Below are 111068 nucleotides of genomic sequence, written 5' to 3' on the forward strand. Positions count from 1 at the left end.
CGCCCGCCTTCCCGTGGCGGCCCGGGCTGCGGGGGGCCGCGCCCCCCCCGGCGGGGGCGGCGTGGTCCGCGCGCCGGGGGGCGCCGTCCCCGGCCCCCCGCGGCAGGGGAATCGTCACACCGCCCACCAGACGGTGGTGTCGGCGGGCACTTCGGCCGCGTCGTCGACGATCTCGACCTCCTCGTTGGAGAGGAGGTACCGGCCGGGCAGCGGGACGGAGATGGCCCGGCCGGTGGTGTTGGCGGTGCAGACGAATCCGTCACGGCGGAAGGAGAGCACACCCTCGGGTGCCTCCAGCCACTCGACGGACTCGCCCGCACCGAGTCCGGGGCGCTCGCGACGGACGGCGAGCGCGCTGCGGTACAGCTCCAGGGTGGAGCCGGGGTCGCCGGTCTGCGCCTCGACGCTCAGCGCGCCCCAGGTCGCGGGCTGCGGCAGCCAGGAACCCCCGTCACCGAAGCCGTAGGAGGAGCCCTCGACGGTCCACGGGATCGGGACCCGGCAGCCGTCGCGGAAGCCGTCCTGGCCGCTGGCCCGCCAGAACGACGGGTCCTGCCGCACCTCGTCGGGCAGGTCGGTGACGTCCGGCAGACCGAGCTCCTCGCCCTGGTAGACGTAGGCCGAGCCGGGCAGGGCCAGCATCAGCAGGGTCGCGGCGCGGGCCCGGCGCAGGCCGAGTTCGCGGTCGCCGGCGGTGCGCAGCTGGGTGCCGAGGCCCGCCGGGTTGGCGAAGCGGGTGGCGTGCCGGGTGACGTCGTGGTTGGACAGCACCCAGGTGGTGGGGGCGCCGACCGGGCGCATCGCCTCCAGCGACTCGTCGATGACGCGTCGCAGCTCGGCCGCGTCCCAGTGGGTGCCCAGGTACTGGAAGTTGAAGGCCTGGTGCATCTCGTCGGGGCGCACGTAGTTCGCGGTGCGCGCGACGGTGGGCGTCCAGGCCTCGGCGACGAGGATGCGCTCGCCGTCGTACTCGGAGAGGACCTGCCGCCAGGAGCGGTAGACCTCGTGGACGCCGTCCTGGTCGAAGAAGGGCATGACGTCGTTGCCGAGCAGCTTCAGCTGGTCGTGGGCGCCGAGGTCGGGCAGGCCCTCGGCCTTGACGAGGCCGTGGGCGACGTCGACGCGGAAGCCGTCGACGCCCATGTCGAGCCAGAAGCGGAGGATGGAGCGGAACTCGTCGCGTACGGCGGGGTGTTCCCAGTTGAAGTCGGGCTGCTCCGGGGCGAACAGGTGCAGGTACCAGTCGCCGGGGGTGCCGTCCGGGTCCACGGTGCGGGTCCAGGCCGGGCCGCCGAAGATGGACTCCCAGTCGTTGGGCGGCAGTTCGCCGCTCGATCCCTTGCCGGGGCGGAAGTGGTAGCGCTCGCGCAGCGGTGACCCGGGGCCCTCGCGCAGCGCGCGCTGGAACCACTCGTGCTGGTCGGAGGAGTGGTTGGGCACCAGGTCGACGATGACGCGCAGGCCCAGGTCGTGGGCCTCGCGGATCATCGCGTCGGCGTCGAGGAGCGAGCCGAACATGGGGTCGATGGCCCGGTAGTCGGCGACGTCGTACCCCGCGTCGGCCTGCGGCGAGGCGTAGAACGGCGAGAGCCAGACGGCGTCGACGCCGAGGTCCTTGAGGTACGGCAGCCGGCGCCGGACGCCCTCCAGGTCGCCCATGCCGTCGCCGTTGCCGTCGGCGAAGCTGCGCGGGTAGACCTGGTAGATCACGGCGTCTCTCCACCAGCCCGTGTGCGTGCCGGTGGTCGGGGCGTCGGCCGGGGTGGCGAGATGCTGGGTCATGGCTTCCCTGGGAGGTAAGGAGGTGCGTACAGGAGGGGCGCTCAGGGCCGTCAGCCCTTGACGGCACCGGCGGACATGCCGGTGACCAGGTGCCGCTGGGCGAAGAGGAACACCAGGGCGGCGGGGACGGCGATCAGCACGGAGGCCGCTGCCATCGGGCCCCACTGGGCGCCGTACTGGTTGACGAACTTCTGCAGTCCGCCGGCCAGGGTGAGGTTCTCGTCGCCGACCATGAAGGCGGAGGCGTAGGCGACCTCGCCCCAGGCGGTGATGAAGGAGTAGAAGGCGGTGACGGCGATGCCCGGCTTGGCGAGCGGCAGGATCAGCCGCCAGAACGTGCCGAACGGGGTGAGCCCGTCGACGTAGCCGGACTCGTCGATCTCACGCGGGATGGTGTCGAAGAAGCCCTTCATCATCCACGCGCAGAAGGGGACGGCGATCGTCAGGTACGTGACGACCAGGCCGACCGGCTGGTTGAGCAGGCCCATCGACGCCATGATGTTGTAGATCGGCACGATGAGGACGGCGACCGGGAACATCTGGGTGATGAGCAGCGTCCACATCAGGCCGCGCTTGCCGGGGAAGCGGAAGCGGCTGACGGCGTAGCCCGTGGTGGCGGAGATGAAGACGCCGACGACGGTGGTGAGTCCGGCGACGAGCAGCGAGTTCCCGAACCAGGTGAGGAACGGGGTGTCGTTCAGCAGGTTCGTGTAGTTCTCGAACGTCGTCTCTTTGAAGAAGTCCGTGGTGATGGCGTACTTCGCGGGCTTCAGCGAGGTCAGCAGCACCCAGAGGACCGGGAAGACGGCGATCACCGACGCCACGACGAGCGTGACGTGCAGCGCGACCGAGGCGAGCGGCGAACGGCGGCCGCGGACCGGGAGGTTCGCGGTCTGCGGGGTGGGGGTCGTGGTGGTCACCAGACTTCTCCCTGCTTGCGGAGGACGCGCTGGTAGATCGCGGCGAAGATCATCAGGAGGACCAGGATGAGGACGCCCCACGTGGACGACTGGGCGAAGTCGCGCGGGCTGATCTCGAAGGAGAACTTGTACGCCTGGGTGACGAGGATCTGGGTGGCCTCGCCGGGTCCGCCCCGGGTGAGCAGGAAGATCACCGGGAACATGTTGAAGGTCCAGATGGTGGAGAGCAGGATCACCGTCGTCGACACCGCGCTGAGGCCGGGCATGGTGATGTGCCGGAAGCGCTGCCAGGCGTTGGCGCCGTCCATCTCGGCGGCCTCGTACAGCTCGCCGGGGATGGACTGGAGCCCGCCGAGGAGGGCGACCATCATGAACGGGACGCCGAGCCAGACGTTGACGAGGATGACCGAGAACTTGGCCCAGGTGGGGTCGTTCAGCCACGGGACCGCGTCGATGCCGCCGCCCGCGAGGAGCTTGTTGAGCAGACCGTTGTCCTGGTTGTAGAGGAAGCGCCAGGCGAAGACGGAGACGAAGCCGGGCACCGCCCAGGGCAGGATCAGCAGCATCCGGTAGACGGAGCGGCCGGCGATCCTGCGGTTGAGGACGTTGGCGAGGCTCAGGCCGAGGGCGAAGGTGATCGCCACGCAGGACACGGTCCACACGATCGTCCAGCCGAGCGTCCCGAGGAACTGCCCGCCGGAGAGCGCGTCGGCGTAGTTGTCGAGACCGACGAACTCGTAGGTGGCCGGGATCTCGTTGACCCCGATCGACCGTGCGACGTTCCGCTCGTTGGCGTTCGTCAGGGACAGGTAGACACCGCGGACCAGCGGGTAGCCGATGATCACGGCGATCACGACGGTGACCGGGGCGATCATCGCCCAGGCGTACCAGTGGGTGGAGAGGGAGCGCTTGGGCCCGCTCCGGGGCTTTCCAGTTCCGCGGCTCCGGCCGCGGGCGACGCTGTCGCCCGCGGCCTTCACCACCGACTGGCTGGGGGTGTCCACAGCCATCAGCCGGCCTGCCTTCCTGTTACTTCCAGTCCTTCAGGAGCTTGCGGTAGGAGTCACCCGTCGCCTTGGCTCCCGCGTCCGGGGTGGTCTGGCCGGTGAGGACCTTGGTGTACTCGGTGACGAGCGGCGCGAAGAGGCTGCCGGTCTCCGGGATCCAGGGGCGCTCGACGGCCTTGTCGACGACCGGCTTGAAGAAGGTGATCATCTCGTTGGTCGCCACGTCCGGCTTGATGTAGACGGACTGCCGGGTCGGGAGGAGGCTGAGCTCCTTCGCGACCGTCGCCTGCGTCTCGGCCGAGGTCATGTACTCGGTGAAGGCGTAGGAGGCGGCGAGGTTCTTGGAGCCCGCGTAGACGGCGAGGTTGTGACCGCCCTGCGGGGCGCCCTGACCGGCCGAACCGGCCGGGACCGGGGCGATGCCCAGGTTGGCCTTGTCGGTGAACTCCTTGCCGGCGTGGGTGTCGGAGACGGCCCAGGGGCCGTTGATGATCATGGCGACCTTGCCGTCCTTGAAGGCCGTCTGCATGTTGTTCCAGCCGTCGGTCGCGTCGGTCTTGGCCGCGCCCGAGTCGACCAGGTCCTTGACGACCTTGAAGGCCTTCACACCGGCGGCGTTGTCGACGGTGATCGTCTTCTTCTCGGCGTCGACGAGGTCGCCGCCCTCGCCGTACAGGAAGGAGAGGAACCAGTAGGCGTCGTCGCCGCGCAGGTACAGGCCGGGGTTGCCGGTCTTCTGCTTGATCTTGGCGGAGACGGTCTTGAGCTCGTCGATGGTCTTGGGGACCGCGACACCGGCCTCCTTGAAGATCTTCTTGTTGTAGAAGATGCCCATGGAGTCGATGACCTGCGGCACCGCGTACGTCTTGCCGTTGTACTTGGTGGAGGCCGCGGCCTGCTCCAGGAAGTCGTCCGACTCCTTCAGGGCCGGGGTGCCGTCGAGCGGGGCCAGGTAGCCGAGGTCCGCGAACTCGGGGGTCCAGGCGACCTCGGAGCGGATGACGTCGGGTGCGCCGGAGCCGGACTGGGCGGCGTTCTTGAACTTGTTCTGCGCCTCACCGAACGGCACGTTCACGTACTTGACGGTGACCTTCGGGTGCTTCTTCTTGAAGTCCTCGGCGACCTTCTTGAAGACCTTGTCCTCGGAGCCGACCGTGGAGGTGTCCCACCAGGTCACGGTTCCGGAGAGCTCGCCCGAACTCGTCGAGCCGCCGCCGTTCGAACCGCTGTCGCTCCCGCACGCCGCCAGGGTCACGCCCAGTGCCGCGACCAGCGCGGTGGCCGCTATGCCACGCCGCATGTGAACTCCTTCAACTGATCCCGGGGGGACGAGGGGCTGGAACCTTCCTCATGCGACCGCTCCCTCGCGGCGCTCCGGGTTGCCAGGAACGTAACAGGGATGAAAACGCGCCGAAAGACCTTGCGGGAACTTTCTGCAAGGACCGGGGATCGTTACATCCGCGTGTCCCTAAGGTTGCCATCGGATCGCTTGACAGCAGCTGGAAGAGGGCTCCAGCGGGGCGCACAGGCCGCCACGCGCGCCCCCGGGCGTCGCCTACGCGCCCCGCAATTCCTGCAAGACCTTGCGAGGTGGCTTGCATCACCCGGTCGGTGGGCAATACGCCCGGTGACCGGTACAGTCCATCCTCATGACCGCGCGGCTCTCCGACATCGCAGCCCAGGCGGGGGTCAGTGAGGCCACAGTCAGCCGCGTGCTCAACGGCAAGCCGGGCGTGGCCACCGCCACCCGCGAGTCCGTCCTTGCCGCGCTCGACGTGCTCGGCTACGAGCGGCCCGTACGACTGCGCCAGCGCAGCGCGGGGCTCGTCGGCCTCATCACCCCCGAACTCGACAACCCGATCTTCCCCGCGCTCGCGCAGGTCATCGGGCAGGCCCTGACCCGGCAGGGCTACACGCCGGTCCTCGCCACCCAGACCCCCGGCGGGTCCACCGAGGACGAGCTCACCGACATGCTGGTGGAGCGCGGTGTCGCCGGCATCATCTTCGTCTCCGGACTGCACGCCGACACCACCGCCGACATGACGCGCTACGACCAGCTGCGCGGCAAGGGCGTCCCGTACGTCCTGCTCAACGGCTTCTCCCCCAAGGTCCAGGCGCCCTTCGTCTCCCCCGACGACCGGGCGGCGATGCGGCTCGCGGTGACGCACCTGGCCGCGCTCGGGCACACCCGGATCGGGCTCGCCGTCGGACCGAAGCGGTTCGTGCCGGTGCTCCGCAAGATAGAGGGCTTCCAGAAGGGCATGGAGGAGCGGCTCGGTCTCGGACCGGAGGAGTCGGAGGAGCTGATCCAGCACTCCCTCTACACCCTGGAGGGCGGCCAGGCCGCGGCCGGGGCGCTGATCTCCCGGGGCTGCACGGCGGTCGTCTGCGCGAGCGACATGATGGCGCTCGGCGCGATCCGGGCCGCCCGGCAGCAAGGGCTCGACGTCCCCCGGGACGTCTCCGTCGTCGGCTTCGACGACTCGCCCCTCATAGCCTTCACCGATCCGCCGCTGACCACCATCCGGCAGCCCGTGCAGGCGATGGGACAGGCCGCGGTCCGCGCGCTGCTCGAAGAGGTGGGCGGCACTCCGGCCCCGCACTCCGAGTTCGTGTTCATGCCCGAGCTGGTCGTCCGCGGGTCCACCGCCTCGGCCCCGACCGCCGTCCGTCCCTCCGTCTGACCCCTGCGCATCCGCCCTCGGACGTCCTTCCCGAGGAGGACCGGGTGCGCCCCGAACCCGTCCGGGGGATGATCGGTCGGGGGGAAGGGATCTGGCAGACTCTCTCCCTATGGGTGAAACGACCGTGAAGAGTTTGGAAAACCGGACGACCCCGTCGTCACCCATCGTGGCCGACGGCAGGTTCGCGCGCCTGCGCGCGAGCACGCCCCGGCGCCCCACGATCTGGTTCGAGATCCTGCTCATCGCGGTGAGCTACTGGACGTACTCCCTCATCCGCAACGCGGTGCCGGAGCAGAAGACCCAGGCGCTGAAGAACGCCGACTGGATCTGGCGGGCCGAGGAGTCCGTCGGTCTCGCCTTCGAGCACGCCGTCAACCACGCCGTGAACTCGGTGACCTGGCTGATCGTGTCGATGAACTACTACTACGCCACCCTGCACTTCGTCGTGACCATCGGCGTGCTCGTGTGGCTGTACCGATGGCACCCGGGCCGTTACGCGGCGTTCCGCACGGTCCTCTTCGCCACCACCGGTGTGGCCCTGGTCGGTTACTACCTGTACCCGCTCGCACCGCCCCGGCTCATGAACGGCCAGAACTTCATCGACACGGTGCTCGTGCACCAGACCTGGGGCTCGATGGCCTCGGGCAACCTCAAGCACGTGTCGAACCAGTACGCGGCCATGCCGTCGATGCACATCGGCTGGTCGCTCTGGTGCGGTCTGACGATCTTCCTGCTCGCCAAGGCGCCGTGGGCGAAGATCCTGGGCGTGCTCTACCCGGTGGCGACGCTGGTCGTGATCGTCGCCACCGCGAACCACTTCTGGCTGGACGCGGTCGGCGGCCTGGTCTGCCTGGCCTTCGGCTTCCTCGTCTCGTACTTCTGGTACGGCTCCCGGCCGCACCACCTGCCCAAGCTGGTGGAACCGGCCCCCGGGGCGGTGCCGCGGAGGGCCCCGGCCCCGGCGGCGGATCCCGCCCGCGAGACCGAGTCGGCCGACGGGACGGCGGAGCAGCCGCGGGTCGGCTCCGGCAGGTGACCCGGCGGCCGGTGACGGCTGGCCGGCCCGGCGCGACCGCCGTGTGCGTGGTCGTCCCCTCCAGGGCCCTCACCTGCGGTGAGCGCTGTCACGCCCCGTAGAACAGCTCCTCCACGACCGCCCTGGCCCTGCGCGTGATCCGCCGGTAGTCGTCGACCATCTCGCCGACGCGCCCCGGCCCGTACCCCAGGTAGCGCCCCACCGCCGCGAGTTCGCGCGGCTCCGAGGGGAAGGTGTCGCCGGGCCGGCCGCGCACCAGCATGACCGCGTTACGGACCCGGGTGGCCAGGACCCACGCCTCGTCCAGGGTCTGCGCCTCCTCCGTCGCGATCAGACCGGCCGCGTTCGCCGCCCTGAGCGCCTCACGGGTACGGGGGGTCCGCAGCCCCGGCTCCGCCCAGCCGTGCCGCATCTGGAACAGCTGGACCGTCCACTCGACGTCACTGAGGCCGCCGCGCCCCAGCTTCGCGTGGAGCGTGGGGTCGGCGCCGCGCGGCAGCCGCTCCGACTCCATGCGGGCCTTGAGCCGGCGGATCTCGCGGACCGCGTCCTCACCGAGGCCCTCGGCCGGATAGCGCAGCGGGTCGACGAGCTCGATGAACCGGTCCGCCAGCTCCCGGTCTCCCGCCATGGGCTCGGCCCGTAGCAGCGCCTGGCTCTCCCAGACGAGCGACCAGCGGCGGTAGTAGGCCGCGTACGACTTCAGGGTGCGGACCATCGGGCCGCTCTTGCCCTCCGGCCTGAGGTCCGCGTCGATCAGCAACGGCGGGTCGGCCGTCGGCACCTGGAGGAGCCGGCGCATCTCCGCGACCACCCGGTTCGCGGCCCGCGCGGCCTCCTGCTCGTCGACCCCCTCACGCGGCTCGTGCACGAACAGGACGTCGGCGTCGGAGCCGTACCCGAGCTCGTGCCCCCCGAAGCGGCCCATGCCGATGACCGCGAACCGGGTCGGCAGCTCCCCGCCCCACTCGGCCCGCACGGCGGCCCGCAGGGCCCCGGCGATCGTCACCGCGTTGAGATCCGTGACGGACTCCCCCACCCGGTCGACCAGCGCCCCCGGATCGATCTCCCGGGGGCTGTCCTCCGTGCCGTACGAGCCGATGAGGTCGGCCGCGGCGGTACGGAACAGCTCCCTGCGGCGCACCCCGCGGGCCGCCGCCACGGCCTGCTCGGCGTCGCCCGCGCGGCCCACCGCCGCCAAAACCTCCTGCTCCAGATGGTCCCGGCCGCGCGGCTTCAGGCCCTCCGGGTCACCGAGCAGCGCGACCGCCTCGGGGGCGCGGAGCAGCAGGTCGGGGGCGAGCCGCCCGGCGGAGAGGACCCGGGCGAGGTTCTCGGCGGCGGCGCCCTCGTCGCGGAGCAGCCGCAGGTACCAGGGCGTCTTGCCGAGGGCGTCCGACACCTTGCGGAAGCCGAGCAGGCCGGCGTCCGGGTCCGCCGAGTCCGCGAACCAGCCGAGCAGCACCGGGAGCAGCGTCCGCTGGATCGCGGCCTTCCGGCTCACCCCGGAGGCCAGTGCCTCCAGGTGACGCAGGGCGGCGGCGGGGTCCTCGTACCCCAGCGCTTCGAGCCGTTGTCCGGCCGCCTTCGGGCTGAGCCGGATCTCGCCGGGGGCGAGCTGGGCCACCGCGTCGAGCAGCGGCCGGTAGAAGATCTTCTCGTGGAGGCGGCGGACGACCGCCGCGTGCCGCTTCCACTCCTTGTTCAGCGCGGCGACCGGGTCGGTGCGCAGGCCGAGCGAGCGGGCGAGGCGCCGCAGGTCGGCCTCGTCCTCGGGGACGAGGTGGGTGCGGCGCAGCCGGTACAGCTGGATGCGGTGCTCCATGGCCCGAAGGAAGCGGTACGCCTCGTCGAGCTGCGCCGCGTCGGCCCGGCCGACGTATCCGCCGGCGGCGAGGGCGGCGAGCGCGTCGAGGGTGGTGCCGCTGTGCAGTCCGGCGTCGCTGCGGCCGTGCACGAGCTGGAGGAGCTGGACGGCGAACTCGACGTCCCGCAGACCGCCGGGGCCGAGCTTCAGCTCGCGGTCGACCTGGGCGGCCGGGATGTTGTCGACGACCCGGCGGCGCATCTTCTGCACGTCGGGGACGAAGTTCTCCCGCTCGGTGGCCTGCCAGACCAGCGGGGAGACGGCGTCGATGTACTGGGCGCCGAGCTCGGCGTCGCCCGCGACGGCGCGCGCCTTCAGCAGCGCCTGGAACTCCCAGGTCTTCGCCCAGCGCTGGTAGTAGGCGAGATGGGACGAGAGGGTGCGGACGAGGGGGCCGTTGCGGCCCTCGGGGCGCAGATTGGCGTCGACCGGCCAGATGGTGCCCTCGACGGTGGTCTCCGAGCAGATCCGCATCAGATGCGCGGCGAGCCTGCTCGCCGCCTGGATGGCCTTGCCCTCGTCGGCGCCCTCCGCCGGCTCCCCGACGAAGATCACGTCGACGTCGGAGACGTAGTTCAGCTCGTGGCCGCCGCACTTGCCCATCGCGATCACGGCCAGCCGGCACAGGGCGGCGTCGTCGGGCGCGGCGGTACGGGCGAGGCTGAGCGCGGCGCGCAGGGTCGCCGTGGCCAGGTCGGCGAGTTCGGCGGCGGTCTCGGCGACGTCGATGGTGCCGCACACGTCACGGGCCGCGATGGCGAGGAGGCAGCGGCGGTAGGCGACCCGCAGCGAGACCGCGTCGACGGCGTCGGCGAGCCCCCGCTCGAACTCCGCGATCCCCGGGTGCAGGTCCACCGCCTCGTACGTGACGAGGGACTCCCAGTCGCGGGGGTGACGGGCCAGGTGGTCGGCGAGCGCCTCCGAGGCGCCGAGCACCCCGAGGAGCCGGTCCCGGAACGGCTTGGCGGAGAGCAGCGTGGTCGTGAACCTCTGCCGCTCGGCCTCGGGCTGCGCCTCGACCAGGCGCACCAGGCCGCGCAGGGCGAGGTCGGGGTCGGCGGTGGCGCCCAGGGCGTCGAGAAGGACGGGGTCGCCGCGCAGGGCGGAGAGCTCGGGCAGGTCCAGGAGCCGCTCGGCGGCGGAGGGGGCGGTGAAGCCGTGCCGCAGCAGACGGGAGAAGGTGCTGCTTCTACGTCCGGGCACCGTCATTCCGCCGCTCCCTCCGAGCAGGTCAGCCCCGGGGTGGGGCCGGGCGGATCGAGCCTATCCGGAGTGGGGGACGGGAGCGTCGGGGCCTTCGGTTCGCAGAGGATCACACGTGACGTCTCGCACATTGATCGCTTTTCGGGGCCGATGAACCGTATTTCTTGAAAGTCCGTCTTGGCGGGGAGAAGGCCCGTCCCACCGGGACGGGCCTCTTCCACCTGTCCGTCCCGGTCGCCCACCCGACCCTCGCCGCCCGTCCGTTACCCGTCGCCTGTCCGCCCCTTGCTCGAAAGCGCGCCGCCGAACATGTCTGTCCGCCCCCGCCGTCGTCTCCTCCCGTCCCGCCGCAGGACCGCCTCCGTGGTGGTGACGGCCGCCCTGGTGGGCGGCACCTTCGCCGGACTGCTGTCGGTGACGGGAGCGCCACGGACGCCGACGGCACAGGCGGCGGAGCCGAGGACGACGGCGGAGGCGGACCGACCTCAGGCCCGAGCGGCACAGCCGGGGGCGGAGGCGCCCGCGCCGCCGTCCCCGACGCCTTCCGAGCCCGCCCGGCCCCGGAAGGCGCCCGCCTCCGTGGTGCAGATCGTGGCGCACCCGGACGACGACCTGTTCTTCATGAACCCGGACATATCCCAGTCGATCCGCTCCGGCCACCCCCTGACCTCGGTCTACCTCACGGCAGGTGAGTCGGACGGTGTCAACGCGCGCCCGCGCGACGCCGCGGCGGCCGAGCCCGACAAGGCGGAGTACGCCGAGGCCCGGCAGAACGGCATCCGCGCCGCGTACGCCGAGATGGCGACCGGCAGCCGCACCAGCCCCTGGGAGCGGGTCGCGATACCCACGGCCGGCGGCGCGACGGCCGAACTGGACATCCTGCGCGCACAGCCGCAGGTCACGCTGGTGTGGCTGCAGCTGCGCGAGGCCGGTTCGATCAACGCCGACCGTCCGCACAGCCTCAACGGCCTCTGGAACGGCCGCGTCACCGCCCTGGAGTCCCAGCGCTCCTCCGGCACCCCGGTCGGCGCCGACTTCACGTACACGAAGGACCAGGTCGTCGCCACGATCACGGGGCTGCTCGACCGCTTCCGGCCGACGTTCGTACGGATGCAGGACCCGAGCCCCGGCAAGGACCCGAAGAGCGGGAAGCTCAGGGACCACCAGGACCACCTGTACGGGGCGAGGTTCACCCAGGCCGCGCTCGCCCGGTACGCCGACGTCCCCGGGCATCCGCGCGTCGGCGTGCAGAACTACCTCGGCTACCCCACCAGCGTCCTGCCGCACACGCTCGACCCCGAGACGGCGGGCGCGAAGCTGAAGACGATGGAGACGTACGCCTGGCTGGACGGCGTCAACGACTGCGGGACGCCCGCCGGCTGCGGGGACCTGAAGGTGGCGGCGCGGCCCGCCGGGCGGGGCTGGACCCAGACCGTGCGGTACGCCCGCGGCACCTCCACCTCCTGGGTGCAGCGGGACCGGGACGGCGGCCTCCACGCGTTCTCCGTGCTCGACGGACACCTCGCCGCCTGGCGCAAGCCGGCGACCGGCACCGCCTGGCGCGGCCCGACTCTGCTGCCCGGCGGCGGCCTGGACAGCGGGGTCACCTCGGTGACGCTGCCCGACGGCCGTATCGCGGTGTTCGGCACCCGGACGGTGCTCGCGGGCGGGCCCGCCGACTACCGCCGCGAGGTGGTGACCACCGCGCAGGCGGCGCCGGGCGGCGCCTTCGGCCCGTGGTCCTCGCTCGGCACGCCCGAGCGGGAGGACGCCCGGGGCACCTCGGACATCAGCGCGCCCGCCGTGACCGTGGCCGCCGACGGCCGGGCGACCCTGCTGCTGCGGGACAGCCTCCACCGTCTGGCGGTCCGCGAGCAGCGCGCGGACGGCGGCTGGGGTCCGTGGCGGACGCTCGGCGGCACGGACGTGTACGGCGACCCGGTCGCGGCGACGGACGCGGCCGGGCGCGGCTATGTCTTCGCGAGCACCCCGAGCACCGTCCTGACGTGGGCGCAGCGCCACCCCGGCGGGCGGTTCACCGGACCGACCCGGACGGGGCTGCCGCCGACGACGCTGGCGCTGAGCGCGAGCGCGGCTCCGGACGGCGACGGCGTACGGCTCTGGTTCCGCAAGCCGGCCTCCGGGGACCTCCGGAGCGCCGACTTCTCGGGCGCGGGCCCGGTCTCCCCGGTCACCGAGCTGCCGGGCGCGGGAGTCGCCGGCTTCGGGCCGGTGAGCGGCGGCGACGGCCTGCTCGCGGTCCGGTCGCGGACCGGTTTCCTGGCGACGGCGCCGCACGGCAGGGCGGGGGCCCGGCCGGTGTGGCGGCTGGAGCGGTTCCTGTTCGCGGGGGCGCCGGACGCGGGGACGGACGGGGTGGCGGCGATCGGCCTGGACGGCAGGCTGCACTGGACTCCGGCGGACCGATGAGTTGGTGGGCGCCGACGGGTCGTAGGGAGAGAGGCACCCAGGCGCACCTCCCGGTACGCCTGCCGGTGCGCGACCGGCCCGGCGAAAGGAACGGCGATGAACCCGCGGACTTCCCTGGACCCCCGCTTCAGCGACCCGGAGGCCGCCCCGGCGTCCTGGCCGGACGCCGCCGCCCGGCTCGCATCGGCCGAGGTCTTCTGGCTGACGACCGTACGTCCCGACGGCCGCCCCCACGTCACGCCGCTGATCGCGGTGTGGTCGGACGGCGCGCTCCACTTCTGCACCGGCCCCGACGAACGCAAGGCCCACAACCTGGCGGGCAACCCGTCGGTCGTCCTCACCACGGGCACGCCCACGCTCGGCGAGGGCTTCGACCTGGTGGTGGAGGGCGAGGCGGAGCGGGTGACGGATGAGGGCCGGCTGGCGGTGCTCGCGGAGGCGTACGTGGGGAAGTACGGGCCGGACTGGCGGTTCGAGGTGCGCGAGGGCGCGTTCGTGGGCGACGGTGGTACGGCCCTGGTGTTCGCGGTCGTGCCCCGCACGGTCTTCGGCTTCGCCAAGGGCGACCCCTTCGGCCAGACCCGCTGGCGTTTCTGAGGAGAACCCATGAACTGGACCCTGGAAGTCGTGCCCGTACCCGTCACCGACATGGACCGGGCAAAGGAGTTCTACGGCGACAGGTGCGGCTTCAAGATCGACCTGGACGACGAGGTGGCGCCGGGCATCCGCATCATCCAGGCGACCCCGCCGGGCTCGCGCTGTTCGATCGCGATGATCAGCGGGATGCCGTCGATGCCGGGCACGAAGAACATGGCGCCGGGCAGCCTCCAGGGCCTCCAGCTCTGCGTCACCGACATCGAGGCGGCCCGCCGGGAGCTCGTGGACCGGGGCGTCGACGTCACCCCGATCCGGCACGTCGGCGCGACGGGCTGGGAGGACGGCAAGGGCGACACCTGGAACTCGTTCATGGCCTTCGAGGACCCGGACGGCAACGGCTGGGTCGTCCAGGAGGCCCCGTCGGAGCTGTCGGAACGCTGAGGCCGGCGCCTCAGAGCGCCAGGTAGAAGTGGCGGAGCTTCTCGTCCTCCGCCACGCACGGCATCCCCGCGGCCTCCATGACCTTGTGCGAGGCCGGGTTGTCCAGGTGGGCGTCACCCCTCACCCCGGCGGCGCCGGCCACGCGGGCGATCTCGACGAGCGCCCGCAGCGCCTCGGAGGCGTACCCCTTGCCCCGCTCCCCCGGCACGACCCCGTACCCGACGGTCACGACCCCGAGGTCGTCCGGCGGCCCGTGGAACCCGATCCCGCCGACGACGACGGCGCTCTCCGGGAGCCGTATCTCGTACGCCCGGTACACCCCGGGATCACCGCGATCGGCGACCCCCCGCAGGAACCCGGTGCACCCGCGGACGTCCCCGTCCTGCGGATACCCCTCGGCCCACCGGTCACCGGCCCCCGGCTCCCGGGCGACGACACGCTCGGCGCCGTCCACGCTCAACGGATGCAACAGAAGCCGCGCGGTGGCGACGGAAGGGATCTTCACCGGTGCAGTCTGAACGGCCCGGCACTCCCCGGCAACGCATTTCATCCGGAGCCGGGCCGGGCCCTAGAGGCGCGTACGGGGAAAAGACCCGGGGCCGACGGGTGTGCCGTCGGCCCCGGGCGCGCAGGGTGCTCACAGCACCGGCAGGTTCTTCCGCAGCTCGAAGGCCGTGACCTCGGAGCGGTACTCCTCCCACTCCTGCTTCTTGTTGCGGAGGAAGTGACGAGAGGCGCCGCCGATCTCAGGCAAGTCCTGTTGATCCAGGTCGCAGTGACCAGGGACCGGTGACTAGCGGTGGGTGTTGGCGACCCTGGGCCGCCCTCGGACGGCCCGGAGACGGCCCGGCTCTCCGCTGCTCGTCGGTCTCGCCAACAGCGGCACTACTTCTCGCCGTCCCGCTCCAGCACCAGACCGACAGACCCGCCCTCCAGCCCGTTGCTGTCCTTGTGGAACTAGGACCATGCCCCCGCATCGGGCCACAGCTCAAGAGCAATCTTTGCCATTTCAGCCTGCCGCGCACGAATACCTTGACGACTCCACTGCTCCCGCTCCGAGTCCCACAACCGCTCGATTCCAGTGCTAGCGGCGACAAGCAGGGTGGACCCTTCATACTGATGCGATTTCTCGGGATAAGTCAGATTCATCAGTTCCGGATTTCTTCTACCGCTCAGCAGAGTCAGGTTTCCGAGTCGATGAACCCATGCCTCGTGTTCGTCCAGTCGGATCTGCGGGGCGGGCTGCGGAGGGTAGATACTTTCGATGTGAACCCTCGCCGACCCCACTGGGAAAACATCGTCAATGTCAGCCTCGGCACGCAGCTTCCCCTCGATCTTTGTAAGGATATATCTAGCTTGCGAAGGCTTCGAAAGACTGGCTTCCTCGAACGCTGACTGAAAAGTATCATTGTCGGGGATCCAGCTACAGACGCGGCGCATGATCGAAGAACATCCCGCACCTCCCGAAAACTCTTTGGCCACTCCAAAGATATTCTCTTCGAGCACAGTTGATTCCCGCGTCCCAATTACGGTCCAGCGAACGTAGTAGCTCAAGCACGCCTCAATAAGATCCTGCAATTGGGCATAGTCGTTACGCTCCGAGGCCGCCAAAAGCAATGGATGCAACGCATCTGCACCTAGTGCCTTAATGTCCAACAAGGCACTATCGAATTCCTCAACGCCTGTTGAGCAATGAATCAGGTCAACATAGCGCAGGGACGCGCTTTCCAGCTCGGCAGCAAATGCTTTAGGGGAGTAGACCTGCGGAATTTTAGAGAAATCCCTACTCAACTCCCCCCGAATTGCAGCATAGAGACTGTGAGACTTAACATCTCCGTGCCGAGCGACCCAAAAATGCCGCAAGAATCTTTCAATTTCTTCCCGCTTCTCAAAGTTATCTAGGAGCACTCTCCATGTATCATTCACTCGCTGCTTAGATGACTCCTCAGAGCTTTTCTCCATCAGAAAGTTTCGCACTAGGTCCACAGTAGAGAGGTCCTTGCCGCGCGAATTGATTGTTTCGAAAACCTCGTTAGCGTCACTCGATGTGGGTGTCTGGATTTCGACGAATACCAAGCCTTGAATTAGGCATTCATACAAAGAGTCGAGCCAATCCAGGCGAGAGTCTTCGTCCGGGAATACAGCAAGCTCTCCAGTCACTTTGCTTTCAAAGTTAGAGTAGGCCTCCTGGATAAGCTTATGCGATGGGCGCTTACGCTCCTCGGATCCCCTAGCGCTTCCCGATGTTTCATTCCAATCTTGAATGAAATCACGGAAAAAATCTCGATCAAACAAAGATAGCGCCAAAAAATACTCCATAGGCTCCCGACGGCCAGCCTTCCTAGCAATGTAGTCTCGCTGCATATTATTCGCCGTCGCGCGAGATTCGGGAGAACCCATCCTCCAAAGGATGTCTCGAATTACTGCGATCAGAATCGTGGAGGTAGTTAGACGCTGCTGCCCGTCGAGCAGAGACCTCCCCTTCTTGTGCTCGTCCACGATCGTAACGATGGGGCCGATGAAATACTCGGAGTCTGCCTCCCTTCCGGTGGCCCTGGCAGTCCTAAACTTCTGGATATCCGCCCAGTACGTGTCCACCTCCTTCTTGGACCACGCATACTGACGTTGGCTGTCGTCCGGAACTGTGACCACCGGATTATTGGCTCCAATTAGCTGACCGAGCGTTTGGCGCATTGCATGCTTGATGATGGCCATAGATATCTCCGGGAAGTGGCTACGACGGCGGCTGGCTGATGCTACCGCGATGACGGCAAGGCAGAAAGCTCATCAGCGAGATGGGCTGGGTGACACCGCACTCTCCCGCCTAGTGGGCTACGCCGCGTTCTACCTACAAGGAAGTCCACGGTTCCCCCGCCAGAGGTACTGATTGAGTGCTATCGTCACAGCACTCGCCCGACGCCCGGGTTCTAACAGGCATGCACGAGGGAAGAAATGAGCTTTTCTAGCGAAAACACTGCGGCACATCATCTGCACACTCTACTTTCCCAGGTGCAGGGTTCGGGAAAAAACACTCTGGCAGACGGCTGGTCCTTTGCTCTTGATGCCCCGTGGGATTCTGCAGAGTTCACAAAGAGGCATGCGGAAGTCGTCCACCTTATGGTTACGACAATCGAACAGCTAAACGCACTGCCTGAACGAGCTCGGGATCGGACCCTCCGATACGTCAACTCGTGGTGGCACTCCCTGGTTCAACCTCAGGCAAACTGGACCGACGCGTCAAGGCCGGCAAGCACCATCATCAAGCAAGACATGCTTGACCATCTAGAGGCCACTGCGGACCTTATTGCTGGAAACCTCGTGGGGTCCATTGCTGCTCCACGCGGGATCGATATCGAAGGAATGGAACAGCAGTGCCGAGAGTGGCTTGACCTCCTTCGTGGAATGGAGGATGGTGAAATCTCAGGGCCGGTTCGCGATGGGTTGATCTCGCAAATCGAGCACCTGATCTGGTTGATTGAAAATGTTGAACTGTTCGGTGGCGCCCGCGTTGCTTCTGAAGCAAGTCGCGTAATCGGCTCACTAGCAGAAGCCTCAGCTACGATGGAGAACGCCAATCCCGGAACGGTTAACCGTTGGAAAAAGGGTTGGCTTGCTCTAATCGCTGTATGTGTAGCATTTAACGGTGGCGTGGCAGTGGTGCAGGAATCAATCGACTCAGGCACTTCCATCGTGAAGGAGATCACTGGGGTGGTGCAAGACATTCAGGGCCCCTAGTCGCGTCAAAGGATTCCGGGGCGGTGGTGCTTGGGCTGGATCTGCTCTGGCGAGTGATCATGGTTCCGTAAGCTCCTGGAGCGACGGACACTCTGCGGACCTGCCGGTAAGGCACCTCGTTTTGAACATGAAGTCTGGGCTCAACAGGCCTACTTAGCTCGCTAAAGCCGACCGTCTCAGCCAAAGGTGCGTCCACCACCCACCAACCCAAACTGTCGGGCCCGCGGTCAGCGCTCGGGCAGCCGTTGACGAAGACAGAAGCGGCTGCCCGAGCCCCGACCGTAAGGTGGCTTCCTGTATATGGTGGGTCGGTCGGCAGTGATACAGAGAGCCCTGACTAGCCTTCAGACCTCGAGGCGGTGCGTGCTCCGCATGGCTCGACCCTGCAGCGTTTGAGGCGCAGATGCGCGTCGCCTATGGCGCAGATCGCCAGCACCTCAGCTGAGGTCTTCAAGGGCGACGAACACAGTCGCGGGATCGCCCTCGTACACCACGTGCGTTTCTCCTGCCTGGGGAGGGTAGAAGCGGGTGCGATACCGCTGGAGATCACTCTCCGAGAAGTAGATCGCGTTTGGGTCGTTCGCATGGAACTCATTGCGCCGGCTTACCCGGTCCCACAACTCCTCATGACTTGCCGCAAGATAGACGAGGAGAGGGGTTGCGCCCGAGTCGGCGGCGATTGACCGCCACTTCGACCGCTCATCCGGGGTCCAGAAGCCGTGGTCAACAACGACGTCCCGCCCAGCTTTCAGATGTTCCCTGAGCTCAACTGCCACGTCTTCGAGCACGGGGCGCTCCAGGGACGGAAAGAGACCTCGCGGGAAGTCCACGCCGTAGACGCCGTGCCGGCGGAACATCTCCTCATCCGGGCACAGTCGGACGAACCCTCGATCTGTAAGAGCGCGGGACAGGGTCGTCTTGCCTGAGCCCGGAAGCCCGACCATGAGGACGCAGAACGGCGGCCGGACCGGCGAAAGGCTCGTCTGCGTGTCGTGCACGTCGCTCACGCAACGACCTCTGATTGCGTCCGCCACGTCCGGCCGGGCCCACCAAGGTCCACGCCGTACTCCACGACGTTGCCCTCGCTATCGACGAACTTGGCCGTCATGACGACTACCGGGTCGGCGGGCGCATCATCGGGGTCCAGCTCCAGGAGGCGCGCGTACTCCAGGGTGAGGAGTGAAGCGGAGGCCGTGTCGACGCGATGGCTGATCGGGTGCCCAGTCGCCTCAGCGATGAGCTGGAGGGAGGTACCCCCCGTCAGCCGCTCGCTCGTCGCCAACTGCGGAATCAGCCGAGCGTAGCGCGCGGGAATCCACGATGTGCTGTGCGCGACGATGCCGTGCCTGTCCCGATAGACGCGGCTCCGACGAACTACTTCGGCGCCAGGCTGGATGTCCAGCGCCTGTGCCACATCCTCTGGCGCCGGCACCACGGCCGCCCGGTGCGAGTCGGACCGCTCTCCCTCCCCCCAGCTGGACCCTGTGCGGCGCCCTCGGTCCTGCCTCTGGGAACCGGAAGACATCGAGGAGGGCTGGTCTAGGACCTCGGTACCAATGCCATGGATGCCGCGGATGAGTCCGTCATTGCGCAGTTTGCGCAGGGCCTTCTCGACCGTGGCGGTACTTACCCCCCACTCCTCCGAGAGGTTCTTGATGCTCGGCATGAGGGTTCCCGGCGGGAGCTGACCAGACGCAATGTGCTCAGCGTAGTGGGCAGCAATCTTCGCGTAAGGGGCCCGATTGTCGGCCTGGCCTGCCATGTCGCTCGCTCCCTGTCGTGACATCCCTGAGGTTCCCTAGCTTACTGCTTGACACCGCAGGGAACCCTAGGGAACCTTAGGGACGTGCCCGCCGGGCGGTTATCTCAACCGACCGGCGAGCGGGGAGGCCCCTATTTGGGCTGCCCCGGCGCCCGGAGAGCCCGTGAAACGGCTCGATGGAAGCGACGGCCCTTTGAGAACTGAACAGCGTGCTTCGAGGCATCCGCCCCCCTCCAGCGACAAGCGGGCGGCGTAGGGGAGTCCTGTCCTCGCCTACGGAACAGCGCTATGCAGCCCCTCCGCAGCCGCTAAGCGGCTGCGGCCGGTTGCCTCCTCCGCCCGTCCGGGCCCGTTCGCGGGTCGCCGTACGGGCGGGGTTGAGGGGAGCCGGATGGTTCCAAACGGCAAGAAGCCCCGGTGCTCGAACACCGGGGCTTCGGTTCGGGCCGTTCCTGTCTGAGAGGAACACACCCAATGCAGTCCATCATCACACTCCCCGCCACGAGCGGGGCCCTGGCGTTCGACGGTGAGCCGTCGGACGTCGAGCTGGACGCGGTCGAGATGGAGATGCCGCTGATCCTGGCGGAGGTCGACCTGCTCGACGCGGAGATCATGACGCTCGACCGTCCGGCCACCGTGCTGGACGAGCGGCGCATCCGGAGGGCCCGTAACCGGGTCCTGGCGGAGCGCCGCGACCTGACCAACCGCGCCGGCCTGGCGCAGTCGGGCGGTGCCGCGTGAACCGCCTCACCTACTGGCTCCTGATCGTCCTGTGCGCCGCGGTGGAGGTCTGGGGCCAGGTCATCGGCAACCGGGACATCGTCTTGGTCGGTGCGATCGCCGGGTTCGGCGTGGTCGCCATCGCCCGCCTCCTGTACCGCGCGGACCGCTGCGGGGGGTTCGCCGAGGCGGGTGAGGAGCGATGACCCGCCCCGCCAACCCGCACCTGCCTGAGGCGGTGGCGGGATGAGGAAGCAGGCCGCGACCGCCGCCCCGGCGGTCGCCATGACGATCGTGTCCATGGTCCTGACCCTGGCCGTGGTGGTGATGTGGCTCGGCGGCTCGATGCCGTGGCAGATCGCCCTCGTGGTCGGGCTCGGGCTGGACGGCGGCTGGCTGGCCACCCTCGCCTACGAACGCCGCCTCGCCGCACAGGGCGACCACTCCACCCCGGTCACCGCGGTCGGCTGGGCGTTCGGCCTCGCCGCCACCGGCGTCCTGATCGCCCACGCGCTAACCGAGGACGCCACCGGCGCATGGCTCGCGGTGTCCTGGCTCCCGCTCGGGGCCAAGGCCCTGTGGCTCGTGCACGGCATGTGGGAGCGCACAGCCCTCACCCCGGTCGCGCTCGACGCGATCCGCGGCATCCAGCAGGAGGCCCGGGACGAGGCGGCCGTGGCCCGTGCTCGGCTGCGGGCGCAGGCGGGCACGGAGGAGACGCGGCTGACGGCCGTCACGGAGGCCGGGTCACGCGTCGCACGCGTCCAGGCACGGACCGCCGAACGGCTGTCCGGGGCGTGGTCGACGCTGGAGGCGGCCCGGCAGGGCGAGGGCACCGCACGGGCTCTGACCTGCGTGACCGACCGCGTCACACCCGGGGCACAGCCCCGCTGGGAACTCCCCGTCTGGGGCCCCTACGAGCCAGTCCCCGCCCTGGACGCGCCTGCTTTGAGTGATGCCGAACTGGATCGCGTGGTCACCGAACTCCACACCAGCCAGACCCCGCCCCTGTCCTACCGCGAACTCTCCCTCCGCTTCCGCGCCGCCGGCCACCAGGCGAGCGAGACCCGCCTGCGGGCCGCCTGGCGACGCGTCACCACCAGCACCGCAACAGCCCCGTGAGCGCGCTCCCGGTCTACCGCTGGCGGCTCGCCCCGGAAGGGCTGGCGACGTTCCGGCAGCTCCGGGCGATCGGACTGCGGCCCGGCGGCCAGCCGATCGTGGCCCAGCTCGAACGCCCCCGCCGCCGACGCGAACCCCTCATCGCATACCTCTACCGCGTCGACCTCGCCCGCCCGGTCCGGCCGATGACGCCGGCCCGGTGGGCGGCCCTGGAGCGGGCGAACGCCGCCCGGCGGGTCTGCCCGGAGTGCGGGCGGGACGCCGGATACCGCATCCCCACCTCGCTCGGCATGTGCACGCCCTGCGCCTACCCCGACACCACCGCCGCCTGAGCGGCCACGAGAGGACGTGACCTGTCGTGAACCACCTCCCCGAACCCGCCCGGGTCGTCCAGCTCCCGGACGGCACCTACACCTACGCCGACCACCTCCCCGCCTTGCAGCCGACCGCCACCCCTCAGGTGGTTCACCAGCACATTCACCAGGCACCGCCCGACCGCGCCGTTCAGCGGATCGCGCTGGGCTCCGGGGTCGGGGCGGGCATGGTCGCGGCCGGGGTCTACTTCGGTCCGCTGCTGGTCGGCGCGCTCACCGCGATCGCGGCGAACCTGGCCCTGCTCGCGTTCCTGGCCGCAGTCCTGTCCTGGGGTGTCGTGAGCGTCGTGCACTCGGTCGGCGGCCCGGACGGCAAGGCCGCCGCCAAGACCCTGGCCAAGTCCCGTAAGCGCCGCGGCTGACGGCTGCCTGCGGTCCCCACCCCATGTGGGGGTCGTGGGGAGTCGGGACAGACCCGGCGCCGGGAAGGACCCCGTGACCAGCCACGAGTACCGCGAGCAGGCCGAACGGCTGCTCCGCAACACCATCTACGGCGGGCACCCCAGCCCGGTCGCGATCGAGGAGGCCGCTGTGTGGGCCCGCCTCGCGCAGGCCGCCGCCACGACCGAAGCCGCCCAGTCCACCAAGTCCAGCGGGGGGAAGTAGCCATGCCCGACACCCCGAAGCTCACCGCCGGGGAGACCGCGAAGGTCGCCTGGTACGTCGCCCGCATGTGCAAGCGAGGCATCGCCGGCGAAACCGTCTACCAGGGCGACCTGGAGAAGAAGGTCGACCGCGTCATCGACCGCGCCCGCGAGCGCGCCGAGAAGAACGCCAAGAAGTAGCTGTGCCCCGGGGACGGCCGTCCCGGCCAAGGAAACCGCGCCGTCCCCGGGCCCATCCCTCCACCCTTTCGAGCAGTGGGAGACCCCCATCATGACCGAGCCCGTGCCCGAGGCGACCGTGGTCAGCCTCGACGACCACCGCGCCACCCGTACCGACCCGACGACGCCGATAGTCCTCGACAAGACCACCGCCCCCACCGAGCCCACCGAGGACGTTGAGGAAACCGCAGGGGTGGACGTGGTCGACCTGCCCGGCAACCCCCTCGCGGACTGGCTGACCGTCCCCGACACCCCGGTCCTCCCGGTGTGGGCGCGGTCGGTGAAGTCCCTCCGCGGTAACGCTGCCGCCCTGGGGCGTCTGGCGTGGTGGCACTTCCGCTACCACGGCGTACGCACCCCGAAGTACCTGCTCAAGACCGTGCTGCTGGCCGCCCGCGGCTTCTACCGCGCCGCGAAGGGCCTGTGGCCGACGCTGACGGCGCAGGAGCAGTCCGCGACCGTGAAGGCCCTGAGGGCCCAGTCGAAGTTGCGGCCGGAGGACATCGACCTGGCGGCCCGTCACCAGGCCGCGTACGCGGAGCGCACCCAGAGCCGCCGCTGGCGCTTCGGCCTCGCCGCGATCGGCGTCGCGGCGGCCGCGACCGGCATCATGCTGGCCGACCCGCTCTTGCAGGCCGCGATCGCGGGAGCCGTCACCATCCCTCTCGCCCACCTCGGCCGGGGCGAGGAGACGCGGCTGCTGGATCAGGCGGCGCCGCCGATCCGGGTGGACATGTCCGCGCAGCAGCTCAACGATGCGCTGCGGGCCGCCGGCCTCCTGAAAAGCGGCGGTGGCAAGGACGAGAAGGACCTGCCGCGTGTGTCGTGCACGATGGGCCCCGTCCGCGACGGCCGCGGATGGTCGGTGATCTTCGACATGCCCCGCGGCGGCGGCAAGACCGCCTCCGACGTCCTGGCCAAGCGGGAGGTCATCGCGCAGGAACTCGGCGTGGACGAGATCCAGGTCATCATGTCCCGCGTCCGCGCCGTCAACGGCGGCAACGCCGGCCGCGTCTCCATGTGGGTCTCCGACGACGACCCCTACCTTGGCACCCCGAACCCGTCGCCGCTGGAGAAGGCGGAGAAGTTCTCCATCTGGGAGCCGGTCCCCTTCGGGCAGGACGCTCGGGGCATCCGGATCAGCGTGCCGGTGATGTGGCAGTCGATGTTCTTCGGCGGCCTCCCGCGCCGGGGCAAGACGTTCTCCCAGCGCCTCCTCACGGCGGCCGGCCTCCTCGACGCCTACGTGCGGCACTACGTTGCCGACGGCAAGGGCGGGGCTGACTGGATGCCCATGAAGGCCGTCGCCCACCGCCTGGTGATGGGCGCCGAGGACGACGCCATCACCGCCCTCAAAGCCATGCTCGCCGAGCTGCTCGCGGAGATGGAACGGCGCTTCGCGCTACTGCGGGACCTGCCGCCGTCGGTATGCCCGGAGGGCAAGCTCACCCCGGACATCATGGTCAAGTACAACCTGCCCGTCATCTTCCTGACCATCGACGAACTGCAGGAGTACTTCACCGCCATGGACCGGGAGGACCGCGAGCAGGTCCTCAACGACCTGTGCCGCATCGCCCGCCGCGGCCCTGCGGCCGGGATGGTCTCCAACTACGCCTCCCAGCGCCCCGACGCCGACTCCGTGCCGACCAAGCTGCGGGAGATCATCACCATCCGCTACTCCACCCAGGTCGTCGACCGCGCGTCCAGCGACATGGTGCTGGGCAAGGGCAAGGCAGCGCAGGGCGCCGACGCGTCGGTGCTCTCCGAGGAGCACATGGGTGTCGGCGTCCTGGTGACCGGTCCGGCCTCCTACGTGACGGTGCGGGCCGACTACCTCGACGGCCCCGCCTTCGCAGCCCTGTGCCGCAAGGGCCGTGCGCTGCGGGAGGCGGCCGGGCAGCTGACCGGCGACGCGGCCGGGGACGTGACGGCGGCTGCTGACGCGGCCGGCGTGTCCGTGGCGCCGATCGTCTCCGACGTCCTGGAGGTCATGCGGCACTCCCCGCGCATGTTCACCCCCGACCTGCTCGCCGGACTCGTCAACATCGACGAGGACACCTACGGCGACTTCAACGCCGAAGCCCTCGCCTCCGCGCTGGAGGCCGCCGGGGTGAAGCGGACCAGCAAGCAGGTCAAGATCAGCGGCTCCAACGGCGCGGGCTATCAGCGCCGTGACATCGAAGCCGCCGTGCCCGCCGAGATCCTCCTGTCGGCCGGCAGGTAGAGGGGTCCCCCTCTACCCACCCCCCGATCACCACCCCACGAACGGCCCCTCCGGCACATGCCTGGAGGGGCCGTGAAGTAGAGGGGGCCCTTTACCCCGGTCATGGGGGCGGTAAGGGCCTCTGACCTGCAAGGTAATGCCGGTAAAGGGGGCCTGCCCGGCCTCCTTCCGGACCCTCTCAGGCCCGGATCTAGGGCCTACAGCCTCCCGGGGAGACACCACCCGATGGTCGTCACGGTCTCGCTCATCCTGCTGTTCGGCATCGCCCTGTTCTTCCTCCTGCGGTCCAAGGAACTCGGCCCCGGCTCCGCCTTCACGGCCGCCATGTTCGGCTTCCTCCTCGCCTCCACCGGCGCCGCCGAACCCATCAACCGCCTCACCGCCTCCCTCGCCGACGCCCTCTCCAACCTCTGACCCACCACAGCAAGAAGGGCGGCCCCCCATCTCGCCAAAGACCGGGGCCGCCCTCACGTCCAGACCGCTCACGACGAACTGGAGACACCCAGCATGACCCATGCGAACCGCATCCGACGAGAGCACGTGGGGACCGCGTGAACACGATCCCCACCACCGCCCTCGGCCTCGCCGAGATGGGACTGCCGGTCCTGCCCCTGCGAGCCGACAAGCGCCCCTTCGGCAACTGCCGCGTCTGCAACGACCTCGCCTGTGGCGGACGGCCGAATATGGCCGTCTCCGGGCCGTGCGTCTGCCCGTGGCCGTGCCACGGCTGGGCCGCCGCCACCACCGACCCCGCCATCCTCGCCTCACCGCAGTGGACGGCGACGTGGCGCCGCGCCCGAACCATCGGCTACCACCCCGGCGGCGCCCACGTCACCGTCGTCGACCTCGACAACGCTGAGGCGGTTGCCTGGGCCCGCATCAACCTCCCGCCCACGACGACGGTCCCCACGACACGAGGCGAACACTGGATCTACAGGGGCACTATGCGCTCCGTGAACGCCGTCCGGCCCGGCGTCGACATCAAGTCCTCGATGTCCTACGCCCGCTGGCTCGGCCCCGGCACCGGCACCCTCGCCGTACTCACGCAAGCCGTCCGCGCACTCGCTGAGAAGAAGCCCACGACCGTCCGGCCGACGCCCCGAACCGTCACCGTGCCGGCGCCCGGCGGGGGCGGGGAGTGTCGCCACCGGACGCCCGCCTACCTGGAACGCGGCATCACGATGGCCGAGCAGCGCATCACCGACGCGCCCAGCACTGTCCACGCCACCGTGTACCGGACGTTCCTCGCGGTGCTCTCCGTACACGGCCGGTGCGGCTGCCTCACCGAGACCCACATCGGGCGCCTGTTCACCGCCGCGCAGGCCAAGGGGGAGTCCCCGCGGCACTGCGAGGTCGCCTGGTCCAACGCCCGCACGGCTCTGGGGATGTAGCGATGTCCGAGGACGAGAAGAACCCCGCCCGCGAAGTCATCTCCATCTACGCGCAAGAGCACTTCCGGTACTTCCGCACCGCCGACGGCACCGTCTACGCCCAGCGCAACAGCCACCCCGTCGCCCGCCCCATCCGCTCCCAGGGCACGACCGGGAGCCACCGCCAGGAACTCATGGTCGGCCTGTTCAAGGACGGCTACGGCGTCTTCAACGGAACCGCACTCAAGGAGGCACTCGACTTGATCGAGGCACTGGCCATCACCGAGCAGGTACAGCCCGTCCACATCCGCGTCGCCCCCGGCTTCGACGGCGCCACTTGGCTCGACCTCGGCCGCGACGACGGCAAGTCCGTCCGCATCCACCCCACCGGCTGGGACATCCTCACCCCCGACCCGCAGGAAGTGTGCTGGCGCCGCACCCAGCTCACCGGGGAACTGCCCTTGCCGGCCAAGGACACCAACGGCAAGGGCATCGACCTCCTGATGAGGCTGTGCAACTTCGCCAACGCTCAGACGGAGAGCCTGGCCATCGCCTGGCTCATCGGCTGCCTGGGCCCGTCCGTGCCCGTCCCCGCCCCGTTCCTCACCGGCCCCCAGGGCGCGGGCAAGTCCACCGGCGCCCGGATGCTCCTGCGGATCATCGAGGGCATGAGCAGCGACCTGCGCCGCGCCCCGAAGGACGAGGAGAACCTCATCGCCGCCGTCGCCGCCGGATGGGTCACCGCCCTGGACAACCTCTCCCACCTCGGACCGGACCTCTCGGACCTGATGTGCTGCATCGTCACCGGCGCCGAGACCATCAAGCGGGCCCTGTTCACCGACGGCGACGTCGTCCGCTCCCGCTACCGCAAGCCCCTGCTCCTGACCGGCATCGACGTCGGCGTCATCCGCCCCGACCTCGCCGAACGCCTCCTCCCCCTCCGCCTGGAGCGCCCCCGCATCCGGCGCACCGAGGCGGAACTGTGGGCGGAGTTCGAGGAGATCCTCCCGATCATCCTTGGCTCCCTGCTCGACCTCACCGTCAAGGTCCGCGCATCCCAGGCCCAGATCCCCACCGACCTGCGCATGGCCGACTTCGCCCACCTCTGCGCCCAACTCGACACCGCCACCGGGTTCGGGGCGCTGGACGCCTACCGGGCCAGCCTGGACGACCTCAACGACGACGTCATCGAAGGCGACGTGCTCGCACAGACCGTCCTCGAGCACGCCGCCGGCATCGAGCCGGGCGCGGACGTGCGGATGACGTCGTCCGAGTGGCTGCACGCCCTCACCCAGCTCTACACGCGCGAAGGGCTCCGCGTCGCGCCCAAGGGATGGCCCGCCACCGGCAAGGTCCTCTCCGACCGACTCAAGCGCCTCCAGCCCGTCCTCGCCGCACGCGGCGTCGTCATTGACTGGGGCCGCACCAAAACCGCCCGCTACATCGAAATGACCCGCCCGCCGCTCCCCTCGCCCGATAAGCAGGCCGGGATGTTCTAGACCGCGCCACACGGGCCGCCGCACAAGCAAGAGGAGCACGGCCCCGCCCCCGCCGGGGTGGTGCTCCTCTTGTTCTTCGGCGGCGTGCCGCCGCTGCAAGGAACGCGCCGCGCAGCGGCTCCCTCTTCTCTCTAAGGCACGCACAGCAACAGACACCACCCTCTCTTTTTCCTAAGAGAGAAACGCTGCGTCACCTGTGTCACGGACGGCCCACAACGGCACCTGACCTGCTGCAACGGCGGTGACGCAGACGCAAAAGTCTGCGTCATTCCGCGTCACCCGCGTCACCGAGGTGACGCACGTCTGCGTCACCAATGACGCAGAGCGAAGACCCCTGCGTCACTGAAACCCGCAGGTCAGACGCCCGAGTGACGCGAATGACGCGATGACGAAGAAATCCCCACCTCGGACACATTCGACAGGAGAGCCACCCATGGCATCCGCCGTCACCACCCTCCGAGCCGGACTCCCCGACCGCTACCTCACGCCCGACGACATCGCTGAACTCTTCGGCGTGCCCCTGGAAACCGTCTACCACTGGCGCAAGCAGCGCACCGGCCCGCCCGGGTTCCGAGTCGGCCGACACGTCCGCTACGACCCCCTCGCCGTCCGGACGTGGGTCACCCAGCAGAGCGAGCTCGACGCCGCCGCCTGACAGACCCGACACCGGCCCGTGCCGCCCTCACAGAGGCGGCATGGGCCCTCCCGTACACCCGAAGGGATCCACAGCCACCCATGGCCGGCCACATCCAAGACCGTTGGTACAAGACCGAGATCGCCCCCGACGGCAAGGAATGTCGGGTCAAGTCCGAGCGCTACGGCACCGGCATGCGCTACCGCGCCCGCTACATCGGCCCGGACGGAACCGAGAAGTCCAAGAGCTTTCCCGACAAACAGAAGCGCCTCGCCGAGAAGTGGCTCTCCAACACCGAGGCCGACATGTCGCGGGGCCAGTACATCGCCCCCAATGCCAGCCGGATCACGTTCCGGCAGTACGGCGAGAAGTGGCTCGCCTCCCAGACCACGGACCCGACGACACGCACGACTGTAGGCGTGCACATTCGGCTTCACGCGTTCCCGTATCTCGGGACTCGACCGATCGACTCGTTCCGCCCCGAGCACATCCGCGAGTGGCTCGCGGCGCTGGAGAACGCGCTGCCCGTGTCCTCCTACCGGCGCGTCATCTTCGCCAGCGTCTCGGCCGTTCTCGCCGCGGCCGTGGATGACGACCTGCTCGCCAAGAATCCCTGCAAGTCCCGCTCCGTCCGGCCGCCGGCGGCGACCCCGCCCCGCGTGAGGCCGTGGACGTCGGAGCGGGTGTTCGCCATTCGCTCGGCGCTCCCGAAGCGCTATCAGGCGATGGTCGACATCGGTGGCGGCTGCGGTCTCCGTCAGGGCGAGATCTTCGGCCTGGGCGAGGAGCACGTCAGGTTCGACACGGGATGGCTCCACGTCGCGAATCAGGTGAAGGTCGTCAATGGTCACCTGGTCTTCGGCCCACCGAAGCGTGGAAAGGAGCGAGACGTCCCGCTCCCCCGCCAGGTCGCACGGATTCTCCGCAAGCACGCCGAGGAATTCCCGCCAGTCGACGTTTCCCTGCCCTGGTTGAAGCCTGACGGGCCGCTCGTCACCAAGCGGCTGTTCTTCTCCCTCACGGGCGGCGGGGCCGTTCGACGGACCGACTTCAACACCCGCGTGTGGAAGTTCGCACTCGTCCAGGCCGGCGTCATTCCGGAGCCCAAGGAGGGTGAACGCCACCAGGCTGCCCGCGAGCACGGCATGCACGCGCTGAGGCACTTCTACGCCTCCGTTCTCCTGGACGCCGGCGAGAACATCAAGGCGCTCAGCACCTACCTGGGCCACGGCGACCCCGGGTTCACGCTCCGGGTCTACACGCACCTCATGCCGAGCAGCGACGGGCGTGCCCGCCGGGCCGTGGACGGGCTTTACGGAGGCGCCGGTTCGGCGTCCGACGGCCCAGAGACGGCCCAGGCCGCGTGAGACGACTCAGGGCCGACGGTGCAACCACCGTCGGCCCTGATCGTCAGTTCCAGGCTCTACCAGCTCTGACCTGCGCTTACAGCACCGGCAGGTTCTTGCGGAGCTCGAAGGCGGTGACCTCGGAGCGGTACTCCTCCCACTCCTGCTTCTTGTTGCGGAGGAAGAAGTCGAAGACGTGCTCGCCGAGGGTCTCCGCGACCAGTTCGCTCTTCTCCATCAGGGAGATCGCCTCGCCCAGGTTCTGCGGGAGCGGTTCGATGCCCATCGCCCGGCGTTCCGAGTCGGAGAGGGCCCAGACGTCGTCGTCGGCGCCGGCCGGGAGTTCGTAGCCCTCTTCGATGCCCTTGAGGCCGGCGGCGAGGAGGACCGCGTACGTCAGGTACGGGTTGGCGCCCGAGTCGATGGAGCGGACCTCGACGCGGGAGGAACCCGTCTTGCCCGGCTTGTACATGGGGACGCGGATGAGAGCGGAGCGGTTGTTGTGGCCCCAGCAGATGTACGAGGGGGCCTCGCCGCCCGAGCCTGCCGTGCGGGACGAGCCGCCCCAGATGCGCTTGTACGAGTTGACCCACTGGTTGGTGACGGCCGAGATCTCGCCCGCGTGCTTCAGGAGGCCCGCGATGAAGGAGCGGCCGACCTTCGAGAGCTGGTACTCGGCGCCCGACTCGTAGAACGCGTTCCGGTCGCCCTCGAAGAGGGACAGGTGGGTGTGCATGCCCGAGCCCGGGTAGTCCGAGAACGGCTTCGGCATGAAGGTCGCCTGGACGCCCTGTTCGAGCGCGACCTGCTTCATGACGAGGCGGAAGGTCATGATGTTGTCGGCCGTGGAGAGGGCGTCGGCGTAGCGGAGGTCGATCTCCTGCTGGCCGGGGGCGCCCTCGTGGTGGCTGAACTCCACCGAGATGCCCATCGATTCGAGCATGGTGATCGCCTGGCGGCGGAAGTCCATGCCCACGTTCTGCGGGGTGTGGTCGAAGTAGCCCGAGTTGTCCGCGGGCGTCGGCCGCGAGCCGTCGAGCGGCTTGTCCTTCAGGAGGAAGAACTCGATCTCGGGGTGGGTGTAGAAGGTGAAGCCCAGGTCCGAGGTCTTGGCCAGGGCCCGCTTCAGGACGTAGCGCGGGTCCGCGAAGGACGGCGAGCCGTCCGGCATCAGGATGTCGCAGAACATCCGCGCCGTGCCGGGGGCCTCGGCGCGCCACGGCAGGATCTGGAAGGTTCCCGGGTCCGGCTTGGCGATCATGTCCGATTCGTAGACGCGGGCGAAGCCCTCGATCGCGGAACCGTCGAAACCGATGCCCTCGTCGAAGGCCTGCTCCAGTTCGGCGGGCGCCACGGCCACCGACTTGAGGAAGCCGAGCACGTCGGTGAACCACAGACGTACGAAGCGGATGTCGCGCTCCTCGAGCGTACGGAGCACGAATTCCTGCTGCTTGTCCATTTCCACACCCATCCTCGCTGGTCAGGCCGCCTGCTCCCACCGCCTCGGGTACATCGGGGGGCACCTGAGCATCCCACCACATGGTTTCGCGCACGTTGCACACCCATAGTGCCTGCTCCGGTGTGACTCAGGTAACGCGGGAGGGGGCGGACCGGGGAGTCCGTCCGCTCGACGGGGCCTTCCTCTTCGGTACCGAGTGGTACCCCGTTCGGCCCACGAAGGCCCCGCGCCCACTACGATCTGCGCCCATGGGGGCCACAGGGCTCGTACGCCCGTCCCGACGCGCGCGTCCCATGGCACTGGTGAGTGCCGTGGCGACGCTCCTCGCCGCGCTCTTCTTCTGTCTGGGCGCCGGGCCCGACGGTCATCACGACGCCGACGCGCGGCCCGACGGGCGGACGGTCACTCCTGCCGGGACCGGTGCCGCCGTGACCGCGCGGGCGGTCACCGCCACCGGGAGCGAGTACGTCTGCCCGTACGACCGGGGCGGCTGCTCCCTCTTCCCCTCCCTCTCCCCCGCGGTGCTCAGCGCGCCCCCGCTCGACCCGCCGCCGCACGCGGTGGGCGGGCTCCCGCGTCTCGATCCGCCGTCCGACGACGGGCCGGCGCACCGTTCCTGCGCCCGGCCGCGCGCGCCGGACCTGCACGTCCTTCAAGTTCTCCGGACGTAGCGGCGGTGGGCGTCCCGCCCCGCACGTCCACTCCCGAACTCCACCCCACCCCCCTGACGAAGGACGACATCACCATGGCCGCCAACCGCTCCGCCAACGCCGACCGCCGCGCCCGAATAGAGGAGATGCGCCGCGCCGAGCAGGCCCGTGAGCGCCGCAACCGTCTGATCACCATCGGCGTCTCCGGGGTCGTCGTCCTCGGTCTCGTCGGCTTCGGCACCTTCGTACTGATGAAGAAGTCCGACGAGCAGGACCGCAAGGACGCCGCCGCGAAGGCCCCCATCACCGCCGAGAAGTCCTGGGACGCCGCGAAGCTCGGCCGCAACCACGTCGAGACGGCCGTGAAGTACGAGATGAAGCCGCCGGTCGGCGGCGACCACCACCCGGCCTGGATGAACTGCGACGGCGTGGTCTACAAGAAGGCCATCCCCGAGGTGAACGCCGTGCACTCGCTGGAGCACGGCGCCGTCTGGGTGACGTACAGCAAGAAGGCCGCCGCCGCCGACGTGAAGTCGCTGGAGGAGAAGGTCGGCAAGACGAAGTACACGCTGATGAGCCCGGTCGACGACCAGGCCGGCGGCATCATGCTGTCCGCCTGGGGCAAGCAGGTGACCGTCGACAACGCCGAGGACCCGCGCATCGACGCCTTCTTCACCAAGTACGTCCAGGGCCCGCAGACCCCCGAGCCCGGCGCGGCCTGCACCGGCGGGCTCGACCAGTGAGCGAGGACGAGGACATCCTGACGTCCTCCCCGGCCCGGCGGCCGGACCGGACGCGGTGGGCGGCGGTCACCGCCGTCGCGCTCGCCCTCCTCTTCGCCGGGGGCGCCGTCACCGTCGCCTCCGCCGAGCGCGAGGAGGCACCGCGTACGCCCTCCACCGCGTCGGCGGACGCCGGGTTCGCCCGGGACATGTCCGTCCACCACCAGCAGGCCGTCGAGATGTCGTTCATCGTCCGGGACCGCACCCGGGACGAGGAGGTGCGCCGCCTCGCCTACGACATCGCCAACACCCAGGCCAACCAGCGGGGCATGATGCTCGGCTGGCTCGATCTGTGGGCGCTGCCCAAGGTCGAGTCCGGTGTCGAGCCGATGGCCTGGATGGGCATGGGCGGCTCCGCTGACACCGGTCCGCTCGACGGGGCGCTCATGCCGGGCATGGCGACCGACGCGCAGCTGGACGAGCTGCGGAAGGCCGAAGGCCGCGAGGCCGAGGTCCTCTACCTGAAGCTCATGACCGAGCACCACAGGGGCGGGGTCCACATGGCCGAGGGCTGTGTCCAGAAGTGCACCGTGGACGTCGAGCGCGGTCTCGCCCAGGGCATGGTCGCCGCGCAGGAGTCCGAGATCCTGCTGATGGCGGACATGCTGCGGAAGCGTGGCGCCGGCGCCTGAGGGCGGCCGACACCGCCGGTGGGCCTTCGGCCCCCGTGACCCTTGCGGTCGCGGGGGCCTTGCCGTGCGCCGAGAATGGGTCTGCTCGGGGATGTACGTGTGACCGCGTTCGACGAAAGGTACGCACCTCATGACCACGGCGAAGGACATCATGCACCCCGGGGCCCAGTGGATCCCGGCACACGAGACGCTCGACCGCGCCGCGCAGCTGATGCGCGACCTCAACGTGGGCGCGCTGCCCATCGCCGACGAGAACGAACGGCTCTGCGGCATCCTCACGGACCGCGACATCGTGATCGGCTGCGTGGCCATGGGTCACGACCCGTCCAGGATCACCTGCGGCGAGATGGCGAAGGGCACCCCGCGCTGGGTCGAGGCCGGCGCGGACGTGGGCGCCGTCCTGGAGGAGATGCAGAGTCATCAGATCCGGCGCCTGCCCGTCATCGAGGACAAGCGGCTCGTCGGCATGATCAGCGAGGCCGACCTGGCCCAGCACCTGTCGGACGAGCAGATCAAGGCGTTCTGCACGAGCGTCTACGCCGATTCCTGACCGGGTGCGGGACCGCACGGGCCACCGCGTCCGGGCGGCCGGCACGACCGGACGGCCCGACGGCACGGCCGCCTCGTAGAGGGGGCCGAGCCGCCGGGCAAGCGCGCGTCGGCGCCGTCCCCAGCGGGCGGAGCCGTCGGGGACGGCGAGGACGGTGACGGGGAGGTCCGGCGGGAGGGGGTGGCGGTCGCGCAGGTCGCGGAGTCCGGCGCGACGGCTCCGTGACGGGCGTTCTCCAGGAGGACGTTGCCCAGCACGCGTGAGCTGCGGTGGACGCGGCGGACGAGCGGCGGGCCCCGGGTCGTGGCGTACGGCCCAGCGGCGGACCGGTGGACGCGGCGGACCGGTGGACGCGGCGGACGAGCGGCGGGCCCCGGGTCGTGGCGTACGGCCAGGCGGCGGACCGGCAGGCCGAGGGCGGCCGGCCAGCTGAGGCAAGGCGGGGATCCCAGGACATAGCGTCGGTCTGACGATTACACTGGGCGGGTGCCTCAACTACGCCTCGCCCTCAATCAGATCGACTCGACCGTCGGAGACATCGCCGGGAACGCCGAGGCGATCGTGCACTGGACCCGGCACGCCGCCGGGCAGGGCGCGCATCTCGTCGCGTTCCCCGAGATGGCGCTGACCGGATACCCCGTCGAGGACCTCGCGCTGCGCTCCTCCTTCGTCGAGGCGTCCCGCGCCGCCCTGCGCGGTCTCGCCCGTCGGCTCGCGGACGAGGGGTTCGGCGAGCTTCCGGTCGTCGTCGGCTACCTGGACCGCTCCGAGCGGGCCGAGCCGAGGCTCGGCAGGCCGGCCGGTTCCCCGGAGAACGCCGCCGCCGTGCTGCACGGCGGCGAGGTGGTGCTGCGCTTCGCCAAGCACCACCTCCCCAACTACGGGGTCTTCGACGAGTACCGCTACTTCGTGCAGGGCGACACCCTGCCGGTCGTCCGCGTCCACGGCGTCGACGTGGCTCTGGCGATCTGCGAGGACCTGTGGCAGGAGGGTGGCCGGGTGCCGGCGACGCGCAGTGCGGCGGCCGGGCTGCTCCTGTCGGTCAACGCCTCCCCGTACGAGCGGGACAAGGACGACACCCGTCTCGAACTGGTCAGCGCGCGGGCCCGGGAGGCCGGTTGCGTCACGGCCTATCTGGCCATGACGGGCGGTCAGGACGAGCTGGTCTTCGACGGGGACTCGATCGTCGTGGACGCGGAAGGGGAGGTGATCGCGAGGGCACCGCAGTTCGTCGAGGGCAGCGTGATCGTCGATCTGGACCTGCCGGCGGCCTCGGCGGACGCGCCCGAGGGGCTGGTCGACGACGGGCTGCGGATCGACCGGGTGGTGCTCTCCGACAAGCCGCTGCCCGCCTACGAGCCGGAGCTGACGGGCGGGTACGCCCACCGGCTCGACGACGACGAGGAGGTGTACTCGGCCCTGGTGATCGGGGTGCGGGCGTATGTCGCGAAGAACGGTTTCCGCTCGGTGCTCGTCGGCCTCTCCGGCGGTATCGACTCGGCCCTCGTCGCGGCCGTCGCCTGCGACGCGCTGGGCGCGGAGCACGTGTACGGGGTGTCCATGCCCTCGAAGTACTCCTCCGACCACTCGCGCGGCGACGCGGCCGAACTGGCCCGCCGCACGGGGCTGCACTTCCGCACCGTGTCGATCGAGCCGATGGTCGACGCGTACATGGGCTCGCTCGGTCTCACCGGTCTCGCGGAGGAGAACCTCCAGTCGCGGCTGCGCGGGACGACGCTGATGGCGATCTCCAACCAGGAGGGCCACCTCGTCCTCGCGCCGGGCAACAAGTCCGAGCTGGCCGTGGGCTATTCGACGCTGTACGGCGACTCCGTCGGCGCGTTCGGGCCCATCAAGGACGTCTACAAGTCGACCGTGTTCCGGCTCGCGCGCTGGCGGAACCGGGCGGCCGAGGAGCGCGGTCAGACCCCGCCGATCCCGGAGAGTTCGATCACCAAGCCGCCCAGCGCCGAGCTGCGCCCCGGTCAGGTCGACACGGACTCGCTGCCGGACTACGACGTCCTGGACGCGATCCTCGCGCTGTACGTGGACCAGGACCGGGGCCGGGACGCGATCGTGGCCGCCGGGTTCGACGAGGGGCTCGTGACGCGGACGCTGCGGATGGTGGACACGGCGGAGTACAAGCGGCGCCAGTATCCGCCGGGTACGAAGATCTCGGCGAAGGGCTTCGGCAAGGACCGCCGGCTGCCGATCACGAACCGCTGGCGGGAGACGCCGACGAGCTGACCTGCGGGTCACCCGGGAAGGGCCTCCGCGCGACCGGGCCCTGTCCGACCGGGCCCCGCGCGGCCGGGTCCTGCACGACCGGGCCCTGTCCGGTCGAGCCCTGCGCGACCACGCGGGACGACCCCTTCCCCGTACCGCCGTCGCGGTCGAGCAGACCCGCCACCGCCGCGACGGCGAGGCCCACCACCGTGAGCCCCGCGCCGACGAGGGTCGGCGAGGTCCAGCCCCAGCCGGCGGCGACGGCGGCACCGCCGGCCCAGGCGCCGCCCGCGTTCGCCAGGTTGAAGGCGGAGTGGTTGGACGCGGAGGCGAGCGTGGGCGCGTCCTTGGCCTTGTTCATGACGAGCATCTGGAGCGGGGTGGTCGTCATGAAGCCGACCGCGCCGAGCACCACGACCGTGACCAGGGCGAGCCAGGGCACGTGGACGGTGAAGCGGAAGGCGACCAGGGCCAGGACGAGGGCGGTGAGCGAGCCGTACAGCGTGGGGCGCAGGGCCCGGTCGGTCAGCGGGCCCGCGGCGAGCGCGCCGCCGGTCATGCCGAGGCCGAAGAGGGCGAGGACGATCGTGACGGTGGAGTCGCCGAAGCCCATGACCTCGGTGGTCATGGAGGCCAGGTACGCGTAGACGGCGAAGACGCCCGCGAAGCCGAAGACGGCGGTGAGGAGCCCGAGGAGCACCTGGGGGCGGCCGAGGGCACGCACCTCGCGGCCGAGGCCCTGCCGTCCGTCCACGGGGACGTGCGGCACGAGCCGGGCGAGCGCGGCGACGGCGACCAGGCCGATGACGGAGACGACGAGGAAGGTGGCCCGCCAGCCGAGGTGCTGTCCGAGCAGGGTGGCGGCCGGTACGCCGAGGATGTTGGCGACGGTGAGGCCGAGGAACATGGTGGCCACCGCCCGCGCCTGCCGGTCCTCGCGCACGAGCCGGGCGGCGACGACCGCGCCGAGGCCGAAGAACGCGCCGTGCGGGAGCCCGGCGAGGACCCGGCCGGCGATCAGCCAGCCGAAGCCGGGGGCGAGGGCGGATGCGAGGTTGCCGACCGTGAAGAGGACCATCAGGAGGAGCAGCATCCGCTTGCGGGGGATGCGGGAGCCGAGGGCGGTCAGCAGCGGGGCGCCGACGACGACGCCGATCGCGTACGCCGAGACGAGGTGTCCGGCGGTGGGGACGGAGGTGCCGAGGTCGTCCGCGACCTGCGGGAGCAGGCCCATCATGACGAACTCGGTGGTGCCGATGCCGAAGGCGGACACGGCGAGCGCGAGCAGCGCCAGGGGCATGGGAGAGCCTTTCCGGAAGTTAGTTCTTCATCGGAACAAAGACTCTCAGGTGCTTTCTTCCCGGCGGCCGCCGGGGGCCCCGGGTCAGGCCGGCGGATCGAGGGGCGGAGGGAAGAGGGCCCTACGCGGCGTCGAGCTTCACGCGGGCGGCGATCGGAAGGTGGTCGCTCTCCGTCTCCGGGAGGGCCCAGGACGACATCGGCTCGACGCCCTTGACCATGATCTGGTCGATGCGGGCCATGGGGAAGGAGGCCGGCCAGCTGAAGCCGAAGCCGTCGCCGGCGGCGCCCTGGGTGGAGCGGAGCTGGGAGGTGACGGCGTTGAGCGCGCGGTCGTTCATGGTGCCGTTGAGGTCCCCGAGGAGGACGAGCCGCTCGTGGGGGTCGTCGGAGATGGCCTCACCGAGGGCGTCGGCGCTGAGGTCACGCTGGTTGGCGGTGAACCCGGCGTTCATCTTGACCCGCACGGACGGCAGGTGGGCGACGTACACGGCCACCTCGCCCTTCGGGGTGACGACGGTGGCCCGCATGGCACGGGTCCAGCCCATCCGGATGTCGACGGGCTGCGCGGCGCGCAGCGGCAGCTTGCTCCACAGGCCGACCGTGCCCTGGACGGAGTGGTACGGGTACGTCTCCGCGAGACCGCGCTCGTACGCCGGGACCACGTCGCCCTTCAGTTCCTCCAGGGCCAGCACGTCGGCGCCGGAGGCGGCGAGCAGGCGGGCCGTGCCCTCGGGGTCCGGGTTGTGGGCGTTCACGTTGTGGGTGGCGACGGTCAGGTCACCGCCCTCGGCGGACTTGTCGGCGACGAGCCCGCCGAAAAGATTGAGCCACACCACGGCCGGCAGCAGCAGGGCGATCAGCGCGGTCGCCGAACGGCGCAGCAGGGCCAGGACGAGCAGCAGCGGCAGGAACAGGCCGAGCCAGGGCAGGAACGTCTCGGTCAGGCTGCCCAGGTTGCCGATCCGGTTGGGGATGTCGGCGTGGAGGACCATCAGCAGCGTGAGGCCCACCGCGCACAGGGCGAGCAGGATGCCGCGGCGCCAGATCCCGCGGTCGTGGCGGAGCCCGTCGAGGGTGGTCCGGAAGCGGGAACCGGAGCGTTCGTTCCCCTGGCCGCCCTGCTCGGTCTCCGTCATGTCCACCCGCGCCATCGTCCGTCCTCACTGCCTTGCTGCCGTGCCGGTCCTGCTCCGTGACCCGACGTCGACACTAGGGGATGACGGGTCACGCGTACGCCCCGAAGGACGACAGCGGTGGCGTGGCGGGTTCCTGCGGGTGGCGCGGGCGGGCGGGCTGTGACAGAACGCGCACATTCGACGGGGGACCCGGCGGGGGGCGACGCGCCGGTGTGAACAGCGCCACTGCGGCCCACTTCCCCGGCCGCCCGGCGAAGTGCCACCATGGATGTGGTCCGGGGACGCCGTCAGGGCGCCTCGAGATGACACGAGGAGCTTCATCATGACGCTTCAGGCTGCCCAGAAGACGCCCGCCGACAGCAGCAAGGCGCTGTACGGCGGCAAGGGCACGCGCCGCATCACCGTCCACGACATCGCCGCGGCCAAGACCCGCGGCGAGAAGTGGCCGATGCTCACCGCCTACGACGCGATGACCGCCTCCGTCTTCGACGAGGCCGGCATCCCGGTGATCCTCGTGGGCGACTCCATGGGCAACTGTCACCTCGGCTACGACACCACCGTGCCCGTCACCATGGACGAGATGACGCTGCTCTCCGCCGCCGTCGTCCGGGGCACCCGGCGCGCCCTCGTCGTCGGCGACCTCCCCTTCGGCTCGTACCAGGAGGGGCCGGTCCAGGCCCTGCGCAACGCCACCCGGCTGGTCAAGGACGCCGGTGTCGGCGCGATCAAGCTGGAGGGCGGCGAGCGCTCGCTGCCGCAGACCGAGCTGCTCGTCCAGGCGGGCATCCCCGTCATGTCCCACCTGGGCCTCACCCCGCAGTCCGTGAACACCATGGGCTACCGGGTGCAGGGCCGCTCCGACGAGGCCGCGCACAGGCTGCTCCGCGACGCGAAGGCGGCGCAGGACGCGGGCGCGTTCGCGGTCGTCCTGGAGCTCGTACCGGCCGAGCTGGCCGCCGAGGTCACCCGCTCGCTGCACATCCCGACCATCGGCATCGGCGCGGGCGCCGGCACCGACGCCCAGGTCCTCGTCTGGACCGACATGGCCGGTCTGACCGGCGGCAAGGTCCCGCGCTTCACCAAGCAGTACGCCAACCTCCGCGAGACGCTCGGCGACGCCGCGCGCGCCTTCGCGGAGGACGTCAGCGGCGGGGCGTTCCCTGCCGAGGAGCACACCTTCCACTAGGTCCTGATCCGCCGGGTACCGCCCGGTCCACCGGCCACCGCGGCACCACCCGACAGCCCGCCGACATCCCCCATCGGCGGGCTGTCGGTCGTCTGTAGGGGGATTGTCGGTGGCACCTGGTGTAGTGGTGCCCATGACGCGATCACACACCAACGCCGTCGAGGTCCGGGGCCTCGTGAAGCACTTCGGCGCCACCAAGGCCCTCGACGGGGTCGACCTCGACGTACGGGAGGGCACGGTCCTCGGGGTGCTCGGCCCCAACGGCGCCGGGAAGACCACGCTCGTACGCTGTCTGTCCACGCTCCTCGTCCCGGACTCGGGGACGGCCACGGTCGCCGGGTACGACGTGGTGAAGCACCCCCGCCAGCTGCGCCGCACCATAGGGCTCACCGGGCAGTACGCCTCGGTGGACGAGAAGCTGTCCGGCTGGGAGAACCTGTACATGATCGGGCGGCTGCTCGATCTCTCCCGTGCCGACGCCCGCCGCCGGGCCGACGAGATGCTGGAGCGCTTCTCCCTCACCGACTCCGCCAAGCGGGCCGCGATGACCTACTCCGGCGGTATGCGCCGACGGCTCGACCTCGCCGCCTCGATGATCGGGCAGCCGGCCGTCCTCTACCTGGACGAGCCGACCACCGGCCTCGACCCGCGCACGCGTAACGAGGTGTGGGACGAGGTCCAGCGGATGGTGTCCGAGGGCGTCACCGTCCTCCTCACCACCCAGTACATGGAGGAGGCGGAGCAGCTCGCGAGCGAGCTGACCGTCATCGACCGGGGCAAGGTCATCGCCAAGGGCGGGGTCGACGAGCTGAAGGCCAAGGTCGGCGGCCGGACCCTGAAGGTCCGCCCGGTGGACCCGGGGCAGCTGTCGGCGATGGCCGCCGCGCTCCGCGAGACCGGGCTCGACGGTGTCGCCGGCGCGACGGTCGTGCCCGACGAGGGCGCGCTGTACGTGCCGATCCTCACCGACCAGCAGCTGACGGCCGTCGTGGGCCTGCTCGGAGCGCGCGGCTTCGGCCTGGCGCACATCGGCACCCATCTGCCCAGCCTGGACGAGGTGTTCCTGGCGATCACGGGCCAGAAGACCGCCGATTCCGACCTGTCCGACGCGATCAACGAGGAGGTCGCCGCGTGAGCACGACCACGGTCACCAAGTCCCCCGTCGACGCCCCCGGTCCGGGTGCGGCCTCGACGCGGCGCGCTCCCGTCGACGAGGGCCGGATCGGCCTCCGGGGCAATCTGCGCCACATCGGCGCCCTGGCCCGGCGCAACGCCCTGCAGATCAAGCAGGACCCGGAGTCGATGTTCGACGCCGTCCTGATGCCGATCATCTTCATCCTGCTGTTCGTGTACGTCTTCGGCGGCGCCATCGCCGGCAAGGGCAACAACGAGGTCTATGTCAACTACGTGACCCCGGGCCTGATGGCGATGATGGGCATGAACATCGCCATGGCCGTCGGCGTGGGCATCAACGACGACTTCAAGAAGGGGGTCATGGACCGGTTCCGGACGATGCCGATCGCCCGGTCCTCCGTCCTGATCGCGAAGATCGTCGTCGAGGTCGGCCGGATGCTGATCGCCACCGCGATCCTGCTCGGCATGGGCTTCCTGCTCGGCATGGAGATCCACACCTCGTTCTTCCACCTCCTCGCCGCCATCGGTCTGTCGATGGTCTTCGGGGCGTCGCTGATGTGGATCTTCATCCTGCTCGGTCTCACCATGAAGACCGCGCAGGCCGTCCAGGGCATGGCCATGCTGGTCCTGATGCCCCTGCAGTTCGGTTCGTCGATCTTCGCGCCGCCCACGTCGATGCCCGGCTGGCTGAAGGCCTTCACCGACTACAACCCGCTGTCGAACCTCGCCGACGCCGCACGGAACCTGATCAACGGCGGTCCGGTCGCCCACTCCGTGTGGATGACCCTCGGCTGGGCGTTCGTCATCACGCTCCTCACGGCCCCGCTGGCGGTGACGAAGTTCCGCAGGAAGACCTGAGTCCGGCACGGCGGATCCCGACGGGGGTCAGGACTCGGCGCGCTCACTGATCGCGTCGGCGGCGCGACCGAGCAGGGCGGCGGCCTCCTCAAAGGAGAGGCCGTCGCCCTCGGCGTACGCCGCGGCGAAGGCGTCCTGGCCGAGGACGGACCGGGCCAGTTCGGTGGCCCGTTCCAGGTTCTCCCGTTCCGTCGGCGGCGACAGGTGCCCCGGCGGGAGCAGCCCGTCCCTGGCTCCGAGCAGCACCGCCCCGGTCCGCGCCCCCGGACCGCCGAGCCCGGCGAGCGCCCAGGCGGCGGTGACCAGATGGGTGGCGGGCATCTGCGGGGCGACCGTCATCGAGAGCGAGCCCAGGGAGCGCTCGTACGCCTCGGCGGCGAGGGCGAGCGCGGAGCCGTACCGGCCCTCCAGGTCGTCCAGCCAGCCGAGGCAGCCGAGGGTGAAGCCCTCGAAGAGCGACAGGGTCTCGGAGTCGAAGTCCCGCCGCAGCGCGAGGAAGTGCTCGCGGGCCTCGGCGGTGCGTCCGCTGCGGCCGAGCGCCAGACCGAGGAACATGCGGGTGCCCAGTTGGGGTTCGTGGCTCCGGCCGTGGGCGCCGTCCAGGATCTCGCGCAGGATCGCCTCGCCCTCCGCGAGCCGTCCGGTCTCGACGAGCGTGCCGGCGTACCGGGCCCGCAGGAGCGCCGTCTGCGCCTGCGCGCCGATCCGTTCGGCGTAGTCGATGGCGGCGGCGAAGTCCGCGGCCGACTCCTCGAACTCGAGCCGCCGTTCCCGGGCCTCCGCGCGGGAGGAGAGCGCCTCGGCCGCGCCCCAGGAGTCACCGAGCCGGACGAAGATCTCCAGGCTCTCGTCGGCGTCGCGGATCGCCGCACGTGCGAGGTCGCCCCGGTTGGCGAGCATGTTGGCGCGCAGTTGGAGGGCGTTGGCGAGGTCCCAGTCGTAGGCGTACCGGCGGCAGGCCTCGACGGTCGTGTCGAGGATCTCGTGGAGCCGGCCGGCCTCGCCGATGAGGAGGACCGCGAAGAACGCGAAGGAGCCGGGCAGCCGGCAGGTCTGGGGCAGGCCGGGGTCGTAGCCGGCGGTCATCTCGCGCAGCCGCCGCATGCCGGCGGGGCTGGTCCAGCGGCCGGTCTCGTGGTTCATGTTGATGAGTTCGACCAGGCGCACTCCGCGCCGGGCCTCCCAGCGGTGCTCGTCGGAGAGCGGCGGCGGCACGGCCGTGCACGGCTCGTGCAGGGGGACGACGGGGGCGGCGGGCGGTGCGAACGGGTCGGGTCCGAGGGCGGCGGCGGCCCGGGACCAGTGCAGGGCGTCGGTCCGCAGATCGCGCATCTGCCAGTACCAGAGCAGGGAGTGGACGAGGACGAGCGCCTCGTCCTCGTCGTGGGCGTCGACGGCCCGGCGCAGGGCGGTGCGGAGGTTGCCGTACTCGGTGGTGAAGCGGGCGATGGCGCCGGCCTGCCGCGCTCCGCGCAGCTCCGGGTCGGTGCGGCGGGCGAGCTCCCGGTAGTACGTGAGGTGGCGGCGCTCGGTCGCGGCCCGCTCCCCGGCCTCGTCGAGCCGCTCCCCGGCGTACTCGGCGACGGTCTCCAGAAGCCGGTACCGCATCCCGGCCTCGCCGGGCGCGGCCACGACGAGGGACTTGTCGACGAGGGACCCGAGCAGGTCGAGGACGTCGGCGGGGGTGGGGGCCCGCTCGACGGCGGGGGCACCTCCGGCGGCGGCGCCACCGGCCGTCGCGGGCGGGCCGGATCGCGCGCCCGGTCCCGCGGGGGCGGCGCACACCGCTTCCGCCGCCTCCAGGTCGGTGCCTCCGGTGAACACCGAGAGGCGGCGCAGGACGGCCCGTTCGGCGTCGTCGAGGAGGTCCCAGGACCAGTCGACGACCGCGCGGAGGGTCTGCTGGCGGGGCAGTACCGTCCGCGCGCCCGAGGTGAGCAGCCGGAAGCGGTCGTCGAGCCGCGCCGCGATCTGGCGCAGGGTCAGCAGCCGCAGCCTCGCCGCAGCCAGCTCGATCGCCAGGGGCAGGCCGTCCAGACGGCGCACGATCTCGGCCGCCGCCTCCGGGTCCTCATCGGTCCGGAACCCGGGCCGGACCGCCGCGCCGCGCTCACCGAGCAGCCGCAGGGCCGGCTCCGTGAGCAGCGGGCCCACCGGCCGCACGTTCTCCCCCGGCACCCCGAGCGGCTCCCGGCTCGTCGCCAGGACCCGGAGGCCGGGGCAGCGGGCGAGGAGGGTCTCGGCCAGTCCGGCGGCGGCCGCGACGAGGTGCTCGCAGTTGTCGAGGAGCAGCAGCATCCGGCGTCCCGCGCAGTGCTCGACGAGCCGGGCGAGCGGGTCGTTGCCGGTCCGCAACTCCTCGGCTCCGGCACCGCGCAGGACGGTCTCGCGGGCGCCGACGGCGGCGAGTACGGCCTCGGGGACGGCCTCCGGGTCGGTGACGGGGGCGAGTTCGGCGATCCAGACGCCGTCGGGCCAGGCCTCGGCCCCGCGTTCGGCGGCCTCCTGCGAGAGCCGGGTCTTGCCGGCTCCCCCGGGCCCGAGGAGGGTGACGAGGCGGGCCGTCCGCAGGTCCTCGCGGACGTCTGCGATCTCCTGGTCGCGTCCGACGAAGCTGGTGAGCCGGGCGCGCAGATTGCCCGGGACGGGGCCCAGCGGCCCCGGGGCGGGCGCCGGTGTCCCGGGGTCCTTCGTGTGGACCGGGCCGTGCTCGCGGGGTCCCGCGAGCAGCTCCGCGTGCAGGGCGCGGAGGGCCGGTGAGGGGTCCGTGCCGAGACGGTTGGCGAAGGCGCGCCGGACGGTCTCGTACGCGGCGAGGGCCTCGGCCGCGCGGCCGGTGTCCCGCAGGGCGCGGATCCGCAGGGCCTGGAGGGGTTCGTCGAGGGGGTGGGCCGCGCAGAGGGCGGTCAGCTCGGGAAGGGCCGCGGCCGCCTCGCCGAGCGCGAGGGCCGCGTCGAGCCTGGCCCGCCGGGCGTCGAGGCGCCGGGCCTCCCAGCGGGCGGCCTCGGCGTCCCGGTCCGGGAGGTCGGCGAGGGCAGGGCCGCGCCAGAGCCCGAGGGCCTCGTCGAGGAGGGCGGCGGCCCGTGCGGGGTCTCCGGCACCGAGCGCCGTCGTGCCCTCGGCGGTGAGGCGTTCGAAGCGGCGGGCGTCGACGTCCCCGGGGCGGGCGTCGAGCCGGTAGCCGCCCTCGGCGGAGACCACCCGGTCCCGGCCGAGGGCCTTGCGGAGCCGTCCGACGAGGGCCTGGAGTGCGGCGACGGCGTCGGCGGGCGGCTCGTCGCCGTGCCAGACCTCGTCGACCAGGTCGGGTACGGGCACGGTCCGGCCGGCCCTGAGGGCGAGGACGGTCAGCAGCGCGCGGACCCGGGGGCCGCCTACGGCCACGTCGGTGCCGTCGGGCGTGTGGGCGAGGGTGGGGCCGAGGACGGAGTAGCGCACGGGGCCCATTCTCCGTGAGAAGTCCCCCGACTCCGGAACTCGCCCCGTCCCCCGGTACGTTTCCCGCACACCGGGACCGGCAGGACCCCGTCGGACACGACTGCCGGCCCTCCGTCCCCGTCCCCTGGGAGCTCCCGCGATGACCACGGCCACCACCCGGCGCCACGAACGGCGGATCAGCCCCGTCTTCCTGGCGATCCTCGCCGTCATGGCCGTCACCGGCTGGGCGGTGTGGACGGACTTCGCCGCCTCGCCCGGCCTGGCCGTCTTCCTCTTCGTGACCTCGGCGTGGGTGGTGTCGCTCTGCCTCCACGAGTACGCGCACGCCCGCACCGCCCTGCACGGCGGGGACATCACGGTCGGCGCGAAGGGCTATCTGACCCTGAACCCGCTGGCGTACACCCATGCCGTCCTGAGCATCGTGCTTCCCGTGCTCTTCGTGATCATGGGCGGGATCGGTCTGCCGGGCGGCGCGGTCTTCATCGACCAGGGCCGGATCAAGGGCCGCTGGAAGCACAGTCTGATCTCGGCGGCGGGCCCGCTGACGAACGTGCTGTTCGCCGTGGTGTGCACGGCCCCGTTCTGGCTGGACGCGCTGGACGGGGTGCCGCCCGCGTTCCGGTTCGCGCTGGCGTTCCTGGCGTTCCTCCAGGTGACGGCCGCGCTCCTGAACCTGCTGCCGGTGCCGGGGCTCGACGGGTACGGGATCGTGGAGCCCTGGCTGTCGTACAGGGTGAAGCGGCAGATCGAGCCGTACGCGCCCTACGGTTTCTTCATCGTGATCGCGCTGCTGTTCGTGCCGGCTGTCAACGGGGCCTTCTTCGACGCGATCGACGCGCTGATGCGGTCGCTCGGGGTGCCGGACGCCTTCCGCTACTGCGGCTCGCAGCTGTTCCGGTTCTGGCAGGAGACCCCGGAGTTCTGCCGGGTCTAGCCCTCTACGGCGGCCGCGGCGGCGGCCTTGTCGACCTTCGCGCGGCGGAGGTAGTACCAGGCCATGTTGGAGGAGAGACCCGCGATCAGGATCCAGACGATGCCGAGGAAGCTGCCCTGGACGAAGGAGACGACGGCCGCGGCGACGGCCAGGGCGCAGACCACGAGGGCGTAGAGAGCGAGGCGGGGCATGGGGGTCGGCTCCTGTCCGGGTACGGCTGCTGGTGCCCGTCCAGTGTCCCCCATGCCCGGAGGCGTCCGGTCTCCGGCTCCGTCCTCCGCCCGGCCGGGCCCTCTCAGATGTCGGTGACGCGGAGCCCGGCGTGGGCCTTGTAGCGGCGGTTGACCGAGATCAGGTTGGCGACGAGCGACTCGACCTGGTGGGCGTTCCGCAGCCGGCCCGCGAAGACTCCCCGCATGCCGGGGATGCGGCCGGCGAGGGCCTGGACGAGCTCGACGTCGGCGCGCTCCTCGCCGAGGACCATCACGTCCGTGTCGATCTCCTCCAGGGAGCTGTCCTGGAGGAGGACGGCGGAGAGGTGGTGGAAGGCGGCGGCGACCCGGGAGTCCGGCAGGAGCGCGGCGGCCTGCTCGGCCGCGGAGCCCTCCTCGGGCTTGAGGGCGTAGGCACCCTTCTTGTCGAAGCCGAGCGGGTTGACGCAGTCGACGACCAGCTTGCCGGCGAGTTCCTCCCGCAGGGACTCCAGGGTCTTGGCGTGTCCGTCCCACGGCACGGCGACGATCACGATGTCGCTGCGCCGCGCGCACTCGGCGTTGTCGGCGCCCTCGACCCCGTGGCCGATCTCCGTGGCCACGTCCCGTGCGCGGTCGGCGGCGCGGGAGCCGATGACGACCTTCTGGCCGGCCTTGGCGAGCCGGTAGGCGAGGCCGCGGCCCTGCTCGCCGGTGCCGCCGAGGACGCCGACGACGAGGCCGGAGACGTCGGGGAGGTCCCACGGGTCCTTGGGGGCGGGCTTGCTGTCAGTCGTAGTCATGGACCCGACATTACCGAGCGGCCGGGCCGGGGGACTCCCGTACGGGTGGAACCGCCGCGACCTTCCGCGCGCCGGGCTCCGTCTGGTGCAGGATGCGGGCCCATGGATGCCGTACGGGTCGCGTTGCTGCGGGAAGTGCTCGCCGGGACGGAGTGGCCGGCGGCGGCCCGCCGGTTCGCGGGCGCGCTGCGGTCCTCCGTCGTCCGGCACCGGGACGGGCTGCTCCTGGTGGGCACGGAGGAGTACGAGCCGTGGCACCTGGCGGCCCACCTGGTCGACGAGTCCGCCTGGTCGGGGCTGCCGGAGCTGGCGCCGACGCTGGTACGGCACCGGGTGCGGCCGGGCGATCCGGCGCACCTGGCGGTCGGCCTCGGCCGGCTCCGGGCGGCGGGGCGCGGGGCGACGCTGCTGATGGTGGCGCCCGGGCGGCCGGACGCGGGGCTGCTCCAGCGGGTGCACGACGCCCGGCGGGCGGGGGCGACGGTGCTGGCGCTCGACGGGGGCGACGAGGAGGTGCGGGGGCTGGCGCACGAGACGCTCGCGGTGTCGGAGGGGGCGGAGGTCGACCTGGACACGGTGCAGCACCTGGTGAGCGCGGCGGCCGGGGAGAACAGCCTGCCGTCCCCCCGCGGGAGCCGGGGCTTCCGGGACCGTCTCTCGTCCCTCGTGGACCGGCTGACGGCCCCGCCGCCGGCCCGCTGGTAGCGGACGGGGGCACGGCTAATTCGGTTGCCTCCGGCGCCCTCCCACCGGAGCATGGCCCCTCGTGTCGTCCCCCTTCACGAAGATCTCCGCGCTGTTCCCCGATCTGGCACCGTGGCGCTCGTCCCCCGACTTCCGGCTGCTGTGGCTCCAGGGGCTCGTCACGTACTTCAGCAGCGCGATGGCGATGATCGCCCTGCCCTTGCAGATCAAGGAGCTGACGGGTTCGCCGCTCGCGGTCGGCGCGATGGGCGCGGTCGAACTGGTGCCGCTCGTGGTCTTCGGCCTGTACGGCGGGGCACTCGCCGACGCCGTCGACCGGCGGAAGGTGATCCTCGCGACCGAGGCGGGCCTCGGCGTCCTCGCCCTGGTCCTGCTGGTCAACGCACTGCTGCCGGAGCCGGTGCTGTGGCCGCTGTACGTGGTGGCGGCCGGCGTCTCGGCGCTCGCCGGGCTCCAGCGGCCGGCCCTGGACTCGCTGCTCGCCCGGATCGTGCCGCACGAGCAGCAGACGGCGGCGGCCGCGCTGAACTCGCTGCGCTGGCAGATGGGCTCGATCGCGGGCCCGGCCCTCGCGGGTCTGGTCGTGGCGTACGCGGGTCACGCGCCCGCGTACGGGGTGACGATCGCCGGTTTCGCGGTCTCGGTACTGATGTGCCGCCGGCTCTCCCCCGCGCCGCCCGCGCACGACGCGGAGAAGCCCTCACTGCGGGGCGTCGCGGAGGGGGCGCGGTACGCGTGGTCGCGGCCGGTCCTGCTGGGCACGTACGCGATCGACCTCGCCGCGATGTTCTTCGCCTTCCCGAACACGATCTTCCCGTTCCTGGCGGACGAGCTGGACGCGGACTGGTCGCTCGGCCTGATGTACGCGGCGGGCTCGGTCGGCTCCCTGGTGCTGGGGCTGACCAGCGGCTGGACCTCGAAGGTGCGACGGCACGGGCTGCTCGTGGTCGGCGGCGCGGCCGCCTGGGGTCTCGCCATCGCGGCGGCGGGCTGGTTCGGGAACATCTGGCTGGTCCTGCTCTGCCTCGCCTTCGCGGGAGCGGGCGACATGCTGAGCGGGCTCGGTCGGGCCACGATCTGGAACCAGACGATCCCCGAGGAGCTGCGCGGGCGGCTCGCCGGGATCGAGGTGCTCTCCTACAGCGTCGGCCCGCAGCTCGGCCAGGTCCGCGCGGGCGTGATGGCCGGCTGGACCGGGACCCGGTCGGCGGTCTGGACGGGCGGCCTGGCGTGCGTCGCCTCGGTGGGCCTGCTCTCCCTGGCGCTGCCGAAGCTCCTCACGTACGACTCCGAGACCGACGAGGACTCGCTGCGCCGCAAGGCACAGCAGGCGGCGGACCGCCGGTAAGCCACGCGGCGACGGAAGTCCGGGCCGGGGACCAGGGTGCGGGCCACGGCCGGGACGGAGGCCACGGCGGACCAGGGGCCACGGCCGGACCGGGGCGCTACGGCCAGGACGGGGGCCACGGCGGACCAGAGGCCACGGCCGGGACGAGGCGACGGCCGGGACCGTTCGAACGGTCCCGGCCGTGGTCCACCGGTCGCGCCCGTCCGCCGGGCGCGACCCAGGGACTCGTTCTAGCCCGGCGGCCGCTGCTTCCCGTCGCCGTCGTGCCAGCGCGGGTCGGTCTCCCACTCCTCGTTCCGCTCGCGGGCGGTCTCCATGGCGTGGTTGGCCTCCTCACGGCTGGTGTACGGACCGAAACGGTTCTTCGCCGGGCACTCGGGGCCCTCTTCGACCTTCTTGTGATCCAGGCAGTAGTACCATTCGCCCGGTTTGCCCGCCGTGCGCTTCTTGAACAGGGCCATCGTCGTCGGCTCCTTCCCTCAGGACCATGCTGCCCCAGACCCGGTCGTTAGACTCGCTGTCATGTCTGGCCAGTCGCTTCTCGTACCGGGGGAGCTCTCCCCCCACCGCTCCGTCCCGGGTTCCATCCGCCGCCCCGAGTACGTCGGGAAGCCCGCCCCGACCCCGTACACCGGGCCCGAGGTGCAGGACTCCGACACCGTCGAACGCATGCGGATCGCCGGCCGCATCGCCGCTCGGGCGATGGAGGAGGCCGCCAAGCACATCGCCCCGGGCGTCACCACCGACGAGCTCGACCGGGTCGCGCACGAGTTCATGTGCGACCACGGCGCGTACCCCTCCACCCTCGGCTACCGCGGGTTCCCGAAGTCGCTGTGCGCCTCGGTCAACGAGGTCATCTGCCACGGCATCCCGGACTCCACCGTCCTGCGGGACGGCGACATCGTGAACCTGGACGTCACGGCGTACATCAACGGCGTCCACGGCGACAACAACGCCACCTACCTCTGCGGCGACGTCGACGAGGAGTCGCGGCTGCTCGTCGAGCGGACCCGGGAGTCCCTGAACCGGGCCATCAAGGCGGTGAAGCCGGGCCGCCAGATCAACATCGTCGGGCGGGTCATCGAGTCGTACGCCAAGCGCTTCGGCTACGGCGTCGTCCGCGACTTCACCGGGCACGGCATCAACTCGTCCTTCCACTCGGGCCTGATCGTCCCGCACTACGACTCGCCCCACCACACCACCGAGATCAAGACCGGCATGACCTTCACCATCGAACCCATGCTGACGCTCGGCACGCACGACTACGACATGTGGGACGACGGCTGGACCGTGGTCACCAAGGACCGGAAGCGGACCGCGCAGTTCGAGCACACGCTCGTCGTGACGGAGAGCGGGGCCGAAATCCTCACGTTGCCCTGACCTCCCGGATGGGTACCGTCTTACCGACAGGACGTCGGGAACCAGTTGACTTAGGTAAGCCTAACTTGCCAGGATCGTCACTGGTTCCCGTCCCATCGGTCCCGGAGGCCCACCTTGGACACGCCCTTCTCGACGCTCATCCGCACGGCCTCGCACGAGCAGCACACCCAGGCGGAGACCTCGTCCTTCATGGGTGACCTCCTGGGCGGGCGGCTGGGCCTCGACGCCTACGCGCGCTACACGGAGCAGCTCTGGTTCGTGTACCGGGCGCTGGAGGAGGGCGCGGAGGCGCTTTGCGCGGACCCGGTCGCCGGGCCCTTCGTGCAGCCGGAGCTGTTCCGCACGACCGCCCTCGCGCAGGACCTCGCCCATCTGCGGGGTCCCGGCTGGCGCGTCGGGCTGTCGCCGCTGCCCGCCACCGCCGCGTACGCCGCGCGGGTCGCGGAGTGCGCCCGTGACTGGCCCGCCGGGTACGTGGCCCACCACTACACCCGCTACCTGGGCGATCTGTCGGGCGGTCAGATCATCCGCGACAAGGCGGAGCGCGCCTGGGGCTTCTCACGCAAGGGCGACGGCGTCCGCTTCTACGTCTTCGACGACATCCCCAACCCGGCGGCGTTCAAGCGGGCGTACCGGGAGCTGCTCGACGGGGTGAACGCCGACGACCTGGAGAAGCAGCGGATCGTCGACGAGTGCAAGCGCGCCTTCGCCTACAACAGCGCGGTCTTCCAGCAGCTGGGGGGCGAGTTCCCGCTGAGCGCGTGAGGGTACGGCGGGTGAGGGACGGCATGGGCGGTACGGCGGGCGAGGGCGGGCCCGTGGGCGTCAGCGCGTGAGCGTGCCTTCGAGGCGGACCCGGCCGCCCAACTCCACGATGCCGTCGGGGCCGGGCGCGGTGAGCAGCTGCGAACCCCTGCCCTGCGTGATGTTCAGGGCCCGGCCCAGCTCCGCCGTGAGCAGCAGCGCCGCCGCGCCGGTCGCCTCGTCCTCGTCGATGCCGTCGCCGCGTCCCGGGAAGGCTCGCGCCCTGATCCGGCCCGCGGCCTCCTCCTCCCAGGCCCAGGCGTAGACCCACTCCCCCGGTTCCGGCACGTCGAGGGCGTCCACCTCGGCGGCGGAGCCGTACCGGCGGAGCGTCCGGGGCGGTGCCCACTCGGCGCGCGCCTCGATCCAGGTGAACTCCCCGTCGCCGCGCGCCCACACCTCGCCGGCGGGCGGGTGGACGACCTCCAGGTCGAGCAGCCAGGCGGCGCCGACGAGCGGGTGTCCGGCGAACGGCAGCCGGACGCCGGGGGTGTAGATGTCGACGATCCCGCGCTCGGGATCGTCCACGAACACCGTCTCGCTGAAGCCGAGTTCCTTGGCGAGCGCCTGCCGGGAGGCCTCGTCGGGATGGGTACGAGCATCCCGTACGACTCCGAGGGCGTTGCCGTGCCCGCCGTCGCCCGCGCAGAAGACCCGGAGGACGTCGATGTCAGTGACGGTCGTGTTCATGGCGGAAATTGAACCATTCCGGGCCGCGCCGATGGGCGGGGAGTCCGTGGGACCGGCCGTGTCCGGTCCGGAGGGGAGGAGGGGCGCCTCACGGGACGAGCGGGGATGACGAGGGATGACGCGGTACGCCTCGGCTACGTTGGGTCCGTCTCAGCACCGCTGCCCCCGTTCCTGGAGTCCTCATGCGTGCCGTCCGCTCCTCCGTCGTCACCGCCGCCGTGACCGCGGTCGCTCTGACCGCCGTCGCGGGCTGCACCGGGGAGAGTGATGCCAAGGGAGGGGACGGCACGATCACCGTCGTCGCCAAGGACGACTCCTGCGAGGTGTCGAGGAAGCAGTTCCCGGCCGGCCAGGTGGAGCTGGTGGTCGAGAACCGCGGCTCCAAGGTCACCGAGGTCCGCGTCCTCCACCCGGACGACCGGATCGTCACCGAGCGCGAGAACATCGGCCCCAGCACCAGGGCCACCGTCACCGCCGGGATCAAGGCCGGTGCCTACGCGATCGTCTGCAGGCCCGGCATGACCGGCGAGGGCATCCGCCGGCAGGTCCGCGCCACCGGTGGCGGCGCCACCGCGCCGAAGCGCTCCCCCGAGAGGGACGCGGTCGTCGCCGCCTACCGCCAGTACGTCCAGGCGCAGGCCGACGCGACCCTCCCCAGGGCGAAGGTCTTCACCGACGCCGTCCGCGCCGGTGACATCGAGGCCGCGAAGAAGGCCTACGCCGAGTCCCGCGTCGGCTGGGAGCGCAGCGAGCCGGTCGCCGAGTCCTTCGGTGACGTCGACCTCCGGGTCGACCTGCGCGAGGACGGTCCGGGGGAGGGCCAGGACCCGGCCAAGGACTGGACGGGCTGGCACCGCCTGGAGAAGGCGCTCTGGCAGGACAGGAGGATCGGCGCCGCGGAGAAGACCCTCGCCGACACCCTGGACAAGGACCTCGCGGACTGGGCCGAGCGGGTCGGCAGGGCCGAGATCACCCCGGCCTCCATGGCCGACGGCGCCGGGGAGCTCCTGGAGGAGGTCGCCACCGGCGCGGTCACCGGCGAGGAGGAGCGCTCCTCGCACACCGACCTCGTCGACTTCAAGGCGAACGTCGAGGGCGCGCGGAAGTCCTTCGACCTGCTGAAGCCGGTCGCCTCGAAGAAGGACCCGAAGCTCGTCGCCCGACTGGACGAGCGGTTCGCCGCGCTGAACGCCCTGCTCGACACGTACCGCGCGGACAAGAACGGTTACGCCTTCACCTCGTACGACAAGGTCGGCAAGGCCGAGCGCAGGGAACTGTCGGACGGGGCGGGCGCGCTGGCCGAGCCGCTTTCCCGGCTCGCCGTCGCCGTCGCCACGTAGCCGCTCCGCACGGATTCCGTCGGCGTCGCCCCGGCCGGCCGCGCGTACGTGCCGTACGAGGAGGCCCGTACCGACGCGAACCGACGGTGCTTCAGGTCACGGTGTAGACCCCGTATCCGGTCCTGACGCTCGCGCTGTTCCTGATCCCGATAGGGTCTGGTCCGTCCGTGCGGGTGAAGAAGCAGAAGGCGACCGATGAGAAGGCTGAGGCTGAGGCGAGCGCCGAGACCGCTTGAGCGGCTTGCGGCACGGCCTGCGAGACTCCTCGCCGCCACGGCGGCGGTGACCGTCCTGGCGCTGACGGCGGGCGGCTGCGTGACCGTCCACGGCGAGCTGGCCCTGCTGCCGCCGGCGACGCGGGCCGAGGCGGCGCAGGCCCTCGCCGACTTCACGAGCGCCTACAACCGGGCCGACAAGGCCTACGACCCGGCCCTGGACGCGGGCAGGGTCACCGGCCCCCTGGGGGAGATCAACCAGGCGGGTCTGCGCGCACGCGCGATCACCGACCCCGGGGGCAACGCGAACCACCAGCCCCTCGAACTGACGGACGCGCGGTTCGTCCTGCCCCGTAAGGCGGGCTGGCCGCGCTGGTTCCTGGCGGACGCCGACCCCAACCGGGACGTCGACGACGGTCCGGGTGACCAGCGCTGGCTCCTCGTCTTCGTACGCAACGGGCCACAGCAGCTGTGGGAGGTCGCGCACCTGGTGGTCCTCGGCCCTTCGGCGGTGCCGGAGTTCGCCGAGGAGGGCGGGTACGCGGTGCCGGTCGCAGCGGACACCGGGGCGCTCGCGGTCGCGCCCGAGGACCTGGGCGAGCGGTACGCGTCGTACCTGAAGGACGGGCGGGAGGGGACGTTCGCGGCGGGGCCGCACACCTCGCAGTGGCGGGAGCAGCGGCAGAAGTCGGCCAAGCGGCCGGGGCTCGCCACCCAGTACCTCGACCGGGCCGCGAACCAGGGCGACTTCGCGCCGCTGGGGCTGCGGACGAAGGACGGCGGCGCGTTCGTGTTCTTCGCGACCCGGGTCTTCGAGCGGCAGACGGCGGCGCCGGGCTACCGGCCCAAGGTCGACCCGGGCGTCAAGGCGCTGCTGACCGGCGAGGTCGGGAACACGGTCACCAAGGAGTGGGTGTCGAACCAGGTGGCCCTGGTGAAGCCCGCGGGCACGGCCCGCGACGGCGTCACCGTCACGGGCCGGCTCCAGGGCGTGGTGGGCGCCGAGGGCTCGTAGGGGCCGGCGGATCAGCGCGTGAGGGGCCAGGCGATCTCGTGGCCCGGGTGCTCGCCGTCCCCGTCCGCCTCGCGCTCCGCCGCGTGGCGCGCGCAGGCGTCCTGGAGGGTCTCCAGGAGGTTCAGCGGGTCGGGCAGCGGGTGCTCGGGCCCGCGGAGCCAGGCGACGACCGGGTGGGCGCTCTCGTCGCCGGGGAGCCGTGCGGGCGGTACGAGGACGTAGCTGCCGCGGCAGTGCCAGCGGAGCCCCGGGTGCTCGTCCATGGTCTCGGGGTGGCAGTCGAGCTCACACGGCCACCACTCGTCCTCGTCCTCGGGGGTGCCGCGGGTGGCGGTGAAGAACAGCATCCGCCCGCCGAGGGCGTCGGCCTCCGCGGACTCGGCGACCGGCCCGACCTCGACACCGGCGGCGAGGAGGCGGTCGAGGGCGGCGCGGCCGGCGGCCATCGGTACGTCGAGGACGTCGTGGACCATGCCGGTGGCGGTGATGAAGTTCGCCTCGGGCGCGTTCCGCGCCCAGCGCTCGATCTGGGCCTGGTCGGTGGTCGACTGGGTCTGCCAGGCGAAGGAGACGGGGTGCCGGGCGGGGGTCGGGCAGCCGATCCGCTCACAGGAGCAGCTGTAGCCGACGGGGTACGCGGCGGGGGCGAGGGGCAGTCCCGCGGCGGCGGCGGCCAGGAGGAGCTTCTCGCGGTCGCTCTCGTCGTCGGCCGCGGTGCGTTTGGGGCGCCTGCGCAGCCATTGTGCGAGTTTGCTCTCCGTGCCGCGGTAGCGGCCGATGCCGTCGCCCATCTATCCCCTCACACCTCATGCTCGCCCGTTCGGCTCTTCCCATGGTCCCACCATCCTGGGCCTCGGGTGACCGGAGTGCGGAACCGGGGTGCTCGTCCGGGTCCCGGGCCGGGCTCAGGGCCTCGGGGCGAGGCCGCGCAGGGCCAGGTCGACGAGGGTGTCGGCGTAGGCGTGGGTGAGGGGCAGGGTGCGGTGGATCCAGCGGTGGTGGAGGGGGCCGACGAGCAGTTCGAGGGCGGTGCGGGGGTCGATGCCGGGGTCGACGTCGCCGGCGGCCTGGGCGGCCTCGATGCGGCGGGCGTAGTACTGGAGCTGGGGTTCGAGGAGCGCGGCGGTGAAACGGGCGCCGAGTTCGGGGTCGACGACGCCCTCGGCGGCGAGGGCGCGGGTGGGGCCGTCGACGGCGGGGTCGTTCAGCTCGTCGACGGTGGCGCGCAGGACGTGCTTGAGGTCGGCGGCGAGGTCGCCGGTGTCGGCGATCTCGCCGCCGGCGTCGCCGCCGAGGGCTTCGGCGGCGCGGGTCTGGAGGTCGAGGAAGGCGTCGAGGAGGACGGCCGCCTTGGAGGGCCACCAGCGGTAGATGGTCTGCTTGCCGACGCCGGCGCGGGCGGCGATGCCCTCGATGGTGGTCTTCGCGTAGCCGGTCTCGGTGACGAGGGCGAGGGCGGCGTCGAAGATGGCGCGGCGGGAGCGTTCGCTGCGGCGGGAGGCGTCGGGGGCCTTGGGCTCGGGCATGGGCCCAATCTAGCAGCAGGCGAGACGCCGCGTCTCGCCTGAGGGGGTGGGGTCCGAACCACCCGAACGGTCCACAGCGTGCGGGGCTCCGAAGGCGGACCATGGGGTCCACCGTTCCGCGGTTCTTCCGCCCACCCCGTCCGTGAGGAGCCCTCGTTGCGCCCCACTCCGCGCTCGTCCTCGCCCCGCCGTTACCTGATGTGCCCACCCGCGCACTTCACGGTGACGTACTCCATCAACCCCTGGATGGACCCCACGAAACCGGTCGACCTGCCGCTCGCCCTCGCCCAGTGGGAGGACCTGCGCGACCGCTATCTGGCGCTCGGCCACACCGTCGAGCTCCTCACCCCCGACCCGGCGCTGCCGGACATGGTCTTCGCGGCGAACGGCGCCACCGTCGTCGAGGGCCGGGTCCTCGGCGCGAGGTTCGCCCATGCCGAGCGCGCCGCCGAGGCCGAGGCGCACCTGGCCTGGTTCCGCGCGAACGGCTGGGCGCACGAGGACGTCCGGGCCCCGGAGCACGTGAACGAGGGCGAGGGCGACTTCGCCGTCACCGCCTCCTGGATCCTCGCCGGGCGCGGCTTCCGCTCCAGCCCGCTCTCCCACGACGAGGCGCAGGAGTTCTTCGGCCGCCCGGTGATCGGCCTGGAACTGGTGGACCCGCGCTACTACCACCTGGACACCGCTCTGTGCGTCCTGGACGACGCCCGCGACGAGGTCATGTACTACCCGGACGCGTTCTCGCCCGGGAGCCGCGCGGTCCTCGCCCGGCTCTTCCCCGACGCCCTGATCGCGACGGAGACGGACGCGGCGGCCCTCGGCCTGAACGCGGTGAGCGACGGGCGCCACGTCCTGCTCCCCCAGGCGGCGGTGGGCCTCTACGACCCCCTGCGCCGACGCGGCTTCGAACCGATCGGCATGGACCTGGGCGAACTCCTCAAGGGCGGCGGCAGCGTGAAGTGCTGCACCCAGGAGCTGCGGCCCTAGGGGGTGTCCGGAGCGTCACCCTGCGGCCAGGAGTCGCCCCAGTCGGCGTCGCGGGCCTGCTTGTACCGGGGCCCGTGGCGCTTGGTGACCGTCTCGCGGGCGAGTCCCCCGGGGCCGCACAGGTCGAGGAGGACCAGGCCCTTGCGGATCTGGGGCCGGCGGGTGACGCGGGAGACCGTCGGGGTCGCCGGCTCCCTGGTCGCCGCCACGTAGCTGTACTTCTCGTCCTCGTACGGCAGCGAGCCGCCCTTCACCTGCCGGTGCAGCGAGGAGCGGCTCACCCGGGCGGAGAAGTGGCACCAGTCCGTGCCCGGCTCGATCGGGCAGGCCCCGCTGTGCGGGCAGGGCGCGGCGACGGTGAACCCGGCGTCGATCAGCAGGGTGCGGGCGGCGATGATCCGCTCGTAGCCGTCGGGGGTGCCGGGCTCCACGATCACCACCGTCCGCGCGGCCCGTGCCGCCTCGGTGACGAGCGCCGCCCGGTCGGCCTCGGTCAGCTCCTTGAGGACGTACGAGACGGTGACGAGGTCCGTGTCCGCGAGCCGGAGCGCGCCGCCGATCCTGGCCGTGCGCCACTCGGCGTCCAGGGCCCCGGCCGCCAGTTCGCGGCCGAGCGCGAGGGCCGGTTCCGCCCAGTCGAGGACGGTCGTGCGGGGCGGCCTGTCCTCCCACGCCTCGGCGACGGCCCAGCTCGCCGCGCCCGTACCGCCGCCGACGTCGGTGTGGGTACGCGGCTCCCAGTCGGGCGCGGCCTCGCGCAGGGCGCCGAGGGCGCCGCGTACCGCTTCGAAGGTCGCCGGCATCCGGTACGCGGCGTACGCGGCGACGTCGGAGCGGTCGCGCAGCACGGGGACGTCCGTCGGGGTGGTCCCCCGGTAGGTGGCGATCAGCCGTTCGACGGCCTGGGCGGCCCGGTGGGGCGGCAGCCCGTCGAGGAGGCCGGCGAGGGCGGCGCGCAGGGAGTCGGCGGAGGGGGCGGAGGCGTTCACCGAGACAGTCTAGGCGGCCGGGTCGTGGGTCCCCGCTGCCGCCGGGGCCTGGACTGCCGCCGCTCCCGGGGCCGCCTGCCACGGGCGGCAGAGGCCCAGGAAGCAGGCGACGGCGAGGACGGCGCAGGTGAGCTGGACGACCGCCATGGGGACGGCGGTGTGTTCACCCGCGATGCCGACCAGCGGGGAGGCGACGGCGCCGATGAGGAACGACGTGGTGCCGAGGAGCGCGGAGGCCGATCCGGCGGCGTGCGGGGTGCGCATCAGGGCCTGGGCGTTGGTGTTCGGCATGGCGAGGCCCATCGCGGACATGAGGACGAACAGTCCGGCGGCGACGGGCACGAGCCCGACCTCGCCGAAGACGCCGCTGGTCATGAGGAGCAGCGCGAGCGCGGCGAGGAGGATGGTCCCGAGGCCCCAGCCGAGTGCCTTGTCGAGGCTGACGCGGCCGACGAGCAGCTTGCCGTTGATCTGGCCGACGGCGACGAGCCCGATCGAGTTGAGCCCGAAGAGCAGGCTGAAGGTCTGCGGGGAGGCGCCGTAGATCTCCTGGACGACGAACGGGGAGGCCGAGATGTACGCGAAGAGGGCCGCGAAGGCGAGGCCTCCGGTCAGCATGTAGCCGGCGAAGACCCGGTCGGCGAGGAGGCCCTTCATGGTCCGCAGGGCCTGGCCGACGCCACCCTCGTGCCGCCGTTCGGCGGGCAGCGTCTCACCGAGGAAGCGCCAGACGACGACGGTGAGGAGGACGCCGATCACGGTGAGGACGTGGAAGACGCCCCGCCAGTCGGTGATCCGCATGATCTGGCCGCCGATGAGGGGCGCGATGATCGGGGCGGCGCCGGAGATCAGCATGAGGGTGGAGAAGAAGCGGGCCATCTCCACGCCGTCGTAGAGGTCGCGGACGACGGCGCGGGCGATGACGATGCCGGCGGCGCCCGCGAGGCCCTGGAGCAGCCGGAAGCCGATGAGGAGTTCGACGGTGGGCGCGAGCGCGCAGACGGCGGTGGCGAGGACGTACACGACCATGCCGGCGAGCAGCGGGCGACGGCGCCCCCACTTGTCGCTCATGGGGCCGACGACGAGCTGGCCGAAGGCCATGCCGGCGAGGCAGGCGGTCAGGGTGAGCTGGATGGTGGCGGCGGGGGCGTTCAGGGCGCCGGTGACCTCCGGCAGCGCCGGCAGGTACATGTCCATGGAGAGCGGGGGAAGAGCGGTGAGCCCGCCCAGGACGAGGGTGACGAGCAGCCCGGCCCGTCGGGCCGCCTCGACCGGGATGGTTTGGATTATGTGCCCTTGTGTTGCCTTCTGGCCGCTCTCTGGCATCGACCGCTCCATTTCGTTGAAACCTTGCCTATGCTCTCAGCTCGACCGGCATGGTCGAGGCCTCTCAGGGATGGGTGGGGAACATGAGCGAGAAGGTGCGCTGGGGAATCCTGGCGACGGGCGGCATAGCGGAGCGGTTCACGACGGACCTGCTGACGCTCGACGGCGCGGAGGTCGTCGCCGTGGCCTCCCGGACGGAGGCGTCGGCGAAGGCCTTCGCCGACCGGTTCGGGATCCCGAGGGCGTACGGGGACTGGGCCGGGCTCTTCGCCGACGACGACGTCGACGTGGTGTACGTGGCGACTCCGCACCACGCCCACCGGGAGGCGGCCGGCCGCGCCCTGGAGGCGGGCAAGGCGGTCCTGTGCGAGAAGGCCCTCACGCTCAACGCGCGCGAGGCACAGGAGTTGGTCACGCTCGCCCGGGACCGTGGTCTCTTCTTCATGGAGGCCATGTGGATGTACTGCAACCCGCTCGTCCGGCGGCTCGTGGAGCTGGTCCGCGGCGGGGTGATCGGTGAGATCAGGACCGTACAGGCGGACTTCGGGCTCGTGGGCCCGTTCACGGCGGACCACCGGCTGCGGGACCCCGCGGTGGGCGGCGGGGCGCTGCTCGACCTGGGCGTGTACCCCGTGTCGTTCGCGCAGCTGCTCCTGGGCGAACCGGACAGCGTCCAGGCGCACGCGCTGCTCTCGCCGGAGGGCGTCGACCTGAACACCGGCATGCTCCTCGGCTGGTCGGACACGGGGGCTTCGGCGCTGCTGTCCTGCTCGCTCGTCGCGGACACCCCGCTGACCGCGTCCGTGACGGGCACGCTCGGCCGGATCGACCTGCCGCGCGGCTTCTTCTTCCCCGAGCGGTTCACCCTGCACCGGGACGGCCGTGAGCCGGAGGAGTTCGTGAACACGGACGACCCGCACTCCCTGCGCCACGAGGCGGCCGAGGTCATGCGCTGCCTGCGGGCGGGCGCGACCGAGTCCGCGCTCGTCCCCCTCGACGGCTCGCTCGCCGTGATGCGGACGCTCGACGCGGTACGGGACCGCATCGGCGTCCGCTATCCGCAGGAGGCACTGGTCACGCCGGTGTGAGACCCGGGTCGCCCGCCTCCGTCACGAAGGAGGCGGCCGTGGTGACGGGGGCGCCCGGGGTCGTCACGTACGGCACCGTACGGAAGTCGGCCCGGGCGGCCTCGGTCCCGAGGGCCACCGTCACGTAACCGCGCCGGCCGTTGAAGAACCGCAGGTGCGGGTTGGCCTGCATGAGCCGGTCGTAGTTGGCGGGCCGGTCGGCACCGTCCTTGCCGCTGGTGATCGAGGTGGCGACGATCTCGGTGCCGACCGTCCGGGAGGCCGGGTCGCGGAAGTCGGCCTTGAGGTCGAGGCCGTAGCCGACGTGGACGTCGCCGGTGAGCACCATCAGGTTCTCGACGCCGGCGGCCTCCGCGCCCGCGAGGAGCCGCCGCCGGGAGGCCGGATAGCCGTCCCAGGAGTCCATCGAGAGCTTGAAGTCGGCGGTGGGCCGGTCCCGGCGCTCGGCGAACACGACCTGCTGCGGCAGGACGTTCCAGCGGGCGCGGGAGGCCCCCCAGCCGTCGAGCAGCCACCGCTCCTGGGCCGCGCCCGTCATCGTCCGCGACGGGTTCTCGGACTCGGGCCCCGGGACCTGCCAGCCGTCCCCGTACGCCTGGTCGGAGCGGTACTGGCGGGTGTCGAGGATGTCGAACTGGGCGAGGCTCCCGAAGCGCAGCCGGCGGTAGAGCCGCATGTCGGGGCCCACGGGCCGCTGGGGCGCGCGCAGGGGCTGGTGCTCCCAGTAGGCACGGTAGGCGGCGGCGCGGCGGAGCAGGAACTCCTCGGGCGGGACGTCGTTCTCCGGGGTGCCGCCCGCGTAGTTGTTCTCGGTCTCGTGGTCGTCCCAGGTGACGACGAACGGGTGGGCGGCGTGCGCGGCCCGCAGGTCGGGGTCCGACTTGTAGAGGCCGTAGCGCAGCCGGTAGTCCTCCAGGGTGACCGTCTCGCGGTTGAAGACGGCCGGGAGGGTGCGGTCGGTGTAGGCGCGGGCGCCGCCGGTGGCGTTCACGGCGTACTCGTACAGGTAGTCGCCGAGGTGGAGGACGAGGTCGACGTCCTCCTCCGCGAGGTGGCGGTAAGCCGTGAAGTACCCGTCGTGGTAGGCCTGGCAGGAGACGGCGGCGAGTTTCAGCGCGGAGGTGCGGGCCCAGGGCGCGGGCGCGGTGCGGGTGCGTCCGACGGGGCTGGTCCAGCCGCCGGCGCGGAAGCGGTAGAAGAACTCGCGGTCGGCGTCGAGGTGGTCGACCTCGACGTGGACGGTGTGGCCGAACTCCGGGTGCGCGGTGGTCCGGCCGCGCCGCACGGTCCGGGTGAAGCGCTCGTCACGGGCGAGTTCCCACTGCACGGAGACCCGGGCGGCCGGCAGCCCGCCGCCCGGCTCGAAGGGGTGGGGGGCGAGCCGCGTCCAGAGCAGTACGGACCCGGGCAGGGGGTCGCCGGAGGCCACCCCCAGGGTGAACGGGTCCTCGGTGAGTCGTCGGCCGTCGAGCTCCGCGGCGGCCGCGGCGCCGGCCGCGGGCAGCTGGGTGGCGAAGGCGAGCGCGGCGGCGGCTCCGGTGACGGTGAGGAACCCGCGGCGCCCGAAGTGCCGTGCGGCGGCGCGTAGTTCGTCCGCGTGCTGGTGTAGGTGGTTCATGTGCCCCTCCCCGGAACGGATGCTGTCCGTCCGTCATTCGAGGGGGGCCCGACGACCTCACGTTGTCGGGTACAGAACATCCACGTGTCGGAACGATGAGTTCATGGGGCACACGTCTCGCGTACGCTGCGCGCCCATGAGCATCGCAGTGGTGACGGGAGCGGGGTCGGGCATCGGCCGGAGCGTGGCGCTGGCCCTCGCGGCGGCCGGCTGGTCGGTGGCCCTCGCGGGGCGCCGGGCGGAGGCCCTGGAGGAGACGGCGGCGGCCGCGCCTTCCGCCGAGGTGCTGTGCGTCCCGACGGACGTCACCTCCGCCGAGCAGGTCACGGCCCTCTTCGCCGCCGTACGGGACCGCTACGGCCGGGTCGACCTGCTCTTCAACAACGCCGGTACGTTCGCGGGCGGCGGCGTCCCCGTCGAGGACCTGGACCCGGCCACCTGGCGGGCGGTCGTCGACGTCAACCTGACGGGGTCGTTCCTCTGCGCCCAGGCCGCCTTCCGGACCATGAAGGACCAGGACCCGCAGGGCGGCCGGATCATCAACAACGGCTCGGTCTCCGCCCACGTACCGCGCCCGCACTCGATCGCGTACACGGCGACGAAGCACGCGATGACGGGCCTGACGAAGTCCCTGTCGCTCGACGGGCGCCCGTACCGGATCGCCTGCGGCCAGCTCGACATCGGCAACGCGGCGACCGAGATGACGGCCCGCATGCAGACCGGCATCCTCCAGGCCAACGGCGAACTGGCGGCGGAACCGGTGATGGACGCGGCGGACGTGGCGGCGACGGTGGTGCACATGGCGTCCCTGCCGCTGGAGGCGAACGTGCAGTTCGCGACGGTGATGGCGACGGGGATGCCGTACATCGGGAGGGGCTGACCCGCCCGGGGTCAGCCCCTCAGCCGGTCAGCTCCTCAGCCGCCAGTCCCTCAGCCGGTCAGGCCTGCCCGGTCTCGAAACGGGCGATCCTCCCGCCCTCGACGGTGAAGCGCCAGCGGGTCCGCATCTCGCCCCAGGTGTCGTTGCGGAAGCGGGCGACGAGATCACGCCCGTCACCCTTCTCGGACTCGATCTCCATGTGCCCGCGCGAGGAGAAGACCTCCTTCTCCGTCCACGCGGCCAGGTCGCGCTCGGACCCGTCGTCGGACATGGTCGCGCCGGGCGTGAGCGCCTCCCGGAAGGCCTCCTCGTCGTTGGCGTTGAGGGCCGTGACGAAGGCACGCACGGCGGGATCGGTGAGCTGATGCACGGGAATCGTCATGCCCCACCCGTACACCGGGCGGGCGCGCACCCTCGGCCGGGCGCGCGGAACTGTCACCTCCCTGACGACTTCTCAGCTCCACACAGCCTATGACCTGCGTGTTCACCGGCCCTGAAGACGGCCGCCCGGGGCATGGTCGGGTGACTCCCGCACCCAACCCAGGAGGAGCCATGCCGAACGACGGCAAGGTCGTCAAGCTGTACGTGAAGGGGGCCCCGGTCGGGGTCGAGGACGGAACGCTGGTCGGCTTCCTCGCCGAGCCCGACCGGGCCCGCGCGCCGGAGTGGCTGCTCACCCCGGAGGGCGAAGGGTTCCGTCTCACCGCGAAGGGCACGGAGGAGACCGTCGTGTCGGAGGGCACCGAACGCGCCCCCGTGGCGGTCCGTTCCGACGACTCCCCCGCCTCCGTCTGGCGCCTCCAGCGCGTGGACGGCGACGGCGCGACGACGATCACCTCGGCGGCCGATCTGCGGAGCGGCACGTACGCGATCGACCAGAACGGCCTGGCCCTCGGCCGTGACCTGTTCGAGGACCGGTCCTCGCTCCCCAAGCGCGTCTTCGTCCGTACGGACGACCGCGACCCGCAGTGGACGATCGAGGTCCTCGACTGACTCACGCCGACCGCGTCAGTCCAGACAGAACTCGTTGCCCTCGGGGTCGGCCATCACGAGGAATCCGGTGCTCATCGGGGGCTCGGGCTCGAAGCGGCGCAGCCGCTTCGCCCCCAGTCCCATAAGCCGGTCGCACTCGGCCTCCAGGGCCGCCATCCGCTCCTCCCCCTCCAGGCCGGGGGCGGCGCGGACGTCGAGGTGGACGCGGTTCTTGGCGACCTTGTCCTCGGGCACCTGCTGGAAGAACACCCGCGGACCGTTCCCGTCCGGGTCCTCGATGGCGGACCGCGTGTTGCGCTGGTCCTCCGGCACGCCGATCCGCGCGAGGAAGTCGTCCCAGGCGGCCAGCGGATCGGCGCCCTCGGGCAGGTCCACCCCGGGCGGCCCGGGGTGGACGTAACCCAGCGCGTCGCGCCAGAACGCCGACAGGGCCCGGGGGTCGTGGGCGTCGAAGGTGACCTGGAAGTGGCGGCTCATGGAACTGCTCCGTTCGTAGCGGGGTCACGCCTCCATGCGTCCACCGTGACACCCCGCACTGACAGCGGCCCCATGACGACCGGAAGCCAGGTGCCCGCCAGCACCGAAGCGGCCGCACCGGCCGGGCCCGGGACCGCGTCCGAAGAGCGCCGACGGCACGACCCCACCCGCTACGGATGCTTCCCCGTCGAGGGCAGACGAAAGGCCCCCGACCAGGCGCGAACCTGATCAGGGGCCCTTCCCTCACGTGGGCCGACAGACGAGTCGGGCTGTACGCCGGGTTCTGTGCCCCGGGACCTCGCGGTCGTCGGGGCGACGGCCATCCATCTAGGACCGGCGTTGCCGCCGGCCTCCTGCGGTCTACCCGCGGACTCGGGCGAGCAGCCCTCGAACATCCGCGCAGGGACACCGGAGTGTCCCCTCTTGACCTTGCTCCGGGTGGGGTTTACCTAGCCGCCTGAGTCACCTCAGGCGCTGGTGGTCTCTTACACCACCGTTTCACCCTTACCGAGGACCGAGGTCCCCGGCGGTCTGTTTTCTGTGGCACTGTCCCGCGGGTCACCCCGGGTGGCCGTTAGCCACCACCCTGCTCTGTGGAGCCCGGACGTTCCTCGGGGAGATCCGGGGATCCCCACGCGGCCGCCCGCCCGGCTCGTCTGCCGTGCCGACCATGCTACCCGGCGCGCGGAGACCGCTTGACCTTGTCGCAGCGTCAGGGTTTCTACTGGGCGCATGCGTATCGGCGAGATCGCCGCCCTCGTCGGGGTCACCCCTCGGGCCGTGCGGCACTACCACCAGTCGGGCCTGCTGCCCGAGCCCGTGCGGCGGGCCAACGGGTACCGGGAGTACGGCGTCCGGGACGCCGTACTGCTCGCCCGGATCCGACGGCTCACCGAGCTGGGCCTCGGGCTCGACGAGGTGCGGGACGTGCTCGCGGACGACGAGGGGCGGGGGCTCGTCGAGGTGCTGGAGGAGCTGGCGGAGGACCTGGCACGCCAGGAGGCGGTGATCCGGGCGCGCCGGGAGCGTCTCGCCCCGCTCCTCCACGAGGCAAGGGCCGGGCGGTTGCCCGCCGACGGGCCCGTGTCGCCGGAGCTCGCCGCGCTCCTCGCGGGTCTGGGCGAGCTGCCCGAGTCCCCCATGGCCGCGAAGGACCGGGAGCTCCTGGCACTGCTCGACGTCGTCGTGCCCGAGGAGGAGCGGGTCCGGCTGATGGGCCTGATGCGGGACACGGCGGAGCACGCGCGCGTGGTGTACCCGCTGCTCGACGCGCTCGCCGGGGCGGAACCGGACGACCCGCGGGTCGCGGAGGCCGCCCGGGTGCTCGCCGACTGCCTGCCGGACGAGCTGGGGGTGGACATCCCGGGCGCCGGGTCGGACGGCTTCCCCGACGGCTCCCTCGCCGACACCTTCTTCGCGGACCTCTCCCCGGCCCAGTCGGCGGCCGTCCGCCGGGCGCTCCGCCTCGTCAGGGACCGACGGGAGCAGAGCCGATGACGACCGGCCCCGACGGCGCCCGCCGCTCGGACGCCGGCCGGTCCGATGCCCTCCCCTTCCTGCCCGTGCGCCTTCTGCGTCTCACCGCCTGTGTGGCGCTCCCCGCCGAAGTCGTCCTCGCGGTCCTGCTCGTCGGCGGGGTGCGGATACCGGGGGCCGTGTGGGCCGTCGCCGAGCTCCTCGTCGTCATGCTCCTGCTCGCCGAGGGTCTCGCCTGTCTGCGGCTGCGGCGGCGCGGGCTCTCGCGGCGGGACGCCGTGGCCGAGCTGGTGCCCCGGCCCGTTCTGCGGATCATCGGGCACGAGCTGCGGATCATGACCAGCCTGGTGCGGTGGGCGGCGCGGCGGCCGCAGGGGGTGGACGGCGCGGACGCGGTCTTCCCGCACGCGCGTGACCAGGCGGCGCTGATGTACGGCTTCGCGTTCGTGTGCCTGGTCGAGACGGTCGGCATGTCGTACCTGCTCGCCGACTGGCCGCTGGTCCACGCGGTCGTCCTCGTCCTGGACGTGTACACCGTGCTGTTCGTCCTCGGGATGCACGCCGCCGCCGTGACCCGGCCGCACACCCTGACCGGGAACGTCCTGCGGCTGCGCCAGGCCGCGCACGTCGACGTCCGCGTCCCCGTCGACCGGATCGCGGCCGTACGCCAGGAGCTGCTGTTCACGCACGAGAAGGCCGAGGGCGAGCTGAACCTCGCCGTCGGTTCCCAGACCTCCGTGACGATCGAGCTGGTCGAGCCCGTCGACGCACCCCGGCTGCTCGGCGCGCCCCGGCCCGTACGGGTCCTGCGGGTGCACGCCGACGATCCGCGCGCCCTGCTCGCGCACCTCCGGGGGCTCACGCGGGAGCGAACAGCACCTTCGACGACCCCGGGTCCGCCTCCGTCAGTCTGACCCGCAGCCACTCCCCCAGCGGCAGCCGCGTCCCGCCCCCCTCGATCCGGGCGACGACCGCGGGGTCGTCCAGGTGGACGGTGCCGACGGACGGCTCGCGCTCCTTCACGTCGATCACGTACGCGTCGAAGACCTCCCCGACCCGGTCCCTCAGCAGGGCCGCCTCGACCACGTCGACGCTCTCGCGCTCGACGGCGTTGGCGCGGCGCGATCCCGCGGCCATCTCGTCGGGGAGGGCGGGCAGGGCGGCCCGTACCCACTCGGGCGGTTCGTCGCCCGCGACCGCCGCCACGCACAGTTCGCCCGCGTAGCGGTCGACGAGCCGCCGCAGCGGCGCGGTGCAGTGGGTGTACTCGTCGGCGACGGCGGCGTGCACGGCGGGGGTGGGGACGTGCCCGTCGGTGAAGACGGTGTACCCGGCACCGCGCAGCAGGGTCGTGCACTCCTGGAGGAAGGCGGCGTGGCGCGGGTTCGCGGGGTCGGCGGCGCGGACCACCTCCGCGTACGAGACGTGGTGCGGCCAGTCGACGCCCAGGGCCTGCGCGGAGCGGCGCAGGCGGGCGACGGCGCCGTCGGGGGCGGTGGGGAGGGTGCGCAGGATGCCGGTGCCCGCGGCGGTCATGAGGTCGGCGGCGGCCATGCCGGTGAGCAGGGAGATCTGGGCGTTCCAGCCGTCGGCGGGGAGCGGGGCCCGGTAGGCGAGGGAGTAGCCGCGGTGGTCGTGAGGGTGCGGTGGGTCGTGGGGACCCGGTGGGATGTGAGGGGCGGGTGGGGTGTGGGAGTGGGGTGGGATGTGCGGGTCGTTCGGGGCGCGGTGGTCGCGCGGGTCCTGCTCGACGATCTCCTGCTCGGGGACGTTGAGGGAGATGCCGCCGCGTTCGGCTTCGAGGGCCTCGCGGAGCCGGCCGATCTCGCGGAGGAGGGCCAGCGGTTCCTCGGCCGTACCGCCGTCGATCTGCCGCTGCACGCCCGCGTAGTCCAGTTTGGCGCGACTGCGGACGAGGGCGCGGCGGACGTCGGTGGCGACCCGGCGCCCTTCGGCGTCGAGGTCGATCCGCCACAGCAGGGCGGGGCGGGGTTCGCCGGGGAGGAGGCTGGCGGCGCCCTCGGACAGGACGGCGGGGTGGAGGGGAATCCTGCCGTCGGGGAAGTAGAGGGTGAGGACGCGCCGGTGGGCCTCGGCGTCGAGCGCGGAGCCGGGGGCGACGAAGGCGGCGACGTCGGCGATGGCGTAGTGGACGCGGTAGCCGCCGTCGGCCCGGCGGGTCAGGTGCATGGCCTGGTCGAGGTCGGTGGAGGTGGGCGGGTCGACGGTGAAGAGGGGCAGGTCGGTGGCGTCGAGCGCGGGAAGCCGGGGGGCCTTGGCGGCGGCCTCGGCCTCGGCGAGGACGGCGGGCGGGAAGTCCTCGGGGATCGCGAGCTCGGTACGGAGTGCGCGCAGGGCGGCCCGCAGCGGAGCCTCGGCTGCGCCGGTCACGTGAAGGTGGCGGCGGGGCATGGACCGAGCGTAGGGCGGGGTTCCGTGCGCGGCACCCTGAACGGCCGTACTGCGGGGAAGGGGACCGGCGCTTTGTAGTCTTGACGGCCGGGGCCGCACCCCCGATCCCGTACGGACGAAGGAGAACCACCGTGCTCGTGCTGTTGCCGCCCTCCGAGGGCAAGGCCTCCTCGGGGCGCGGGGCGCCGCTCAAGCCGGAGTCGCTGTCCCTGCCGGGGCTCGCCGAGGCACGGGCGGCGGTCCTGGACGAGCTGGTCGAGCTGTGCGCGGCCGACGAGGAGAAGGCGTGCGAGGTCCTCGGTCTGAGCGAGGGCCTGCGGGGTGAGGTCGCGAAGAACGTGGAGCTGCGGACGGCGGGCGCGCGTCCGGCGGGCGAGATCTACACGGGCGTCCTGTACGACGCGCTGGGTCTGGCGACCCTGGACGCGGCGGCCACGCGGCGGGCCGGGCGGTCGCTGCTCGTGTTCTCCGGGCTGTGGGGCGCGGTGCGGGTGACGGACCGGATCCCGTCGTACCGCTGCTCGATGGGGGTCAGGCTGCCGGGGATCGGCGCGCTGGGCGCGCACTGGCGCGGCGCGATGGCGTCCGTGCTCCCGGAGGCGGCCGGGACCGGTCTGGTCCTGGACCTGCGCTCGTCGGCGTACGCGTCGGCGTGGAAGCCGAAGGGGGAGGTGGCGGCGCGGACGGCGACCGTGCGGGTACTGCACGCGCCGACCCGGAAGGTGGTCAGCCACTTCAGCAAGGCGACGAAGGGGCGGATCGTGCGGAGCCTGCTGGAGGCGGGCGCGGCGCCGCGGTCGCCTGCGGAACTGGTGGTGGCGCTGCGGGACCTGGGGTACGTCGTGGAGGAGAGCGGGAAGGCGGGGGCGCTCGACGTCCTGGTGGACGAGATCCACTAGGAGTCGTTGCACTCTCCGCAACGATCGTTGCGGGTCATGCTCACCCTGGGCAGGATGAGGCCATGACGAGCGTGTTCGATCTTGCCCCGAGGACCCCCGTCGTCCCGGTCGTCGTGATCGAGGACGCCGCCGACGCCGTGCCCCTGGCCCGCGCCCTCGTGGCCGGCGGGCTGCCGCTGATCGAAGTCACCCTGCGTACCCCGGCCGCGCTCGACGCCGTCCGCGCGATCGCGGCCGAGGTGCCGGACGCGGTCGTCGGCGCGGGGACGGTCGTCTCGGCGGCCGGGGTCGCGGACGCGGTCGGCGCCGGTGCCCGGTTCCTCGTCAGCCCGGGGTGGACCGGGCGGCTGCTCGGCGCGATGCGGGAGTCGGGCGTGCCGTTCCTGCCGGGGGTGTCGACGGCCTCGGAGGTCGTGGCCCTGCTGGAACAGGGGGTGGACGCCATGAAGTTCTTCCCGGCCGCGGCGGCGGGTGGCGTCCCCTACCTGAGATCCCTCGCGGGACCGCTCCCCCGGGCCCGTTTCTGCCCGACCGGCGGCGTCTCCCTCGCCTCCGCTCCCGCCTACCTGTCCCTGCCGAACGTCGGCTGCGTCGGCGGTACGTGGATGGTGCCGCCCGCCGCCCTCGCGGCCCGCGACTGGGTGCGGGTCGAGTCCCTCGCCCGGGGGGCGGCGGCTCTGCGGTCCGGGCCGGCCCCGGCGTAGGGCGCGCGCCTCCGGCAGGCGGTCACTGCCAGGTCGCGGTGTCGGGGTCGATGCCGTGAGCGCGCGCGTCGGCGTCGACGAGGCGACGGAACCACGCGGCGAGGCCGACGCGGATCCCGTCGTAGTGGGCGGCGTACGCCGGATCGTCCTCGAACATGCGGCCGAGACAGACCTGCATCTGCCGGGTGAGGGGGAAGTACGCGGCGAAGAGGTCGCGGTGGCGCTCGACGAGTCCGTTCGCCTCCGGGCTGCCGGGTGCGACGCCGGCGTCCATCGCGTCCCCGAGGGCGCGGTCCAGGTCGGCCATGGCGTCGGCGACGGCCTGCCACTCCTCAGGACCGCGCGCGGCCGAGCGTTCGGCGTACTGCTGCCACTGCGCCGTGTGCCCGTAGCGCCGTCGGGCTTCGGCGGGCCACTCCGGGTTCCACCCGGGGCCGAGGATCGCGGCCTGCTGCTCGACGGTCAGCAGCAGACCGCGCTCGTGGGCGTCGATCATCCGGTCGAGGCCGGTGCCGAGCCGTTGGAGGCGCTCGATCCGTTCGTCGACCTGGGCGCGCTGGGCCCGCAGCGCGCCGGCCACGTCCGCGGTCGGGTCGTCCAGGACGGCCCGGATCCGGTCCAGGCCGAGACCGAGCTCCCGGTAGACGACGACGCGGTGGAGACGTTCCAGGTCACCGGCGGTGTAGAGCCGGTACCCGGCGGCCGTCCGCAGCGAGGGCCGCGCCAGGCCGATGTCGTCCCAGTGGTGCAGCGCGCGCACCGTCACGTCCAGATGCCTCGCCGCCTGGCCGACGGTCAGGCCGTCGCCGTCAGGGGCGTCGGACGGGGTTCTCACGGTCGCCGCGTCCGGCGCCCGGCGGGGTGATCCCGATGGCTTCAAGGTTCCGCGCCTCCTGGCCGGCCGGATCGAGGGGTTTCGCCGCGGTGAACACGACCCGCGCGTTCTCGGGAGTGATCACCGTCACGTCGCGGGTGTTCCAGGGAGTGTCCCGTGGACCGTCGACCGCGTGCGGGCGCAGCGTACGGCAGGCCTCGACGAGGGAGTCGACCTGGTCGAGCACGCACGCGAAGCTGACGCTCATCGCCGGGGGCTGCTCCGCGACGCTCTCCGCCCGGACGAGGAGGACGTCCTGGAACGCCCAGCGGCGCAGGTGCACGAGTGTGCCGGGGATGGTGAACAGCTCGAAGAAGCCGAGTCCTCGCACCCAGAAGTCCACCGACGCCGCCAGGTCACCGGTGGGGATCGTCACGAACGCGGGCATGCCGTAGATGCCGTGGAACGGCTCCGGCGCGGTGGCGTCCGGGCCGGGAGTGGGTACGGGGCTGATCTCGAACGCGTCGTAGTAGTCGCTCATGGGCCCACCCTCCGGCCTCACGCCACGTGAGGGTCAAGCCGGACGTCGCGGCCCGCCACGAGACGCCCTGGAAGCCCTAGAAGCCCAGGAGGCTCGTGTTGGCGAGCAGGGCGAGGACGAAGAGGGACGTCGGGACCAGGCCCGCCAGTCCGAGGGCCGCGCTGCGGACCAGGAAACCGCCGGTCGGGGGCGGCGCCGCGCGGCGCGGGTGCTCGGGGTCGTACAGGACCTCGGCCGTCCTGCGCACCTCGCCCCAGGCCCAGAGGGAGACCCGCGAGGGCACACGCGTGTGCTTCTCGCCGTCGACGGTCGTGTACGAGAAGTACGGGAACTCCCACAGCGAGAGGCCCTTCGACCAGATCTGGACGTGACCGTCGATCCGGGCGACGACGCCGATGCCCCGGCGGCGCAGGACCAGGAGGGCGTGGAAACGGCGGCCCACCCGCCAGAGGATCACCCCGCCGAAGAGGCCGAGGACGCCACCGACGATCAGGGACACGACGGCCGTCACGGCGCTCCGGGGGCCCACCGCGCCGACCACCGCCAGGGCCAGCGCGTAGGCGCCGAGCAGGGAGCCGGTCCGGACCGCGCGCCGGGCCGACTCGCCGAGGCCGCCGCCGCGCGCGCGTTGGGTCCGGTCAGGGCGACGGAGCCGCCGAGACCGTGCCGGGCGCCGGTGGGGTCGCCCGCGAGGACGACGCGTACCGCGCCGCCGCCCGTCTCCTCCACCGAGGCGATCGCCCGGACCGGCACCGTCCAGGTCGCGCCGTCCCGCACGATCCGCAGACGCTCGCCGTCGAACCTCGCGCGCGTGCCCCTCGCCGACAGCACCGTCTCCACAGCCCTACCCCCGCCCCCGTACGACGTCGGCGTGCATCATACGGTCACGGGGGCGAACGCGACCCCGAGATGGTCCGTCACCGGGCGGTAGCCGAGGCGCCGGTAGAGGGCGTTGCTCGTGGGGTTGCCCAGGTCCGTGAAGAGCAGGACCTGGCCGGCGCCGGAGTCCAGGGCGGCCCGGCCGACGGCGGCGGTCACTCCCGCCGCGTGGCCCCTGCCCCGGTCGGCGGGCGGGGTGTAGACGAGGTGGACGCGGGCCTGGCCCTCGATCGTGCGGGAGACCGCGGCCATCGAGACCGGTCGGTCGTCGGGGCTCTCCCAGAGCAGCAGGCGGCCCTCGGAGATCCGCTCGCCGACCGGGCCCGTGAAGTCCTGCTCGGGGTCCTCCCCGATGTCCCGGGCGAAGTCGCGCGCCCAGGCTGCGGCGAGCGGTACGTCCGCCGCGTCCGCGACACGGGCCCGGCCGGCGGGGGCGGGGTCCGGCGGGATCAGCCTCCCGAGCCGGAAGAGCCGCATCCGGACGGTGGGCCTCCAGGGGCGGCCCGAGGCCTCCGCGTACGCCTCGACGGCGGCCGTCTCACCGCGCAGCTCCGTCGGTTCCGTACCCGCCGGGAAGACGAGGGCGCGGGCCGCTTCGACGGGCATCGCCCCGAAGGCGGGCACGCGGGGCGGCGACTCGGCAAGCACCCCTGTGACCCGGCCGTCGGGCTCGGCCCACCAGCCGAGCCGGTCCGCCCGGTCCATGAGCGTCAGTACGGCGGTGTTACGCGCGGGATCGGCGGCGAGGTGCTCCGCCGCGGCGGTACGGAACGCGGCGGAGTCCTCGGTGAAGTGCCAGGTCATGACGGGATGGTGGTACGGGGTCGGGGCCCCGCGCCACCCTTTTGCCGCCGCGCCTGCGGGCGCTCAGGTCCTTCGGGCGCTCAGGTCCTCAGGTGCGAGGTGTCGTTGAGGAGCCGTACGGAGGCGTTGCCGTCCGCGTAGTAGGCCACGGCGGAGATCGACGCGGCCGACAGCTCCATCCGGAACAGCGACTCCGGCGGGGCGCCGAGCGCGAGCCGGACCAGGGTCTTGATCGGGGTGACGTGGGTGACGAGGAGCACGGTCCGGCCCGCGTGGGCGGCGGTCAGCCGGTCCCGGGCCGCGGCGACCCGGCGGGCCACGGCCGCGAAGCTCTCGCCGCCGCCGGTGGGCGCGGCCTTCGGGGAGGCGAGCCAGGCGTCGAGGTCCTCCGGGTGGCGCTCCCGGACCTCGCCGAAGGTCAGCCCCTCCCAGGCGCCGAAGTCGGTCTCGCGCAGGCCCTGTTCGATCCGGACGTCGAGCCCGAGGCGGGCGGCGACGGCGGCGGCGGTCTGCCGGCACCGGGTGAGCGGCGAGCTGACGATCTCCTGGATGGTGCCGCGCGCGGCGAGCGCCTCCGCGACGGCCTGGGCCTGCCGCAGCCCGGCCGCCGAGAGCTCGGGGTCGGTGCCGCCGCTCCCCGAGAACCGCTTCTCGGGCGTGAGCGCGGTCTCACCGTGCCGCAGCAGCACGAACGTGGCAGGCGCCCCCATGTCGGGCCCGGCGGACCAGCCCTGCCGGGGGGCGCCGGCCCGGGGCGAGACGGGCGGGGTGGCGGTGGTCCCGACGTTCGCGGGCGGTGTGGTGGTGATCCCGACCGAGGCAGCCGGGGCGGTACCGGCCGACGCGGTGGTCCCGGACGAGGCGGAAGTCCCGGCCGACGGGGTTGTCCCGGCCGAGGCCTCGGTCCCCACCGACGCGGTGGTCCCGGCCGAGGCGGAAGTCCCGACCGACGGGGTGGTCCCGACCGAGGCCGACAGGGTGCCGCCGGTCGGCGCGGTGCCGCTCACCGCAGCCGTCGCCAGCGCCGCCCTCGCTCGGGCCGCGCCCGCCGTCGCGTCGCCCGGTGGGCCCGACGGGGGCGGGGTGGCGGCGTTGCGGGCGGCGGAGGTGTCCAGGGCGGCCGTCGAGGCGGACGGCTCCCACCGGCGGCCCCGCTTGCCCGCGTCCATCGCCTCGTTCGCGAGCCGGTCCGCGTGCTTGTTGCGCTCGCGCGGGATCCACTCGTAGCGGACCCGGCCCGCCGGGAAGACCCGACCGGCCTCGGCGGCGAGCGGCTTCATGTCGGGGTGCTTGATCTTCCAGCGGCCGGACATCTGCTCGACGACCAGCTTGGAGTCCATGCGGACGTGGACGGTGGCGTCCGGGAACAGCTCCCTGGCCGCCTTGAGGCCCGCCACGAGGCCCTTGTACTCGGCGACGTTGTTCGTCGCCACGCCGATGTACTCGGCCGCCTCCGCGAGCGTCTCGCCCGTGGCGGGGTCCAGGACGACCGCCCCGTAGCCGGCGGGACCCGGGTTGCCCCGGGAGCCCCCGTCGGCCTCGACGATCAGCTCTCGCGAAGACGGAAGGGCGGACATTACAGGCCGGACTCCGAGGTGCGGATGAGAATGCGGCGGCAGTTCTCGCAACGGACGACCGCGTCACGCGCGGCGGCGCGGATCTCGTTGACCTCGGTGATGTTGAGCTCGATGTGGCAGCCCTCGCACTTGCGCTGGTACAGCCGGGCCGCGCCGACGCCGCCCTGCTGCTCGCGCAGCTTCTCGTACAGCTTGAGGAGGTCGGCCGGGACGGAGCCCGCGACGAGCTCGCGCTCCTTCGTCACGGAGGCGACCTCGGCGTCCAGCTCGCTCTCGGCGGCGTCGCGCCGGGCGGTGGCGTCCACGGTCTTGGCCTCGACGGCGGAGACCCGCTCGGTCAGCTCGGCCAGACGCTCCTGGACGGACTCGCGGCGCTCCATGACCTCGAGGACGATCTCCTCCAGGTCGCCCTGGCGCTTGGCGAGGGAGACGATCTCGCGCTGGAGGCTCTCCAGGTCCTTCGGGGAGGACACGGCGCCGGAGTCGAGGCGCTGCTGGTCGCGCGTGGCCCGCTGGCGGACCTGGTCGACGTCCTGCTCGGCCTTGGTCTGCTCACGGCCGCAGTCGCTCTCCTCGGTCTGCGCGGCGACGAGCAGGTCGCGCAGCTGGGTGAGGTCCTTGGTCAGCGACTCGATCTCGGCGTGCTCGGGCAGCGACCGGCGCTTGTGCTCGAGCTGCTGGAGGCGGACGTCCAGGCCCTGGACGTCGAGGAGGCGGATCTGGTCGGCGGGCGCGGCGTTCAGTTGGGGGCTCCAGGGGAGGTGTGGTGGGAGGACCAGGGGTCGGTGACCGTCTTCGAGACGTGCACGCGGAGGTCCCAGCCGTGGCGGTCGGAGATCTCGTCGAGCTGGGTGGCGGCCTGCTGGCACCAGGGCCATTCGGTGGCCCAGTGGGCGGCGTCGACGAGGCCGAGCGGTGACTGCTGGGTGGCCTCGGAGACGGGGTGGTGGCGCAGGTCGGCGGTGAGGAAGGCGTCGACGCCGGCGGCCCGTACGGCGTCGAAGAGGCTGTCGCCGGAGCCGCCGCTGACGGCGACGCGGCGCACGGTCATGCCGGGGTCGCCGGCCACCCGGATGCCCTGTGCGGTGGCGGGCAGCCGCTTCGCGGCACGCGCGGCGAACTCGGCGAGGGTCTCGGGGTGGTCGAGTTCGCAGATCCGGCCGAGGTTGTTCTCGGGTACGAGGGGGCCGGTGATCCGCAGGTCGAGGGCGCCCGCGAGGGCGTCGGAGACACCGGGGTCGGCGGTGTCGGCGTTGGTGTGGGCGACGTGGAGGGCGATGTCGTGCTTGATGAGGCCGTGCACGACCCGGCCCTTGAAGTGGCCGGCCGCCACCGTCGTCGTACCGCGCAGGTAGAGCGGGTGGTGGGTGACGATCAGGTCGGCGCCGAGGGCGATCGCCTCGTCGGCGATCTCCTGGACGGGGTCGACGGCGAAGAGCACGCGGGTGACCTGGGCGTCGGGGTCGCCGCAGACGGTGCCGACGGCGTCCCACGACTCGGCCCGCTCGGGTGGCCAGAGGGCGTCGAGCGCGGCGATGACTTCAGACAGGCGGGGCACGGGGGAAAGGCTACCTGGCTCACGCGCCCGGCCGTCGTGCCCGGTGGGCGGGGGGCGCCGTGCCGGAGCGGGCGCCGGTACGGGGTCGTACCGGCGGCGCCCGCGCCCCGTACCCGCTCCTACTTCTCGACGAGGTCGGCGCGCAGGTCGTCGAGGACGCTGTTCGCGGCCGTGACGCCGAGGCCGAGGTACCAGGTCTCGTCCGGGACGTCCTTGGCCTGGCCGGACTTGACCGCCTTGAGGTTCTTCCAGAGCGGGTTGGCCTGGGCGGTGTCCTTCTTGGTGGCCTTGGCGTCGCCGTACACGCCGGTGAAGATCCAGTCGGCGTCGGCCTCGTCGATCTTCTCGGGGCTGATCTCGGCGGCGAGGTCGTCGATCCGCTGGTTCGCGGGCCGGGGCAGGCCGATGTCCTCCAGGATGGTGCCGATGAAGGACGCCTTGGCGTAGAGGCGGATCTTGCCGGGGAGGTAGCGGACCATGGAGATGGTCGGCTTGTCCGGGCCGATGTCCGTGCCGAGCTGCCTGGCCTTGGTCTCGTACGCGGCGAGCTTCTCCTTCGCCTGGGCGGTCCGGTCGAGCGCGGCGGCGTTGAGGAGGTAGTTCTCCTTCCAGGTGAAGCCGGGGCGGAGGGAGAACACGGTCGGCGCGATCTTCGACAGTTCGTCGTACTTGTCGGCTGCGCGGAGCTGGCTGCCGAGGATCAGGTCGGGCTGGAGGTTGGCGATGGCCTCCAGGTTGAGGTTGTTGATGGTGCCGACGGACTTGGGGGCGCCCGCGTCCTTCTTGAGGTAGCCGGGGATGCCGTCGTCCCCCTCGGAGGGGGCGTAGCCGACGGGCTGGACGCCGAGGGAGACGACGTTGTCGAGTTCGCCGACGTTGAGGACGACGACCCGCTCGGGGGCGGACTTCAGCTCGGTCCTGCCGAGGGCGTGGGTCAGGGTGCGGGGGAACTGGCCGGCCTTCGCGTCCGTGCCCATGGCCGCCGTCCTGGCCGCCGCGTCGCCGAAGTCCTTGCCGCCGGTGGCGACGTCCTTCTTCTTGCCCGTGTCCTCCTTCGCGGCGGCGTCGGATCCTCCGTCGCCTCCTCCGCAGGCCGCGAGCGAGAGCGTGGCGGCGAGGGCGACGACGGCGGCGGTGCCGCGGCGGCGGAGGGACATGAGAAGGCTCCTGTACGGGTCCTGGCGGGGATACGGGCGCTACCGGGGCGGAGCCGCAGACTCCGTTTAGGTTCGCCTTACCTTACTCACCACGGGCAACTCCAGCACAGGCCCCCCTCGCCCCTCAGCCGAATCGCCACAGGGCCACCCTTATGTGTGAAGTGACCGGGCTCGTGTTGTTCGGCTGGGAGTGCGAAAACTAGCTTCGTGGCCGGAGGTGACGAGTCGATGACAGCGTGTGCCATCGAGACGACGGCCGAGGACGACGACCGCGAGGGGAACCGGGGCGGGGAGCGCCCCGGGAGCGGTGCCTGGCCGACCGGGTTCACGATCACGGCGAACGGCGCGTACGCCGCCAGGCTCGCGGGCGTCGGGGACGCCCTGTACGTGGAGCGGTGGACCCTCGACGGCCCGGAGCCGTACGCCGTGCCGCTCCCCCTCGACCAGCCGGAGGAGCCGGGCACCCAGCTGCTGCCCCTCGCGGACGGGCGGGTCCTCGTCGCCCGCCGCGTGGACGGGCGGCGGAACACGTTCTCGTTGCTCTACCCCACGGGCCCGGCGACCGGCGAGCTCCAGCTCGGCGCGGTCCAGGCGCCGGGCTCCGAGCACCTGGTGCTGCTGCCGCCCGCGCCGGACGGCATCTGCGCGTACGCGATGTGCGTCGGCCCCGACACGACCACGGTGTGGCTGGTCGCGGGTGGCGCGTTCGGCCCGGAGCAGGTGGCGGAGGTCAGGGGCCGCTGCTCGGGCGGGGTGTGGCTCGACCGTACGGGCCGGATGCTGGCGCTCGACCGGCAACTCGGGGACGGGCCGGTGAAGGCCGTCGCCGTCGACCTGGAGCGCGGCGGGGAGGTGACACCCCTGCTCCAGATCACCGAGGACAGTCACGACCGGCTGCTCCTCGCGGACCCGGACAGCGGGCTCCTCCTGATCCGTTCCGACGCGCCGTCGCCGGGGCACGACCGGCTCGGCTGGGGGGTGCTGGGGAGTCTGCTTCCGGTGCGGTTCCCGGAGTGCCTGCGGCTGGACGACGCTGCGGTGACGCCGTTCGCCGTGCAGCCGGGGCAGGTGCTGATGCCGGAGAGCTGCGGGGTGGCGCTGCGGATCGACGCGGCGGCCGGGAGCTGGGTCGGCATCTGGCGGCCCTCGGCCCGGCGGATGGGTCACGTGGCCGCGCCGGCGGGCTGGCTGGCCGGTGCGGGCCTGTGGACGGCCGGGGGCGTGCTGCGGCTGCCGTACGTGACGGCCGGGGCGCCGTGCGGGCTGGCGGACCTGGAGGCGCCGCCGGAACCGGAGCCGGTGCCCGGGCCGGTGACGGTCGCGGCGGTCGTGGAGGAGCCCCGGGTGTGCCGGCCGGTGCCGCTTCAGCAGGCACCCCTCACCGACCGCAGACCCGCTGGCTAGACTCTCGGGCTGCACAGCAGGACCGATGTCAACGGGGTGATTTCGACCATGTCGGAGAACAGCACGCACGGGCAGGAGCCGCTCGGTTCCGGCAAGCACCGCGGTGAGGCCGCGCCGACGGAGGACTCCGCGTCCTCCCCCCGCGGCCGCCACCGTCGCGAGCCCGACGGGCAGTGACCGGGGTGACCGCGCCGACCGCGCGGTAACGGCAGTCCAGCGAGCCGAAGGGCCCCGGGGTCACCCCCCGGGGCCCTTCGTCCAGAACGCGTTCTATGCCGGTGGTCCCCCTGTACAGCCGAGCCGATCGCGCTCGGGAACCCTCCTGACGTGACGTCAGAAGCGATGTCGGCGCGTCCGCGCGCGCGGGTCGCGGCCCCAGGCGGCAGGCTTGCCCCGGGACCGTCCCGCGGGCGGTCCGGGTCGCCGCGGAACCCCGTGGAGGCCCCCGCCCACACGACGGGAAGCCCACGGAATGATCAGGATCCTGCTCGCCGAGGACCCCGGGACGACACCGGGCGCGCTGGCGCTGCTGCTCGGGATGGAGCACGACTTCGAGGTCGTCGCGCGGGTCGGGCGCGGCGACGAGGTCGTGGACGCGGCGCTCGTCGGGCGCCCCGATGTGGCCCTGCTCGACGCCGAGCTGCCGGGGCGGTCGGGGTTCGACGCGGCCGGGGACCTGCGAGACGAGGTGCCGGACTGCCGGGTGCTGGTCCTCGCGACCTCCGGGCGGCCGGGGTATCCGCGGCGGGCGAGGGAGGCGGGGGCGGCCGGGCTCCTGGTCAAGGACGGGCGCGTGGAGGAGCTGGCGGAGGCGGTCCGGCAGGTGCTGCGCGGGGAGACGGTCTTCGATCCGGTGCTCACGGCGGCGGACCCGGACGCGGGCCGGGACTGACGGCCCGCGTCCGTACGGCGGCGGTCGCGGCGGCGGCATGGCCGGGGCCGGCCCGGGGCCCCGGCCGTGCGGCGGCGGCTACGGCACGGCCGCGGGTGGAGGAAGAGAGTCCTACAGGTCGCGTTCCGCGAGGGAGGCCGCGCGCTGAGCCTCGAAGTTCGTCGCGTACTGGCCGAAGACGGTCGTGTCCTCGTACTTGAGCAGCGTCTCGTCGTTCACCGTCAGCGCCATCCCCGTGTACGTGTGGCTGCCGGTGAAGACGATCTTCTTGTCGACCCCGTTGAGGTACGTGCCCTCGATCAGCAGGTACTTGGTGTGGGTGTCGGAGCCCCCGCGGCCGTCGTTGTCGAGCGCGTGCAGGATGATCCGGCCCTTCCCCGAGGTCGGCCTCGTCAGCCAGGTGGACACCTCGGACTGCGGCGTGCCGGTCGCCGCGTCCCAGTTCTCGAGGGAGCGGTACACGATCTCGACGTGACAGCCCTTCTCGGCGAGTTCCCACAGCTGCCTGGCCACCTCGGTGCGGGTGATGTGTCCCTGGGCGATGCGGATCCTCGTACGGCCGTCGGCGGTGCCGAAGCCCGGGGAGTTGCCGCCACAGGGGTTCGCGGTGCCGGCAGGGGCGACCGTCTTCAGGATGTTCACGACGACGTCGGTGCCGGACCGGGGGAAGAAGTAGACCTTGGCCTTGCCCGCCTGGGTGTCGTGGGCGTAGTCGGCGACCTGCGGCCTCTCCCCGACGGCCGCACCCGCCTGGTCGTCGAAGTAGCGGGTGTACGCGGTGAAGAGCTCCGTGTTGCCGACCACCGTCAGGGCGTCGTTCCACCAGGCGTCCGTGTCCTGCCCGGTGAGGTTGCCGGAGGACTGCACCACCACGTTGTCGACCGCGGTGTCGCCCTTGCCCTTCGTACGGGAGAACAGGAAGAACTTGTTGTGGTTGACGTTGGGGTACCAGCCGTCGGGGTCCGAGGCCGTGGTGCCCGGGTCCAGGGCGAGGCAGGCCTCGGACGTCTTGCAGGTGCGCACCCAGGACGGCGCGCTGCCGGGCTTCGCCAGCTCGGTGGCGAGGTAGGTGGCCGCGCCCGAGGTGCTGTCGCCGTCGAGGACCACCTGGACGGAGACGCCCCGCCGGTGGGCGGCGACCAGCCTCTCGGCCATGTACTGGGAGTGGAACAGGTAGAGGGAGATCCGGATGGACGAGTCCGCCTCGGCGCCGTCGACGAGACCCGTCAGGTGGAAGAGGATCCGTCCCGTGGCGGCCTTGTCGGTGCTGGACGGGTCGTTGAACGTCGCGCCGGTGGTCACGGCCACCACCGGCTCCGCGGACGCCGAGGGCGCGACCGTCAGGGCCGCGCCGACGGCGAGCGCGGTCACGGCGGTTCTGAACCTGCTCTTGATCATCATGAGGAGCATTGTCACCCGTTCCGTCACCCGCGCCGGGCCGCCTCCTTCGGCAGCCGGAGCAGCATCAGCGCGGCAGCCGTGACGAGGACGCAGGCCGAGACGCGGAAGGCCGTCGCGTAGCCCGGGACCAGGTACGACGGGTCCGGTGCGCCGAGGACGACGAGGGAGGGCGTGGCCGCCGCGGCGATGGTCGTCAGGGTGGCCAGGCCGAGCGCCCCGCCCATCGTGCGGGAGGTGTTGACGAGGCCCGAGACCAGACCCGCGTCACCCGGGGAGGCGCTGGAGGTGGCGAGCGTCGCGAGCGGGGTGGTCGCGAGGCCGATGCCGCCCATCATGAGGACGCCGGGACCCAGGATCGTGCCGAGGAAGGTGCCGTCGGCGGTCAGCGTCGACTGCCAGGCGAAGCCGGCGGCGCCGATGAGCGCGCCGATGACGGCGAGGTTCCTGGCCCCGACGACCGGCATCAGGTGCGGGGCGAGCTTGGAGCCGAGGAGGACGCTCAGGGAGCTGGGGACGAGCGCGAGACCGGCCTGGAGGGGGGTGTAACCGAGGACGTTCTGCGCGTACACCGTCATGAAGAACCACATGCCGAAGGAGCTCGAACCGCACAGCAGGATGGCCGCGTTGGCCGTCGACACGGCCCTGTTGCGGAAGATGCCCAGCGGCACGAGAGGCTCCCGGGTCCGGGACTCCACGAGGACGAAGACGGCGAGCAGGGACAGGCCGCCGAGCAGCGGCAGCAGGGTGGCGGGGGTGATCCAGCCCACCGCCTCGGTCTGCACGATGCCGTACGCGAGGGTGGCGAGGCCCGCCGTGACGAGGACGGCGCCCGGCAGGTCGAGGCGGCGGCCGCCCGCCGTGCGGCTCTCCCGCAGCCACAGGCCGGCGGCGACGAGGACCAGGATGCCGACGGGGACGTTGATGAGGAGGACCCAGCGCCAGGACAGCAGGTCGACGAGGAGCCACCGACGAAGCCGCCCGCCGCGCCGCCGGCCGCGCCGACCGCCGTCCAGGTCCCGATGGCCCGGGTGCGGGCGGCTCCCGCCGGGACGGCGCCCGTGATGAGGGTGAGGGTTGCCGGTGACAGGAGGGCGGCGCCGAGGCCCTGCGCGGCGCGGGCGCCGATCAGGTACTGGCCCTCGGGGGCGAGGCCTCCGACGACGGACGCCGCCGTGAAGAGCCCGAGGCCGAGCAGGAACATCGCCTTGCGCCCGTAGAGGTCGGCGGCCCGCCCGCCGAGCAGCATGAAACCGGCGAAGGCGATCGAGTAGGCGTTGAGCACCCACTGGAGTTCCAGGGTGGAGAGTCCCAGGTCGGCCTTGAGCGACGGCAGGGCCACGTTCATGACGGAGACGTCGAGGACGACGAGGAACTGCCCCGCGCAGGCCGCGAGGACGACCAGCCAGGGGCGGGCGGGGGCGGGTATGGAGGGGAGGGGGGCGGAGGCCGTGGCGGCCTTGCTTGCGGGGTCGTTCTGCGGCATGGCCGTCATGGTCGCAGACGCCCTCCACCCCGTACATACGCCGAGAGTCCTACGCCGCGGGCCCCGGTGACGGCCCGCAGCGGGGCGAGCGGCCGCGGTCGCTACGGGCTTCCGCGGGGCCGGGGTGCGAGGTCGCGGGGCCGGCGTCGACGATCACGACGACCCGGTGGGGGCCGTACGACCGGGCGGATCCTCGCGGCATGTGCGATTCCTGGCACTCCCGCGGCGGCTCCACCGGCGACGATCGCCGCATGAGCAATGATCCCCCGCCCTGACCACCGCTCTGGCTTCCTTCCACGCCCTGTGGAGCCCCCGCGTCGTCCCCCACGACGAGGTCCCGGCCCACATCGACGCGACGACGGCCACGCCCTGGACCTCTGACGGCCACCCGCGTCCCCGCACCCGTCAGGGCTGGACGGCCGTTGTCAGTGGTGCCTGCCACGATGCCCGTACCTCCGATCGACGACAGAGAGGGCGTTCGCGCCATGGGCACCTGGGACATCGGCCCCTTCGACAACGACACCGCCGCCGACTTCTCGTACAGGGTGGACAAGGCCCCGGCGGAGAAGAAGGCGGACGTGCTCCTCGCCGCGTTCGGCGAGGTGACCGGGACGGGGGGCGACTACCTGGACTCGGACCTTGCGGCGGAGGCGATCGCGTCGGCCGCGCTGGTCGCGGCGCAGTGCCCGGGCGGCGACCCGGTCACCACCGCGTACGGGCCGAAGGACCCCCTGCCCGAGCTCCCGGCCGGGCTCCGCCCGACGGCCGTCGCGGCCCTGGACCGCGTCCTCACCGAGCCGTCCGAACTCCTCGAACTGTGGGAGGAGGCACACGTCGAGGAGTGGAAGACGGGGGTACGGAGGCTGCGCGCGGTCCTCGCCGAGGCCTGACCCGGAAGGCCCGCCGGGGGCCGCCCGGCGGGGCTTCGGTCTCAGCGGGCCCTCGGGCCCGACACAGCCCGGTGCATCCAGGCCGATCCCCTCGTCGGGGGCGGGATATTCGTGGACGGGGAGACGGACGCGGAGCTGAGGAACCGTCATCGAACTCTTCGCGAAGGGGATCGACTGCGCGCCCCGGACCGGCTCTCGGCAGACCTGGTCGGCCAGGTCGTGCCCCTCGGCGACGGCGCCGGGCGGGGCCTGGGGAGACAGGTCGAACTCGGGATCGTTCATGCGCTTCTCGTTCCGCTCAGCCGGCGGGCGGGGCCGTCGCGTTGCGCGTCTGCTGGACCAGGACGGTGGTGGCGCGTTCCAGAAGCGCGCACAGTGCCGCGTACTCGGACGGGGCGAACGCGTCGGTGAGCGCGCTCTCCAGGATGACCACCTCCCGGTAGGCGCGGTCCAGCAGTTCCTGCCCCGCGTCGGTGAGGGTGGCGATCTGCACCTTGGCGTGCACCGGTGACGTCTCGCGGCCGATGAGCCCCTTGCCCTCCATGTTGGCCAGCACGCTGCTCATGCTCTGCTGGGTCACCCCGCAGGACCGGGCCAACTGGGCGCCGGACATGCCGCCTTCGCGCGCGAGGACCAACAGCACGGCGTACTGCGTCATGGTCAGCCCGTAGGTGCGCAGCACGGCCTCGTGGTGCGCCATCAGCGCCTGCTCCGACCGCCTGATCCGGGTGCAGAGGTCGTTCTCGATCGGGGCTTCCACCGCGTGCGCTCCCATTCCATTGACAGGTTCATGGGTTGACTCAGGAACCTTATATACCTACGGTCTCGACTGTAAGGATACTGAGTCAACACAAGGAGCTGTCACCATGAAGGCTGTCGTTCTCGACCCCGATGACCACTACCGCCTCACCGAACTCGACGAGCCCACCCCCGGCCCCGGCCAGGTGGCGATCCGCGTGGCCTACGCCGGGGTGCAGTGGGGCGACACCATGGTCAGGGACGGCCACTTCGCCGTACCGCGCCCCTTCGTCCCGGGGTTCGAGGCATCCGGGCACGTCGTCGCGGTCGGCGCGGGCGTCGATGCCCGCCGCATCGGTGAGGCCGTCACCGCGCTGACCACCTCCGGTGCCTACGCCGAGGTGGTCCTTGCCCCCGCCGCCCTCGCCCTCGGCACCGGCAGCCTGCCGCTGAGGACGGCGGCGGGGCTCGGGTGGGCCGCGCCGACCGCCTACGACCTGATCCACACCGCCGCGCGGGTGCGGCCCGGCGAAAGCGTGCTCATCCACGCCGCCGCCGGCTCGGTGGGCACGCTCGCCGCCCAGTTCGCCCGACTGGCCGGAGCCGGCCGGATCGTCGGCGTGGTCGGCACCGCCGACAGGGCCGCCTACGCCGCGCGGTTCGGGTACGACCGGCTCCTGCTCCGCGAGGAGTTCCCGGCCGCGCTCGGCGACGAGAAGCTGGACGTCGTCCTCGACCCGGTCGGCGGCCCGGCCCGCACCGCAGGTTTGGAGCGGCTGGCGGCACACGGCCGACTCGTGGCGTACGGCAACCTCGCCACGTACGCACCCGTCCTCGCCGACACCAACGACCTCCTCACGCACGGCACGTCACTGCTGACCTACAACAGCAACCTGCTCAGCCGGACCCATCCCGAACGGCTCGCCGACAGCGCCCGTCGCGCACTCGACCTCGTCGCCGACGGCGAGATCCGCACCGACATCACCGCCGAGTACGCGCTCGAAGACCTGGCCACGGCCGTGCAGCGCCTCGCCGAGGGCACGACCTGCGGAAAGAGCATCGTCCGCGTCGCCTGACCACAGGCGAGAACCCGACGGCCCGCCACCCTGGGCGGGTGCGCGGCCGACCACCCGTCAGCGGCCGCCGACAGGACGCCTCAGGGCCAGGACGACGCTCGTGACGGTCGCGGTGACAGCGGTGACCGCGAGGACGAGCAGCCCGGGATTGACCCACCACGGGACGACCTCCGTGCCCCGGCACACCAGACTGACGGGAAGCGCGCCGCTGGAGTCCGGATGGACCTTCATCCCCGCGTTGAACCAGCACGCGTCCTCAGGGAAGAGGAACGGCATGTACGAGAGGCCGTACAGGTGCAGCGCCCCGCCGGTGAGGTAGGCGAGGCCCGCGATCCAGGCCGCCTTCCGGGCCGCTGAGCGGCGAGGCCGGGACGGCCCCTCGCCCCTACGGGCCCGGACCAGGCCCACGAAGGTGATCCCCGCCCACGCCGGCAGGGCGAGGGCGAGGATCAGCATCCCTACGAGAGTCGCCACGGTCAGTGCCCTCAGCGGCCGACGCGCCCCTCGGCGGCGGCGGTGACGAAGGCCGTGAAGGCGGAGGGGGTGGCGAGGAAGGCGGGACCTTCGGGGTTCTTGGAGTCACGGACGGCGATGTGCGCGGTGAGGTCGGCGACCTGGATGCAGGCGCCGCCCGTGTCGCCGCTGTACGAGGACTTGCGCCAGGCGGCGGCGCCGAGCGGGGCGCACTCGATGCACTGGCCGCCGGTGTCACCGCTGTACGACGACTTACGCCAGCGCACGGCCGTCAGGTTCTGGTCGGTCCCCATAGTGTTCCTCCATGACGCCGGCAGTCAGTTCGGCCGATCGCTCCACCGAGAGGGCGGCGGCCTGAAGGTGATCGTAACGGAGCGAGCCCTCCCGGAAGGCGGCCGGATCGGCGGTCATATGGCCCTGGACGAAGTCCTCGGTGTAGACGAGGTCGGGGTCGTCCTCGAAGCGCAGCAGGTTGAACGAACCCATCAGCCCGGCATGCGCTCCGGCCTCGAACGGCAGGATCTGGATCTTCACCCACTCCCGCCCCTGCATCGCCAACAAATGGGCTAGTTGGGCTCGCATGACCGCGGGTCCGCCGATCTCCTGGCGGAGCACCGCCTCGCTGAGCACGACCCAGAGCAGCGGCGGCGTCTCGCGCTCCAGGATCCGCTGCCGCTCGATGCGGGCCGCGACCTTGGTGTCGAGGTCCCCGTCGGTCCGAGCGCCCAGGACGGCCCGCGCGTACGCCTCGGTCTGGAGGAGTCCGTCGATCAGTTGGGCCTGGAACGAGTAGAGGTACGCCGCCCGCGCCTCCATCTCCGCGTACGCCTGGAACCACGTCGGCAGCTGGCTCCGCAGAACCAATCCCACCAGGCGCGTGAACACCCCGCCCGTCATCAGGGCCGCATCCAGGCGTTCCGAGAACTCGCGCGTGGGGACCTTCCTGGCCGTCTCCACTTGGCCGATGAGGGACGCCGTACAGAAGAGGACCTTGCCCAATTGCGGCTGGTTGAGCCCCGCCTCCTCCCTCAGACGGCGGAGTTCCGACCCGTAGTAGTCCAGCGGCGAGGCGCTGGGATCCAGGCTGCGGATGTTGACCACGACGAGGTCACCCCCAAGCTCACGCGGTGAGGCGTTCGGTTCAGTTCGTAGCCGAGCGTAACGACCCGACCTCATTCTGGTGGCATGAACCACGTAACGGACCTCTATCCCGCGGAACTTGGGACCAGCTACCGGATGGGCTTCACCGTCGGTGAGCACTCGGCCGGTCACATGCGCCGCATCCTGCGCGTCTTCCTCGCGCGGTGGGATCTCGACCGCCTGTCCGACTCCGGGACGCTCGCGCTCACCGAGCTCGTCGCGAACGTCGTCCGGCACGTTCCGGAGCGGCGGTGCACCGTCCTGATCCTGCGGGAGCCGCACGGACTGCGGGTCGAGGTGGCGGACGCCGTCCCCGGGCCCGTGATCGCGAAGCTCGCCGGTCCGCTGGACGAGAGCGGGCGGGGGCTCGCCCTCGTGGAGGCGACGACGGACCGGTGGGGGGTGGAGGAGACCGCCGAGGGGAAGACGGTGTGGTTCGAGTGCGACGGCTAGGGGACGCGTAGGGCACGATGGGCGCCCGTACCCGCGTACCCGCCAGTAGGAGTCACCATGTCCGTGCCCGCGCCCGAGATCCTTGCCGCCTTCGAGGCCGCGAAGGGGTTCATGCCCGCCGGGGAGGGGCTCGCCCTGTACGAGGCGGCTGCCGGGGCGGCGAAGCTCGGGCTGCCGCTCCTGGAGGTCGGCACGTACTGCGGGCGCTCCACGATCCTGCTCGCGGACGCGGCCCGGCAGGCGGGGACGGTCGCGGTGACCGTCGACCACCACCGGGGCAGCGAGGAGCAGCAGCCGGGGTGGGAGTACCACGACGCGACGGTGGTCGACCCGGAGGTGGGGCTCATGGACACCCTGCCGACGTTCCGCCGGACGCTGCGCAAGGCGGGCCTCGAGGAGTACGTGATCGCCGTCGTCGGACGGTCGCCGCAGGTCGCGAAGGTGTGGGGCGGACAGCTCGGGCTCGTGTTCATCGACGGCGGGCACACCGACGAGCACGCGACCAACGACTACGAGGGCTGGGCCCCCAAGGTCGCTCCCGGGGGCCTGCTCGTCATCCACGACGTCTTCCCGGACCCGGAGGACGGCGGCCAGGCCCCGTACCGGATCTACCTCCGCGCCCTGGAGTCGGGCGACTTCGAGGAGGTCTCGGTCACCGACTCGCTGCGGGTGCTGCGCCGCCGCTGAGGGCACGGGACCCGGAGCGGCGGCGCGGGGCCGGACGGCGAGGTCAGTACAGCGACGTCACGTACAGGCAGTTGGTGTAGCTGTAGCCGGGCTCGATCTTCGTCCTGCTGGACTTGGTGTCACCGGCCGCGGACGTGCCGGTGGTGGCCCGCTTCTGGAGGAAGTGGTAGTCGCCGGCGGGCAGCAGCAGGGTCGCCTTCGGGTACTTCGACGCCGGCCCGGTGCACGCCTTGATCTTCGGCGAGATGGTGAGGAGCGGGGTCTTGTACTTCGTGCAGGTCGTGCACGCATCGAGGGTGATCTTGCCGGTCATCGGGCCCGTGTAGAGCAGCTCGACCTCACCGGGGCCGTCGTTGCTCACCACCATCACCATCCGGGCGCCTCCGGGGACGCCGACCGGGGGCAGCTTCCTGCCGGCCTCGGGCACCTCGTCGGCGATCTCGGCGGCGATGGCGATGGAACGGGCGTGCGCGGCTTGCGGGCTGCTCGGGTAGTCCTTGGCGTACTGGGTCATGGTCGTGCCCGCGTCGTCGAACTCCTTGCTCCTGAACTGGTGGGTCCCGCAGGCGAAGTCGCCCTTCTGGACCGCGCCGGCGGCCTCCTTCGAAGCACTGTCGACGGCCGGGTCCGTCATGTTGTCGAGTGAGGAGCGCAGCGCCCGCAGCTCGTCGGTGGTCTCGCAGGGGGCGGTGCCGGCGGTGAGGGCGGTCGTCCGGGTCTTGATCGCCGCCCGTACGGCCGGTTCGACCCGCGTCGCCTGGGGCGACTTCGGGAAGGTGTCGTAGAGCGCGTTGAGGCTCTCGCTCGCGGGCGGGTCCGCGGCCTCCACGCCGAGCGCGTCCGTCCCGCACCGGAAGAGGGACTCGGCGAGCGGCTCGTCGGCCTTGGCGGGCCGGGTACCGAGCAGCTCCTTGTCGACGGTGCCGGCGAGGCCGCGCAGGTGCTTGAGCGGCGCGACGGCGGCGCAGAACGCCTTCTTCGCGTACGGGCGGGACAGCGTCTCGTAGTACGTGTCGAGCCGCGCGGGGACCAGCTTCCCGGCCCGCGAACCCGCGTGCTCGGTGCCCAGGTCCTGGTAGTCGGCGAGCGCCTTGCGGTAGATCGGCTCGGCCTTGTCGAAGGGCAGGCCGTCTGCGGACGTCACGAGCCCGTCCGCCGCCGACAGGCGTTCGAGGAGGGCCTGCTCCTTCGCCTCGCCGCGGGCTGCGCCGTACGCGAGGGAGCCGCCGGCGGGCACGGCGAGCAGCACGAGGGCGAGCGGCAGCGCGAGGCGGCGGAAGGAGGCGCCGATCCGCAGGTTCGCGCGCAGCCCGCGCCTGGCCCCGTCGGCGGCGACGGCGAGCAGGAAGACGCCGTAGCCGGCGAGGAGCCCGAGGGGCACGCCGTCGACGTCGGCGGGGAGGGCGATGACCAGGAGGGCGGCGGTGGCGGCCCAGCAGAGGGCGGCGCCGATCCAGTGGCGCAGGAGGACGTAACCGAGGCCCAGGCAGGAGAGGTTGAGCAGTCCGACCATGGCGGCCTGCACGGGGTTGGCGTCACCGCGCGGCTGTGGAGGCGGAGGGCCGCCGTGACCGGGAGGCGGGCCGTAACCGGGGGGCGGGCCGTAACCGGGGGGTCCGTAGCCCGGCGGCGGGCCGTAACCGGGCGGAGCGCCGGGCGGCGGTACGGATCCGCCCCCGGTTCCGGCCTCGCCCCAGGGCGGCGGGGCGCCGAAGCCGGGCGTGGCCCCTGCGGGGGCGGGTGCCTCGCCGCCGTGCGGGGCGGAGGCCGCAGGGAGAGGCGGGGTGGATGCCGCGGACGGCGGCGCGGACGGCGGCGCGGACGGCACGCCGAAGGCGAGCGTGGGCGCACCGGCCACGGGAGCCGAGGGGGCTGCCGGGGCCGGGGACACGGCGGGGGCGGCGGGAGCCGCTGGCGTCGGAGCTGCGCCCGGGGCGTCAGGGGCCCGGGATACGGCCGGGGCCGCCGGGGCCGCTGCGGCCGTAGGCACGGCCGGGGCCGGGGATACGCCCGGGGCCGGAGGCGCCGCCGGGGCCGGAGGGGCCCACGGCGCTTCGGAAGCCCTCGGGTCCCCGCCGCCCCTCGAAGTCCCGCCCCGAGGTGTGTCGTTCGGCTCGGGGCGAGCGTCGCTCGGCGCGAGTCGCGCGTCGGCCGGCTCCGGGCGCGCGTCGCTCGGCTCGGGACGAACTGCGACCGGTTCGGGACGGGCGTCGGCCGGTTCCGGGCGCGCGTCGCTCGGCTCCGGGCGCACGCCGCTCGCCCCGGGACGAGCCACGGCCGGCTCCGGGCGCGCATCGCCCGGCTCGGGTCGTGCGCCGACCTGTTCGGGACGGGCGTCGGCCGGTTCGGGACGGGCGTCGGCCGGTTTCGGGCGTGCGTCTTTCGGTTCGGGACGGGCATCTTTCGGTTCGGGACGGGCGTCGTTCGGTTCTTCCCCCACCACGGTTCCCCCTCGTGGGCCCATGCGCGGTGGCACCCCACCGTCGCCTCTTTCTGTCTACCCTTCACCGTTCGCGCACACGCGTCCACCGTTCCGCCGAGCCGGTGACCAACCTGCGACGTAGGGCCTGCCGCGATTCGCCACCGGCAGGGCCTAAAGTCGCTGGGTGCCGTACGACCACCCGAACACCGCCCGCCGTGCCCTCGCCCTCGCTCTCGCCGCCCTGGGCTGCTGCGCCGTACTCGCCGGGTGCGCGGCCCCGCAGGTCTCGCCGCCGGCCGGGAAGCCCGGGGAGAGCGGGCAGTCCCCGGAGACACCGCGCGAGAGCGTGACGCCCTCCCGGACACCGCTCTCCTCCGCCCCGGGACCGAGCAGATCCCTCGCCGGGCGGACCATCGTCGTCGACCCCGGTCACAACCCCGGCAATTTCCGCCATTCCGCAGAGATCAACCAGAAGGTGAACATCGGGACGAACCGCAAGGAGTGCGACACCACCGGCACGTCCACGAACGCCGGATACACCGAGGCCTCCTTCACGCTCGACGTCTCCCACCGCCTTCGGGACCTCCTCACCGCCCAGGGCGCCACCGTCGTCCTCACCCAGGACGCCGACCGCCCATGGGGGCCGTGCATCGACGAGCGCGCCCGGATCGGGAACGAGGCCCGAGCCGACGCCGTCGTCTCCGTCCACGCGGACGGCTCCGCCGTCGGCCACCGGGGGTTCCATGTGATCCTGCCCGCACGCGTCCGCGAGGGTTCCGCCGACACGACGAGGATCGTCGGGCCCTCCCGCGAGCTCGGCGAGCGGATCGCGGACGGGTTCGCCCGCGCCACCCGAACGGCACCCTCCAACTACCTGGGCTCCGGTACGGGCTTGGACGTCCGTGGCGATCTGGGCGGACTCAATCTCTCAACCGTCCCCAAGGTCTTCGTCGAATGCGGCAATATGCGTGATCCGAAGGACGCACAGCTGCTCACGTCAGCGTCGTGGCGGCAGAAGGCGGCCCAGGGGATCGCGGACGGCATCGCCACCTACCTCAGGGGGTAGGACCGACGGGCGATAGATTCGCTCCGTACGATGGGGCCGCCCCCGTGCCCGGACCCCGAGCGCCACCCCGACGCGACGACCGACGACCGACGAAGGACTTCTCACGTGAATATCCGCTCCCTCACCCGAGGCGATGGCGTGCTGATCGGTGCAGCGGTGGTGCTGTTCATCGCCTCGTTCCTCTCCTACGCCAGCTGTGACGGCCCCGAGCAGCTCTGCGAGCAGGTCGACCTCCCGAACGCGTGGGAGGCCTCGCCCCTCGGCTGGGGCGCCTTCTTCCTCGGCATCGTCGGCGTCGCGCTCGTCGTCCTCTCCCGCGCCCTGCCGCAGCAGCGCAAGGTGGCCGGGCTGGAGCTGGGTCAGGTCGGCACGGCGTTCACCATCGCCTCCGCATGGACCCTGCTCATGTGGATCTTCGAGTCGAACAACGCCGGCGCGGGCCTGATCCTCGGCCTGATCGCCGCCCTGATCGCGGCCGCCGCCGCCGTCGCCGGTCCGCTGGTCCCCGCCCTCAAGGCCCCGCTCGTCGGCGCGCCGCGTCCGCAGACCCCGCAGCCGTACGGCATGCAGCCGGGCCAGCCCGGCCCGCAGGGCGTCCCCGGCGGCGGCTACGGCTACCCGGGCGCGCAGCACCCGCAGTACGGCGGCCAGCAGGACCCCTCGCAGGGTGCGGGCCAGCAGTTCGGCGGGCAGGCCGGCGCCCCGCAGCCGCACACCCCGCACCAGCCGGAGCCGCAGGCACAGGCGCAGGCCCCGGCCCCGCAGGCGCAGCCCGCCTCGGACTTCTCGCCGTTCTGGTTCGCCGTGCCGGTCGCCCGCCCGCTGTACGCGGAGGACGGCTCCCAGGCGCCGATCGCCGAACTGGCTCCGGGTACCTGGTACCTGGCGGTCGAGCAGCGCGGTCCCGCCCTGGTGGCGCAGACGCAGGACGGCCGCCGGGGTGTCCTCCAGGACACGACGGGCATCCAGCGCGGCTAGTACCGCACGGCACCCCGTACGTACCGACGGCCCCTCGTCCGGATTCCTTCCGGACGAGGGGCCGTTGCCGTACAGTCCCGATGTCTAGCCGCCCAGTTGCGAGGTGGTGGGCACCTTGTCGACGACCTCGGCGCCGGCGCTCTTCCCCGCGTCCTTGACGCTGTTGATGATGTTCTCGAAGGCGCCGACGTCCGCGTCGCCCGCCTCGCCCTTGCGCAGCTTCGTGCCAAGGTCCTTCAGCGAGTCGATCCCCGCCGAGAGCGGCGCGACCGCTTGGGAGAGCAGCGGGTCGCCCTTGGCGTTGTTCACCGCCGCCTTCAGCCGGTTGTACGTGAACGCGCCCGCGAGGCCCGCCTTCACCAGCGCGAAGGTCCGCCCGTCCGCGCCCTTCGTGAACTTGCCCGCCCGGTACGGCTTCACGATCCACTGGTACGTGGCGCCCGCGGCGAGACCGGCGTTGGCCACGAACCGGGTCTTGGCCAGCTTCTGCTGCTCGAACGTGCTCGTACCCGACGGGGTCGCGGCCCCGCTCGCGCTCTGCCCGTCGTCACCACCGCAGGCGGCGGTGGTCAGGAGCAGGGTGCAGGACAGCAGCAGTGCCACGACTCCACGCGAAACACCTCTGGGCACGACGGAACCTCCCTGGGACGATGGCGCCAGCCTCACCCCGGTCCGGCCCAGCCGCCACCGGGACGACTCCGTACGGGTTTCGAAGCGCGACCCACGGCAACCCGAGGGGTATGACTTCCGGACGGAGCAACACGCAAGCGGCGAGAGTGATCAGCGTCCTGGCCGATGTCATGGCCGCGATCATCATTCTCTGGATCCTGATGTACCTGCTGGGCGCCAACCGGGGCAACGACCTGGTGGAGTTCGTCCAGAGCGCCGCCCGCTGGCTGGCGGGCTGGTCGCACGACCTGTTCACCTTCGACGAGGGGTGGGCGCGGGTGGTGGCGGGCTACGGTCTGGCCGCCGTCGTCTACCTCGTCATCGGACACGCGGTGGCGGGGCGCCTGACGCGCCGCCACTGAGGGCCCGCCCGGCCCCCGGGTTCACCCGCAGCAGTCCGGTTCGAGGCCCCTCGGCAGTCGCTCGCCGCCGAACACCGCCCCGGTCGCCTCGTCGCCGCCCAGCGCCGCCACGGCGAGGAGCAGCGAACCGGCGGTCCACGCGGTGAGCTCCTCGGGCCAGACGGCCCGGTCGCCCTCGAAGACGTAACCGGTCCAGTACATGCCGTTCTCGGCGCGCAGGTGCCGGATGGACTGGAGGATCTCCAGGGCCCGGTCGGACTCGCCCGTCGCCCAGAGGGCGAGGGCGAGTTCGCAGCTCTCGCCGCCGGTGACCCACGGGTTGGGCAGGACGCAGCGCACGCCGAGCCCGGGGACGACGAAGGCGTCCCAGCCGGCGTCGATACGGGTCTGCGCCTCGGGGCCCGTGACCGCGCCGCCGAGGACCGGGTAGTACCAGTCCATCGAGTAGCGGGACTTGTCGAGGAAACGCTCGGGGTGCCGGCGGATGGCGTGGCCGAGGGCACCGGCCGCCAGCTCCCAGTCGGGCTGCGGCTCCTCGCGGGCCTCGGCGATGGCGAGGGCGCAGCGGAGCGCCTGGTGGATCGACGAACTGCCGGTCAGGAGCGCGTCATCGACGGGGGTGCCGTCGGCCTCGCGCTTCCAGCCGATCTGGCCGCCGGGCTGCTGGAGTCCGAGGACGAACTCGACGGCCGCGTAGACCACGGGCCACATCCGGTCGAGGAAGGCGTCGTCGCCGGTCGACAGGTGGTGGTGCCAGACGCCGACGGCGATGTACGCGACGAAGTTGGTCTCCCGGGCCCGGTCGGTGACCTGGTCGGGCTCGCCGTCGTGGTAGGCCGCGTACCAGGAGCCGTCGCTGTTCTGGTGCCGGGCGAGCCACTCGTAGGCGCGGGCTGCGGCAACGTGCTCGCCGGCCGCGTCCAGGGCCATGGCGGCCTCGGTGTGGTCCCACGGGTCCAGGTGGTGGCCCCGGAACCACGGTATGGCGCCGTCCTCGCGCTGCACCGCCAGAATCCCGGCGACGGTCTCGGCGGCCTCTTCGACGGTGAGGACGCCGGGCAGGACGAGGTGTTCCGCGATCCGCTCGGGGGACGTCACTTGGCCGCGTCCACGGCGTCGGCCTCCGGGCGGGGGTTCCCGCCGCGAAGCGAGGGGGAGTGCGGCTTGGTCGCGTACGCCACGAAGCTCTTGCCGACGACCGGGTTGAGCAGCTGCTCGGCGATCCGCGTCAGGGCGGGCTTCTTCATGATGTCCCAGACCAGGAGCTTGTGGTAGGCGCGGACGGGCAGCGCCTTGTCGTTGTCGACGCCGAAGGCGCACTTCAGCCACCAGTACGGCGAGTGCAGCGCGTGCGCGTGGTGGGTGCCGTACGGCTTGAGTCCGGCCTCCCGGATCCTACCGAGGAGTTCGTCGGCCTTGTAGATGCGGATGTGGCCGCCCTCGACCTCGTGGTACGCGTCGGAGAGCGCCCAGCAGACCTTCTCGGGGCCGTAGCGGGGCACGGTGATCGCGATGCGGCCGCCCGGCTTGAGGACGCGGACCATCTCGGCGAGGACGCCCTTGTCGTCCGGGATGTGCTCCATGACCTCGGAGATGATGACGACGTCGAAGGACTCGTCGGGGAAGGGCAGGTTGAGCGCGTCGCCCTCCATCGCGGTGGCGGTCGCACCCGCCGGGGCCTCCCCGGCCTCCTTCATCGCCGCGAACCACCTGGCGACCTCGCGGATCTCCTCGCCGTTCTGGTCGAGGGCCACGACCTGCGCACCGCGCCGGTAGCACTCGAAGGCATGCCGCCCCGCCCCGCAGCCCAGATCGAGCACACGGTCGCCGGGGGCGAGCGGGAAGCGGGTGAAGTCGACGGTCAGCACGGAGTCGTCCTGCTTTCGCGGTTTGAGGATGGTTGTGGGCAGGCGCCGCCGCCGGACTGTGGGCAGGTGTTCCGCAGGGCGATGGGGGTCCCCCCTGCCCGGGCGAAGCCGAGAGCTCGGGGGAAGGCGGGCACGACCCGACCGGCGGGCCGCGCCCGGCGACAACGGCGAGGTGCCACCGGCGCACCCATGCGACAACGGCGAGGTGTCACCGGCGCACCCCGGCGCCTTGGCGGGCGATCGCCTCCCGGTACAGGTCCGCGGTCCCCTGCGCCGCCCGCGCCCAGGTGAACCGCTCCAGCACCCGCGCACGACCCGCCACGCCGAGCCGCCCCCGCAGCTCCGCGTCCCCCAGGACCCGTCCCAGCGCGCCCGCCAACGCCCCCGCGTCCCCCGGCGGCACCGCGAGGCACGTCTCCCCGTCGGCCCCGGCGACCTCCGGGATCGCGCCGCCCGTCGTCGCGACGAGCGCCGTCCCCGTGGCCATCGCCTCCGCGGCGGGCAGCGAGAACCCTTCGTACAGCGAGGGCACGCAGGAGACCTGCGCGGAGCGCACCAGGTCGACGAGCTCGGCGTCGCTGATGCCCTTGACGAACTCGACGGCCCCGTCGAGCCCGTACCGCTCGATGGCCTGGGCGACGGGCCCGTCCTCGGCGCGCCTGCCGACGACGACGAGGTGCGCGTCCGGGTTCTCGGTGCGGAGCTTGGCGAGCGCCTCGATCAGATGGACCAGGCCCTTGAGGGGGACGTCGGCGCTGGACGTGGTGACGATCCGGCCGGGGACCTCGGCGACAGAGGGGTCCGGGGACCACAGGTCGGTGTCGGCGCCGATGTGGACGACCTCGACGCGGTCCTCGCGTACGCCGAGGTGGTCGACGATCTCCTGCCGGGAGGTGCCGGAGACGGTGAGGACGGACGGCAGGCGACGGGCGACGCGCTTCTGCATGCCGGTGAAGGCGTACCAGCGGCGGACGGAGGCGCGGCGCTTCCAGTCGGCGGCGGCGTCGAGTTCGAGCTGCCGGTCGACGGTGATGGGGTGGTGGATGGTGGTGACGAGCGGGGCGCCGATCGCGCGCGGGCCGCCGAGGAGCCCGTACCCGAGGGTCTGGTTGTCGTGGACGACGTCGAAGTCGCCGCGCCGGGCGGCGAGCGTGCGCCGGGCCCGCAGGGAGAAGGTGAGCGGCTCGGGGAAGCCGCCGGTCCACATGGTGGCGACTTCCAGGGCGTCGATCCAGTCCCGGTACTCCGCGCGCTTCGGGGTGCGGAACGGGTCCGGCGAGCGGTAGAGGTCGAGGCTGGCGATCTCGGTGAGCGGGACGCCCTCGTCGAGCGTGGGGTACGGCTGGGAGCCGAAGACCTCGACGTGGTGGCCGAGTCGGGCGAGTTCGCGGGAGAGGTGCCGGACGTAGACGCCCTGTCCGCCGCAGAAGGGATTCCCCTTGTAGGTGAGGAGAGCGATCCGCAGCGGAGTGTCACCGGTCGCGGTGACGCCCTGGCGGGGGCCTGCCTCTATGGCCTCAGCGGTCATGCGCGACCCCCTTCGAGCGTGCGTTTCGCCGGAGCGTAACCGCTCGCGCTAATCTAGAACAAGTTACAGACTTGAACGGTCGCCTGATCGTTCGCCCGGCTTTCCCGGCCTTCTCGCTCCGCCGAGGCGGCCGACGGGGAGGGAGCCGGGCGTGAGTCAGGGAGGACAGCATCTACCGGCAGGTAGCTCCGCGGTGAGATCCGGAGCAGGTGATTCACACCACGACGCCCGCACCGCCATACTGACGCTCCCCACCGCACCGAACGGGACCTCATGACCGCAGACGCCAGAGCGGACCACAGACCCGCGTCGCCGCCCCTCACGGAACGTCAGGAGGCGCGCCGCCGCCGCATCCTGAACGCCAGCGCCCAGCTCGCGGCGCGGGGCGGCTTCGACGCCGTGCAGATGCGGGAGGTCGCCGAGGCGGCCGGGGTGGCCCTGGGGACGCTGTACCGCTACTTCCCGTCCAAGATCCATCTGCTGGTCGCGACGATGCAGGACCAGCTACAGCACCTGCACACCACGCTGCGGAAGCGGCCGCCGGCGGGCACCGACCCGGCGGAACGGGTCGCGGAGACCCTGATGCGCGCCTTCCGCGCGCTCCAGCGCGAGCCGCAGCTCGCCGACGCGATGGTGCGGGCGCTGACCTTCGCGGACCGCGGCGTGAACCCCGAGGTCGACACGGTCTCGCGGCTGACGACGGCGATCATCCTGGACGCGATGGGGGCGGAGCACCCCACCCCGTCGCAGCTGTCGGCGGTCCGGGTCATCGAGCACACCTGGCACTCGGCACTGATCACCTGGCTGTCCGGGCGCGCCTCGATCGCCCAGGTGAAGATCGACATCGAGACGGTCTGCCGGCTGATCGACCTGACGGCTCCCGCGGCGGCGGAGACCGCGCGGCGCTGACGACTCCGGCCGCGCGTGAGGCCCCCCCCGGCCCCCGCGGTCCGCGCTGACGACTCCGGTCGCGCGCGAGGCCCCCGGGCCCCCTCGGTGTTCTCGCGGGGTACGTGTGAGGCACCTCCCACCCCCGGGGCGCCGCGCCTACGGGCCGGTAGAGTGGGGTCACGTCGTCATCATGCCCGTACGGGGGGAAGCCGGTGCGAATCCGGCACTGACCCCGCAACCGTATGCCGCTCCCCACGAGCGGCGAGTCGGAATGCCCCGTCCGGGACGTGACCGCCGGCACCGTCGAGGAATACGGAGCCGGAGCCTGGTGCCCCTGTGGCGTGCCGGTGCCCGGCCGCAGGAGAGGGCCCCATGAACACCGTCCGCCGCGGCGCCGCCGCGCTCGCCGCCGCCGCAGTCCTGCTCGGATCGGGAGCAGCCGGAGCAGCGACCGCCGCCCCCTCGCCCTCACCCTCGGCCGTCACGATCCCGCCCGGCCTGTACGGCACGAAGGACCCAACGTACGACGGTGTCTGGCGCCAGTCGCTCGCCTTCCTCGCCCAGCGCTCCACCGGCTACCAGCCCGCCGACCGGTCCGTGGACTGGCTCCTGGGCCAGCAGTGCGCGGACGGTTCCTTCACTTCGTACCGCGCGGACGTCACCAGGGCCTGCGACGCGAAGACGATGCGGGACACCAACGCCACCGCCGTCGCCGTGCAGGCGCTCCACGCCGTCCGCCGCCAGGCCACCGACCCGCAGAAGATCGACCTGGCCGTGAAGAACGCGTCCGAGTGGCTGCGCACCGTGCAGAACGAGGACGGCGGCTGGGGGTACGGCGCCGGCGGCGCGAGCGACGCCAACTCCACCTCGATCGTCGTCGGCGCGATCGCCGCGACCGGGGCGAAGCCCGGCTCGTTCACCTCCGCCGAGGGCCGTACGCCCTACGACGCGCTCCTCTCCTTCGCGCTGCCCTGCTCGGACAAGGCCGGTGCGGGCGCCTTCGCGTACCAGCCGGACAAGACCGGCAAGCTGCTCGCGAACGCCGACGCCACCGCGGCCGCCACCCTCGCCGGGCTCGGCAAGAGCATCGTCGCCACCAAGGCGTCCCCGGCTCAGCCGCCGGTCTGCAACGACCTGTCGAAGCCGACGGTCGAGCGGGCCGCGCTCAACGGCGCCTCCTACCTGGCGAAGGCCCTCGCGAAGACCGGCCACCTGACCCTGCCGCCGATGCCGGGCGCCACCGACACGACCGCGCAGCCCGACATCGGCAACACCGCCGACGCCGTCGTCGCCCTCGCCGCGTCCGGCGCCGCGATGGAGGCGAAGCCCGCCCTGGAGTGGCTGGAGAAGAACTCCGCCGCCTGGGCGAAGGACGGCGGACCGGCCGCGTACGCGCAGCTGATCCTGGCCGCCCGCGCGACGGACACCGACCCGCGCGAGTTCGGCGCCGTGGACCTGGTGGAGCAGCTCAACGCCACCGGCCCCGCGCCCGAGACCCCCGACACCTCGGCCTCCTCCACCACGAGCGACGACGAGGGCCGCGGCTTCGACGTCTGGTGGATCATCGGCATCGGCATGGTCGTCGGCGTCGGCATCGGCTTCCTCGTCAGCGGCCGCAAGAAGTGAGAACCACCAGCGCGGCGGCCGCCCGGATCACGGCCGCCGCGGCCGGGGCGCTGCTCACCCTGACCGCGGTCGCGGCGGCTCCGGCGCAGGCGGCCGGCTACCGCTACTGGTCGTTCTGGGAGAGCGACGGCGGCACACCGTGGGCGTACGCCACGCAGGGCCCCGCGACCGCCCGCCCCGCCGACGGGGACGCGATCGGCTTCCGCTTCGCGGTCAGCGACGGCACGGACGACACCTCCCTGCCCTCCGCCGCCCCCGGCTTCGCGACGATCTGCGGGAGCGTGGAGAGGAAGGACGGCACCAAGCGGATCGCGGTCGTCGTCGACTTCGGCGGCCCGGCGGACGCGCCGCCCGCCGAGGCCCCGCCCCAGAAGCGGGTCGAGGTCGGCTGCGCGCGGGTCCGCGAGGAGGCGACGGGCGCGGAGGCGCTCGCCGCGGTGGTGAAGCCGCTGCGCTACGACAGCGCGGCCATGCTGTGCGGGATCGCCGGCTACCCGGCGCGGGGCTGCGGCGAACAGGTCGCGGAGCGGGCCCCGGGGTCGGCGCCGGCGACGGCCGCGGCGAATCCGAGCGCCGGGGAAACGGGTGGCGGCGGTCCGTCCTTCGGCGTGCTCGCGGGCGGAGCGGGCGTCCTGGCCCTGGGCGGGGCGGCGATCTGGAAGGCCCGCCGCCGCGGATGAGTGCGGTCCGTGGCCTCAGCGTGTTCACGGCCCCCGAGGCGAGCCGGTCCAACGCCCTCCACGCGGGTGCGTGGTGGCTGTGGGCGCTCGGCCTGGCCGTCGCCGCCTCCCGTACCACCAACCCCCTCCTGCTCGGTCTGCTCGTCGGGGTCGCGGGATACGTCGTGGCGGCCCGCCGTACGGACGCGCCGTGGGCCCGCTCGTACGGCGCGTTCGTCAAGCTCGGCCTGTTCGTCGTCGCGCTGCGCGTCGTCTTCTCGCTGCTGCTCGGCTCCCCCATCCCGGGGACGCACGTGATGTTCACGCTGCCCGAGGTGCCGCTGCCCGACTGGGCCCAAGGGGTACGGATCGGGGGGCGGGTGACGGCCGAGCAGCTGGTGTTCGCGGTGTACGACGGGGCCAAGCTGGCGACCCTGCTGATCTGCGTGGGCGCGGCGAACGCGCTGGCCAACCCGGCGCGGCTGCTGAAGTCGCTGCCGGGGGCGCTGTACGAGGCCGGGGTCGCGGTCGTCGTGGCGATGACCTTCGCGCCGAACATGGTCGCCGACGTGGTCCGGCTGCGTACCGCCCGACGGCTGCGGGGCCGGCCGACCGGCGGTGTACGCGCGATCCTCCAGATCGGCCTGCCGGTCCTGGAAGGCGCCCTCGAACGGTCGATCGCCGTCGCGGCCTCGATGGACGCGCGCGGGTACGGGCGGACGGCCCAGGTCCCCGCCTCCGTACGGCGCACCACGAACGTGCTGACCCTGGGCGGGCTCCTCGGGATCTGCGCCGGTTCGTACGGGCTGCTCGCGGCGGAGGGCGCGCGGTACGGGCTGCCACTGCTCGGTGTCGGGCTGCTCGCGGCCCTGGCCGGGCTGCGGCTCGGCGGGCGCCGGACCGTCCGCACCCGCTACCGGCCGGACCGCTGGGGCCCCCGGGCCTGGCTGGTCGCGGGCTCGGGGGTGACGGTCGCGGCGCTGATGATCTGGGCGAACGCGTACGCACCGGAGGCCCTGCACCCGGGGGTCGTCCCCCTGGAGGCCCCCGAACTCCCGCTCTGGCCCGCCGCGTCGATCCTGGTGGGCCTGCTGCCCGCGTTCGTGGCCCCCGTTCCCAAGGAGAACGCGTGATCCGCTTCGAGAACGTCACCGTGACCTACGAGGAGGACACCGAGCCGACCCTGCGGGGCCTGGACCTCACCGTCCCCGAGGGCGAGCTGGTGCTGCTCGTCGGCCCCTCGGGCGTCGGCAAGTCGACCCTTCTGGGCACGGTCTCCGGCCTCGTCCCGCACTTCACGGGCGGCACCCTGACGGGCCGGGTCACCGTCGACGGCCGCGACACCCGCACCCATCCGCCGCGCGAGCTCGCGGACCTGGTGGGCACGGTCGGCCAGGACCCGTCGGCGCACTTCGTCACCGACACGGTCGAGGACGAGCTGGCGTACGGCATGGAGTCCCTCGGTCTCGCGCCGGGCGTCATGCGGCGGCGCGTCGAGGAGACCCTCGACCTCCTCGGGCTCGCCGAACTCCGCGACCGCCCCATCGCCACGCTCTCCGGCGGCCAGCGCCAGCGGGTCGCGATCGGCTCCGTCCTCACCCCGCACCCCAAGGTCCTCGTCCTCGACGAGCCCACGTCCGCCCTGGACCCCTCGGCGGCGGAGGACGTCCTCGCGGTCCTCCAGCGCCTGGTCCACGACCTGGGCACGACGGTCCTCCTCGCGGAACACCGCCTGGAACGGGTGGTGCAGTACGCCGACCAGGTGCTGCTGCTGCCGGAGGGCGTGATGGGCTCCCCCGCCGACATGATGGCCGTGTCGCCGGTGCATCCGCCGGTGGTCGGACTCGGACGGCTCGCGGGGTGGGAACCGCTGCCCCTGACGATCCGGGACGCCCGGCGGAGGGCAGGTGCGCTGAAGGAGCGCCTGGAGGGACGAAGCCCCGCGCTCCCGGCTTCGGCAGCGCCCGAGGGGCGGGACCACGCGCTCTCGGCCCCGCCGACCATCGAGGGGCGGGACCCTGCGCCCTCGGCGCCGCCGGTGTCCGAGGCGCGGGACCGTTCGCTCTCAGCCTCGCCGGCGTCCGAGGCGCGGGACCCCGCGCTTTCAGCCCCGCCGGCGTTTGAGGCGCGGGGGTCCGGGGGCGGGGCCCCCGGTTTCGGGAAGGGGCGGGGTGGGGGGCTCTCCCACAGCGCTCGGCGCCGCACCCCCCCGGGGAGGGCCCCCGGCCACGCCCCCGCGCGCCCGGGCGGCGGCGGCGCGCCCCCCACGTTTACCCGCCCGCGGGGTTTTGGGGGGGGGGGGGGGGGGGGGGGGCCCCCCGGTTTCGGGAAGGGGCGGGGTGGGGGACTCTCCCTCTTCGCACGGCGCCGCACCCGCCCCGTCACCCCCACCCCCTCCCCCCTCCTCCACGTCACCGCACTGGCCGTCCGCCGCGGCCGCGTCGAGGCTCTCCGCAAGGTCGACCTCCGGGTCCAGGCCGGCGAGACCCTCGCCCTCATGGGCCGCAACGGCGCCGGCAAGTCCACCCTCCTCGCCACCCTCGTCGGCATGATCGCGCCGACCTCCGGCACCGTCCGCGTCGCCGGCCGCGCCCCGTACGACACGGACCCCCGCGAGCTGATCCGCCAGGTCGGCCTGGTCCCGCAGGAACCGAGGGATCTGCTGTACGCGGACACCGTCGCCGCCGAGTGCGCGGCGGCAGACGCGGACGCGGGCGCGACGCCCGGGACCTGCCGGGCGCTGGTGTCGGAGCTGCTGCCGGGGGTGGCGGACGGAACACACCCCCGGGACCTGTCCGAGGGGCAGCGGCTGGCCCTGGCGCTGGCCGTCGTCCTGACCGGCAGGCCTCCCCTGCTGCTGCTCGACGAGCCGACCCGGGGTCTGGACTACGCGGCGAAGGCCCGTCTGGTCACGCACCTCCGCTCCCTCGCGGCGGACGGGCACGCGATCGTCCTGGCCACGCACGATGTGGAGCTGGCGGCCGAGCTGGCGCACCGGGTCGTGATCATCGCGGACGGCGAGGTGGTCGCGGACGGTCCGACGGCGGAGGTCGTCGTCTCCTCGCCCGCGTTCTCGCCGCAGGTGGCGAAGATCCTCGCCCCGCTGCCGTGGCTGACGGTCGAGCAGGTGGAGGGGGCGCTGTGAGCGTACGGCCCGTGCGGCTCGGACCACGGTCCGTGACCGCACTGCTCCTGGTCTCCGTGATCGGGCTCATCGCGATCTGCTGGCCCCTGTTCGCCGACGCCGACTCGGCCGTCACGACGCACGCCGCCGACGCCCCCTGGCTCTTCGCCGCGCTGCTGCCCCTGCTGATCGCGGTGGTCGTCGCCACGATCGCCGACTGCGGGATGGACGCGAAGGCGGTGGCGATGCTGGGGGTGCTCGCCGCCGTCGGCGCGGCCCTGCGGCCGCTGGGCGCGGGGACGGCCGGGCTGGAGCCGATGTTCTTCCTGATGGTGCTGAGCGGCCGGGTCCTCGGGCCGGGTTTCGGTTTCGTCCTCGGTTCGGTGACGATGTTCGCGTCCGCGCTGCTCACGGGGGGGCGTGGGCCCCTGGATGCCGACGCAGATGCTCGCGATGGGCTGGTTCACGATGGGGGCCGGGCTCCTGCCGGGGGCGGTGGGGACTCCCCCTGCGCGAGCGGGGTCGAAGGCTCGGGGGACGCTTCGGGGCCGGGCCGAGCTGGTGATGCTGTCCGCGTACGGTTTCGCGGCGGCGTTCGCGTACGGCACGGTCACGAACCTCTACGGCTGGGTGACGCTCAGCGGCGGGGGCGGCGGCGGAGGAGAGGGGGCGGGGGGCTCCGGCGGGATCTTCTTCGTCCCGGGCGATCCGGCCTCAGCGAACCTGGCCCGTTTCCTCACCTTCCTGGTAGCCACCTCCCTCGGCTGGGACCTGGGCCGCGCCGTCCTGACCGTCGTCCTGACCCTCACGATCGGCGGCACGCTCCTGAAGGCGCTGCGCCGGGCCACGCGACGGGCGAACTTCGAGGCCCAGGTCACATTCGAGGGTTCGGAGAAGCCCTCCACGGGTGAGGCGCCCCACAGGACCTACGTCACGTACGAGCCGGAATAGTAGCCGGGCGGTACCCGGCCAAAACGCCCATAACAGGTGATGACCTGCGGAAACCGCACATCCCGAGCCCCCGGGACCTGCCTCCCGGCTGCGAACCTGCCTCGTACAGGGGGTCGTTGCATCGGGGTTCCAGCCCTGCTTGTCTGGAGGACGTCGCCAGGCAGCCGGTGTTCACCACGGCGCCCCGGACGGCCGGTTCCCCCCAGTTCCCGGGTCCCCCGGGCTCTGGTTCCGGCTTGCCGAAATCGCCTGACGCACACCCTTGTCCCCGACGTTAGGTCGAAACCTTGTTCCGCTCGCTCACCACTCGTGTCTCCGCCCGCAACAAGTCCCTCGCCGCCACCGCAGCCGTGCTGCTGGGCGCCTCGGGTGCGGTGCTCGGCACGACGGGCTCGGCTTCCGCCGCCAGCCCGCAGGAGCTCGCCCGTGACATCGTCCCCGCCTCGCAGTACGCGTCGTTCAGCAAGATCGTCGAGCACGAGTCGCACTGGAACCACAAGGCCACCAACTCCTCCAGCGGCGCCTACGGCCTCGTCCAGGCCCTGCCCGCCTCGAAGATGTCCTCGGCCGGTTCCGACTGGAAGACCAACCCCGCCACCCAGATCAAGTGGGGCCTCGACTACATGAACGAGCGCTACGGCTCCCCGAACGCCGCTTGGGCGTTCTGGCAGGCCAACGGCTGGTACTGATAGTCCCCGCCGCACACCGCGCCCCCCGCAAGGCCCCGCCTCCCGTCCAGGGAGGGCGGGGCCTGCGGCGTTTCCGTGGCTCCGACCCCGGTCGTCACCCCAGCCGCCCCGACCGCCGGAGACCCCGTGCGCACCCCGGCATGAGCCGTACGTACGGAACCGGAGACCCGCCGGGCACGTCCCACCCCGCATGCGGGGGACCCACAGGATTCTGACCACCATCGTCGCGCTGCTCGCGCTCCAGCTCGGCTCGCTCGTCGCACCGGCGTACGCCTGCGGCTGCGGCGCCATGATCCCGACCAGGTCCGAGCGGATCGGCGTCGACCGGGAGGAGTCCGCCGTCCGCTGGGACGGGCGCACCGAGACCGTCGTCATGCGCTTCGCCGTCCACGGCAACGCCCGGCGCGCAGCCTGGATCATGCCGGTGCCGAGCCGGGCCGCCGTGACCCTCGGCGACCCGGAACTCTTCGACGCGCTCGAACGGCTCACCGAGCCCGAACAGCGCGACCGCTTCCACTTCTGGCCGCGCGAGGACGACTGGCCGTTCGCCCACGACCACGGCGACGGAGCGGGAGCCCCCGCGCCGGGCACGGGCGGCGTGGGCGTCGTCGGCCGCGAGCGGCTCGGCCCCTTCGACGTCGCCCGGCTGACCGCCACCGACCCCGAGGCCCTCGGCGACTGGCTGCGGAGCAACGGCTTCGAGCTGCCCGACCGGCTGACCGGCGCCCTCCAGCCGTACGTGGACCGGAAGTGGGAGTACGTCGCCGTCCGCCTCGCGCCCGAGGAGAAGGACGCCGTCCTCGGGGGCGAGCTGACGCCCCTGCGCATCACCTTCGCCTCGCCCGAACTCGTCTACCCCATGCGGCTCTCCCGCCTCGCGGCGACCGCCCAGACCCTCGGGCTCTACATCCTGGCCGACCACCGGATGGAGCCCCGCTCCCCCATCGGCGGCGACCGCCCGGAGGTCACCTTCGCCGGCCGGATCGACCGCCCCGAGGGCGCCGTCGCCGGGCTCGCCGGGGAGGGGCCGGTTCATCTGACGGCCCTGGAGCAGGAGTTCCCGAACCCGGGCCGGATCGACGACGACCACCGACTGCGGGTCGTCGCCGACACCCCGTACCGCCGGGTCGAGTACACCGACCGGCTGCTCACCGTCGGCGGCGGCATCCCCGTGTGGCTCCTGACGGCGGGCGGCGGCCTGCTGCTCGCGGTGGTCACGGCGCTCCTGCTCGTACGCGCGGCACGGCGCCGCCCCGCCGCGGGCACCGGTGTACGTTCGCTGACATGACGAACCCTCAGTGGACCGCTGTCGACGCCTACTTCGCCGAGACCATCGTCCCCGCCGACGACGTGCTCACGGCCGCGCTCGCCGAGTCCTCGGCGGCAGGCCTGCCCGAGATCGCCGTCGCCCCCAACCAGGGCAAGCTGCTGCATCTGCTCGCCTCGATGCAGGGCGCCCGGAACATCCTGGAGATCGGCACCCTCGGCGGCTACAGCACGATCTGGCTGGCCCGCGCCCTGCCCGCCGACGGCCGCCTGATCAGCCTGGAGTACGACCCCGCCCACGCGGACGTCGCCCGCGCCAACATCGCCCGCGCCGGCCTCGACACGGTCGTCGAGGTCCGCACGGGCGCCGCTCTCGACAGCCTGCCGGGCCTTGAGGCGGAGGGGGCGGGCCCGTTCGACCTGGTCTTCATCGACGCCGACAAGGTGAACAACCCGCGCTACGTGGAGTGGGCCCTGAGGCTCTCCCGGCCCGGCACCGTGATCATCGTCGACAACGTGGTGCGCGGCGGCGCGATCGTCACCCCGCACCCGGACGACCCGGCGATCACCGGCACCCGCGAGCTGTTCGACCTCGTCGCCGCCGAACCCCGCCTGGACGCGACCGCCCTCCAGACGGTCGGCGCCAAGGGCTACGACGGCCTGCTGCTGGCCCGCGTCGTGAACTGACGGGCAGCCCGCTCGCCCGCCGACCCGCGTCGTCGGCTGACCGGCCGCTCACCGGCCCCGTGCCGTCAGCCGGCCGGCAGCCCGCTCGCCCGCCAGCCCACGAACAGCGGCATCTCGCCCGTACCGTCGAGGACGACCACGCCGAAGGGACGGTCGAAGGCGATCGGCTCCACCACCTGGCGGCGGGGCCGGGCGGCGCTGCGGGTCATCGTGACCTGGGTGACGGCCGCCGCCTCCACCCCCTCCTCCGCGATCTCGACCACCGCCTCCTGCACGACCTTGGCGATGAACAGGTCCGCCTCGGACAGTCCCGAGAAGTCGGCCCCGGGCCGCAGCGCCCGGGCGAGGCCGAGCGCGGCGAGGTGGGCGTTCGCGTCGGTCCTCGTCCGGAGGGTGAAGCGCGGCAGGGCCAGGTCGGCCGCGTCGGCGGTGAGCGGCTGCCGTTCACCGGGCCCGGCCCAGGCGGCGGGCACCACGTCGCCGGGCCCGGCCCCCGCGTCGCCGAGCACGAACCGCACGCGCACACCCCCGTCCCCCGCGCAGGGCAGTTCGACGACGGTGACCCCGTCCACGTACCAGACCCACCCGGCCGGAACGCGCTGCCGCATGGTCGGTACGGGTGTGGTGCGGCCGTCGGCGTCGGTGAAGGGCTCGTCGCGGGTGAGGTGCCCGGGGAAGGCGGTCAGCCAGGACGCCTTCAGGGCGAGGGCGTTGATCAGGACCAGGTCCTCGGACCCGTCGAGTCCGAGCGGCAGCCGCTTGATCCGCCCGCCGGTGGCATCCCGCACCCAGGCGTCGAGCTCCTCCCGGGCGTCCGGGATCTCCCCGAGGGAGATGTCGTCCGTGGCCCCGAGGACACTGTCGGGCAGCGCGAACAGGACCGCGCCGGGCAGCAGCCCGAACTCCACGTCGGGCAGTCCCCGCTTGAACGCGTCCAGCACCGGCACCGTGACCCACACCCCGGTCGCCACCGCGACCCCGCCCTCCTGGCGGAGCCACCGCCCGACACGGGTCACGGCCTCACCGGCCGCCTCTCCCTCGACCCCGAGCAGCCCCCTCAACTCGTCGGCGGTCGCGCCCCGCGCCCCCGACGCGACGGCCCCGAGCGCCAGCCACAGCCCGGCGGGCGACACGACGAAGTCACCGTCCCCCAGGGAGGGCAACCAGCGAGCGGCGAGGGTCCGTACCGCGTCGGCCCTGAGGTCGGCGGGGCTGTGGGTCATATCCTGCCCTCCATGAGCATCGTCGAGATCGATGAACGGTCAAGCGGCTCACCTGGAGGTCCATAGGGCAGGTGCCGCCACGGCTGGCCAGCTTAGAAGCCGTCGGCCTCCACCGTCGGCCCGTGCCCTTCTCCGCACGCCTTGCATCGTCGGAGGGGGTCGACGCACGGTGGGGGTGGGGAACGCCGAGCGGCCCGCGGCCGGGTGTCCACGGCAACGGGCCGATACAAGGTCTGCCGGGCGGCTCAGACGTCCGCAGTGTCTGGCGTCTCCGCCCATCGCACGATCACACGGTCCCGCGTCCTCGCGTTCCGGCCCCTGCCCACGGACTTGGCGATCCTCACGGAGTCGATGAAGAGTGCCAGGAACTCCCGCTTCTTCTCCACGTCCCACGCCGCCCATGTCGACCCCTCCCCGAGGGGATCTCCGTCCGCCCTCGTCCACTCGTCGGGGATCTGGATGGTTCGGTCGCCGGTGGCCTCCAACCGCGCCAAGCGTTCGACCATCCGCTCCTCATGGGCGGCCAACCGCGCCATGGCCCCTCTGAACATCTGCGCACCGGTCTCGTCACCATAGACGCCGGCAAGCCGGTCCACATGAAGGATGCGGCGGGACTCCCGTACGTGCTCCAACTCAGCTCGCGCTGCCTGGCATTCTGCGTCCCGCTGTGCAGTGTCCTGTTGGCGAGCGAAGCGCCGTGACGCCTCGGCCAACCATTCGAGATCTTCCGGGTCGTCAGGGTCCATGGCCAGAAGACGCGCCCACACCCGCCCAGCGGTCTCGTCGTCCGCCGCGTCCTGGCTGATGACGAGACCACCGTGGCCCGCGACGACTCCCCCGGCCCGGTTGCACTTGTAGTAGAGCTTCCCGGCCCGCCGGTCGGTCACCATCACCGAACCGCAGAGGTCACAGAACAGCAGTCCGTGTCCGGCCAGCAGGGTAGGGACGCGTCGGCCCGCTCGTACGACCACCCGCGTCCGGCCGTCCAGCACGTCCTGGAGCTTCCACCACTCCTCCGTGGAGATCAGCGCTTCGTGCGACCGGACGGGCTGCCCTTCGTCGTCACGCAGGATCACGCGCTTCCCCGTCTTGCCCGAAACGGGGTTGCCGTCGGCGTCCCTTGTCGCCGGCACCCGTCCCTGCCACTCGATCGCGTACCCCGCGAGGCGCGGATCCCGCAGGATGCGCAGGACGGTGGACGACACCCACGCAGGGCCCTCCACGGCCTCCGAGACTCCGCGCGCACGGCGCGAGGCGAGACGCTTGGCCCCCGGCTCCCCCAGGGACTCCGCCTTCGTGGGCACGCCCTCCTCATTGAGTCGCTTGGCGATCCGCGAGGCGGAAGCACCCTCTGCCGCCCACTTGGCCATGTCACGGACGTGCGGGGCCTCGACCGAGTCCGGGACGAGTCGGACGACGGACAACCTGCCGCTGATCGCCCTCTCTGTCGCGAAGCCGTACGGGGCGACGCCGGACACGTGGCTGCCGGCTCGCCGGAGCGCGTCCTTGCTGGCGGAGACATAGGCCGACTTCATGTCGGACTCCTGCTGCGCCAGACCCGCGATGATGGCGAGGATGCCGACACCGACCGGAGTGGACGTGTCGAGGTACGACTCTTCGACACTCACCAACCGCACGCCGTACGCGTCCAGTTCCTCGATGATCCGCATGGCTTCCAACGCCCCGCGGCGCGTGAGGCGGGACAGCGAGAAGACCACCACGGCGTCCACGTGTCCGCCGCGCACGGCCGTCATCATCTCCTCGAACCCCGGACGGTGGATGCTCGGGTCCCACCCCGACTTGCCCACGTCCTCGAAGTGGCCCGCCTCGCTCCACCCCTTCGAAGCGATCAGCGAGGCGCATCGTTCGTGCTGCGCCATGGGCGACGCCCGGGAGTCGTCCTCACGTCGTTTTGACTGGCGGATATAGGAGACTGCACGCACGTGATCAAGGCTAGGTGCGGTGCCCGGCCTGTGCTTCCCGAGAGGTGTCATGTGCCTAGTGTGGTAAAGATCAACGTCCTGACCGTGCCGACCGAGCAGCGTGAGGTGCTCGAACAGCGGTTCGCCTCGCGGGCCGGGGCCGTGGAGGGCTCCGACGGATTCGAGTGGTTCGAGCTGCTGCGCCCCGTGGAGGGCACCGACCAGTACCTGGTGTACACCCGGTGGCGCAGTGAAGAGGACTTCCAGGCCTGGATGAACGGTTCCATGAAGGCCGCGCACCAGGGCGGCGGTGAGGGTGGCGGCGAGCGGCCGAAGCCCGCCGCCTCCGGGTCCACCCTGTGGTCGTTCGAGGTCGTCCAGCAGGCGTCCCCGAAGAACTGAGCTGCGCCGCCCGTCGTGCGCGCCGCACAATGGCGCGCATGACCTGGACCTTTGCCCCCGAGCGCGTCGACACGCCGGATGCGACCTCGCTGCGCCGCGACTACTACGACGACGTCGCAAGCCGCTACTGGAAGCGTCCCGCGACCGGGGCGGAGATCGACGAGGGGCTGACGAACGACGGGGTCGAGCTGCTCATCCCGCCGACCGGACAGTTCCTCGTCGCGCGGTACGAGGGCAAGGCGGCCGGCTGCGGCGGGGTGCTGCTGCTCGACGGGGAACGCGCCGAGCTGACCCGGGTCTTCCTGCGCCACGCCTTCCGGGGCCTGGGCGGCGCCGGTCGCCTGATGGACGGCCTCGAGGACGCGGCCCGTGCGCTCGGCGCGCGCCGGATGGTCCTCAACACCCGCCTGGACCTGGTCGAGGCCCGCGCCCTGTACACACGGCACGGGTACGCGGAGATCCCGGCGTACTGCACGGGCCCGTACATGGACATCTGGTACGGCAAGGAGCTCTGACCCGCGCATTCCCGGGGCCGGTGGGGCCCGCGCGGCCGGTAGGGCCGGTGGGGCCGGTGCGGCTGGTGGGGCCCGCGCGGCCGGTGCGGCCCGCGCGGCCTGCGCGGCCGGTGGGGTCCGCCGTTCCTTGCGGGGCGGGCGCCCGGTCCGGTGCCGCCGGGGTGACGAGGTTGCCGGCAGCGCCCGTCAGGCGTGGTGGTCGCGGGGCGGGTCCGGCTCGTGGGGGCGTTCCCCGTCCGAGCCGCAGAGTTCCGCCGTCAGCTCCTCCACCAGCTGGACGAGGTCGGTGGGCCGGTCCGGCCCCCACCAGTCGCCGAGGAGTTCGGCGAGGGACTCCTCCCGCGCCTTGGCCAGCTTCGTCGCCGCCTGCACGCCCTCCTCGGTGAGGATCAGCTGCAGCCCCTCCCGCGTGACCAGTCGCCGTTCCTCGACCTGCCTGGACGCCTCCGTGATCGCCCGCAGCGGTACGGGCACGGTCTCGGCGAGCCGGGCGGGTTCGACGGTTCCGTGGCGGCGGACCCG

At 72.2% G+C, this 111068-nt stretch carries 108 protein-coding genes, 1 other RNA gene, 4 pseudogenes and 1 riboswitch (1 of these 114 running past the window's edge); of the genes and pseudogenes, 63 read left to right on the forward strand and 50 right to left on the reverse strand.

Features of this window, described 5'->3' with window-relative positions:
• Positions 1-114: 114 nt before the first annotated feature.
• From ACFWV2_RS09310 to ACFWV2_RS09325, 4 genes are read right to left on the reverse strand one after another with little or no spacing between them, the layout of a single operon-like run.
• Complete coding sequence (locus ACFWV2_RS09310) at positions 115-1782, reverse strand: glycoside hydrolase family 13 protein (RefSeq protein WP_384404134.1); 1668 nt, start codon at positions 1780-1782, stop codon at positions 115-117.
• 50 nt (positions 1783-1832) lie between these two features.
• Positions 1833-2705: a sugar ABC transporter permease gene (locus ACFWV2_RS09315; protein ID WP_384404643.1), complete on the reverse strand. Its 873-nt coding sequence runs from the start codon at positions 2703-2705 to the stop codon at positions 1833-1835.
• Complete coding sequence (locus tag ACFWV2_RS09320; protein ID WP_384404137.1) at positions 2699-3712, reverse strand: carbohydrate ABC transporter permease; 1014 nt, start codon at positions 3710-3712, stop codon at positions 2699-2701. The genes ACFWV2_RS09315 and ACFWV2_RS09320 overlap by 7 nt, the downstream gene beginning before the upstream one ends.
• Before the next feature lie 19 nt (positions 3713-3731).
• Positions 3732-5009: an extracellular solute-binding protein gene (locus ACFWV2_RS09325; RefSeq protein ID WP_384404140.1), complete on the reverse strand. Its 1278-nt coding sequence runs from the start codon at positions 5007-5009 to the stop codon at positions 3732-3734.
• Positions 5010-5358: 349 nt separating this feature from the next.
• Here ACFWV2_RS09325 and ACFWV2_RS09330 point away from each other — a divergent pair, with 349 nt between their 5' ends.
• Both ACFWV2_RS09330 and ACFWV2_RS09335 read left to right on the forward strand, forming a co-directional pair.
• Positions 5359-6393: a LacI family DNA-binding transcriptional regulator gene (locus tag ACFWV2_RS09330; RefSeq protein ID WP_384404143.1), complete on the forward strand. Its 1035-nt coding sequence runs from the start codon at positions 5359-5361 to the stop codon at positions 6391-6393.
• 109 nt (positions 6394-6502) lie between these two features.
• The gene (locus ACFWV2_RS09335) at positions 6503-7429 is read left to right on the forward strand and encodes a phosphatase PAP2 family protein (protein WP_384404146.1); all 927 of its coding nucleotides are present in this window, start codon (positions 6503-6505) and stop codon (positions 7427-7429) included.
• 88 nt (positions 7430-7517) lie between these two features.
• On the opposite strand, the gene ACFWV2_RS09340 is transcribed toward ACFWV2_RS09335, so the two are convergent.
• On the reverse strand, positions 7518-10505 hold the full coding sequence (locus ACFWV2_RS09340; protein ID WP_384404149.1) for a bifunctional [glutamine synthetase] adenylyltransferase/[glutamine synthetase]-adenylyl-L-tyrosine phosphorylase: 2988 nt from the start codon (positions 10503-10505) through the stop codon (positions 7518-7520).
• Between the two features lie 303 nt (positions 10506-10808).
• Here ACFWV2_RS09340 and ACFWV2_RS09345 point away from each other — a divergent pair, with 303 nt between their 5' ends.
• From ACFWV2_RS09345 to ACFWV2_RS09355, 3 genes are all read left to right on the forward strand, one after another.
• On the forward strand, positions 10809-12929 hold the full coding sequence (locus ACFWV2_RS09345) for a PIG-L family deacetylase (protein WP_384404152.1): 2121 nt from the start codon (positions 10809-10811) through the stop codon (positions 12927-12929).
• A 96-nt stretch (positions 12930-13025) separates the two neighbouring features.
• Positions 13026-13526, forward strand: a complete 501-nt coding sequence (locus tag ACFWV2_RS09350) for a pyridoxamine 5'-phosphate oxidase family protein (protein WP_384404155.1) — start codon at positions 13026-13028, stop codon at positions 13524-13526.
• 9 nt (positions 13527-13535) lie between these two features.
• On the forward strand, positions 13536-13967 hold the full coding sequence (locus ACFWV2_RS09355; RefSeq protein ID WP_384404158.1) for a VOC family protein: 432 nt from the start codon (positions 13536-13538) through the stop codon (positions 13965-13967).
• A 10-nt stretch (positions 13968-13977) separates the two neighbouring features.
• Here the strand turns inward: ACFWV2_RS09355 and ACFWV2_RS09360 are convergent, their stop codons facing one another.
• From ACFWV2_RS09360 to ACFWV2_RS09370, 3 genes and pseudogenes are all read right to left on the reverse strand, one after another.
• Entirely contained in the window at positions 13978-14472 is a 495-nt protein-coding gene (locus tag ACFWV2_RS09360) for a GNAT family N-acetyltransferase (protein ID WP_384404161.1), read from the reverse strand.
• A 132-nt stretch (positions 14473-14604) separates the two neighbouring features.
• Positions 14605-14691, reverse strand: a pseudogene (locus ACFWV2_RS09365) (glutamine synthetase); the annotation flags it as partial.
• 233 nt (positions 14692-14924) lie between these two features.
• A complete protein-coding gene (locus ACFWV2_RS09370) occupies positions 14925-16682 on the reverse strand; it encodes a DUF262 domain-containing protein (RefSeq protein WP_384404163.1) in 1758 nt (585 codons plus the stop codon).
• Between the two features lie 237 nt (positions 16683-16919).
• Here ACFWV2_RS09370 and ACFWV2_RS09375 point away from each other — a divergent pair, with 237 nt between their 5' ends.
• On the forward strand, positions 16920-17702 hold the full coding sequence (locus ACFWV2_RS09375) for a hypothetical protein (RefSeq protein WP_384404167.1): 783 nt from the start codon (positions 16920-16922) through the stop codon (positions 17700-17702).
• A gap of 437 nt (positions 17703-18139) precedes the next feature.
• On the opposite strand, the gene ACFWV2_RS09380 is transcribed toward ACFWV2_RS09375, so the two are convergent.
• Complete coding sequence (locus ACFWV2_RS09380; RefSeq protein WP_384404170.1) at positions 18140-18709, reverse strand: AAA family ATPase; 570 nt, start codon at positions 18707-18709, stop codon at positions 18140-18142.
• Positions 18706-19464: a GntR family transcriptional regulator gene (locus tag ACFWV2_RS09385; RefSeq protein WP_384404173.1), complete on the reverse strand. Its 759-nt coding sequence runs from the start codon at positions 19462-19464 to the stop codon at positions 18706-18708. Before ACFWV2_RS09385 ends, ACFWV2_RS09380 begins: the two co-directional genes overlap by 4 nt.
• Before the next feature lie 474 nt (positions 19465-19938).
• Here ACFWV2_RS09385 and ACFWV2_RS09390 point away from each other — a divergent pair, with 474 nt between their 5' ends.
• From ACFWV2_RS09390 to ACFWV2_RS09450, 13 genes are all read left to right on the forward strand, one after another.
• Entirely contained in the window at positions 19939-20205 is a 267-nt protein-coding gene (locus ACFWV2_RS09390; protein WP_384404176.1) for a DUF6284 family protein, read from the forward strand.
• Complete coding sequence (locus tag ACFWV2_RS09395; RefSeq protein WP_384404179.1) at positions 20202-20390, forward strand: hypothetical protein; 189 nt, start codon at positions 20202-20204, stop codon at positions 20388-20390. The genes ACFWV2_RS09390 and ACFWV2_RS09395 overlap by 4 nt, the downstream gene beginning before the upstream one ends.
• A gap of 40 nt (positions 20391-20430) precedes the next feature.
• Entirely contained in the window at positions 20431-21306 is an 876-nt protein-coding gene (locus ACFWV2_RS09400; protein WP_384404182.1) for a protein spdB, read from the forward strand.
• Positions 21303-21638 carry an RRQRL motif-containing zinc-binding protein gene (locus ACFWV2_RS09405; RefSeq protein WP_384404185.1) on the forward strand — a complete coding sequence of 112 codons (336 nt, stop codon included), beginning with the start codon at positions 21303-21305 and terminating at the stop codon, positions 21636-21638. Before ACFWV2_RS09400 ends, ACFWV2_RS09405 begins: the two co-directional genes overlap by 4 nt.
• A 26-nt stretch (positions 21639-21664) precedes the next feature.
• Positions 21665-22042 carry a DUF6251 family protein gene (locus ACFWV2_RS09410; RefSeq protein WP_384404188.1) on the forward strand — a complete coding sequence of 126 codons (378 nt, stop codon included), beginning with the start codon at positions 21665-21667 and terminating at the stop codon, positions 22040-22042.
• Positions 22043-22115: 73 nt separating this feature from the next.
• Positions 22116-22286 carry a hypothetical protein gene (locus ACFWV2_RS09415; RefSeq protein WP_384404191.1) on the forward strand — a complete coding sequence of 57 codons (171 nt, stop codon included), beginning with the start codon at positions 22116-22118 and terminating at the stop codon, positions 22284-22286.
• A 2-nt stretch (positions 22287-22288) separates the two neighbouring features.
• Positions 22289-22465, forward strand: coding sequence for a DUF6257 family protein (locus ACFWV2_RS09420; RefSeq protein ID WP_384404194.1), 177 nt, complete (start codon positions 22289-22291; stop codon positions 22463-22465).
• Positions 22466-22556: 91 nt separating this feature from the next.
• The gene (locus tag ACFWV2_RS09425; protein ID WP_384404197.1) at positions 22557-24728 is read left to right on the forward strand and encodes a cell division protein FtsK; all 2172 of its coding nucleotides are present in this window, start codon (positions 22557-22559) and stop codon (positions 24726-24728) included.
• A gap of 225 nt (positions 24729-24953) precedes the next feature.
• Positions 24954-25142, forward strand: coding sequence for a hypothetical protein (locus ACFWV2_RS09430; protein ID WP_266967392.1), 189 nt, complete (start codon positions 24954-24956; stop codon positions 25140-25142).
• A gap of 137 nt (positions 25143-25279) precedes the next feature.
• A complete protein-coding gene (locus ACFWV2_RS09435) occupies positions 25280-26119 on the forward strand; it encodes a DNA primase (protein WP_384404201.1) in 840 nt (279 codons plus the stop codon).
• 2 nt (positions 26120-26121) lie between these two features.
• Positions 26122-27597: an ATP-binding protein gene (locus ACFWV2_RS09440; protein ID WP_384404204.1), complete on the forward strand. Its 1476-nt coding sequence runs from the start codon at positions 26122-26124 to the stop codon at positions 27595-27597.
• Positions 27598-28030: 433 nt separating this feature from the next.
• Positions 28031-28252: a helix-turn-helix domain-containing protein gene (locus ACFWV2_RS09445; protein WP_383050172.1), complete on the forward strand. Its 222-nt coding sequence runs from the start codon at positions 28031-28033 to the stop codon at positions 28250-28252.
• A gap of 80 nt (positions 28253-28332) precedes the next feature.
• A complete protein-coding gene (locus ACFWV2_RS09450; RefSeq protein ID WP_384404207.1) occupies positions 28333-29598 on the forward strand; it encodes a tyrosine-type recombinase/integrase in 1266 nt (421 codons plus the stop codon).
• A gap of 76 nt (positions 29599-29674) precedes the next feature.
• Here ACFWV2_RS09450 and ACFWV2_RS09455 read toward each other — a convergent pair whose 3' ends face one another.
• Positions 29675-31036 (reverse strand): glutamine synthetase family protein, encoded by a 1362-nt coding sequence (locus ACFWV2_RS09455; protein ID WP_073806877.1) that lies wholly within the window; start codon positions 31034-31036, stop codon positions 29675-29677.
• A 293-nt stretch (positions 31037-31329) separates the two neighbouring features.
• On the opposite strand from ACFWV2_RS09455, the gene ACFWV2_RS09460 reads away from it, so the two are divergent.
• The 5 genes from ACFWV2_RS09460 to ACFWV2_RS09480 all read left to right on the forward strand — a co-directional run bounded on the left by ACFWV2_RS09460 (position 31330) and on the right by ACFWV2_RS09480 (position 35897).
• On the forward strand, positions 31330-31707 hold the full coding sequence (locus ACFWV2_RS09460; RefSeq protein ID WP_384404645.1) for a hypothetical protein: 378 nt from the start codon (positions 31330-31332) through the stop codon (positions 31705-31707).
• Positions 31708-31781: 74 nt separating this feature from the next.
• The gene (locus ACFWV2_RS09465; protein WP_384404647.1) at positions 31782-32429 is read left to right on the forward strand and encodes a DUF3105 domain-containing protein; all 648 of its coding nucleotides are present in this window, start codon (positions 31782-31784) and stop codon (positions 32427-32429) included.
• 17 nt (positions 32430-32446) lie between these two features.
• Complete coding sequence (locus ACFWV2_RS09470; protein WP_384404649.1) at positions 32447-33100, forward strand: DUF305 domain-containing protein; 654 nt, start codon at positions 32447-32449, stop codon at positions 33098-33100.
• 130 nt (positions 33101-33230) lie between these two features.
• Complete coding sequence (locus ACFWV2_RS09475) at positions 33231-33650, forward strand: CBS domain-containing protein (RefSeq protein WP_384404210.1); 420 nt, start codon at positions 33231-33233, stop codon at positions 33648-33650.
• Between the two features lie 486 nt (positions 33651-34136).
• Positions 34137-35897 carry an NAD+ synthase gene (locus ACFWV2_RS09480; RefSeq protein ID WP_384404214.1) on the forward strand — a complete coding sequence of 587 codons (1761 nt, stop codon included), beginning with the start codon at positions 34137-34139 and terminating at the stop codon, positions 35895-35897.
• Here ACFWV2_RS09480 and ACFWV2_RS09485 read toward each other — a convergent pair.
• Positions 35863-37176 carry an MFS transporter gene (locus ACFWV2_RS09485; RefSeq protein ID WP_384404217.1) on the reverse strand — a complete coding sequence of 438 codons (1314 nt, stop codon included), beginning with the start codon at positions 37174-37176 and terminating at the stop codon, positions 35863-35865. The two genes, ACFWV2_RS09480 and ACFWV2_RS09485, sit on opposite strands and share 35 nt — an antisense overlap.
• A gap of 121 nt (positions 37177-37297) precedes the next feature.
• A complete protein-coding gene (locus tag ACFWV2_RS09490; RefSeq protein WP_384404220.1) occupies positions 37298-38329 on the reverse strand; it encodes an endonuclease/exonuclease/phosphatase family protein in 1032 nt (343 codons plus the stop codon).
• A 307-nt stretch (positions 38330-38636) separates the two neighbouring features.
• Here ACFWV2_RS09490 and panB point away from each other — a divergent pair, with 307 nt between their 5' ends.
• From panB to ACFWV2_RS09505, 3 genes are all read left to right on the forward strand, one after another.
• Positions 38637-39500, forward strand: a complete 864-nt coding sequence (gene panB, locus ACFWV2_RS09495; protein WP_360783525.1) for a 3-methyl-2-oxobutanoate hydroxymethyltransferase — start codon at positions 38637-38639, stop codon at positions 39498-39500.
• 133 nt (positions 39501-39633) lie between these two features.
• Positions 39634-40635 (forward strand): ATP-binding cassette domain-containing protein, encoded by a 1002-nt coding sequence (locus ACFWV2_RS09500; RefSeq protein ID WP_360783528.1) that lies wholly within the window; start codon positions 39634-39636, stop codon positions 40633-40635.
• Positions 40632-41492: an ABC transporter permease gene (locus ACFWV2_RS09505; protein WP_384404225.1), complete on the forward strand. Its 861-nt coding sequence runs from the start codon at positions 40632-40634 to the stop codon at positions 41490-41492. The genes ACFWV2_RS09500 and ACFWV2_RS09505 overlap by 4 nt, the downstream gene beginning before the upstream one ends.
• A 27-nt stretch (positions 41493-41519) precedes the next feature.
• On the opposite strand, the gene ACFWV2_RS09510 is transcribed toward ACFWV2_RS09505, so the two are convergent.
• Positions 41520-44930 carry a BTAD domain-containing putative transcriptional regulator gene (locus tag ACFWV2_RS09510; RefSeq protein WP_384404227.1) on the reverse strand — a complete coding sequence of 1137 codons (3411 nt, stop codon included), beginning with the start codon at positions 44928-44930 and terminating at the stop codon, positions 41520-41522.
• A gap of 139 nt (positions 44931-45069) precedes the next feature.
• Here ACFWV2_RS09510 and ACFWV2_RS09515 point away from each other — a divergent pair, with 139 nt between their 5' ends.
• On the forward strand, positions 45070-45864 hold the full coding sequence (locus ACFWV2_RS09515; protein ID WP_384404230.1) for a site-2 protease family protein: 795 nt from the start codon (positions 45070-45072) through the stop codon (positions 45862-45864).
• On the opposite strand, the gene ACFWV2_RS09520 is transcribed toward ACFWV2_RS09515, so the two are convergent.
• The gene (locus tag ACFWV2_RS09520) at positions 45861-46109 is read right to left on the reverse strand and encodes a hypothetical protein (protein ID WP_384404233.1); all 249 of its coding nucleotides are present in this window, start codon (positions 46107-46109) and stop codon (positions 45861-45863) included. The genes ACFWV2_RS09515 and ACFWV2_RS09520 overlap by 4 nt on opposite strands.
• A gap of 50 nt (positions 46110-46159) precedes the next feature.
• On the reverse strand, positions 46160-46858 hold the full coding sequence (npdG, locus tag ACFWV2_RS09525; protein WP_384404236.1) for an NADPH-dependent F420 reductase: 699 nt from the start codon (positions 46856-46858) through the stop codon (positions 46160-46162).
• A gap of 102 nt (positions 46859-46960) precedes the next feature.
• Here npdG and ACFWV2_RS09530 point away from each other — a divergent pair, with 102 nt between their 5' ends.
• Positions 46961-47563, forward strand: coding sequence for a hypothetical protein (locus ACFWV2_RS09530; protein WP_384404239.1), 603 nt, complete (start codon positions 46961-46963; stop codon positions 47561-47563).
• Between the two features lie 61 nt (positions 47564-47624).
• Entirely contained in the window at positions 47625-48911 is a 1287-nt protein-coding gene (locus ACFWV2_RS09535; RefSeq protein ID WP_384404242.1) for an MFS transporter, read from the forward strand.
• Positions 48912-49141: 230 nt separating this feature from the next.
• On the opposite strand, the gene ACFWV2_RS09540 is transcribed toward ACFWV2_RS09535, so the two are convergent.
• Positions 49142-49372 carry a hypothetical protein gene (locus tag ACFWV2_RS09540; RefSeq protein WP_360783551.1) on the reverse strand — a complete coding sequence of 77 codons (231 nt, stop codon included), beginning with the start codon at positions 49370-49372 and terminating at the stop codon, positions 49142-49144.
• Positions 49373-49433: 61 nt separating this feature from the next.
• Between ACFWV2_RS09540 and map the strand changes: the two genes are divergently transcribed.
• On the forward strand, positions 49434-50291 hold the full coding sequence (map, locus tag ACFWV2_RS09545; protein WP_384404245.1) for a type I methionyl aminopeptidase: 858 nt from the start codon (positions 49434-49436) through the stop codon (positions 50289-50291).
• 114 nt (positions 50292-50405) lie between these two features.
• Complete coding sequence (locus ACFWV2_RS09550; RefSeq protein ID WP_384404248.1) at positions 50406-51056, forward strand: heme oxygenase (biliverdin-producing); 651 nt, start codon at positions 50406-50408, stop codon at positions 51054-51056.
• Positions 51057-51116: 60 nt separating this feature from the next.
• Here the strand turns inward: ACFWV2_RS09550 and ACFWV2_RS09555 are convergent, their stop codons facing one another.
• Positions 51117-51785, reverse strand: coding sequence for a PhzF family phenazine biosynthesis protein (locus ACFWV2_RS09555; RefSeq protein WP_384404251.1), 669 nt, complete (start codon positions 51783-51785; stop codon positions 51117-51119).
• A 182-nt stretch (positions 51786-51967) separates the two neighbouring features.
• On the opposite strand from ACFWV2_RS09555, the gene efeO reads away from it, so the two are divergent.
• On the forward strand, positions 51968-53125 hold the full coding sequence (efeO, locus tag ACFWV2_RS09560) for an iron uptake system protein EfeO (RefSeq protein WP_384404255.1): 1158 nt from the start codon (positions 51968-51970) through the stop codon (positions 53123-53125).
• 195 nt (positions 53126-53320) lie between these two features.
• Positions 53321-54355, forward strand: coding sequence for a hypothetical protein (locus ACFWV2_RS09565; RefSeq protein WP_384404257.1), 1035 nt, complete (start codon positions 53321-53323; stop codon positions 54353-54355).
• An 11-nt stretch (positions 54356-54366) separates the two neighbouring features.
• Here ACFWV2_RS09565 and ACFWV2_RS09570 read toward each other — a convergent pair whose 3' ends face one another.
• The gene (locus ACFWV2_RS09570; protein WP_384404260.1) at positions 54367-55146 is read right to left on the reverse strand and encodes a bifunctional DNA primase/polymerase; all 780 of its coding nucleotides are present in this window, start codon (positions 55144-55146) and stop codon (positions 54367-54369) included.
• A gap of 114 nt (positions 55147-55260) precedes the next feature.
• A complete protein-coding gene (locus tag ACFWV2_RS09575) occupies positions 55261-55881 on the reverse strand; it encodes a TetR/AcrR family transcriptional regulator (protein ID WP_384404263.1) in 621 nt (206 codons plus the stop codon).
• A 156-nt stretch (positions 55882-56037) separates the two neighbouring features.
• Between ACFWV2_RS09575 and ddaH the strand changes: the two genes are divergently transcribed.
• On the forward strand, positions 56038-56868 hold the full coding sequence (gene ddaH / locus ACFWV2_RS09580; protein WP_384404266.1) for a dimethylargininase: 831 nt from the start codon (positions 56038-56040) through the stop codon (positions 56866-56868).
• On the opposite strand, the gene ACFWV2_RS09585 is transcribed toward ddaH, so the two are convergent.
• Entirely contained in the window at positions 56865-57857 is a 993-nt protein-coding gene (locus ACFWV2_RS09585; protein ID WP_384404269.1) for a small ribosomal subunit Rsm22 family protein, read from the reverse strand. The two genes, ddaH and ACFWV2_RS09585, sit on opposite strands and share 4 nt — an antisense overlap.
• A 9-nt stretch (positions 57858-57866) precedes the next feature.
• Positions 57867-59183, reverse strand: a complete 1317-nt coding sequence (locus ACFWV2_RS09590; protein WP_384404272.1) for a Bcr/CflA family multidrug efflux MFS transporter — start codon at positions 59181-59183, stop codon at positions 57867-57869.
• Positions 59184-59266: 83 nt separating this feature from the next.
• Between ACFWV2_RS09590 and ACFWV2_RS09595 the strand changes: the two genes are divergently transcribed.
• Positions 59267-60271: a Gfo/Idh/MocA family protein gene (locus ACFWV2_RS09595; protein ID WP_384404275.1), complete on the forward strand. Its 1005-nt coding sequence runs from the start codon at positions 59267-59269 to the stop codon at positions 60269-60271.
• On the opposite strand, the gene ACFWV2_RS09600 is transcribed toward ACFWV2_RS09595, so the two are convergent.
• Positions 60258-61889, reverse strand: a complete 1632-nt coding sequence (locus ACFWV2_RS09600) for an alkaline phosphatase D family protein (RefSeq protein ID WP_384404278.1) — start codon at positions 61887-61889, stop codon at positions 60258-60260. The two genes, ACFWV2_RS09595 and ACFWV2_RS09600, sit on opposite strands and share 14 nt — an antisense overlap.
• Before the next feature lie 103 nt (positions 61890-61992).
• Here ACFWV2_RS09600 and ACFWV2_RS09605 point away from each other — a divergent pair, with 103 nt between their 5' ends.
• Positions 61993-62769 (forward strand): SDR family oxidoreductase, encoded by a 777-nt coding sequence (locus ACFWV2_RS09605; protein ID WP_384404282.1) that lies wholly within the window; start codon positions 61993-61995, stop codon positions 62767-62769.
• Between the two features lie 58 nt (positions 62770-62827).
• Here the strand turns inward: ACFWV2_RS09605 and ACFWV2_RS09610 are convergent, their stop codons facing one another.
• Positions 62828-63151 (reverse strand): nuclear transport factor 2 family protein, encoded by a 324-nt coding sequence (locus tag ACFWV2_RS09610; RefSeq protein ID WP_384404285.1) that lies wholly within the window; start codon positions 63149-63151, stop codon positions 62828-62830.
• Between the two features lie 170 nt (positions 63152-63321).
• Between ACFWV2_RS09610 and ACFWV2_RS09615 the strand changes: the two genes are divergently transcribed.
• Positions 63322-63762 (forward strand): hypothetical protein, encoded by a 441-nt coding sequence (locus ACFWV2_RS09615; protein WP_384404287.1) that lies wholly within the window; start codon positions 63322-63324, stop codon positions 63760-63762.
• A 15-nt stretch (positions 63763-63777) separates the two neighbouring features.
• On the opposite strand, the gene ACFWV2_RS09620 is transcribed toward ACFWV2_RS09615, so the two are convergent.
• Entirely contained in the window at positions 63778-64239 is a 462-nt protein-coding gene (locus tag ACFWV2_RS09620) for a VOC family protein (RefSeq protein ID WP_384404289.1), read from the reverse strand.
• A gap of 256 nt (positions 64240-64495) precedes the next feature.
• Positions 64496-64894, reverse strand: an RNA gene (gene rnpB, locus ACFWV2_RS09625) — RNase P RNA component class A.
• A 77-nt stretch (positions 64895-64971) separates the two neighbouring features.
• Here rnpB and ACFWV2_RS09630 point away from each other — a divergent pair.
• Positions 64972-65736, forward strand: coding sequence for a MerR family transcriptional regulator (locus ACFWV2_RS09630; RefSeq protein ID WP_384404291.1), 765 nt, complete (start codon positions 64972-64974; stop codon positions 65734-65736).
• Positions 65733-66629: a hypothetical protein gene (locus ACFWV2_RS09635; RefSeq protein ID WP_384404293.1), complete on the forward strand. Its 897-nt coding sequence runs from the start codon at positions 65733-65735 to the stop codon at positions 66627-66629. The genes ACFWV2_RS09630 and ACFWV2_RS09635 overlap by 4 nt, the downstream gene beginning before the upstream one ends.
• On the opposite strand, the gene ACFWV2_RS09640 is transcribed toward ACFWV2_RS09635, so the two are convergent.
• Positions 66574-68127 (reverse strand): RNB domain-containing ribonuclease, encoded by a 1554-nt coding sequence (locus tag ACFWV2_RS09640; RefSeq protein ID WP_384404295.1) that lies wholly within the window; start codon positions 68125-68127, stop codon positions 66574-66576. The two genes, ACFWV2_RS09635 and ACFWV2_RS09640, sit on opposite strands and share 56 nt — an antisense overlap.
• A gap of 131 nt (positions 68128-68258) precedes the next feature.
• On the opposite strand from ACFWV2_RS09640, the gene yaaA reads away from it, so the two are divergent.
• Both yaaA and eda read left to right on the forward strand, forming a co-directional pair.
• Positions 68259-69026 carry a peroxide stress protein YaaA gene (gene yaaA, locus ACFWV2_RS09645; protein ID WP_384404297.1) on the forward strand — a complete coding sequence of 256 codons (768 nt, stop codon included), beginning with the start codon at positions 68259-68261 and terminating at the stop codon, positions 69024-69026.
• A 62-nt stretch (positions 69027-69088) separates the two neighbouring features.
• Positions 69089-69730 (forward strand): bifunctional 4-hydroxy-2-oxoglutarate aldolase/2-dehydro-3-deoxy-phosphogluconate aldolase, encoded by a 642-nt coding sequence (gene eda / locus ACFWV2_RS09650; protein WP_384404299.1) that lies wholly within the window; start codon positions 69089-69091, stop codon positions 69728-69730.
• A 22-nt stretch (positions 69731-69752) separates the two neighbouring features.
• On the opposite strand, the gene ACFWV2_RS09655 is transcribed toward eda, so the two are convergent.
• From ACFWV2_RS09655 to ACFWV2_RS09695, 9 genes are all read right to left on the reverse strand, one after another.
• Complete coding sequence (locus tag ACFWV2_RS09655; protein ID WP_384404301.1) at positions 69753-70565, reverse strand: MerR family transcriptional regulator; 813 nt, start codon at positions 70563-70565, stop codon at positions 69753-69755.
• Positions 70540-71085: a VOC family protein gene (locus tag ACFWV2_RS09660; protein WP_384404303.1), complete on the reverse strand. Its 546-nt coding sequence runs from the start codon at positions 71083-71085 to the stop codon at positions 70540-70542. The genes ACFWV2_RS09655 and ACFWV2_RS09660 overlap by 26 nt, the downstream gene beginning before the upstream one ends.
• A 76-nt stretch (positions 71086-71161) precedes the next feature.
• Positions 71162-71596, reverse strand: coding sequence for a DUF3592 domain-containing protein (locus ACFWV2_RS09665; RefSeq protein ID WP_384404305.1), 435 nt, complete (start codon positions 71594-71596; stop codon positions 71162-71164).
• Complete coding sequence (locus tag ACFWV2_RS09670) at positions 71593-71925, reverse strand: hypothetical protein (RefSeq protein WP_384404307.1); 333 nt, start codon at positions 71923-71925, stop codon at positions 71593-71595. The genes ACFWV2_RS09665 and ACFWV2_RS09670 overlap by 4 nt, the downstream gene beginning before the upstream one ends.
• Before the next feature lie 36 nt (positions 71926-71961).
• Positions 71962-72768, reverse strand: coding sequence for a GNAT family N-acetyltransferase (locus tag ACFWV2_RS09675; RefSeq protein WP_384404309.1), 807 nt, complete (start codon positions 72766-72768; stop codon positions 71962-71964).
• Positions 72769-72848: 80 nt separating this feature from the next.
• The gene (locus ACFWV2_RS09680; RefSeq protein ID WP_384404311.1) at positions 72849-74345 is read right to left on the reverse strand and encodes a bifunctional RNase H/acid phosphatase; all 1497 of its coding nucleotides are present in this window, start codon (positions 74343-74345) and stop codon (positions 72849-72851) included.
• Entirely contained in the window at positions 74345-75088 is a 744-nt protein-coding gene (locus ACFWV2_RS09685) for a zinc ribbon domain-containing protein (RefSeq protein ID WP_384404651.1), read from the reverse strand. Before ACFWV2_RS09685 ends, ACFWV2_RS09680 begins: the two co-directional genes overlap by 1 nt.
• Positions 75085-75903 carry a Nif3-like dinuclear metal center hexameric protein gene (locus ACFWV2_RS09690; protein WP_384404313.1) on the reverse strand — a complete coding sequence of 273 codons (819 nt, stop codon included), beginning with the start codon at positions 75901-75903 and terminating at the stop codon, positions 75085-75087. The genes ACFWV2_RS09685 and ACFWV2_RS09690 overlap by 4 nt, the downstream gene beginning before the upstream one ends.
• A gap of 119 nt (positions 75904-76022) precedes the next feature.
• Positions 76023-77060: an ABC transporter substrate-binding protein gene (locus ACFWV2_RS09695; RefSeq protein WP_384404315.1), complete on the reverse strand. Its 1038-nt coding sequence runs from the start codon at positions 77058-77060 to the stop codon at positions 76023-76025.
• Positions 77061-77288: 228 nt separating this feature from the next.
• Here ACFWV2_RS09695 and ACFWV2_RS09700 point away from each other — a divergent pair, with 228 nt between their 5' ends.
• The 3 genes and pseudogenes from ACFWV2_RS09700 to ACFWV2_RS09710 form a co-directional block, all read left to right on the forward strand.
• Positions 77289-78464: a hypothetical protein gene (locus ACFWV2_RS09700; RefSeq protein ID WP_384404317.1), complete on the forward strand. Its 1176-nt coding sequence runs from the start codon at positions 77289-77291 to the stop codon at positions 78462-78464.
• A 48-nt stretch (positions 78465-78512) separates the two neighbouring features.
• The gene (locus ACFWV2_RS09705; RefSeq protein WP_360783636.1) at positions 78513-78641 is read left to right on the forward strand and encodes a hypothetical protein; all 129 of its coding nucleotides are present in this window, start codon (positions 78513-78515) and stop codon (positions 78639-78641) included.
• A 295-nt stretch (positions 78642-78936) separates the two neighbouring features.
• Positions 78937-79347 (forward strand): annotated as a pseudogene (locus ACFWV2_RS09710) (response regulator); the annotation flags it as partial.
• Positions 79348-79467: 120 nt separating this feature from the next.
• On the opposite strand, the gene ACFWV2_RS09715 reads toward ACFWV2_RS09710, so the two are convergent.
• Positions 79468-80757 carry a phosphatidylserine/phosphatidylglycerophosphate/cardiolipin synthase family protein gene (locus tag ACFWV2_RS09715; RefSeq protein WP_384404319.1) on the reverse strand — a complete coding sequence of 430 codons (1290 nt, stop codon included), beginning with the start codon at positions 80755-80757 and terminating at the stop codon, positions 79468-79470.
• Between the two features lie 23 nt (positions 80758-80780).
• A pseudogene (locus ACFWV2_RS09720) lies at positions 80781-82240 on the reverse strand (MFS transporter).
• 485 nt (positions 82241-82725) lie between these two features.
• On the opposite strand from ACFWV2_RS09720, the gene ACFWV2_RS09725 reads away from it, so the two are divergent.
• On the forward strand, positions 82726-83130 hold the full coding sequence (locus ACFWV2_RS09725; protein ID WP_384404653.1) for a DUF4259 domain-containing protein: 405 nt from the start codon (positions 82726-82728) through the stop codon (positions 83128-83130).
• Positions 83131-83428: 298 nt separating this feature from the next.
• Here the strand turns inward: ACFWV2_RS09725 and ACFWV2_RS09730 are convergent, their stop codons facing one another.
• Positions 83429-83890, reverse strand: coding sequence for a MarR family winged helix-turn-helix transcriptional regulator (locus ACFWV2_RS09730; protein WP_384404321.1), 462 nt, complete (start codon positions 83888-83890; stop codon positions 83429-83431).
• A 106-nt stretch (positions 83891-83996) separates the two neighbouring features.
• Here ACFWV2_RS09730 and ACFWV2_RS09735 point away from each other — a divergent pair, with 106 nt between their 5' ends.
• Positions 83997-84944 (forward strand): zinc-binding alcohol dehydrogenase family protein, encoded by a 948-nt coding sequence (locus ACFWV2_RS09735; protein ID WP_384404323.1) that lies wholly within the window; start codon positions 83997-83999, stop codon positions 84942-84944.
• A 57-nt stretch (positions 84945-85001) separates the two neighbouring features.
• Here ACFWV2_RS09735 and ACFWV2_RS09740 read toward each other — a convergent pair whose 3' ends face one another.
• From ACFWV2_RS09740 to ACFWV2_RS09750, 3 genes are read right to left on the reverse strand one after another with little or no spacing between them, the layout of a single operon-like run.
• Positions 85002-85418, reverse strand: coding sequence for a hypothetical protein (locus ACFWV2_RS09740; protein WP_384404325.1), 417 nt, complete (start codon positions 85416-85418; stop codon positions 85002-85004).
• An 11-nt stretch (positions 85419-85429) separates the two neighbouring features.
• Complete coding sequence (locus tag ACFWV2_RS09745) at positions 85430-85711, reverse strand: DUF397 domain-containing protein (protein ID WP_384404327.1); 282 nt, start codon at positions 85709-85711, stop codon at positions 85430-85432.
• The gene (locus tag ACFWV2_RS09750) at positions 85671-86519 is read right to left on the reverse strand and encodes a Scr1 family TA system antitoxin-like transcriptional regulator (RefSeq protein ID WP_384404329.1); all 849 of its coding nucleotides are present in this window, start codon (positions 86517-86519) and stop codon (positions 85671-85673) included. Before ACFWV2_RS09750 ends, ACFWV2_RS09745 begins: the two co-directional genes overlap by 41 nt.
• Before the next feature lie 84 nt (positions 86520-86603).
• Between ACFWV2_RS09750 and ACFWV2_RS09755 the strand changes: the two genes are divergently transcribed.
• Positions 86604-87011 carry an ATP-binding protein gene (locus tag ACFWV2_RS09755; protein ID WP_384404331.1) on the forward strand — a complete coding sequence of 136 codons (408 nt, stop codon included), beginning with the start codon at positions 86604-86606 and terminating at the stop codon, positions 87009-87011.
• A gap of 57 nt (positions 87012-87068) precedes the next feature.
• The gene (locus ACFWV2_RS09760; RefSeq protein WP_384404333.1) at positions 87069-87698 is read left to right on the forward strand and encodes a class I SAM-dependent methyltransferase; all 630 of its coding nucleotides are present in this window, start codon (positions 87069-87071) and stop codon (positions 87696-87698) included.
• Between the two features lie 43 nt (positions 87699-87741).
• Here the strand turns inward: ACFWV2_RS09760 and ACFWV2_RS09765 are convergent, their stop codons facing one another.
• Complete coding sequence (locus ACFWV2_RS09765; RefSeq protein WP_384404335.1) at positions 87742-89223, reverse strand: hypothetical protein; 1482 nt, start codon at positions 89221-89223, stop codon at positions 87742-87744.
• A 1081-nt stretch (positions 89224-90304) separates the two neighbouring features.
• Here ACFWV2_RS09765 and ACFWV2_RS09770 point away from each other — a divergent pair.
• Both ACFWV2_RS09770 and ACFWV2_RS09775 read left to right on the forward strand, forming a co-directional pair.
• Positions 90305-91186: an N-acetylmuramoyl-L-alanine amidase gene (locus ACFWV2_RS09770; RefSeq protein ID WP_384404337.1), complete on the forward strand. Its 882-nt coding sequence runs from the start codon at positions 90305-90307 to the stop codon at positions 91184-91186.
• 105 nt (positions 91187-91291) lie between these two features.
• Positions 91292-92164, forward strand: a complete 873-nt coding sequence (locus ACFWV2_RS09775) for a DUF5336 domain-containing protein (RefSeq protein WP_384404339.1) — start codon at positions 91292-91294, stop codon at positions 92162-92164.
• Positions 92165-92248: 84 nt separating this feature from the next.
• Here ACFWV2_RS09775 and ACFWV2_RS09780 read toward each other — a convergent pair whose 3' ends face one another.
• Positions 92249-92794 (reverse strand): hypothetical protein, encoded by a 546-nt coding sequence (locus ACFWV2_RS09780; RefSeq protein WP_384404341.1) that lies wholly within the window; start codon positions 92792-92794, stop codon positions 92249-92251.
• A 110-nt stretch (positions 92795-92904) separates the two neighbouring features.
• On the opposite strand from ACFWV2_RS09780, the gene ACFWV2_RS09785 reads away from it, so the two are divergent.
• Positions 92905-93195, forward strand: coding sequence for a hypothetical protein (locus ACFWV2_RS09785; protein ID WP_384404343.1), 291 nt, complete (start codon positions 92905-92907; stop codon positions 93193-93195).
• Between the two features lie 21 nt (positions 93196-93216).
• Here ACFWV2_RS09785 and ACFWV2_RS09790 read toward each other — a convergent pair whose 3' ends face one another.
• The 3 genes from ACFWV2_RS09790 to ACFWV2_RS09800 form a co-directional block, all read right to left on the reverse strand.
• Complete coding sequence (locus tag ACFWV2_RS09790; protein ID WP_384404344.1) at positions 93217-94293, reverse strand: prenyltransferase/squalene oxidase repeat-containing protein; 1077 nt, start codon at positions 94291-94293, stop codon at positions 93217-93219.
• Complete coding sequence (locus ACFWV2_RS09795) at positions 94290-95063, reverse strand: class I SAM-dependent methyltransferase (protein WP_384404347.1); 774 nt, start codon at positions 95061-95063, stop codon at positions 94290-94292. The genes ACFWV2_RS09790 and ACFWV2_RS09795 overlap by 4 nt, the downstream gene beginning before the upstream one ends.
• A 208-nt stretch (positions 95064-95271) precedes the next feature.
• Positions 95272-96591, reverse strand: a complete 1320-nt coding sequence (locus ACFWV2_RS09800) for a glycosyltransferase family 4 protein (RefSeq protein ID WP_384404349.1) — start codon at positions 96589-96591, stop codon at positions 95272-95274.
• A gap of 273 nt (positions 96592-96864) precedes the next feature.
• Here ACFWV2_RS09800 and ACFWV2_RS09805 point away from each other — a divergent pair, with 273 nt between their 5' ends.
• From ACFWV2_RS09805 to ACFWV2_RS09845, 9 genes and pseudogenes are all read left to right on the forward strand, one after another.
• The gene (locus tag ACFWV2_RS09805) at positions 96865-97500 is read left to right on the forward strand and encodes a TetR family transcriptional regulator (RefSeq protein ID WP_384404351.1); all 636 of its coding nucleotides are present in this window, start codon (positions 96865-96867) and stop codon (positions 97498-97500) included.
• Between the two features lie 184 nt (positions 97501-97684).
• Positions 97685-97759: riboswitch (cobalamin riboswitch) on the forward strand.
• A 95-nt stretch (positions 97760-97854) separates the two neighbouring features.
• Positions 97855-99108, forward strand: a complete 1254-nt coding sequence (locus ACFWV2_RS09810; RefSeq protein ID WP_384404352.1) for a prenyltransferase/squalene oxidase repeat-containing protein — start codon at positions 97855-97857, stop codon at positions 99106-99108.
• A complete protein-coding gene (locus ACFWV2_RS09815; RefSeq protein ID WP_384404354.1) occupies positions 99105-99788 on the forward strand; it encodes an SCO2322 family protein in 684 nt (227 codons plus the stop codon). Before ACFWV2_RS09810 ends, ACFWV2_RS09815 begins: the two co-directional genes overlap by 4 nt.
• Complete coding sequence (locus tag ACFWV2_RS09820) at positions 99785-100900, forward strand: energy-coupling factor transporter transmembrane component T (protein WP_384404356.1); 1116 nt, start codon at positions 99785-99787, stop codon at positions 100898-100900. The genes ACFWV2_RS09815 and ACFWV2_RS09820 overlap by 4 nt, the downstream gene beginning before the upstream one ends.
• Positions 100897-102912, forward strand: a complete 2016-nt coding sequence (locus ACFWV2_RS09825; RefSeq protein WP_384404358.1) for an ATP-binding cassette domain-containing protein — start codon at positions 100897-100899, stop codon at positions 102910-102912. The genes ACFWV2_RS09820 and ACFWV2_RS09825 overlap by 4 nt, the downstream gene beginning before the upstream one ends.
• Positions 102909-103842: pseudogene (locus tag ACFWV2_RS09830) on the forward strand (ECF transporter S component). The gene ACFWV2_RS09825 and the pseudogene ACFWV2_RS09830 overlap by 4 nt, the downstream one beginning before the upstream one ends.
• Before the next feature lie 287 nt (positions 103843-104129).
• On the forward strand, positions 104130-104531 hold the full coding sequence (locus tag ACFWV2_RS09835) for a transglycosylase SLT domain-containing protein (RefSeq protein ID WP_360783704.1): 402 nt from the start codon (positions 104130-104132) through the stop codon (positions 104529-104531).
• Between the two features lie 190 nt (positions 104532-104721).
• On the forward strand, positions 104722-105819 hold the full coding sequence (locus ACFWV2_RS09840) for a DUF2330 domain-containing protein (RefSeq protein WP_384404360.1): 1098 nt from the start codon (positions 104722-104724) through the stop codon (positions 105817-105819).
• On the forward strand, positions 105816-106484 hold the full coding sequence (locus tag ACFWV2_RS09845; RefSeq protein ID WP_384404362.1) for an O-methyltransferase: 669 nt from the start codon (positions 105816-105818) through the stop codon (positions 106482-106484). Before ACFWV2_RS09840 ends, ACFWV2_RS09845 begins: the two co-directional genes overlap by 4 nt.
• Before the next feature lie 65 nt (positions 106485-106549).
• Here the strand turns inward: ACFWV2_RS09845 and ACFWV2_RS09850 are convergent, their stop codons facing one another.
• Both ACFWV2_RS09850 and ACFWV2_RS09855 read right to left on the reverse strand, forming a co-directional pair.
• Positions 106550-107707: a serpin family protein gene (locus ACFWV2_RS09850; protein WP_384404364.1), complete on the reverse strand. Its 1158-nt coding sequence runs from the start codon at positions 107705-107707 to the stop codon at positions 106550-106552.
• Positions 107708-107952: 245 nt separating this feature from the next.
• Entirely contained in the window at positions 107953-109701 is a 1749-nt protein-coding gene (locus ACFWV2_RS09855) for a recombinase family protein (protein ID WP_384404366.1), read from the reverse strand.
• Here ACFWV2_RS09855 and ACFWV2_RS09860 point away from each other — a divergent pair, their 5' ends adjacent.
• Together ACFWV2_RS09860 and ACFWV2_RS09865 are read left to right on the forward strand one after the other, a co-directional pair.
• Entirely contained in the window at positions 109702-110031 is a 330-nt protein-coding gene (locus tag ACFWV2_RS09860; protein WP_384404368.1) for an antibiotic biosynthesis monooxygenase family protein, read from the forward strand.
• A 29-nt stretch (positions 110032-110060) separates the two neighbouring features.
• Complete coding sequence (locus ACFWV2_RS09865) at positions 110061-110546, forward strand: GNAT family N-acetyltransferase (RefSeq protein WP_384404370.1); 486 nt, start codon at positions 110061-110063, stop codon at positions 110544-110546.
• 186 nt (positions 110547-110732) lie between these two features.
• Here ACFWV2_RS09865 and ACFWV2_RS09870 read toward each other — a convergent pair whose 3' ends face one another.
• Positions 110733-111068, reverse strand: the 3' portion of a protein-coding gene (locus tag ACFWV2_RS09870) for a DHA2 family efflux MFS transporter permease subunit (RefSeq protein ID WP_384404372.1). It continues 1734 nt past the right edge of the window; the window shows 336 of its 2070 coding nt (coding positions 1735-2070); the start codon falls outside the window, past its right edge; the stop codon is at positions 110733-110735.

Origin of the sequence: Streptomyces sp. NPDC058671 (genome assembly GCF_042716475.1) — a bacterium.
Taxonomy (GTDB): Bacteria; Actinomycetota; Actinomycetes; order Streptomycetales; family Streptomycetaceae; genus Streptomyces.

Bases quoted from the DNA above. Each gene is read 5' to 3' on its own strand.
- ACFWV2_RS09310 (WP_384404134.1), bottom strand. From the start codon at position 1,782: ATGACCCAGCATCTCGCCACCCCGGCCGACGCCCCGACCACCGGCACG.
- ACFWV2_RS09320 (WP_384404137.1), bottom strand. From the start codon at position 3,712: ATGGCTGTGGACACCCCCAGCCAGTCGGTGGTGAAGGCCGCGGGCGAC.
- ACFWV2_RS09325 (WP_384404140.1), bottom strand. From the start codon at position 5,009: ATGCGGCGTGGCATAGCGGCCACCGCGCTGGTCGCGGCACTGGGCGTG.
- ACFWV2_RS09330 (WP_384404143.1), top strand. From the start codon at position 5,359: ATGACCGCGCGGCTCTCCGACATCGCAGCCCAGGCGGGGGTCAGTGAG.
- ACFWV2_RS09335 (WP_384404146.1), top strand. From the start codon at position 6,503: ATGGGTGAAACGACCGTGAAGAGTTTGGAAAACCGGACGACCCCGTCG.
- ACFWV2_RS09340 (WP_384404149.1), bottom strand. From the start codon at position 10,505: ATGACGGTGCCCGGACGTAGAAGCAGCACCTTCTCCCGTCTGCTGCGG.
- ACFWV2_RS09345 (WP_384404152.1), top strand. From the start codon at position 10,809: ATGTCTGTCCGCCCCCGCCGTCGTCTCCTCCCGTCCCGCCGCAGGACC.
- ACFWV2_RS09350 (WP_384404155.1), top strand. From the start codon at position 13,026: ATGAACCCGCGGACTTCCCTGGACCCCCGCTTCAGCGACCCGGAGGCC.
- ACFWV2_RS09355 (WP_384404158.1), top strand. From the start codon at position 13,536: ATGAACTGGACCCTGGAAGTCGTGCCCGTACCCGTCACCGACATGGAC.
- ACFWV2_RS09370 (WP_384404163.1), bottom strand. From the start codon at position 16,682: ATGGCCATCATCAAGCATGCAATGCGCCAAACGCTCGGTCAGCTAATT.
- ACFWV2_RS09375 (WP_384404167.1), top strand. From the start codon at position 16,920: ATGAGCTTTTCTAGCGAAAACACTGCGGCACATCATCTGCACACTCTA.
- ACFWV2_RS09385 (WP_384404173.1), bottom strand. From the start codon at position 19,464: ATGGCAGGCCAGGCCGACAATCGGGCCCCTTACGCGAAGATTGCTGCC.
- ACFWV2_RS09390 (WP_384404176.1), top strand. From the start codon at position 19,939: ATGCAGTCCATCATCACACTCCCCGCCACGAGCGGGGCCCTGGCGTTC.
- ACFWV2_RS09400 (WP_384404182.1), top strand. From the start codon at position 20,431: ATGAGGAAGCAGGCCGCGACCGCCGCCCCGGCGGTCGCCATGACGATC.
- ACFWV2_RS09420 (WP_384404194.1), top strand. From the start codon at position 22,289: ATGCCCGACACCCCGAAGCTCACCGCCGGGGAGACCGCGAAGGTCGCC.
- ACFWV2_RS09425 (WP_384404197.1), top strand. From the start codon at position 22,557: ATGACCGAGCCCGTGCCCGAGGCGACCGTGGTCAGCCTCGACGACCAC.
- ACFWV2_RS09430 (WP_266967392.1), top strand. From the start codon at position 24,954: ATGGTCGTCACGGTCTCGCTCATCCTGCTGTTCGGCATCGCCCTGTTC.
- ACFWV2_RS09440 (WP_384404204.1), top strand. From the start codon at position 26,122: ATGTCCGAGGACGAGAAGAACCCCGCCCGCGAAGTCATCTCCATCTAC.
- ACFWV2_RS09445 (WP_383050172.1), top strand. From the start codon at position 28,031: ATGGCATCCGCCGTCACCACCCTCCGAGCCGGACTCCCCGACCGCTAC.
- ACFWV2_RS09450 (WP_384404207.1), top strand. From the start codon at position 28,333: ATGGCCGGCCACATCCAAGACCGTTGGTACAAGACCGAGATCGCCCCC.
- ACFWV2_RS09455 (WP_073806877.1), bottom strand. From the start codon at position 31,036: ATGGACAAGCAGCAGGAATTCGTGCTCCGTACGCTCGAGGAGCGCGAC.
- ACFWV2_RS09460 (WP_384404645.1), top strand. From the start codon at position 31,330: ATGGCACTGGTGAGTGCCGTGGCGACGCTCCTCGCCGCGCTCTTCTTC.
- ACFWV2_RS09465 (WP_384404647.1), top strand. From the start codon at position 31,782: ATGGCCGCCAACCGCTCCGCCAACGCCGACCGCCGCGCCCGAATAGAG.
- ACFWV2_RS09475 (WP_384404210.1), top strand. From the start codon at position 33,231: ATGACCACGGCGAAGGACATCATGCACCCCGGGGCCCAGTGGATCCCG.
- ACFWV2_RS09485 (WP_384404217.1), bottom strand. From the start codon at position 37,176: ATGCCCCTGGCGCTGCTCGCGCTCGCCGTGTCCGCCTTCGGCATCGGC.
- ACFWV2_RS09490 (WP_384404220.1), bottom strand. From the start codon at position 38,329: ATGGCGCGGGTGGACATGACGGAGACCGAGCAGGGCGGCCAGGGGAAC.
- panB (WP_360783525.1), top strand. From the start codon at position 38,637: ATGACGCTTCAGGCTGCCCAGAAGACGCCCGCCGACAGCAGCAAGGCG.
- ACFWV2_RS09500 (WP_360783528.1), top strand. From the start codon at position 39,634: ATGACGCGATCACACACCAACGCCGTCGAGGTCCGGGGCCTCGTGAAG.
- ACFWV2_RS09515 (WP_384404230.1), top strand. From the start codon at position 45,070: ATGACCACGGCCACCACCCGGCGCCACGAACGGCGGATCAGCCCCGTC.
- ACFWV2_RS09520 (WP_384404233.1), bottom strand. From the start codon at position 46,109: ATGGGGGACACTGGACGGGCACCAGCAGCCGTACCCGGACAGGAGCCG.
- npdG (WP_384404236.1), bottom strand. From the start codon at position 46,858: ATGACTACGACTGACAGCAAGCCCGCCCCCAAGGACCCGTGGGACCTC.
- ACFWV2_RS09530 (WP_384404239.1), top strand. From the start codon at position 46,961: ATGGATGCCGTACGGGTCGCGTTGCTGCGGGAAGTGCTCGCCGGGACG.
- ACFWV2_RS09540 (WP_360783551.1), bottom strand. From the start codon at position 49,372: ATGGCCCTGTTCAAGAAGCGCACGGCGGGCAAACCGGGCGAATGGTAC.
- map (WP_384404245.1), top strand. From the start codon at position 49,434: ATGTCTGGCCAGTCGCTTCTCGTACCGGGGGAGCTCTCCCCCCACCGC.
- ACFWV2_RS09555 (WP_384404251.1), bottom strand. From the start codon at position 51,785: ATGAACACGACCGTCACTGACATCGACGTCCTCCGGGTCTTCTGCGCG.
- efeO (WP_384404255.1), top strand. From the start codon at position 51,968: ATGCGTGCCGTCCGCTCCTCCGTCGTCACCGCCGCCGTGACCGCGGTC.
- ACFWV2_RS09565 (WP_384404257.1), top strand. From the start codon at position 53,321: ATGAGAAGGCTGAGGCTGAGGCGAGCGCCGAGACCGCTTGAGCGGCTT.
- ACFWV2_RS09570 (WP_384404260.1), bottom strand. From the start codon at position 55,146: ATGGGCGACGGCATCGGCCGCTACCGCGGCACGGAGAGCAAACTCGCA.
- ACFWV2_RS09575 (WP_384404263.1), bottom strand. From the start codon at position 55,881: ATGCCCGAGCCCAAGGCCCCCGACGCCTCCCGCCGCAGCGAACGCTCC.
- ACFWV2_RS09590 (WP_384404272.1), bottom strand. From the start codon at position 59,183: ATGCCAGAGAGCGGCCAGAAGGCAACACAAGGGCACATAATCCAAACC.
- ACFWV2_RS09595 (WP_384404275.1), top strand. From the start codon at position 59,267: ATGAGCGAGAAGGTGCGCTGGGGAATCCTGGCGACGGGCGGCATAGCG.
- ACFWV2_RS09600 (WP_384404278.1), bottom strand. From the start codon at position 61,889: ATGAACCACCTACACCAGCACGCGGACGAACTACGCGCCGCCGCACGG.
- ACFWV2_RS09605 (WP_384404282.1), top strand. From the start codon at position 61,993: ATGGGGCACACGTCTCGCGTACGCTGCGCGCCCATGAGCATCGCAGTG.
- ACFWV2_RS09610 (WP_384404285.1), bottom strand. From the start codon at position 63,151: ATGACGATTCCCGTGCATCAGCTCACCGATCCCGCCGTGCGTGCCTTC.
- ACFWV2_RS09615 (WP_384404287.1), top strand. From the start codon at position 63,322: ATGCCGAACGACGGCAAGGTCGTCAAGCTGTACGTGAAGGGGGCCCCG.
- ACFWV2_RS09620 (WP_384404289.1), bottom strand. From the start codon at position 64,239: ATGAGCCGCCACTTCCAGGTCACCTTCGACGCCCACGACCCCCGGGCC.
- ACFWV2_RS09630 (WP_384404291.1), top strand. From the start codon at position 64,972: ATGCGTATCGGCGAGATCGCCGCCCTCGTCGGGGTCACCCCTCGGGCC.
- ACFWV2_RS09635 (WP_384404293.1), top strand. From the start codon at position 65,733: ATGACGACCGGCCCCGACGGCGCCCGCCGCTCGGACGCCGGCCGGTCC.
- ACFWV2_RS09640 (WP_384404295.1), bottom strand. From the start codon at position 68,127: ATGCCCCGCCGCCACCTTCACGTGACCGGCGCAGCCGAGGCTCCGCTG.
- eda (WP_384404299.1), top strand. From the start codon at position 69,089: ATGACGAGCGTGTTCGATCTTGCCCCGAGGACCCCCGTCGTCCCGGTC.
- ACFWV2_RS09660 (WP_384404303.1), bottom strand. From the start codon at position 71,085: ATGAGCGACTACTACGACGCGTTCGAGATCAGCCCCGTACCCACTCCC.
- ACFWV2_RS09675 (WP_384404309.1), bottom strand. From the start codon at position 72,768: ATGACCTGGCACTTCACCGAGGACTCCGCCGCGTTCCGTACCGCCGCG.
- ACFWV2_RS09680 (WP_384404311.1), bottom strand. From the start codon at position 74,345: ATGTCCGCCCTTCCGTCTTCGCGAGAGCTGATCGTCGAGGCCGACGGG.
- ACFWV2_RS09695 (WP_384404315.1), bottom strand. From the start codon at position 77,060: ATGTCCCTCCGCCGCCGCGGCACCGCCGCCGTCGTCGCCCTCGCCGCC.
- ACFWV2_RS09700 (WP_384404317.1), top strand. From the start codon at position 77,289: ATGACAGCGTGTGCCATCGAGACGACGGCCGAGGACGACGACCGCGAG.
- ACFWV2_RS09705 (WP_360783636.1), top strand. From the start codon at position 78,513: ATGTCGGAGAACAGCACGCACGGGCAGGAGCCGCTCGGTTCCGGCAAG.
- ACFWV2_RS09715 (WP_384404319.1), bottom strand. From the start codon at position 80,757: ATGATGATCAAGAGCAGGTTCAGAACCGCCGTGACCGCGCTCGCCGTC.
- ACFWV2_RS09725 (WP_384404653.1), top strand. From the start codon at position 82,726: ATGGGCACCTGGGACATCGGCCCCTTCGACAACGACACCGCCGCCGAC.
- ACFWV2_RS09735 (WP_384404323.1), top strand. From the start codon at position 83,997: ATGAAGGCTGTCGTTCTCGACCCCGATGACCACTACCGCCTCACCGAA.
- ACFWV2_RS09745 (WP_384404327.1), bottom strand. From the start codon at position 85,711: ATGGGGACCGACCAGAACCTGACGGCCGTGCGCTGGCGTAAGTCGTCG.
- ACFWV2_RS09755 (WP_384404331.1), top strand. From the start codon at position 86,604: ATGAACCACGTAACGGACCTCTATCCCGCGGAACTTGGGACCAGCTAC.
- ACFWV2_RS09760 (WP_384404333.1), top strand. From the start codon at position 87,069: ATGTCCGTGCCCGCGCCCGAGATCCTTGCCGCCTTCGAGGCCGCGAAG.
- ACFWV2_RS09785 (WP_384404343.1), top strand. From the start codon at position 92,905: ATGACTTCCGGACGGAGCAACACGCAAGCGGCGAGAGTGATCAGCGTC.
- ACFWV2_RS09800 (WP_384404349.1), bottom strand. From the start codon at position 96,591: ATGACCGCTGAGGCCATAGAGGCAGGCCCCCGCCAGGGCGTCACCGCG.
- ACFWV2_RS09805 (WP_384404351.1), top strand. From the start codon at position 96,865: ATGACCGCAGACGCCAGAGCGGACCACAGACCCGCGTCGCCGCCCCTC.
- ACFWV2_RS09810 (WP_384404352.1), top strand. From the start codon at position 97,855: ATGAACACCGTCCGCCGCGGCGCCGCCGCGCTCGCCGCCGCCGCAGTC.
- ACFWV2_RS09820 (WP_384404356.1), top strand. From the start codon at position 99,785: ATGAGTGCGGTCCGTGGCCTCAGCGTGTTCACGGCCCCCGAGGCGAGC.
- ACFWV2_RS09840 (WP_384404360.1), top strand. From the start codon at position 104,722: ATGCGGGGGACCCACAGGATTCTGACCACCATCGTCGCGCTGCTCGCG.
- ACFWV2_RS09845 (WP_384404362.1), top strand. From the start codon at position 105,816: ATGACGAACCCTCAGTGGACCGCTGTCGACGCCTACTTCGCCGAGACC.
- ACFWV2_RS09850 (WP_384404364.1), bottom strand. From the start codon at position 107,707: ATGACCCACAGCCCCGCCGACCTCAGGGCCGACGCGGTACGGACCCTC.
- ACFWV2_RS09855 (WP_384404366.1), bottom strand. From the start codon at position 109,701: ATGACACCTCTCGGGAAGCACAGGCCGGGCACCGCACCTAGCCTTGAT.
- ACFWV2_RS09865 (WP_384404370.1), top strand. From the start codon at position 110,061: ATGGCGCGCATGACCTGGACCTTTGCCCCCGAGCGCGTCGACACGCCG.